The organism is Mesoflavibacter zeaxanthinifaciens DSM 18436 (assembly GCF_000422365.1).
GTDB lineage: Bacteria > Bacteroidota > Bacteroidia > Flavobacteriales > Flavobacteriaceae > Mesoflavibacter > Mesoflavibacter zeaxanthinifaciens.
On sequence record NZ_AULQ01000002.1, the window covers coordinates 57,672 to 173,014 of the forward strand.

Sequence of the window (115,343 nt, forward strand, 5' to 3'; positions counted from 1 at the left end):
CATCAAATGGTTCTGCCTTATAAGCATCAATCTTATTAAACACCATAATTGTAGGTTTGTCTGCGCTATCAATTTCACCTAAAATTTTATTTACAGAAGCAATATGCTCTTCAAAATTTGGATGCGAAATATCTACAACATGAAGCAATAAATCTGCTTCACGTACTTCATCTAGCGTACTTTTAAAACTTTCTACCAATTGTGTTGGCAGCTTGCGTATAAAACCAACAGTATCGGTTAATAAAAATGGTAAATTCTGAATTACAACTTTTCTAACTGTAGTATCTAAAGTTGCAAATAGTTTGTTTTCTGCAAAGACTTCAGATTTACTAATAGTGTTCATCAAAGTAGATTTACCTACGTTTGTATAACCAACTAAAGCTACACGCACCATCTTACCACGGTTACCACGTTGCACAGCCATTTGCTTATCAATAGTCTTTATTTTAGCTTTTAACAATGCTATTTTATCACGTACAATACGTCTATCTGTTTCAATCTCGGTTTCACCAGGTCCACGCATACCAATACCTCCTTTTTGACGCTCAAGGTGTGTCCACATTCCTTTAAGTCTTGGTAACAAGTATTCGCATTGTGCTAATTCTACCTGCGTACGTGCATAACTAGTTTGAGCACGTTGTGCAAAAATATCTAAGATTAAGTTGGTACGGTCTAATACTTTAACACCTAAAATCTTACTAATATTGCGTTCTTGTGCTGCGCTTAACTCGTCATCAAAAATGGCTGTCCCAATTTCATTATCATCAATAAACTGCTTTACCTCTTCCATTTTACCTGTACCAATAAATGTTTTGGGATTAGGCATCTCCATTTTTTGGGTAAAACGTTTTTTTACTTCTCCGCCTGCTGTATAGGTTAAAAACTCTAGTTCATCTAAGTATTCTTTAGATTGTGCTTCGTCTTGTTCTCTTGTTACTACACCAATTAATACGGCGCTTTCTAATTTTATGTCTTTTTTCTCTAGCATATAAATATTTATATTGCAAATTTACATAATTGTAGCCACAATAAATTTGCTATTTTTAGACTTTTAAAATTCTATCCTTTTGAAGTTTAATATATTTAAATCTAAAACTAATAAACAAACTGTTGCTTTTTATAATATCGAAAATCTTTTTGATATTTATGATGATGAATTTACTCGTGATGATGATTTTATCCCTACTTCCAAAAAGCGCTGGACAGTTAAACGTTATAAAAATAAGCTACGTAAAATTGGTTATGCTATTTCTAACATTGGTAGAAAAGAAACCAACAGTCATCCAGCAATTATTGGGTTAGCAGAAGTAGAAAATGATGCTGTATTAAGGGATTTAATTGCTTCAAAACACCTTAAAGAGTATCCGTATCAATTTGTACATTATGATAGTCAAGATGAACGTGGTATAGACGTAGCATTTATTTACGATAGTAAAAAGTTTGAGGTTTTACATTCTGAAATTTTCACCTTTACTTTAACCGATGAAGATGGATTACCCGACTACACAAGGGATATCTTATTAGTATCTGGTTTGTTTTTTGGTGAAAAAATACATTTTATAGTCAACCATTGGCCATCAAGAAGAACTGGTGATGTTGCTACAGAATTTAAACGTATTAAAGCATCAGAACAAGTACAAGCTATTATTTTAAGACTACAAGAAGATTATGACAATCCTAAAATTGTAGTAATGGGAGATTTTAATGATGATCCTTTTAGTAATAGTATAAAACAGTTGGTAGATAATATAGGTTTGTTTAACCCGATGGACACTCTACTATCTATTGATAGAGGTACAACAAGTCATAATTTTGAGTGGAATTTATTTGATCAGATTATAATTACACACAATTTTTTTGAAAGAAAGCCAAAAACACTACGCTACGTAAAAGCAGATATTTATGATGCAGATTTTTTAAAACAATATGACGGTAAGTATAAAGGTAGTCCTTATCGGACTTATGTTGGAAAAAATTATAAAGGTGGTTATAGTGACCATTTTCCTGTATATCTGATCTTAAATAAAAAATAAGTTTTTAAAATGAAATTAAAAACACTTTTAGTCTTTATTTGTATTCTGGCAAGTCCTTTTGCTAACGCTCAATTTACACCATATTTTGAAAATTATTCACTTTCAAAATATAATGCAAGTAACCAAAATTGGGGAATATCTAAAGGAGATGACGGTAAAATTTATGTTGCTAACAACAACGGACTTTTAATTTATAATGGATTAAATTGGAAAATTAAATCGTTACCTAATAAAACAACTATAAGATCTGTTTTAGCGGTAAAAGACAAGATTTACACTGGTTCTTATGAAGAATTTGGATATTGGACTTACAATGACAAAGGTCAAATTATCTATCATTCATTATCACATTTACTAAATAAAACTAAATCAACAAGTGAAGAGTTTTGGCAGATATTAGATTACAACGATAAGATCGTTTTTAGATCGTTTCAAAATATTTACGTTTATGAAAATGATAAAATCACTAAAATTAATTTACCATCTACAGTTATTTCTTGCAGTATAGTTAATAACACTTTATATGTTTCAACTTTAAACAAAGGTGTGTTTATACTTAACAATCAATTAAAATTAACTCCTTTCATTCAAGATGATATTATAGCAGGAGATAGAATAATATCTATTTCTAACTATAAAAATCAATTGCTACTTACAACAGATTTAAAAGGTTGTTTTATTATTAAAAATAAAAAGTTAGAACCATTAAACTTACCCATAAACGAAACTTTAAAAAAATATCAACTTAATCGTTTTGGACAGCTTGATAACGGATATTTAGTTTTTGGAACTATCAAAAATGGACTTTATATAACCAATCATAATGGTGAAGTTGTTTATAATATAAACAAAGAAAATGGACTTGCTAACAATACTGTTTTAAGCATTTTAATTGAAAAAAATGAAAATATTTGGCTGTGTTTAGATAATGGACTTTCTAAAATTAACTTAAAAAACAATATCTCTTATTACAATGATGTAACGGGTAAATTAGGAGCTGTTTATGATGTTATAAATTTTAATAACACCATCTATATAGGAAGTAATACTGGTCTTTATTATCTAGACCAAGACCATAATCTTAAATTTATTGAAGGTACACAAGGACAAGTTTGGGATTTAAAAATAATTGATGATCAACTATTTTGTGGTCACAATAACGGTACATATCTGGTTTCAAAAGACAAAACTGAACTTATCTCTAACTTCACTGGTGGTTGGACTTTAAAAAAAATACCAGATACAGACATATATACCCAAGGTACCTATGGAGGTTTAGTTAAATTTAAAAAAGAGAATAATAAGTGGCAAGTTAACCATTTAGGTAAAACGACTAATCCTACGCGATTTTTAGAATTTGAAAACAAACAACAAGCATGGGCTGCAAACGCTTATAAAGGATTAAGTAAAGTTGTTTTTAATACTAATCATGATTCAATAACAAAAGTTGTAGACTATAATCATAAAGGTTTAGAAACAGATTATAACGTAAGAGTTTATAAACTTAAAAACACCATTTGTTTCAAGACAAATAATGGTTGGAAAAAATACGAGCCCTTATTAGATAGCATAGTACCATATCCTTTTTTAAATGAAAAGATAGGTAAAAACTCAGATGTAATTTCAGAAGCGTCAACAAATAGTATATTTTTTAAAAACAATAACGGAATTATTAAACTAGATGAAGATAATTCTGTAAGAGAAATTTTAACAAGAAACTACTATGACAACCGTATTATCTTAGGTTATGAAAACGTATCAAAATTAAACGACTCAACATACACATTAAATCTTAACGATGGTTTTTTAATATTTAATCCTAATCATAACTTTTCTGCTCAATCACCAAAAACTCCAGCTATAGAGCAAATAAAAGTTAATGATACTTATGTGAGTTTAGAAAATAAAGTTATAGACATACCCAATAATGGTAATATCAATATTACTATATCATCACCTGGTTCAACTAGCCATAGTTTTGAATATAGCCTTACTACAGATCCAAATAAATGGGAAAAAGTAGATAATGAAAACCTGGTACTATCTAATCTAAAAAATGGTGATTTTGGAGTGCTTTTTAGAACCACTAATAAATCTGGACAAACATCTGATGTAAAATCATTAAAATTACACGTACTTCCACCTTGGTATAAATCTAGTCTTGGATTTATACTATACTTTATTGCTGCATTAATCCTTACGGCTATTTTTTATTTTTTACACAAGCGTAAAATGTATAAAGAACAAAGAAGACTTGAAATTGAATTAAAAAAAGAACAACAGCACTTATTAAGAGAAAAAAACATAGAAAACGAACGCAAATTAGTAGAAATTAAAAATGAAGCTTTAGAAAGCGAAATTCAATTAAAGAGCAAACAACTAGCAAATACCGCAATTGCACTAGTTAAAAAGAACGAAGCTTTACTAGAAATAAAAAAAGATCTTCAAATTAACGAAGGGCAGTTTAGCAATAAATTAATTAACAGAAGAATTCAGAAAAAAATAGATCAAACCATTGGTAACAAAGATCAATGGGAAATATTTGAATATAATTTTAACCAAGTACACAAAAAGTTTTTCAATCAGTTAAAAGAAAAACATCCAAAATTATCACCTAAAGATTTAAAGCTTTCTGCCTACATCAAAATGAATCTAACCACAAAAGAAATTGCACCTCTAATGAACATATCTACACGAGGTGTAGAAACGCATAGATATCGTCTTAAAAGAAAACTAAAACTAGATAAAGAAGACTCTCTTACCGAATATTTACACAGTTTTAATTAGTACTTTTTTTAACAAAATAAGTCATTTTTAACATACGTCAAAACTACGTCACTATAACGTTTTAGTTGCGTATTTGCTAATTTTTTAATAGTTTAACAGTACGTCATACCTGTGTTTTTAACATTTTTACAATCATGACGTAATCAAAATGTATTTCCAAATAAAAGATTTAGTTAAATAGCTGTTAATTTTACTTCACTAACATTTAAAAACTAAAAGTAAATGAGAACAAAGATTAGCGTTTTATTCTTCTTCCTTCTTGGCATTACTTTATATGCACAAGACAGAACTATTACAGGTACTGTAACCAGTATGGAAGACGGATTGCCTATACCTAGTGCTAATGTCCTAATTAAAGGCACTAGTACAGGAACAAGTACAGACTTTGACGGCAATTATACAATTAGCGCCAAACAAGGTGATGTAATAGAATTTAGTTACATAGGCTTTAAAACAGTAGAAATAACTGTTGCAAACCAAAACACTTTAAACATAGCTTTAGAAACTCAAGTTTCAGACTTAGAAGAAGTTGTTATTATAGGATATGGTTCACAAAAAAAATCAGATTTAACCGGAGCAATAACAACTGTAGACTCAGAGGTTATTGAAAAAACACCTAACAGTAACGTAATGCAATCTTTACAAGGTAAAGTACCTGGTGTGCAAATTACAAGTGCAGGATCACCAGGAGATTCTCCTAATGTAAGAATTCGTGGTATTAACACTTTAAACGGTAGTCAAAACCCACTTTACGTAGTTGATGGAAACTGGTATGATAACATTGACTTTTTAGATAATAGTCAAATAGAATCTGTTTCTGTTTTAAAAGACGTTTCTTCTACAGCAATCTTTGGTCAAAGAGGTAGTAATGGTGTTATAATTATTAAAACTAAAGGCGGTAAAAAAGGTAGCAAACCTGTTATTACTTATAATGGATATACAGGTATTCAACATGCACAAAACGTATTAAAAATGGCTAACGCAGAACAGTTTGTAACTATGGTTTATGAGTCTGGATCTGCTGCAGATATACAATATGTAGAAAATGCTATACAACGTTTTGGTAGAAGTCGTGTTAATCCTAACATCCCTAACGTAAACACAGATTGGTACAGAGAAGTTTTAAGAGATGCACCAATTACAAACCATAGTTTAGGTATTACAGGTGGCGGAGAAAACTCTAACTACGGTATAAACACAAGTTATTTTGCCCAAGAAGGTATCTTAGACATGAAAAACGAATACGAACGTTTTAATATTCAAGGTAATATAGACATAGACGTATCAGATCGTTTTAAAGTAGGAGTAAATAGTGCGTTTAGTAATGCTACCAAATATAACCCAGAAAACGGAGCATGGTTTCAAGCTTATTTTGCAGTACCTATTTTACCAAAATACGACTATACAAACACAGCTGCAGACCCAATACCTTTTTCAGACGCTACTTTACTTGGTTATAGAGGATCACAAAACCCATTTCCGGCTATGACGTTTAATGATAATCAATTAAGAATAAGAAAACTACTTACAAGCATCTATGCAGAGTATTACCTTATTCCTGATAAATTATCTTTTAAAACAACCTATTACAATGATTATTCAACAATATTAGAAAGAAATGTAAGATTACCTTACTTCATATCTGGTCAATCTCAAAGACAAGTTTCTAGTATTAGAAGAGCTAATTTAACAACATCTAACCAAATGTGGGATAATCTTTTAACTTACTCTGACACATTTGGTAAACACTCTGTAAAAGCAATAGCTGGTACATCATATAGAGATTTACATTCTAACAGTTTCTCTGCTACTGGAGAAGATATTAGCGCTGTAGATTTTGAAAGTTCTTGGTATTTAAACTTTGCAGATCCAGATTCTTTTAACGGTAGAGTTTTTGAAAGTGCTAGCAGATTTTATTACATGTCTTATTTAGGTAGACTAGAATACGGTTTTGATGATAAATATTTATTTAACGCAACCGTAAGACGTGAAGGAGACTCAAGATTCCCAAGAGAAATTTGGAAAACAACTCCTCAATTTGGTTTAGGCTGGGTAATTTCAAAAGAAAAATTCTTAAACGATAGTAATTTTATTAACTTCTTAAAATTAAGAGCTACATGGGGACAATTATCTAACGGTTCTTTATCAGGAAGCTCTGGTACAAACACAATAAACACAATCGTTACAGCAATAGACGATACACAAACTAATGGTATAATTGGTAGTACAACTTTTCAAAATCTTAAAAGAGAGATTATGGAAGAAACCAATATAGGTATTAGTGCTAGATTATTTAATAGTAGATTAAGTCTTGAAGCTGATTATTACATAAGAGATATTAAAGATTTAGTAGCATCAAGAGAAGTACCGATTACTGGTAACTTTGTAAGAGATAATATTGGAGAAATGAGAAACAAAGGTTTTGAATTTGCTGCTAATTGGAATCAAACTATCAATGATAACTGGAAATTCTCAATCGGTGGTAACATCGCAACTTTAGATAACGAAGTAACTAAACTAGATAACGGTCGTGGTTATATAGATACTGGTAGTGCAGAATTTAGACAAAGAATTGAGGTAGGAGAACCTGTAAACTACTTCTTCGGATTAGAAGTTGCTGGAGTATACCAAAACGACACAGAAGTTGCTAATGATCCTGTTGCTGTAGATAATGGATTAGTACCAGGAGACTTTAAATATGTAGACCAAAATAACGATGGTGTTATAGACGATAATGATAGAGTAAACATAGGCTCTTATCTACCTACATTCAATTATGGGGCAAATCTAAAAGTATCTTACAAAAACTTTGATTTATCAATAGACATGCAAGGTCAATCTGGTAACCAAATACTAAATCGAAAAAGAGGTGAAGTAATTTTTACAAACGATACTAATATGGATGCAGATTTTGCTATCAATAGATGGCACGGAGAAGGTACAACAAACTCATACCCTTCTGCAGCAGGAAGAAGAAGAGCTTGGAACCAAAAATTAAGTTCATTTTTCATAGAAGATGGTGCTTACTTCCGTATCCAAAACATTCAATTAGCTTATACTATAAAATCAGGAACATTACTAGGCGATAATATGCCAGAAACAAGAGTTTACTTTACTGCAGACAGACCATTTACTTTCTTTAATTACAATGGGTTTAATCCTGAAGTAGCAAATGGTGTAGATAGACAAACATATCCTGTACCTGCAGTGTACACCGTTGGAGTTAACGTAAAAATTTAAAAAAGAAAAGCTTTATGAAAAATTTAAAACAAAACTTTAAACAACTAACTTTATTGTTAGCAGTTGGGTTTACTTTCTTCAATTGTAATGACAAATTAGAAGAAATTGAAGGTCAAGTAGCCACAGACGATTTAGATTATACTATATCTAGTGATATGATTTTACCATTAATTGGTGCATACTCTACAACTTATACAAGAGGTTGGGAAGACCCATTATTAGTTGGTGTTAGAGGTGATGATGTTAATGCTGGTGGACTTGGTGATCAACCTTTATTTGCAGAAACAGATTTATACAATTATGATAATGGATTCTGGATGTATAACCAAGTTTGGAAAAACTTCTACGGAGATATTGTAGACGTACTTAATGCTGGCGAAATAATACAAAGATACGGTGATTTAGCTACTGGCTCATATGTAGACCTAGCAAACCAATATGTTGCAGAAACTAAAGTACTTAGTGGTTTCCAACACTTACAAATGTCGCGTCTTTGGGGTAATATTTATATTATTCAAAACCCTGCAGATCCTCAAATAGATATTGATAACGGAATTGACTCTAAAATGGAAGTTATGCAGTACGTATCAGATCTAATGGATGAAGCTATACCTTACCTACCAGATGCAAGACCTAACGAACGTGAAGATGTACCTGGTGGTGTAACAAAATATACTGCACTAGCAGTAAAAGCTTTAGCTAATTTAGAAATGGAAGATTACCAAGGAGTTGCAGAAGCTACAGAAGAAATTATTAGCTCAAACAAATTCTCTTTATTCCCAGATTATTACGAATTATTTAAAAAACCAGGAAAACTTTGTAACGAAAACTTATTTGAATTACAATTCTCAGATTACAATACCGATTCTGGAGATGTTAACAATCACCTTTTTGCGCCTTTTGGTCCTTCTAGCTGGACACCAGTTGTAGAAACTGCATCTGGAGGTTGGGGATTTTATGAGCCAAGTTTAAAATTTATCAAATTTATGCTAGATAGAGGTGATCAAACTAGATTAGTAACTAGTGTATGCTTCACACCAAGAGGTATTGACGAAATCATGGAAGATCCAGCATACGCAACGCTTCCTAATTATGTATCTAACACAACACCTTCTGGAGACATTTTTAACGACTACCCAAGAGCTATGTTTGCTAGTGGTAAACACTACCTTCCTTCTACTCAATTAACACCTGGAAGAAACAGCTACGGTTCTAGTAAAAACCTAATTGCTATTAGATATGCAGAAATCTTATTAATGTATGCAGAAGCATTAACACAAGGTGCTACAGGAACAGTAATGACAGCAGACGAAGCTGTAAATAGCGTTAGAGCAAGAGTAAATATGCCTGCTCTATCTGGAGTAACTACAGACGACGTCATTGACGAAAAATTTGCAGAATTAGCAATGGAATGGGGAATCAGATACTTTGATATGATCAGATTAAATAGATATGACGAGTTAAGCTACGAAGGAAGAACTTTTACTGCTGACGACGAGTATTTACCATATCCACAAGCACAAGTAGACTTATTACCTCTTGAATAAAACACTAAATTATGAAAAAACTAAGCACATATATTTTAGCCTATTTAACCTTAGCGCTTACTGCGTCATGTTACGAGGGTATAGATCCAATAACACAAGTAGATCCAGGTCCTGACGCTGGTGCTCCTATTGTTACGATAGAAAAACCTGTTGATGGTTTTCAAATTCAAGTAGCAGATCTTGTTACTTCAACTCCTATAGAGTTTAAAGCTGAAGATGATATAGAACTAACTTCTGTAGTTGTAGAACTTGATGGAGATGTTATAGCTTCTTACAATTCATTCTTAGATTATAGAATTTTTAATGAAGAGTTTGTTTATGATAATATAACCACAGGTGATCACTTTATTACTGTTACTGCTACAGATATAGCAGGAAACACAACAAGTGTAACTAACAACTTTAGCAAACAACCACCATATACACCAGAATATCAAGGCGAAACATTTTATATGCCTTTTGATGGTAGTTACACAGAGCTTGTAACTGTTACAGACGCAGAAGAATTTGGAGCTCCAAGTTTTGCTGGTGAAGCAAGAGTTGGATCAAATGCATATGCTGGCGCACCAGATTCTTATTTAACATTCCCTACAGATGGTCTTCTAGCTAACCAATTTAGTGCCGCTTTCTGGATGAAAGTTAACGCTACACCAGATCGTGCAGGTGTATTAGTTATTGGTCCTCCAGATTCAGCAAACCCAGATGCGCAAAATAATCGTACTAGCGGTTTTAGACTTTTTCGTGAAAATGCTGGAGGAATGCAACGTTTCAAATTAAATATCGGAACAGGATCTGGAGAAGCATGGTTTGATGGTGGTGCAGCTGCAGATGTAGATCCAACTTTAGACGAATGGGTTCACTTAGCCTTTACAATTTCAGAATCTCAAGCTACTGTATACATCAACGGTCAAGTTGTAACTCAAAATAGCTTTTCTGGAATAGATTGGACAGGTTGTGATATATTATCTATAATGTCTGGTGCTCCTAGATTTACAGGTTGGGGACACAATGCTGACCAAAGCTATATGGATGACTTAAGATTATTCAATATCGCTTTAACACAGAATGATATTACAGAATTAATTGCCAATAGCGATCAAGTTTTTAAACTAGCATTTAATGGTAGTTATACAGAAAGCTTCAGTGATCAAGACTGTACAGAGGTTGGTAATCCAGGATTTTCATCTGATGCTTTTGAAGGTAGTAGCGCATACCAAGGTGCTACAGATTCTTACTTAACTTTCCCAACAGAAGGTTTATTAAATGAAGAGTTTTCAGCTGTATTTAGATACAAAGTTAATGCAACACCAGATAGAGCTGGCGTATTAGTAATAGGTCCAGAAGACACTGCTAATCCTGATGCTCAAAATGATCGTACTAAAGGATTTAGATTCTTCCGTGAAAACGCTGGTGGAATGCAACGTTTTAAATTAAATGTAGGTAGCGGTTCATCAGACTCATGGTTTGATGGTGGTGCAGCTGCAGATGTAGACCCAACTATTGACCAATGGAAACAAATGGCTTTTACCATTTCAGGTACAGAATGTGTAGTCTATATAGATGGTCAAGTTGTTAGTCAAAATGCTTTTGCAGGTGTAGATTGGACTGGTTGTGATATTATTTCAATTATGTCTGGTGCTCCAAGGTTTACAGGTTGGGGTCATAATTCTGACGCTAGTTTAATGGATGACTTAAAAATTTATAAAAAAGCACTTACTCAGGCTGAAATACAAGCCATGTTGTAACCGTAGATTAATTAATAGCAAACATTAACATTTTAGATTAGTCTATTTTTTCACTCTTTAGCTGTATTTATAATCGCGTAAATGCAGCTAAAGTTTATCTTAATTTTTTCTAATGAGATTAAACCTTCAAAATAATATCCTTGTTTTGACAGCTATACTATTATCAATTTTTAGCTGTAAAAACAATACCAAAAACAAAGAAAACTCTGAGTTAGCTTTAGCTAATAATACTAAAGTTGAATTAACCGAAAATCAACTATTAGACACTATTCAATATCAAACATTCAATTACTTCTGGGATGGTGCCGAACCTAATTCTGGTATGGCAAGAGAGCGTATTCATTTAGATGAAAATTACTCAAGCTCACCTAAAAACACAGTAACAACCGGAGGAACTGGCTTTGGGCTTATGGCTATTTTAGTTGGTGTAGAACGCGGTTGGATTACAAGAGAACAAGCTTTTAAAAGATATACTAAAATTGTAAATTTTCTTGAAAACGCAGACCGTTTTCATGGTGCATGGTCTCATTGGATAGATGGTGAAACTGGTAAAGTTTACCCATTTGGAAAAAAAGATAATGGTGGCGATTTGGTAGAAACAGCTTTTCTAATTCAAGGATTACTTACTGTTTCAGAATATTTTAAAGACGGAAACAAACAAGAGCAAGAATTAGTAGCCAAAATAGATAAACTTTGGAAAGATGTTGAGTGGAATTGGTACACCAAAGGAGGCGAAGACGTATTGTATTGGCATTGGTCGCCAGAATACGGTTGGGATATGAATTTTCCTGTCGGTGGTTATAACGAATGCTTAATTATGTATGTACTTGCTGCTGCCTCACCAACACATCCAATATCTAAAGAAGTTTATGAAAAAGGTTGGGCAAGAAACGGTGCTATTGTTTCTAAAGATTCATATTATGATGAAGAATTAGTTTTAGACTATTTTGAACATAGCGACGCACCAATAGGTCCGCTATTTTGGGCACATTACTCTTACTTAGGCTTAAACCCTAAAGGCTTAACAGATCAGTTTGGTGATTATTGGAAGTTAACTCAAAATCATGCAAAAATTCATTACAAATACGCTATAGATAATCCAAAAAACTATAAAGGATACGGAAAAGACATTTGGGGATTTACCTCAAGCTATTCAGTAAACGGTTACGCTGGTCACAGACCAGGAGACGATCTTGGTGTTGTATCACCTACAGCAGCACTATCTTCTTTTCCTTACACACCAAAAGAGAGTATGCAAATGCTAAAAAATCTTTATAAAAATCACGATAGTTTGGTTGGTAAATATGGTCCTTATGATGCTTTTAGTTTTGAGCATAATTGGTATTTACCAAGATATTTAGCAATCGATCAAGGTCCAATTCCGGTAATGATAGAAAATCACAGAACAGGTTTATTCTGGAAATTATTTATGAAAAATAATGATGTACAAACAGGATTAAAAAAGTTAGGTTTTAAACACGAAAACAAGAATTAGATGAAAAATTTCAGTTTACTAGTTTTAATAACATTTATTCTAAGTTGTGGTAACGATGATGGTCCTGGCTATCAAGAACCTTACAACCCAAATGACGACGATCCTGTGGTAATAGATCCCTTAACGGATGAAGAAATTCTGGATTTAACCCAGCAAGAAACCTTCAAGTATTTTTGGGATTTTGCAGGCTCAAATTCTGGAGCAGCAAAAGAGCGTTACCATCCTAACAATCCGTCAGACAGTCAAAACGTAATTACAACTGGAGGAAGTGGTTTTGGTCTTATGGCTATTATAGTAGGCATAGAACGTGGTTATATTTCTAAAACTGAAGGTGTACAGCGTTTAACACAAATACTAAACTTCTTCGAAAATGCAGATCGTTTTCACGGAGCTTGGTCACATTGGATAGATGATGCTTCTGGCGCTACAATACCATTTAGCACTCAAGATAACGGAGGAGATATTGTTGAAACAGCTTTTTTTGTTCAAGGCTTAATTTGTGTGAAAGAATATTTTAAAAACGGAACTACCGAAGAACAAGCTTTAGCTAACCAAGCTGATACACTTTGGAAAGGTGTCGAGTGGGATTGGTACACCAACAACCAAAACAAATTATTATGGCATTGGAGTCCTTCTGATGAGTTCGCCATAAACTTAGAATTAAAAGGTTATAACGAAGCATTAATAGCATTTATTCTTGGTGCAGCATCACCTGATTATCCAATTTCAGCAGAAGTATACCATCAAGGTTGGGCAAGTAATGGTAATATAGTATCCTCATCTAGTCAATATAGTATTCCTTTAATTTTAGATCATGCTGGCACTGGTACTGGTCCTTTATTTTGGGCACATTATTCGTATTTAGGACTTAATCCAACTGGCTTAAACGATCAATACGCTAATTATTGGGATTTAAATGTTAATCACACCAATATTAATTATCAGCATTGTGTTAGTAATCCAAATAATTTTGCAGACTATGGTCCAGATTGTTGGGGATTAACAGCAAGTTACACACGTAATGCTGATGGTTCTGTAGGGTATTCAGCTCACGAACCAGAAAATGATAACGGTACAATTTCACCAACTGCAGCAATAAGCTCTATTCCATATACACCAGAAAAATCCTTAGCAGCAATGCATTATTTCTATGAAAATGAATTAATGGGACCTGCTGGTTTTTATGATGCATTTAGCCCGCAATATAATTGGGTAACAGAGCGCTACTTGGCTATAGACCAAGGTCCACAAATCATCATGATAGAAAATTACCGTACAGGTTTACTGTGGAATTTATTTATGCAAAACGAAGACGTACAAAACGGATTAGACACACTAGGATTCACCTATTAAACTCACTAAGAATGAAACACATTAAAACACAAATTACTTTTTGTCTGCTACTAATTACATCACTAGCATTTGCACAAAAAGATCTTTATAAAGAAAAGGTTCATATTAAAGGCAAAGACACGCTTAAGTACCGCATTATGTATCCTGAAAATTTTTCAGAAGACAAGCAATATCCTGTTTTATTATTTCTTCATGGTGCTGGCGAACGTGGAAATGATAACCAAAGACAGTTAGCACACGGAAGTAAATTATTTGCAGACAAAACCAATCGTGGTGCATTTCCTGCAATAGTAATTTTCCCGCAATGTCCAAAAGATAGTTACTGGTCTAATGCAGATGTAGATAGGTCATCTTTTCCAAGAAAATTAGTGTTTCCTAAAGATAAAGAAGCTACAAAACCAATGCAATTGGTTATAGATTTAATGCAAGACGTTACCAGCAAAGACTATGTAAATACAGACAAAGTTTATGTTGGCGGATTATCTATGGGTGGAATGGGAACATTCGAAATTCTATCAAGACAACCAGATATGTTCGCTGCTGCTATCGCTATTTGCGGTGATGGCAATGCCGAACTAACAAAAAACTACGCAACAAAAGTAGATTTATGGGTGTTTCATGGTGCAAATGATGATGTTGTAGACCCAAAAGGTTCAATAAAAATGGTTAATGCTATTCTAGAAAATGGCGGAAAACCAAATTTTACTTTATACTCAGATGCAAATCACAACAGTTGGGATCCTGCTTTTGCAGAACCTGAATTATTAACATGGCTTTTCTCTAAATCAAAAAAATAAATAATGACAATGCTTAAACTTACTAACATAAAATCCCTAGCAATAGGTTTTGGGTTACTAACTGCTATATCTTGTAATACCAATAGCAACAAAACAACATCGTCAAAAAGCGATAACCCTTATCAAACTAAAGTAGATTCTATTATCGGGTTAATGACTTTAGATGAAAAAATTGGTCAATTAAACCTTCCTGCTACAGGTCCAATTACAACAGGTGCTTCAAAAAGTACTGATGTTGTAAAAAAGATTGAAGACGGAAAAATTGGTGGTCTTTTCAATATTAAGGATCCAAAAAATATTTATGAAGTTCAGAAAATTGCAGTTGAAAAAAGCCGACTTGGTATTCCGCTTATTTTCGGAATGGACGTTATTCACGGTTTTAAAACCACATTCCCAATTCCTTTAGGTTTATCTGCCTCTTGGAATATGGAAATGATTGAAAAAACAGCACAAATTGCAGCTAATGAAGCTAGTGCAAACGGTATTAACTGGACCTTTTCGCCAATGGTAGACATTTCTCGCGATCCACGTTGGGGACGCGTTTCCGAAGGAAATGGTGAAGATCCGTTTTTAGGTAGCGCTATTGCTCGCGCTATGGTTCGTGGCTATCAGCAAGATGATATGGCTGCAAATAATACCTTAATGTCTTGTGTAAAACACTTTGCATTATATGGTGCGCCAGAAGCAGGTAGAGATTACAATACGGTAGATATGAGCCGTATTCGAATGTATAACGAATATTTAGCGCCTTACAAAGCTGCTGTAGACGAAGGTGTTGGCTCTGTAATGGCATCCTTTAACGAGATTGATGGTGTGCCTGCAACTGGAAACAAATGGTTATTAACAGATTTACTTCGTGATGATTGGGGATTTGATGGTTTTGTAGTGTCTGATTATACTGGTATCTACGAAATGCGTGCACACGGAATGGGTGATGAATACGATGTAACCTCGCTAGCATTAAAAGCTGGATTAGATATGGATATGGCTGGTGATTCGCCAAATATTAAAGCCTCTTTTACCCATGCTTTAAAAGGTGCATTAGACCAAGGTAGAATATCTATAGAAGATATTGATACTGCTGTTGCACGTGTGTTAACCGCAAAATACCAATTAGGTTTATTTGACGATCCTTACAAATATTGCAGTGAAGAACGTGCTAAAAACGAAACCTACACACAAGAAAATAGAGATTATGCACGTCTTGTTGGTGCAGAATCTTCAGTATTATTAAAAAACGACAATCAGCTTTTACCATTAAAAAAATCTGGTACTATTGCTGTTATTGGTCCGTTAGCTAAAGCTAATAGTAATATGGCTGGTACTTGGTCTGTATCTACAGATCATCAAAGTTCCATTTCGGTTTGGGACGGTTTACAACAAACCGTTGGTAACGATGTTAATTTGTTATATGCAAAAGGAAGTAACGTAGATTATGACTTAGACATAGAAAAGCGTGCTACAATGTTTGGTAAAGATATCCCAAGAGATGGAAGAACAGATCAGCAAATGCTTGATGAGGCTTTAGCAATCGCTAAAAAATCTGATGTTATTGTAGCTACTATTGGTGAGTCTGCTGAGTTTAGTGGCGAAAGTAGTAGTCGTACAGATTTAGGTATTCCGCAAGTACAAAAAGATTTATTACAAGCCTTATTAAAAACAGGAAAACCGGTTGTCTTAGTACTGTTTACAGGTAGACCTCTAACGTTAGTTGAAGAGAGTGAAACCGTTCCGGCAATCCTTAATGTTTGGTTTCCTGGTAGTGAAGCTGGTTTATCTATTTCAGATGTGTTGTTTGGTGATGTTAACCCTTCAGGAAAATTAACGGCAACATTCCCAAGAAATGTTGGTCAAGTTCCGTTATTCTATAATCACAAAAATACAGGTCGTCCATTAGGAAACGACGAAGGTCATTTTGAAAAATTCAAAACCAATTATTTAGATGTTCGTAACGAGCCTTTATATCCGTTTGGTTTCGGATTAAGCTACACTACTTTTGAGTATGGCGAACTTAAACTAGATAAAACATCGATGTCTCAAAACGATACAATTAATGTTTCGGTAGATATTACAAATACTGGTGACTACGACGGAAAAGAAGTAGCTCAATTATACATAAGAGACTTAGTTGGTAGTGTAACAAGACCTGTAAAAGAGCTTAAAGGCTTCCAAAAAGTATTTATTAAAAAGGGTGAAACTGTAACAGTTACTTTTAAAGTTTCGGTTGAAGACTTAAAATTCTACAACTCTAATTTAGATTTTGTTGCAGAACCTGGTGAATTCCAAGTTGCTATCGGAACAAGCTCTGATGTTGCTTTAAAAAATTCATTCAAACTTTTAGATTAATAGCTAATTATTATGCCACACATAAAATATAAGACGTTTTCCCTAGTTTTAATGGCGTGTGTGGCTTCCCTTTTTTTAAGTCACGCACAATCTAAAATCATCAATTCTGGTTGGCAATATTCCGAGGATAAAACCCATTGGCAAACCGTAAATATTCCACATACATGGAATGATAAAGATGCTTTTGATGACGAGTCTGGTTACCGTCGTGGTTTGGGCTATTACAAAAAGCAAATCTATGTGTCTTCTCAAGATAAAGACCAGATTTTCTATCTAAAATTTAATGCTGTAAATCAGGAAGCTACTGTTTTTATTAATGGAAAAAAAGCAACCAATCACAAAGGTGGTTACACAGCGTTTAATGTCGAAATCACATCGCTTTTAAACTTTGATGCTTATAATTTAATTGAAGTTGAAGTCGATAATTCTCACAACGATGATATTCCACCATTAGATGCAGATTTTACATTCTATGGTGGTATTTATCGTGATGTGGAATTGATAAAAGTCCCAAAACAGCATTTTAGTTTAAAGGATTTTGCATCCGATGGTTTTTATGTCAATTATTACAACGTTTCCAACGACAAAGCTGGTGTAAAAGTTGATATATCGATAGATAATTTTGAAACCAAAACGGATGCACATTTATATCTTGAAATTTTAGATGCAGAAGGAAATCGTATTAGAGAAGAACATAAAGGATTAACTTTAAAATCCAATAAAACCGAAACCGTTAAGGTCACGATTCCTGAAATTAAAAACCCCAAATTATGGTCGCCAAACCATCCGTATTTATACAAATTACAGCTAACCTTAAGTGATAAAAACGGAACGGTTTTAGACCAAAAACAATCTAATGTAGGCTTTCGTTGGGCAACTGTAGATCCTGAAAAAGGGTTTTTTCTTAACGGAAAACCAATAAAATTAATTGGTGTAAATCGTCATCAAGATTATAAAGATTATGGCAATGTAGTACCAATAGAATTGCAAAAACAAGATATTCATCTTATTAAAAATATGGGTGCAAATGTGATACGCTTTGCACATTATCCGCATTCTAGAGAATTATACAAACTTTGTGACGAACTTGGGATTTTGGTATGGACAGAAATTCCTATAGTAAATAAAGTGACCGATTCTGAAGTGTTTTTTGAGGTCTCACATACAATGCAAAACGAGCACGTCAAACAATATTACAATTACCCAAGTGTAGTGATGTTTGGGTATATGAATGAAATTTTTCTGCGATTGGCATTTGATAAAAAATCATCGGATAAAGAAAAAGAGGATTTAAAAACCACAACTTTAAAATTGGCCAACCAGCTAGAAGATTTAACACGAAAATTGGCACCAAACCACATTACAGTTATGGCTGGTCATTTAAACGAAGTTTATAACGATACTGGCATAGCAGATTTACCAATGCTGTTTGGTTGGAATCTGTACTTTGGTTGGTATGATGCACAAATTGAAGATTTAGATAAATTCTTAGACCAACAACATCAACGTTATCCTAAGCGCTCATTATTATTGTCAGAATATGGTCCTGGTGCAGACGTTAGAATTTTTACTAAAACACCTAAAAAGTTCGATTTTTCAACCAATTATCAAGCAAAACTGCATCAATCGTATTACAAACAGATTACAGAAAGACCGTTTATGACAGGAATGACAGCTTGGAATTTTGCCGATTTTGGTTCAGAATTTCGTGGAGATGCCATTCCGCACGTCAACCAAAAAGGACTGGTGCAATACGACCGAACACCAAAAGATATTTACTATTGGTACAAATCTGTTTTAGACGATAAAAAACCATTTATACATATCGCTACAGATTATTTAAAGCAACTAACGGTTTTAGAAAATGAAACTGTTCCAGTTCAAATATATTCCAATCAAAATGACATCAATGTTAGCATAAATGGAAATAATTTAGGCAATTTTAAGATTGAAAACGGTACTGTTTCAATTGATATGCCTTTCAAAAATGGTAATAATTCTATCAGAGTTTCAACTGAAACTATTTCCGAAGAAAAAACAATAAAAGTTAATCGTATTGAAGCTTTTGATTTTAAAAATTTTAAACGTTTTGGGATCAATTTAGGTGCACATTTCAACTTTTATGATAAAACACAAAACATCACATTTGTACCAGACCAAGCGTATAAAAAAGGATGGTTTGGATATAAAGATGGTTCAGCTTTTGGGATGACCAAAGATAAAAATCAAGGTCTGCCACATAACATTAAAAACACAGATTCAGAACCGTTATTTCAAACCTTGTTAGAAGGTTGTACAGAATATCAACTAGACGTACCTGAAGGCAATTACAACGTAAAATTATATTTTGTAGAGCCACAAATTAAACCAACTGAGAATATTTATAACCTTTCAGAAGTAACTTCAAGAAATACTAAAACACAGCGCATTTTTGATGTGTATATCAACGATACATTAATAGAAGAACAATTAAATTTAGCCCAAGCCTATCCAGAAAAATATGGTGTAACGCTTCAGGCAACTATTCAAACAAAAAAAGGATTAACTTTAAAACTCAACGCTATTGAAGGGTTACCTGTAATTAGCGGTATTTTAATTGAAAAACTAGACTAAATGAAATTAGTAATAAACGTATTTGTATTCTTTTTTGTGTTAACACTTTCGGCACAAAACAAAGCGACTTACACCTACTCGATCAAAGGAAAAGACACATTAAAACTAGATGTTTACACACCAGAAAACATCAAAAAAACAGACACGTTACCTGTATTGCTTTGGATGCATGGTGGCGGATTTTCAGGTGGTCATAGAGAATACATAGATGATGAAAATTTAGTTAAATATGCAGCGAAAGAACAGAATTACATTGGTATTTCCATTTCGTACCGTTTACTAAGAAAAGGTACAAAAACAGGTTTTGGTTGCGATTGTACAAAAGACGAAAAATTGGAAACCTTTAAACAAGCTGCTATCGATTATATGGATGCTGCAAAATATGTAGTTGAACATGCTAACGAACTTCAAATTGATACTACAAAAATCATTGCTGGTGGTAGTAGCGCTGGTGCTGAAGGTATTCTAAATGCAGTTTTTATGCGCGAGTATTTTGTAGATAATGCCGAAGCGTATAGCAATGTAAAATTCGCTGGTGCTTTTTCTTGCGCTGGTGCTATTGTTGATGCAAGTTATATGACGCCAGAAAACGCTGTACCAACGGTGTTGTATCACGGCACAAAAGACCAATTAGTGCCTTACGGAAATGCGCCACATCATTATTGTGCACCAACAAAAGATGGTTATATAATGCTAGATGGTTCTAAAATTATTGCTGATAAATTAGAGGAATTTGAAACGTCTTTCTATTTCAATATTGTCAAAGAAGCACGTCACGAAATTTCAAGAATTCCTTATGAAGAATTGGATATTGTGTTCAACTTTTTTGAGCGTACAGTAATTAACGATGAAATTATTCAAACTAAAATTATAAAAACGAAAAAGTAATGCGATACATCTCTTTTATATTAACCTCATTATTAATACTTCAGTCTTGCAAAGAAAACAAGTCAGAAGCTGTCAATGCAGATGTAACTGAAAACTCAAAACGACCAAACATCATTTACATTATGGCAGACGACCACGCAGCGCAAGCCATTAGCGCGTATGGTCATCCTATTGGTCAATTGGCACCAACACCAAACATTGATAGACTAGCTAAAAACGGTGCGATTTTCAAAAATAACTTTTGTACCAATTCTATTTGCGGACCAAGTCGTGCTGTAGTGTTAACAGGAAAGCATAGTCATATTAATGGATTTAGAATGAATGGCGACCGTTTTGATGGTTCACAACAAACGCTTCCAAAATTGCTAAAAGAAGCAGGTTACAATACTGCAATAGTAGGTAAATGGCATTTACACGGTTATCCTGAAGGTTTTGACCACTGGAATATTTTAAACGACCAAGGTAACTATTATAATCCGCAGTTTATTAAGATTCAAGATACAGTTCACATAAACAAAAAACACATTGATACCACTGCGCATTGGACAACCAAATTACCAGATACCACTGTCGTTAAAGGCTATGCAACCGACTTAATTACGGATTACGCGATTGATTACATAGATGAAAAGAAAAATAGCAATCAGCCTTTCTTTTTAATGGTGCATCACAAAGCGCCACATCGTAATTGGATGCCAGCGTTACGTCACGTTAATAAGTACGATTCGGTGCAATTTCCGTTACCTGATACGTATTTTACAAAGCACGAAAATTCAACTGCATCAAAAGAGCAGTTACAGACTATCTATCGTGATATGTACGAAGGTCACGACCTTAAAATGACCAAAGAAAAAGGCAGTCCAGAATTAGCTTGGAATCCTTGGAAAACAGATTTTGAACGAATGACACCAGAGCAACGTGCTGCTTGGGATAAAGCCTATCAACCAAAAAACGATGCGTTTCACGATGCTAATTTATCAGGCAAAGCACTAGCCGAATGGAAAGGACAACGTTATTTACAAGAATATTTATCAACAATAGCTTCGGTAGATGAAGGTATTGGGAAGATATTAGATTATTTAGATGCTAATGGTTTAACCGAAAACACCATTGTTGTGTACACGTCTGACCAAGGTTTTTATTTAGGCGAAAAAGGATGGTTTGATAAGCGATTTATGTATGAAGAATCCTTAAAAATGCCATTATTAATCCAATATCCTGAAAAAATTAAACCAGGAACTGTTGTTGAAGGCTTAACCCAAAACCTAGACTTTGCTGAAACCTTTTTAGATTTTGCAGATGTTGACATTCCTAATGATATGCAAGGAAAATCCTTTGCAGGTTTATTAGATGGTACTGAAAACAATGAAGATTTTAGAGATGCGGTTTACTACCATTATTACGATTATCCAGCATTCCATATGGTAAAAAAGATGTATGGTATACGTACAAATCGTTATAAATTAATTCATGTGTATGATGATATTGATGAGTGGGAATTATATGATTTACAAACCGACCCAAAAGAGTTAACCAACCTTATCGATGACGAAAATTACGACGAGATTGAAACCAAACTAAGAACACGTTTAGCCGAATTACAACAACAATATAAAGTTACCGAAAAAGAATTTGAAAAGGCGCCAAAGCAACGTGTAGATAATGCTTACAAGCAATTTGACAGATTAAGAGGTAACACAGGATCAAAATATCATCATCATTAAAATGAAACATCTCTGATTAATCTGAAGTCACTTAGTGAACATATTAATAAGATGTTCCATCTGACGATTGAAAAACAATAAAAATTAACAGATGAAATTAAAACATAGCATACAACTCGCATTCCTAATTATAACAATGGTATCTTGTAAACAAAAGCAAGAAAATACTGTTGTTATAGAAGATAATAAAACTAAAACAACAACAATAGATACCACACAAACTTACATCAACCCGTTAGATATTGATTATACCTATATGGTTTATAATTCTGCCAGAAATCAATCCTATCGTTCTGGTGCAGATCCGGCGGTTATAGAGTTTAAAGGCGAATATTATATGTTCGTCACGCGTTCGTTTGGCTATTGGCATTCCACAGATTTAGTCAACTGGAAATTTATCAAACCACAACAATGGTTTTTTGAAGGCAGCAATGCACCAACAGCTTTCAATTATAAAGATTCACTAGTTTATTTTGCTGGCGATCCTGCTGGCTACGGAAGCATTTTATATACCGACGATCCTAAAAAAGGATTATGGTCACCAACTGCATCTATTTCAAATAACATACAAGATTCCGAATTGTTTATTGATGACGATGGTAAGTCGTATCTATATTGGGGAAGTTCTAACGTGCATCCTATTCGTGTAAAGATGTTGAATAAAGATGATCGCTTTTTAGAAACTGGCGTAAGAAAAGAGCTAATAAATTTAGATGAAGAAAAACACGGTTGGGAACGTTTTGGTGAAAACAACTTTCATCCAACCTTAAAAGAAGGTTATATGGAAGGTGCGTCAATGACTAAACACAACGGAAAATACTATTTACAATACGCAGCACCAGGTACACAATTTAACGTATATGCTGATGGTGTGTATGTTGGCGATTCACCACTTGGACCTTTCACCTATATGAAAAATAATCCGATGAGTTTTAAACCTGGCGGATTTACCAATGGTGCAGGTCACGGTATTACAGTAAAGCAAACCAACGGTCAATACTGGCATTTTGCGACGATGGCGTTGGCATCTAATGCACAATGGGAACGTCGTTTATGTATGTTTCCTACCTATTTTGATGATGAAGGTTTAATGTACAGCAACACATCTTACGGCGATTACCCACATTATGGCGCTAATCACCCAACAAAAGCAGGACAACATAATGGTTGGATGCTATTATCGTATAAGGGCAATGTAACAGTTTCGTCTTCACTTCAACAAATAATGAAATTTACGTCTAATGATGATGAAGTTGAAGTCAAAGAAATCCCAACAGAAACCAATGCTGAAGGACAAATAACTTCAAAAGTTTTAACCGACGAAAACCCAAAAACCTTTTGGGTTGCCAAAGCGAATGACGATAAACAATGGATCACAATTGAATTGTTAAATGAAGGAACTGTACATGCTATTCAGTTAAATTACCACGATCACGAATCAGGAATTTACACACGTGTTGAAGGATTAAAACATCAATTTACTATTGAAACTTCTGAAGATGGAAAAAACTGGAAAACCGTTGTAGATAGAAGTAAATCTGAGATTGACGCACCAAACGCTTATCTAGTTTTAGACAAACCTGTAAAAGCAAAATACGTTAGATACAATAACATTAAAGTACCAGGAAACAACTTTGCAATGTCTGAGGTTAGAGTTTTTGGTTTAGGCTTAGGTGAAGCACCAAACAAGGTGTCTAACTTCAAAATTAATCGCGAAAAAGACCGTAGAGATATATCATTCTCTTGGGATAAAGTTGAAGGCGCGCAAGGGTATAACATACGTTGGGGAATTGCACCAAACAAATTGTACCAATCTTGGCAAGTTTACGATACTAATTCTCATTTTATGCGTTGTTTAGATAGAGATACACCGTATTATTTTACTATTGAAGCGTATAACGAAAACGGAATTTCGGAACAAACTGAAACTATTTATGTAGAATAAAGATGAAAAATTTTATAACACTTTTAGTTGTTTTAACTTCATTTTCGGTCTTATCTCAAGACTTGAAAATAATGAGCTACAACATCAAATTAGATTATCCAAAAGAAGGTAAAAACAGTTGGACAAACCGTAAACCATTCATGGTCAATCAAATCAAATTTTACGAGCCAGATATTTTAGGTGTGCAAGAAGCTATGCCAAATCAAATGAAAGATATGGATAGTCTGTTGACAGATTACAGCTTTGTTGGTGTAGGACGTGATGATGGAAAAAATGAAGGCGAGTTTTCTGCAATTTTTTATAAAAAGAAGGAGTTAAAAGTGCTTCAATCTTCAACATTTTGGTTGTCACAAACACCAGAAAAAGTAAGTATGGGTTGGGATGCCGTTTGTAACCGTGTGTGTACATATGCGTTGTTTCAACATAAAAAAACAAAAGAAACATTTTGGGTGTTTAATACACATTTTGATCATGTAGGCGAAGTTGCTAGACAAAAAAGTGCGGCATTAATTCTTGAAAAAATAAAAGTATTCAATACAGAAAACTATCCTGTTTTACTTATGGGAGATTTTAACTTAGAACCTGATAGTAAACCTATACAAACAATCACATCTACTTTAGACGATAGTAAAAATATTGCGAAATTAGCATTTGGACCAGAAGGTACTTTTAATGGTTTTCATTTTGATAAAACTGTTAAAAGAAGGATAGATTATATTTTTGTTACAAAATCATCTATTTTAGTAAAAAAATATTCAGTTTTAAGTGATAATTGGGATTTAAAATATCCTTCAGATCATTTACCTGTTTTTATTACTTTTCAGTTTTTAAAAAAAGATACTAACTAACACTAATAGATTAAAATGAATAAAAAAGTTTTCTTATTACTAATCACAATAGTTTCTGCTTTAGGTGGATTACTATTTGGTTATGACACAGGAGTTATTAATGGCGCACAATTTTACTTAAGTAAATATTTTGAATTAGACGCAGCTATGAAAGGTTGGGTTGTTGGTAGTGCACTTTTAGGTTGTTTTGCAGGAGCAATTGTAGCTGGACCTTTAAGTATTAAACTAGGACGTAAGTATTCTTTGATTATCTCTGCAATACTATTTACAATTTCTGCATGGGGATCAGGTTTACCTTCATTTTTTGAAGAATCTGTAACCTTATTAGTTATTTTTAGAATTATTGGAGGTTTAGGTATTGGTATAGCTTCTATGAATGCACCTATGTATATTGCAGAAATAGCACCAAGTAACATTAGAGGTAAAATGGTTACTTATTACCAATTAGCCATAGTTGTTGGTTTTTTTGTAGTGTTTTTAGCTACCTATTTTATTGGAAATAATTTAACAGAAGCCGAAAATATAGATTTTGGTTGGCGACGTATGTTTTGGTCAGAATTAATCCCAAGTGGTTTATTTTTAATACTATTATTCTTTGTACCTAAAAGCCCACGTTGGTTAGCATTAAAAGGAGATGATAGTGCTGCGTTACAAATTTTAAATAAAATACATGGTGTAGAAGAAGCTAAAAAAGAAATTGTTGAAATAAAAAATTCTTTTGAAAAAACTGAAAACAAGGTAAAAGTTAATTATTTTTCTAAAGGGATTTTAGCTATAATAGTTATTGGAACAGCATTATCTGTCTTACAACAATTTACAGGTATTAACGCTGTATTATACTATGGTGCAGATATTTTTGAAAAGGCTTTAGGATTTGGTAAAGAAGATGTTTTAGCTCAACAAATATTATTAGCATTTGTAAATCTTGTATTCACCTTTATCGCTATGTTTACAGTAGATAAGTTTGGTAGAAAACCTTTATTGTATATTGGTTCTATAGGTATGATTCTAGGATTTTTACTTTTAGGAGTATCATTACAGCAAGATGCAGTAGGCTTTATATCTTTATTAGGAGTTTTAATTTTTATAGGCTCTTTTGCTATGTCTATGGGTCCAATTGTATGGGTTATTTTATCTGAAATGTTCCCTAATAAAATCCGTAGTGTAGCTATGTCTGTTGCTGTAGCAGCACAATGGGCTGCAAATTATTTAGTCTCTCAATCATTCCCTATGGTGATGGAAAGTGAAGCTAACAATAGCGCTCCTTGGAATGGATCAATGCCATACTTTATATTTATCGCGTTTATCCTAGTGATTATATTTTTAACTTATAAATTTATACCAGAGACTAAAGGAAAATCTTTAGAAGAAATTGAAGAATTCTGGAAAGAATAATAACAATAAAAAAGGCTCGCTTAAAGCGAGCCTTTTTATTTGATATAATATCTAAATCTTATTTGCTAAGCATTAATAACTCGTTACATATTACTTCTGTAACATAACGCTTGTTACCTTCTTTATCTTCCCAAGTACGGTTAGTTAATTTACCTTCTATAGCTATTTCTTGTCCTTTAGTAACGTAGTCTTCAACTACTTTTACTAAACCGTTTTTAACAACTATATTGTGCCAATACGCACGTTCTACTTTGTTACCATTTTTGTCTTTGTAGCTATCGTCTGTTGCAAGACTAAATTTAGCCATTTTGTTTCCGTCGTTAAAGGTTATAATTTCTGGATCCTGTCCTAATCTACCAATCAACTGTACTTTGTTTTTTAATGCGTTCATAATTTTAATTTTTAATGTTAAACAGTTAATACTATCGAGTTCTTATGTTTCGACAGTGCAAAGATCAGACAGCTTGCAAATTTTATTCGGTTGTTACCTATTTAATGTCGAATGTAATCGTTTGTTGTCGTTTGTAAATGTTTTTTATTTAAAACAAAAAAGCTACTTTTACCAGTAATGAAAAGACTTTTAAGCTACTTCTACCCGATTACTAAAAAAATAAAATCTAAGTATAGCGATACTTTAGAAATTACTTGGTACAACGGAAAAAAACATTTAAACACTAAAAATGCAAACTATTCTTACGGTAGTTTACAGCAAATTTTGAAATTTGGATTAAAGCAAATCCAATTAAAAACCGTAGAGAATATTTTGGTTTTAGGTCTTGGTGGCGGAAGTGTAATTGAAACATTACGAAAAGATTTCAACTTTAAAAAACAGATATTCGGAGTAGATATTGATCCTGTAATTATTGATTTAGCTAAAGAAGAATTCAGCTTAAAAACAGATCAAAACCTTAAGATAATTTGTCAAGATGCTGTTAAGTTTTTAGAAGAAACTCAATTGAATTTCGACCTCATCATCTTAGATATTTTTATTGATACCAAAGTACCAAACTTTGTTTTAGCAAACAATTTTTGGGCAGCGATTATAAAAACAGCATCGGTTAAAAACCAAATTATTTTTAATGCTGCTTTACATCAAAATAACGACCAGAAGTTAGCTGGCATTATTTCATTTTTAAATCAAAACAAGTACAAAACTGAAACTTTAAATAAAGTAAATGGCACCAATACGTTATTAATTGCGCAACGTAAGCATTTGTAAATGAATAATTTTTGTAATTTACTATCCTTAAATTTCAATTATGACCTTTAATATTGAAACCGAGCGTTTACTACTTCGCGAAATGCGTGACGAAGATCTTAATGGCTTGTTTACTTTAGACAGTAATCCAAACGTTCATAAATATTTAGGTAATAGACCAATAAAGACAAAAGCTGAAGCGCAAAAGGTTATAGACAGTGTAAAACAACAATATAAACAACGTGGTATTGGCAGATTTACGGTCATAGAAAAAGCTACGGGTAATTTTGTGGGTTGGTCTGGTTTACGACTTAACACCGAATATAATATGAATGGCTTCACAACATATTATGACATTGGCTACCGTTTAATTGAAGACTATTGGGGAAAAGGCTACGCTACCGAATCGGGTAAAGCTGCTGCAAAATATGCTTTTGAAGTTTTAAATTTAAAACGTCTTTATGCTACAACTCACATAGATAATCAAGCATCACACAATGCGTTATTAAAAATTGGTTTACATTATTTAAACGATTTTTATTTTCCGCCGGAAAAAATGACTTTACGTTGGTATAAAATTAATAATCTAAAACTATGAGTAAAACCTGTCCAGAATGTGGCGACAAAATAGTTGGAAGAATTGACAAAAAATTCTGTTCTGATGGTTGTCGAAACGCGTATAACAACAAATTAAATAAAGACGGAAAAAATTTAATTAGAAATATAAATAATCGCTTACGTAAAAATTGGCGCATTTTAGAGGCTTTAAATCCTGATCAAAAGACAAAAACTACACGCACAAAATTGATAGAAAAAGGATTTGATTTTAACTACTTTACTAGCATTTATACCACCAAAGCAGGAACAATCTATTATTTTGTGTACGATCAAGGTTATTTACCTTTAGATAATGATTTTTACGCACTTGTAAAACGACAATAACATGAAATACACACTACTTTTTTTAGCGTTAATATTACTTAGCTGTAATAACAAAAGTCAACAAACTGATACTGATACTGAAACTGATCAAATAGTAAAACCTATTACCATTGATGCTAAAAAAGCAGATTACTTATATACGTTTGCTTACACCTGTATTGATCAAGAGTATCCAAACAAATTAGGTCAAGTTTTAGGAGACAGTACGTATTTAAAAACACCTAAAGAATTACATCCTACTTTTTATGGTTGTTTTGACTGGCATAGTGCTGTACATGGACATTGGACACTAGTTAACATACTTAACACGTACCCAGATTTTAAAGAAAAAGATGAAATTATAAAAAAACTACAAGCAACCATTTCTAAAGAAAATATTTTAAAAGAAATTGAATATTTTGATGATGTACATAACAAAACTTTTGAGCGTACTTACGGTTGGGCTTGGCTATTAAAATTAGCTAAAAGCTTAAAAGAATCTAATATTCCTGAATTAAATGAATTAGATAAAAATTTAGAACCATTAACCCAATTAATCGAAAGTAAGTGTATTGAATTTTTTAAGAAATTAAATTATCCAATCCGTGTAGGAGAACATCCAAACACTGCTTTTGGAATGAGCTTTGCTTTAGATTATGCTGAAAATTACAGTCCAGAATTAGCTAAAGTTATTAAAGAAAGAGCTAAAGCATTCTATCAAAATGATAAAGGTTGTCCCATAAATTGGGAACCTGGCGGATTTGATTTTTTATCACCATGCCTAGAAGAAGCTACTTTGATGTTAAAAGTATTACCTAAAGAAGACTACTTAACATGGTTGGATCAATTTTTACCTGGTTTTAGAGAACAACCAGCTCAATATATATCACCTGTTGAAGTTGTTGATAAGACGGATGGTAAAATGGCACATTTAGATGGTTTAAACTTTAGTAGAACGTGGTGTTTATACCAAATAGGAAAAGCACTAGATAACAATAAAATGATTGCATTAGCTAATACACATTTTAATGATAGTTATTCAAAAATGGATACTGGCGAATATGCTGGCGCACATTGGTTAGCTTCTTTTGCATTGCATGCTTTAAAAGCTGGCAAATAACTGTAACTAATATCTATAAAACGCTACTTATACAGCACAGTTAAACGCTTTTAATTATCATAATGGAAAAATCTATCATAATCATCTCTATTGTTTCTGTTGTAGCTATAATTATTTTTTTAATCTACTATTTTAATCCAAAGACCATTATTTTACGCCGACTTAAAAAATTACGTTTTAGTAAAATAGGTAGTTTACAAAATCATCATTATTCTAAAGTTGAAGGCAATGCTCTTAACGTTAACCAACCTTTAATTGCTCCTTTAAGTCAACGCGAATGTGTGTTTTATCAAATTGTTATTGAAAAGAAAGTTAATAGCGGAAAAAACTCACATTGGAAAACTATTGTTGACGAGGAGAAAATTCAAGATTTTTTTGTGGAGCAAACTGGCGAAAGATTACTTATTTTCCCTAAACAAAATCCCAAAAATTATTACGCCTATTTGGTGTCTGATAAAAAAGCAAATTCCGGAACATTTAATGATCCAACACCAGAGTTTCAGTCGCTTTTAGATAATTACGGCATAGAATCGACAGGACTTTTTGGGTTCAACAAACAATTACGTTACCGCGAATCTATTATAGAAGTTGGCGAGCGTATTACTGTTGCTGGTTACGTAAAATGGGTAGAATTAGAACAGCCTGTTTCAGATTACAACTATTCTCGTGTAGCGACATTAGTTGCTAAAGACAAAAACAAGATTTTAATCACAGATGCTACAGAAGCTTTAAAACCAAAACACGGTCGTTAAGGTTTCCAGTTATGTCCTTTTAATTGCATAGCCGCTTTTAAAATATCTTTTTGGCTTATTTGTCCAATTAATTTACCATCTTCAATAATAGGAAAACGTCTGCGTTTAGCACTTAAAAACTTATTGGCAGCATCAAAAATATTTAGGTTACCGTCAATGGTTTCAACATTTTTTACCATATGGTTTTCTACATGACTATCTTGGGTTGGTGAGTTGTAGTATCTACTTTCACTAATTTGTTTAATGCAATCACCTTCAGAGATAATACCAATTAATTCATTGTTTTCATTCACAACTGGTCCACCTGAAATTTTGTGTTTAATTAAAATTTCTACAACTTCTTCAACACTTTGTGTAGGTTTAAAAGTAATTAAATCTTTAGTCATGTAATCTTTAACCTGTAAAGAGGTATCATCTACTTGCTGTTGTCCTTTTCTAGAACCTTCAAAACTTTTAATTCCCATAATTTTTAATTTTCGGTTTAACTAAAGTTACTTATTTTCAATCACTTATCCTAAAATATTTATACACGCAATTATTTCTTACTTTTATACTGCAAACTAAAACCTTCAAAATGTTTAAAAAACTAATTGCTATTCTTGTATTGTGCTTGGCTGTATATTTAAGCTTCGATGCACTTCTTCCTAATAAGATTTCAAATTTAGATACACCTTTATCACAATTCTCTACAGATAGAGCTTTGGTACATTTAGCAGAAATTTCTAAAGCGCCTCATTACACAGGAAGTAAAGAAAATAAACGTGTTAGACATTATATTATTTCTGAATTAGAAAAACTGGGTTTAACCACCGAAACACAGGAAGGTTTTACTAACAGTCAATGGAATAACTTTACAAAACCTGTCAATATTTTAGCACGAATTAAAGGCGAAAGTAACAGCAAAGCTTTAATGCTGTTAACGCATTATGATAGTAACCCGCATTCGTCCATTGGTGCAAGTGATGCTGGTTCTGGTGTGGTTACTATTTTAGAAGGTTTGCGTGCGTATTTAGCTGAAGGAAACACACCTAAAAACGATATTATTGTTTGTATTACAGATGCTGAAGAACTAGGATTAAATGGTGCCGAATTATTTGTAAATAAACATCCTTGGGCAAAAGATGTTGGTTTAGTTTTAAATTTTGAAGCTAGAGGAAGCGGCGGACCAAGTTATATGCTTATTGAAACTAATGGCGGAAATGCTAATTTGATGAAAGAATTTGTAGCTGCAAACCCAGAATATCCAGTAGCCAACAGTTTAGCATATAGTATTTACAAAATGCTGCCTAACGATACCGATTTAACCGTTTTTAGACGTGATGGTGATATTGAAGGTTTTAATTTTGCTTTTATCGATGATCATTTTGATTACCATACCGCTAATGACAATTACCAGCGTTTAGACCGAAATACATTAGAGCATCAAGGCACGTATTTAATGCCTTTATTAAAGCATTTTAGCCAAGCTAATCTAACCAACTTAAAAAGCACAGAAGATTATATCTATTTTAATGTTCCTTTTTTTAAGACAGTTACTTATCCATTTAGTTGGATTATACCAATGTTAGTTATTGCTTTTGTAGCTTTTATTGCGTTATTGATTTATGGATTTAAACAACGACAATTAAAAGGTAAAGACATTGGCAAAGGTTTTATTGCCTTTTTATTAAGCCTACTAATTTCTGGAGTTGTTGGATTTTTTGGATGGAAATTAATTTTAACCATCTATCCAGAATACAACGAGATTTTACATGGTTTTACGTATAATGGTCACACCTACATCTGGTTTTTTGTATTTCTAACATTAGCCATTAGTTTTTACGTTTACGGTAAAGTTTATAAGACTAATAATGTAAGTAGCTTACTTATTGCACCACTATTTTTTTGGTTGCTAATTTGTGCTTTAACAGCTTTTGGTCTAAAAGGTGCTAGCTACTTTATTATACCTGTATATTTTGGGTTAATAGCGCTTTTTGTGTTAATAAGACAACAAAAACCTAACCTTATTATGTTGGCATTTTTATGCATACCTGTGTTGTTTATTATGTCCCCATTAATAAAAATGTTTCCTGTTGGATTAGGGCTAAAAATATTATTTGTTACTGCTATCCTATTGGTTCTAATATTTGGACTTTGTTTACCAGTTTTAGGCTTTTTAAAACATAAAAAAAGATGGAGTTATGCCTTTTTTACTTTAGCTATTATTAACTTTTTTGTAGCGCATTTCAACTCGCAATTTACAGAGGATTCACCAAAACCAAATAGTTTAGTTTATGCGTTAGATGCGGATAAAAACACTGCAGTTTGGGCAACCTACGATAACATTTTAGATACGTATACCACTAATTTTTTAGGTGAAACTCCTGACAAAGCCAAAGCTTTTGGTAAAAATACCTTTGGAAGTAAATACGGTACAGGTTTTAGTTATTCTAAATCTGCACCTATAAAAAATATACCTCAACCAAAAATTGAAATTTCTAACGACACTATAATTGGTAATTTACGATCATATAACATTTGCATTATTCCACAAAGACATGTTCAACGTATAGAATTGTTTTCTGACACCACAAATGTGTTTAAAAGTTTTAAAATAAATGGTGTTAAAATTGAAAAGAAAACTGAAAAAGACTCTGCTGTGTTTAGCAATAGGAAAAGTAATAGATTATTCTGTTATTATGTAACAAATGACGAGCCTTTAGAGTTAGAAATTTCTGTACCAAAAAATCAAGAGACTAGAATAGAACTTTATGAAGCGTCTAATGATTTATTAGAAAATGAATTATTTAGTATTCCTAAAAGATCAAAAGATATGATCCCAAAACCTTTTGTGCTTAATGACGCTATTATTGTTAAAAAGACAATTAGCTTAGAATAATTAACGCTTATTTCACTTATTTTAAGACCACTAAGCAAAATATTTTTTTAGTTTTGAGCCACAAAAATTTTTAACAAAATGAAACACATAATTTATTTATCTATTTTTTGCTTTAGCCTTAGTCTTACTGCTCAAAATAATGACGCTTTAATAAAGCATTACGAAGCGTATTACCAACAAATGCAAATGCAAGGTGACGTACAAGGTATTATTAATGCAATGACGCATTTAAACGTTTTAAAACCATCTGAAGCAAGAAAAGATACTTTAGCTTACATCTATCTTCAAAACAATAAATTTTCGCAAGCTTTAAATACCATTGGAATTGACAATAAAGATTCTGATTCTGATATTGCAATAGAAGTAAAAGCTGTAGCACTAAAAAACTTAGGTGAATTTGAAAGAGCAATTCCTTTTTACACTAAAATTTACAATAAAACAAAAAATGCTTTAGTGGCTTATGAAATTGCAGAACTTAACCTTAATATTAATAATCTAACACAAGCTAAAGCCTATATTAATTTAGGAATACCTGGTATAAATGAAAAACAAGGAAAAACCTACTACGAAACGCAACAACCTTACACAGTACCTTTAAAAGCAGCTTTTACCTATCTAGACGCATTAGTAAAATACAATCAAGATAAAGTAGCAAATATAGATTTAGCTATTAAAAAATTAGATGAAGCTTTAGCTTTAGCACCTAATTTTAATATGGCTAGTTTAGCTAAAAATGCTTTAACACAACAAAAAACACCAAAAACAGCTACCGAAACTAAAGAGTAGTTTTAAGTTGAAATTATAAAAAAAGCCTTCAGGTAACTGAAGGCTTTTTTATTTATAAATCTTTATCGATTACCAAATTCTAACTCGGTCTTCTGGAGCAATGTACATTTTATCTCCTTCTTTAATATCAAAAGCTTTGTAAAAAGCATCTACATTAAGTAAAGGTTGTACAGCTCTTGTCATTCCTGGTGAGTGTGGATCTGTTTTAATTCTTGTTTTTAAAGCATCGTCACGCATTTTTGTACGCCATACTGTTGCCCAACTCATAAAGAAACGTTGTTCTGGTGTAAATCCATCAATAGTTTCTTCTGGTCTACCGTTTTGCTCATAGCTTAATTGTAAAGCATCGTAAGCCGCTAAAACACCTCCTAAATCTCCAATGTTTTCACCTAAAGTAAACTTACCGTTGATTTTTGTTTCTGGTAACACTTCAATTTCAGAATATTGATTTGCAAGGTCTTCACCTAAAGCTTCAAATTGTTTTAAATCTTCGTCTGTCCACCAATTGTTAAGGTTTCCATCTTTATCGTAACGCGCACCAGAATCGTCAAAACTATGAGAGATTTCATGACCAATTACTGCACCTATTCCACCGTAATTTACAGCATCATCTGCATTAAAATTATAGAAAGGTGGTTGTAAAATAGCTGCTGGAAAAACAATCTCGTTATAAGATGGATTGAAATATGCATTTACAATTTGAGGTGCCATGTACCACTCTGACTTATCAACTGGTTTGTCTAATTTATTGATGTCTTCATTAAAGTTCCAAACTCTAGCGTTTAAAGAGTTTTGTAAGTAAGATCCGCCTTCTTCTACACTTTTAACTTCTAAATCAGAATAATCTTTCCATTTGTCTGGATACGCAATTTTAACTTTAGTCGCTTTTAGTTTTTCGATAGCTTTTTGTTTTGTTTCTGGACTCATCCAGTCAAGCTTTTCTATACGTTTTTCAAAAGCAAGAATTACGTTTTTAATCATTTTCTCTGCTTTTTCTTTAGCTTCTGGCGGAAACTTTTTATCTACATATAATTTACCTAAAGCTTCTCCTAAAGTTCCGTTTAAAGCTGCTAAAGCACGCTCTTCTCTTGGTCTCTGTGCTTTTGCACCGTTAAGTTCTTTTCCATAAAACTCCCAATTAGCAGTTTCAATATCTGTACTTAAATAGCCTGCAGCACTTCTAAATGTGTTCCATTTTAAGTAGGCTTTCCAGTTATCTACATTATTATCTGCTAATACTTCGTGTAATCTTTTAAAATAACCTAAATCACCAACAATTACGGTATCTAAATCTTTTAAGCCTACACCAGCAAAGAATTTTTTCCAGTCTACTTCTGGAACCATTTCTTGTACTTGCTCTATAGATCTTGGATTGTAACGTTTACGAGCATCACGTCTATCTACTTTATCCATTTTAGCTTCTTCAAGACGCGTCTCAAAAGCTAAAATTTGTTCTGCTTGTTCTTTTGCTTCTTCTTCTGAGTCTCCTAAAAACTGTAACATTCTAGTAATGTGTGCTACATACTTTTCTCTTTTTTCTTTAGAATCTGCATCATCTTTTACATAATAATCTCTGTCTGGTAAACCTGTACTACCACCACCTAAATAAGCTACATTACGGTCACTATCTTTAGGATCTGCACCTACACCTACACCATATAAACCACCGCCGCCAGCTGGCTCCATCTTTATCATATAGTTTTGTAAGTCTTCAATGTTATTTATTGCTTCTACTTTAGCTAAATATGGTTTTACTGGCTCTAAACCTGCTTTATTACGACCTACAGTATCCATAATAGTTTGGTAGTAAAACACTGCCTTTTCTTGATCTGAACCTGGTACAACTTGGATACCTTTTAAGTCCTTATCATTAGACATAGCTTCTTTTAAGATTGCTAAAGCGTCTTCGTCTGTTTTTTTTCTTAACTCGTTAAAACTACCCCATACTGTTCTATCTGCAGGAATTTCGTTAGTGTCTAACCACTTTCCGTTTACGAATCTAAAAAAGTCTTCGCTAGGCTTTACAGAAGTATCCATATACTCTGTATTTATACCAGGCAAAACTTCTACTTGAGCTGTTTCCATCTCTTCAGCTTTTTTTTCTTCTTTACAACCAAGAAGAAAAACACCGCCTAAAGCACTCAATAATGCTAAATTTTTAAAGTTGAATTTCATTGTTATAAGTATTGACTATGTTAGTTATTACGCGACTCAAGATATAAAAAAAGCGCCTGACATAAGTTTGAAAGGCGCTTTTTTTAAGTTTATATTAACTTTTATTTAACGATTAACTTTTTAATTGTTGTTGTTGTTGAAGTTTTAATACTTAAAACATAAATACCTGAAGAATAATCACTTAAATCTATTTTGTAATTATTGTCTTGAATATTTACGTTTTGTTGATTAAGTATTTCTTTACCTGTTATATCTATTACTGATATATTTAATTGCTGAGCGCTATCAGTCTTTAAATTAAATATACCTGTAGAAGGGTTTGGATAAACTTTAAATGTTTCACTATTAAAAGTTTCTGTACTTAAAGCTGCACCAGATATAATTGGGTTATCTATAATCACGCCTTCTTCATTAATAATTTGATCTGAATGAAATACAAATCTGTACATAAAGTTTGTCTCTGTACCAAACGCAGATAAATTATAAGTATAGTGTGTCATAGTTGTATTTACACCAGTCCACTGTCCTCCTGGACAATTATAACAAGTTCCGTTTTCTCCTGATGTTAGTCCATTATTATACCAGTTTACATCTGTACTTGATCCAAGCAAACTCCACGTTGTGCCTTGATCTAAAGAGTATTCTACATATACAATATCCCAATCTTGTTCTAAATCAAAAGCCATATCAAATTCTAACGTTGGTAATGACACTGTTGTTAAGTCAAAACATTCTGATACTAAATAACTTTTAGTATTATCTGCATAATTACCTGATAAATTTGTACCATATACATTTGTATTGTTTACAGTGCTATTTAAGGTTGTGCCATTTGCTAAACCTCTTTGCCAGTATTGATTTGTAGTACCTTCGTCATAAACTAATAATGCTTCTTCAGGTGTTTCAAAAGTATTAACTACAAGTGTTGCTCCAGACGCGTTTGCTTTTATGTATGAAGTTTCTGAGTTATTATTTTCGGCAAAAGCATCATTATTTATTGTAGATGATACGTTAAATGAATGTGTTCCTTTTGATAATGAAAATGAAGGTAAAGTTACCGTTACAGAAGTTTCTGATGCTAATGTACCGGTCCAAGTAAACATATTAGGTGTGCCATCTATATTATAAGTTAAGTCGATAGATGTAATCGTATTTTGTCCGTTATTAAAAAGCTCTACTTGTGGTGCTAAATTTGCGTTACATTCAATTGTTTGTCCTATTCCAGAAACCGAAACTAATTTAACGTCATCCTGAGGTAACTCATAAGGAATACTTGATTGCCAAATACCTCTTCCATATGTTGCTGCTGTAATGTTATTATCTATTAGATTAATTTCTATATCTCTTACAGATACGTTTGGTAAATTATTATTAAATAATTCCCACATTAAAGTATCATCATCATACCTGTATACACCTAAGCTAGTTCCTAAAAACAAAGGATTTTTAGTATGTAATGCCTGATGTTTAATGCTGTTTTTTGTCACATTTGGTAAACCTGTTGAGATACTTGTAAAATTAATCCCTCCATCTACAGATTTATAAACTTGACCTGCAACACCAGATGTTGTAACATAAATAATATTGTTATCTGTATTATTAACTTCTATAGAAGTAATATTTGAAGAAAACGAATAGGTAAAATTAAATGTTACACCATTATCTATACTTTTATATAATGAAGAATTAGTACCTACGTAAATATTATTAGGATTAATTTCGTCTATTTCTAAAACATCTATATTAGTTCCAAAAGAAGGAGAAACTGCTACCCAACTTCCACCTTGTAATTTGTAAAGGCTATTATAACCTGAAAATAATTCGCCATTAGCACTCATTGTTAAAGGAGTTATCCAGTTACCACTTTCTCCTGCAGGAGCACTTACATTACCTGTTAGTGAAGCACCTGCGTTTGTAGAATAATACAATCCTCCTCCATTTTGTGTAAAACCATAATATAAGTTAGAATTATTAGGGTCTATTGCAGTATCCATACCATCTGCACCATAATAGTTTTGCCATTGTCCATTAGAAAAAGCGTGTCCACCATTATCTTGCAAACCTCCAACCATCTTACTTGAAGATTGTTTTGATACAGATATACGGTAAAACTGACTTATTTGCATACCTGCAGTAAGGTCTGTAAAACTAGTACCACCGTTACTTGATTTATAAAAACCTCCATCTGTTCCTGCAAACAATTCTCCGTCAAAAAATCTTAGAAAATGAATATCTGCATGCGTATAAGAACTAGAAAAAGGAGAACTCCAATTATTTATTTTTGTAAAAGTTGCTCCACTATCTGTAGTTTTCCAGATATTAAGTACTCCAGTATACACTTCGTTTTCATTAGTATCTGATACAGTCATTGCCATATCATACCATGCTTGTGGAGATTCAAATATATCTCCGACAGTAAGAGATGAAGCTACGTTTGTGAAAGAATTAGCAGAATCTGATGATTTATATAACCCTAAAAAGTTATACGAATTATCTGCTGCTAACGCATAGACAACATTAGGATTAGCAGGCGTTACATCTATTACATATCTAGAAACGCCGTTATTAGGTAAGCCACTTGAAACTAAACTAAAGCTTTCTCCGCCATTAGTTGATTTATAAATTCTGCTACTAGAAGCTGCATAAATAATGTCTGGGTTTGTTGGATGTATTTTTATGTCTTTAATATTTAATCCAGCTGTACCATTACTTCCTCCTAAAGAGTTTTGATTAGACCAAGTCACACCAGCATCTGTAGTTTTAAAAACACCACTATTAGTTGCTACCCATAAGATATTAGAGTTAGATGGGTGCATGTATATGTCATTCATAGAGCTTGGTGAGTTAGCAGGATTTAAACCTGTAGTATTCCATGTTTGACCACCATCTGTAGACTTCATAACACCAACACTGTAAGAATCTCCTGCATCATCATCTCCTGTTGCTATGTAAATAATATTAGAATTATTGACATCTACCGCAATTCCTGAAACACCTATTTGAGGTAAATTATCGGTTGTTGTATTCCATGTTAAACCAGCATCTGTAGATTTCCATATACCTCCAGCAGGTGCTCCTACATAAAATATTGATGGATTATTTGGATCTTTAACGATAACATTAACTCGTCCTTGACCAGAAGACCAAGAACCTGTATTGGTGTGTGTAAATGGGCCTATTGGCATCCAATTACTTTCATCTATTAGTACATTACTACTACGTAAGTTTTGAGACTGATTTAGTACTAATTGATAGGTATCCCATAATTCTTCCGAAGTAGGTAAAGTCCCGTCTTCTTTTACAAAGTTAGACCAATACGCTTCCCATCTTTTAAATGGTTTATATCCACTGCCCTTTTGATTTTTATCGTGTGTTAACCAATAATTATTGAAAGCATCTACAATTTGTTGAAATTTTAAAGGATTGTCACTTGACCTGTTGGATGTATTTAACATTTTCATCCAAGGAGCGCTTTCGTTAAATTGTGCTTGGATAGAAACTGAAAGTAATAATGTAAATACAAAAAGTAATACTCTTTTCATTTAACTTATTTTTAAAACAAAAATATAAGATTTTATTTAAAAACCTGACAAACAGATAAAAAAATAAGCTAAAATCCAAAAAACGATTTTTTATTCGGTTTTTAGTTTAAGCTTTTGCTTTAACAAACTATCTGTGTCTTTTTTGATATTTACGACATTTTTAACTTTTGGGTTTGGAATTGTAATAGATAAAACATAATGCTTTATTTTCCATCCATTTTCAGTTAATACAACAACACCAGATCCTCTGCATAGTCCCATTTGCGTATCTAAAATTTCGTCAAACCAAGCTAGATTTTTGTTACTATCTAAATAAATGTTACGTTCTAAAGAAGTAAAACTCCAAGCCTTTCCTTTATCAAAATAAGGTTTAGAAAACTCTTTAAATTCTTCTAAATGCCAATTTTCAGTAGCGTCTGTACCAATAAATACAGCATCTTCTGTCATTAATTTAAAATAAGAATCAAAGTCTGCATTTGCAGCTGCTTCATGCCAAGCATCTATTGTTTTATAAATTGATTTTTTTATTTTAGTATCGTTTTGGCTTAGTAATGTGCATGACATTAACATCAAAAATATTAGAGCATAATTTTTCATAACTAATAAGGTCTTTCTATATTTTGACTATCTTTTTCTAGCTTTTTATTAATCTGTAAGTTAAGGTTAGAAAAAGCAACAAAAACTTCTTTTGTTGCAAAAAGAATATCCTTTTTATCTATAAAATCAAGGCTATTTACATCTTTTAGATTTAACAATTTTGTTTTAAAAGCTAAAACTCTTGCTTCTATAGACTGTGTTTTAATACTTGGTGGAATAGTCTGTTCTAAATCTTTTATGGCTGTTGAAAAAACTTCAATATCTGTATTAAAAAAAGAATAATCTGCTAGCTTTAAACTTTGAACAGCATCCGATAAAGTTTGATAAGCTTGCCATGTAGGCATAATTGAATTTGTTTTGGCGTCCAACCCAATATCTACATAATTTATTTTATTAATATCTTCTTTTTTTATATTTAAAGAGTCAGATTGTTGACTTTGTTCTGCGACTAAAGATTGATCTGTTTTATCTTTACAACTAAAAGATAAAGCACACAAAAGCAAGATGATAAATAGATGTTTCATAACTTAAAATATATCTTAAAACAAATATATAAGATACTAGTTTTAAACCTTAATTTTTAACTAATCTTTTATTCTAACTTTTAGCATTTATTTATTGAAATATCTTTAAAATTGTTCTTACTTTTGAGCTGAAATTTGCATAATCCTTTAATAAATGAGCGAAAAAATATTAATTATCGGGGCTTGTGGCCAAATAGGATCTGAGCTAACTTATAAACTGAGAGAAATTTATGGCAATAAAAACGTTATTGCTAGTGATATTAATTACAATAACGTAGAGTTAGTTAATTCTGGTACTTTTGAAATTATTGATGCTATGGATTATGCATCACTTAAAATTTGTTGCGAAAAACACAACATAGATACCGTTTACTTAATGGCTGCAATTTTAAGTGCAACAGGAGAAAAATACCCTATGAAAGCTTGGGATTTAAATATGCAATCTCTTTTTCATGTTTTAAATCTTGCAAAAGGCAAAGCCATAAAAAAAATCTTTTGGCCTTCAAGTATTGCCGTTTTTGGACCTACTACTCCTAAAAATAACACTCCACAAAGAACCGTAATGGAACCAACAACTGTTTATGGTATTACAAAACAAGTAGGAGAACGTTGGTGCGAATATTATCACGAAAAGTATAATGTAGATGTAAGAAGTTTAAGATATCCAGGTTTGATAAGTTGGAAGACCTTACCTGGAGGCGGCACAACAGATTATGCTGTAGAAATCTATCATGAAGCATTAAAAAAAGAATCTTATGAATGCTTTTTAAGTGAAAAAACAGCACTACCAATGATGTACATGAATGATGCTATTGATGCAACAGTTAAATTAATGACAGCTAAAGAAGAAGATGTAAAAATCAGATCCTCTTATAACCTAGCGGGAATTAGTTTTACTCCAGATGAAATTGCTAATTCTATAAGAAAGGAAATTCCAAATTTCAAGATATCTTACCAACCTGATTTTAGACAATCAATTGCAGATACTTGGCCAAGTAGTATAGACGACACTGAAGCACAACAAGATTGGAATTGGAAACATAAGTTTGATCTAGATGCTATTACAAAAGAGATGCTAACTAATCTTAAAGAAAAAAATAAGACTAGTTAATCAATTAAAGTAATAAAACTCTTTAATACTTTATAATATTTTACAGAGACAATAAAAAGCTTCTTGAGTAAATTCAAGAAGCTTTTTTATTTTGTTATAACAATCAAAAATTTCTCACTAATTATATAACCGCAATAAAAATGTTAACATTTTTATTTAAAATCAAATAAACACAAAAAAGTCAGCAATAAAACAATTTTTTTAATAAAAATTGTAAGAAACATATATTTCATTTATTTTGCTTAACGCTAAAAATTAAATAGCCATTTTAATGAAATATTCTCTGAAAATTTTAATAACAGTTAGCTTAACTTTATTCTTATGTAGCTGTAAAACAAAAAGCAACAAACAGATAATTATTACACCAGAACAATACCATGCTTCTGTAAATAAAATAATAGATATTATGATACATGATATCTTTTCTCCTCCTGTAGCAAGTAGAGTTTTTGTGTATCCAAATATTGCTGCTTATGAAATTTTAGCACAAGACAACCCTAAACTTTTAACTTTAGATAAAAAGCTTAATCAATTTACAACAATACCAAAGGTTAACACTACAGAAGGTGTTAACTTAAAATTAGCAGCACTAATAGCTCATCTTGAAATTAGTAAAAAACTAATTTTTTCTGAAGATAAATTAGATCATTATAAAGATAGCTTGTACACAGAGTGGAAAAAAATTAACAAAGAAGAATTTACTATTACAAAAAACTATTCTGATAAAGTAATTGGTCATATCACTGAGTGGATGAATAAAGATAATTACAAGGAGACTAGGACTATGCCAAAGTTTACTGTAGATATGGAAGACCCATCAAGATGGCAACCAACACCACCTAGTTATATGGATGGAGTAGAACCACATTGGAACAAAATAAGACCTTTTATATTAGACTCTGCGTCACAATTTAAACCTATTCCTCCTCCAGAGTTTTCACTTAAAAAAGATTCAAAATTTTATCAAGAAGTATTAGAAGTTTATAATGTAAGTCAAGAAATAACAAAAAAGGGAGATAATACTGAAGAAATTGAAATTGCACAGTTTTGGGACTGTAATCCTTTCGTATCTGTAACTAGAGGTCATTTTATGTTTGCTACAAAAAAAATATCTCCAGGCGCACATTGGATTTTAATTTCTCAAATTGCCTCTAAAAAAACAAAGTCTAGTTTTGAGGAGACAGTAAACACATATACAAAAACATCTATCGCAATAGCAGATGCTTTTATTAGTTGTTGGGACGAAAAATATAGAAGTAACCTTATTCGTCCAGAAACAGTAATAAACCAACACATTGATCCAGATTGGTTACCTATTTTACAAACACCACCTTTTCCGGAGTATGTTAGTGGTCATTCAGTAGTTTCTGGATCGGCATCGGTTGTTTTGACCAAACTATTTGGTGACAACTTTGCTTTTAACGATACTTCAGAAATCCCTTACGGTTTACCGTCAAGAAATTTTAAATCTTTTTATGACGCATCAGCAGAAGCAGCTTTAAGTAGACTTTATGGAGGTATTCATTATAGGGCTGCTATTGATAATGGTTTAGATCAAGGTAAATCTGTTGGACATTTTATAGCCAATAAACTTGGTCTTTAACAAATCCCTCTTTAAGTAAGAAAATATTAATAAATTACCACAAAAAAACCCGATACTAGAATGTATCGGGTTAATTTTTGCTCCCCCTCTTGGGCTCGAACCAAGGACCCTCTGATTAACAGTCAGATGCTCTAACCAACTGAGCTAAGGAGGAGTGTTTATTTTCGCTGTTGCGAGCGCAAATATATATGTTTTTTTAAATACTACAAATAATAATTTTAAAAAATTTAATTAAAAATTGCTTTTACTATATCATTACCATTTGCAAACAGCACTAAAGCTATTAAAATGAAGAAACCAACCATTTGAGCTTTTTCTAAAAACTTCTCTCCAGGCTTACGTCCAGATATCATTTCATATAATAAAAACATTACATGACCACCATCTAATGCCGGTATAGGCAATAAATTTAAAACACCTAACATTATAGATAAAAATGCGGTTAATCCCCAAAAGGCTTGCCAGCTCCAAGTACTTGGAAATATATCGTAAATGGCTTTAAAACCACCAACACCTTTATATGCTCCTGTTTTAGGATTAAAAATTGCTTTTAATTGCCCAAAATATGAGGTAATTTGACTGGTAAATTTTTTAAATCCAACGCCAAAACTTTCTCCAAAAGAATAATTTTTTGTTATAATTTTTAAATAACCTAATTCTTCAAAGGTTTTTAAACTTCTTATTGTTACAAGATCAAGTTTAGCATACTGATCAACTTTTAAATCTCTATTAATTGTAGTATTACCTCTTTGTATAGTTACATTAATAATTTGTCCTTTTGTATCTTCTAAAATCGGAGCTACTTGATCAAAGTATTCTGCTGGTTTACCATTAATTGATTTAAAAACATCTCCTTTTTGTAGATCAACAGATTTATTTAAAGAGGTATCCATTACCTTTTCAACTATAAAAGGTTGACGCAAATCAAATAAAGATCTATCATCACTTGAAGATAATTGTCCTAAAAAATCTATGGGTAATTCTATTGTTTTTTCTTCTTCTCCTCTTTTTATAGTAACATTATTAGCTCCAATAATATTTCGTCTAATATCAGATTCATATGTTACAGGCTCTCCATCTACCTTAGTAATTTTATCTCCTGTCTTAAAACCTATTTTAGTTAAAATTGGATTTTCTATTACAAACCCATCTTTTAAACTTGAAGCAGAAATATCTGTATCTCCGTACACAAAAGATGCTACAATATAAATAACTAATGCTAGTAAGAAATTTACAAAAACACCACCTAACATTATTATTAAGCGTTGCCATGCTGGTTTAGACCTAAACTCCCAAGGTTGTGGTTCTTGCGCCATTTGCTCTGTATCCATACTTTCGTCGATCATACCAGAGATTTTTACATAGCCTCCTAATGGTAACCATCCTATACCGTAAACCGTTTCGCCTATTTTCTTCTTAAAAAGAGAGTATTTTACATCAAAAAAAAGATAAAACTTTTCGACTCTGGTTTTAAATGCTTTTGCAGGGATAAAATGTCCTAATTCATGTAAGACAATTAGTAATGACAGACTTAATAAAAACTGTCCAATTTTTATGATAAATTCCATTTAGTATTGTTATTCAATAGTAGTCGGCAAAAGTAAGTATTTAAGCTTAGTATAAAAAACTTAATACCTTATGCTTAAGTATAATTAACAAATTTTATGAGCTATATCATGTAGTTAATCCTCTTTTTACTCGTATTTTTGTATTCCGAATTTAAATTAACTTGGTATGCTTAACTTTTTTAAAGCTTATAAAAGATTTGCTATTGTTTTTGGAATCATTTCAATTATAATTATTTCAATTTTTTACAACATTTTGAAGGTAGACAAACCTTTACCTATTTATCAACCTGCAGATGTAAGTACTGAATTGGTTGATAGCACCATTCAACATAAAATAAAATATCATAAAATAGCAGATTTTAGTTTAATCAACCAAAACGGAGATACAATTACCCAAGATACTTATAAAGATAAAATTTACGTTGCCGATTTCTTTTTTACAACCTGCCAAACCATTTGTCCCATTATGACAGATAACATGGTAGATATTCAAAAAGAAATTAAAAATGATGATGAAGTTATGCTGCTTTCTCACTCTGTTACACCAAAAATTGATAGTGTTGCACAGCTAAAACGCTACGCCATTAAAAAAGGTGTTATTGATAGTAAATGGAATTTAGTTACCGGAGATAAAGGCGAAATTTACCGATTAGCCAGAAAAAGTTATTTAGCTGTTAAAGACGATGGAATGCCAGACGATTATGGCATGGTACACACCGAAAATTTTATGCTAATAGACAAAAAGAGACAAATAAGAGGCTATTACGATGGTACCAAAAAAGATGAAATTAAACGTCTTTTACAAGATTTAAAAACTTTAAAAAAAGAATATGAAGATTAGTTTTTAGCTTTCAATTTTTTTAGGCTAAAATTTTCCATTACTTTTGCTTCTTTAAAATCAATCTAAATAAGCTTGAACAATACACTAGACACATTAAAAAAAGGAGAAATAGCAACTATAATAGATGTTTCTTCAAAACATATACCTCTAAAACTTCTAGAAATGGGATGTTTGCCCGGTAATAGTGTTCAGTTGGTTCAATTAGCGCCTTTTGCAGATCCAATGTATTTAAACATTAACGGTAGTCATCTGGCAATTAGAAAAGAAACTGCTATTCATATTTTAATTGAAAAAGAAACTGTATGAGTAAGCAAATAAATGTCGCTTTAATAGGTAACCCTAATACTGGTAAAACTTCTGTTTTTAATGCCTTAACAGGTTTAAATCAAAAAGTTGGAAACTATCCAGGAATTACTGTAGAAAAAAAAGAAGGTATCTGTAAATTACCAAGAGGCGTTAAAGCGCACATCATTGATTTACCAGGAACTTATAGTCTTAATGCATCTTCGTTAGACGAAAATGTAGTTATAGAGCTTCTTTTAAATAAAAACGATAAAGATTTTCCTGATGTTGCTGTCGTAGTAAGTGATGTAGAAAATTTAAAACGTAACCTTTTACTTTTCACACAAATAAAAGATTTAGAAATTCCAACCATTCTTGTTATTAATATGGCAGACAGAATGAGTTACAAAGGTATTTCTTTAGATATTCCTTATTTAGAACAAGAGCTAAACACTAAAATTGCCTTAATAAGTACAAGAAAAAAACAAGGTATCGAAGGTTTAAAAGATTTAATTTCTAATTTTAGAGAATTGTCTACAGAACCGTGTTTACACGCATCTGAGATTGATCCAGATTATTTTAACAAACTACGTAAAGCCTTTCCTAACCAACTACTTTATAAACTTTGGTTGGTAATTACACAAGATGTTAACTTTGGTAAAACAGATAGAAATGAAATTGAAGCTATTGCTAGTTTTAAAACCAAATCTAAAAGCGATTTAAAACGACTACAGCAAAAAGAAACTATTAAGCGCTATCAATTTATAAACAATACCTTAAAAGTTGGACAAACCATAGATGTTAGTCAAGCTAAAGATTTGCGCACAAAATTTGACCGTATTTTAACCCATAAAGTTTGGGGATACGCCATCTTTTTTATCATTTTACTTCTAATTTTTCAAGCTATCTACGACTGGTCTTCAGTTCCTATGGATTTTATTGATAATGCTTTTGCTAATCTTAGTGATTGGGTTAAAAACACATTACCAGAAGGCGCATTTACTAATTTATTAGCAGAAGGAATAATATCTGGACTTGGCGGAATTGTCATTTTTATACCACAAATAGCATTTTTATTTCTCTTCATAGCTATACTAGAAGAAAGTGGTTACATGAGTCGTGTTGTTTTCTTAATGGATCGTATAATGAGACGATTTGGATTAAGCGGTAAAAGTGTTGTCCCTTTAATTTCTGGAACTGCATGTGCCATTCCTGCAATTATGGCTACGCGTAATATAGAAAGTTGGAAAGAACGTCTAATCACCATTTTAGTAACACCTTTTACAACGTGTTCGGCTAGACTGCCTGTCTATTTAATTATCATTTCTTTAGTAATTCCAGAAGGACGATTTTTAGGATTAAGTTACCAAGCATTAACCTTAATGCTGTTGTATTTACTAGGTTTTGGTACTGCAATTATTTCGGCATACATTTTAAATAAAGTGCTTAAAATTAAAAGTAAAACCTTTTTTGTGGTAGAAATGCCAAACTACAAATTACCATTGTTTAAAAATGTTGGCTTAACGGTATTAGAAAAAACAAAGTCGTTTGTTTTTGGTGCTGGTAAAATTATTTTAGCGATCTCTATTATACTTTGGGTTTTAGCATCCTATGGTCCTGGTGAAAACTTTAATAATGCAGAAGAAATTATTAAAACCGAATACGCGTCACAAAATTTAAGTGAAGACGAATTAAGCCAAAAAATAGCTGCTCAAAAATTAGAACATTCCTTTATTGGTATTGCAGGACATGCAATAGAGCCTGCTATTAGACCTTTAGGTTACGACTGGAAAATAGGCATTGCAATTGTAAGTAGTTTTGCTGCTCGCGAGGTCTTTGTTGGTACATTAGCAACTATTTATAGCGTTGGTAATGATGATGAAGACACTATAAAAAACCGAATGGCAGGAGAAGTAAATCCAATACTTGGCGGACCTTTATTTAATTTTGCATCTGGTATTTCTTTATTATTATTCTATGCGTTTGCAATGCAATGTATGAGTACGTTGGCAATTGTAAAACGAGAAACAAACAGCTGGAAATGGCCAATTTTACAGCTTGTAATTATGACCTCAATTGCTTATATTACTGCTTTAATGGCATTTCAATTTTTAAAATAAAATGAACACTTTTCAAAACATATTAGTTTTTTTAACCTTTGGTTTAGCGCTTTCATTTTTAATCAAAAAATTCTTCTACAAAAAGAAATCGAAAAAAGCTTGCGGAACCGATAATTGTGGATGTAATTAGCTCTAACCTAAAGCCACATCCAAGGTCATCATGACTATAAATCCACCAATAAATCCAAGTGTGGCTATGTCTGTATATTTATCTCGTTGGGTTTCTGGCACGACTTCTTCAACAACTACAAAAATCATAGCACCTGCAGCAAAAGCTAATGCATAAGGTAAAATTGGAATAAAAAAGGTGACTGCAACAGCACCAATAACTGCAAAAATAGGCTCGACTATTGCACTCATTTGTCCATACCAAAAGCTTTTAAATTTACTTACGCCTTGACGTCTTAATGGCATAGAAACAGCTAAACCTTCTGGGAAATTCTGTATTCCAATTCCCAATGCCAAAGCAACAGCGCCACCAATACTAGCTTCTGGTATTCCTGCAGCAACACCTCCAAAAAGCACACCAACTGCTAAACCTTCTGGTATGTTATGTAGTGCAATTGCTAATACTAATAAGGTTGTTCTATGCCAAGGAGATTTTACGCCTTCTTTTTCGCTTTCTTTAAAATTGATGTGTAAATGCGGTAATACTTTATCTAATCCAAAAATAAAAAGTGCGCCTAAAGCAAATCCTACTGCAGCAGGAATGACTTTTACAAATCCTTCGCCTGGACTCATTTCTATTCCTGGTGCTAATAAGCTCCAAAAACTGGCTGCAACCATAACACCGCCAGTAAAACCAAGCATACCGTCTAGCAAGGCTCTATTCATTCCTTTAAATAAAAATACTAGTGCAGCACCAGATGCTGTTAAAATCCATGTGAATAATGAGGCGTACAATGCACCTAATATAGGATCTATACTTTCAAAATATTGAATAATGCTATCCATTTTATACTAGTTTTATGTAAATATTATTTGAAATTAATTTAGAAATTTGAAGTGTTTTGTCTTCAATTTTTATAGTCATAGAGTCGTCAAACTTTTCTTTTCCAACCACTTCTATAGATGTTCCTAAGGCTATGTTATGCTTACTTAGATATTTTAAAAAATCTGATGAAGAATCGTTTACACCAACACAAACACCAACACTGTTAATGCTTACTTTAGATAAAATTGTTTTTTCTCTAGTAACCATATTTCCGTTTTTATCCGGAATAGGATCTCCATGTGGATCATGCGTAGGAAACTCTAAAAACGCATCCAATTGATTAACTAATTTATCAGATTTAATATGTTCTAATTGTTCTGCTACATCATGTACTTCGTCCCAAGTAAAATTTAGCTTTTGCACTAAAAACACTTCCCAAAGTCTATGTTTTCTAATAATTGAAGTCGCTACAATTTTACCATCTTTGGTTAGGCTAACACCTTGATATTTTACGTAATTAACCAAGTCTTTTTCGGCTAATTTTTTAACCATATCGGTTACAGAAGACGCTTTGGTCTCCATTTGCTCTGCAATTGCATTGGTACTTACCGCAGTAGTTCCATGCTTACCAAGATGATAAATTGCTTTTAAATAATTCTCTTCAGATAAAGTCACTAGTTCATTTTTAGATAAACAAAGATACAAATTTAATATATTCAAAAACATATTTTTAGACAAGCCTAAAAATATGTTTATATTTGCATAAAAATAATTAAATAATGAAGTTAGTTTCGCTCTTAATATCTCTATTTTCAGTAATATGTGTTGCGCAAAATACATATACAATTTCTGGCACAGTTTCTTCAGAAAATCAAACTATACCTTACGCTAACGTATATTTAGAAAATACCAAAATTGGGACTACAACTAATGAAAACGGTTATTTTGAAATTAAAAACATCGCAAGTGGTAATTATACAATTGTTGCATCTTACGTTGGTTTTGAAACTGAAAAGAAAGAAATTATAGTTGATAAAAACTTCAAAAACCTATCATTTCAACTTATAAATGACCAATCTTTAGATGAAGTCGTTGTTTCTGGAACATTAAAAGCTGTAAACCGATTAGAAAGTGCTGTTCCAGTAGAAGTGTATACACCAACATTTTTCAAAAAAAACCCAACTCCAAATATTTTTGAAGCGTTGCAAAACGTAAACGGTGTAAGACCTCAACTTAATTGTAATGTGTGTAATACTGGCGATATACACATTAACGGACTTGAAGGTCCGTACACCTTAGTAATGATAGATGGTATGCCCATAGTTAGTGGTTTATCTACTGTTTATGGCTTATCTGGTATTCCAAATTCTTTAATAGAACAAGTCGAAATTGTTAAAGGTCCTGCATCTTCTTTGTACGGTAGCGAAGCAGTTGGTGGATTAATAAATATTATCACAAAAAGTCCAGAGAATGCGCCAACGGTTTTTGCAGATAGTTTTATAAATTCTTGGGGCGAACTTAATGTTGACGCTGGTTTTAAGGCTAAAGTTGGTGAAAAAGCAACGTTGCTGTTTGGAACTAACTACTTTAAATATGATAATCCAATAGATAATAACAACGATAATTTTACCGATTTAACGCTTCAAGATCGAATTTCAATATTTAATAAATGGGATTTTAAACGACAAGATAACCGCATATTTTCTATTGCTGGACGTTATTTTTATGAAGATCGTTGGGGAGGAGAATTACAATGGAATAAAAATTTTCGTGGTGGAAACGAAGTTTATGGCGAAAGCATTTACACTAGCCGATTTGAAATTTTAGGTAAGTACCAATTACCTGTTAATGAGCATATTAATTTGCAATTTTCATATTCTGATCATGATCAAAACTCAGTGTATGGAGATACGCCATACTTAGCAAAACAACGAATAGGTTTTACGCAATTGGTTTGGGATAAACCTTTAAGAAATCACGATTTATTATTTGGTGCAGCGTTACGATACAACTATTATAACGATAATACAACTGCAACTATAAATGCAGATGAAGTTACTATACCTTCTCTTTTTGTTCAAGATGAAGTTAAGCTAAACGATAAACAAAATTTATTATTAGGATTACGATATGATTATGATAACCGACATGGATCAATCCTAACACCTCGTATTGCTTACAAATACAAACCAACTGAAGACGATATTATTAGACTAAATGCAGGAACAGGTTTTAGAGTTGTAAACCTTTTTACCGAAGATCATGCTGCACTAACTGGTGCAAGAGATGTAATAATTGAAGAAACATTAGATCCAGAACAATCGTACAATATTAACCTTAACTATCTAAAGAAATTTTACACTAAAAAAGGTATGATTTTCACTTTAGATGCTTCGGCTTGGTATACTTATTTTACTAATGCTATTTTACCAGATTACGATACTAATCCTAATCAAATTATATACGACAATTTAGATGGACATTCTGTATCTAAAGGGTTAAGCTTAAACTTTGACGCTATTTTTGCAACAGGTTTTAAAGCGAATATTGGTGCGACAGTACAAGATGTCACACAAACTGAAAACAACATAAAGACACGACAAATTTTAACCGAACGTTTTACAGGAACTTGGGGAATATCCTACAAACATTATCCAACGCATTTAACCATTGATTATACGGGTAATGTTTATGGACCAATGCGTTTACCAACTTTAGGGGATTTAGATCCAAGACAAGACTACTCGCCTACTTGGAGCATACAAAACATACAATTAAGCTACGATAAGTTTAAAAACCTTGACATTTATGGTGGCGTAAAAAACTTACTAGACTGGACACCAAATAAAGGCAACCCTTTTATCATTGCTAGAGCAAAAGATCCTTTTGACGAAAATGTTCAATTTGATAATAGTGGTAATGTTGTTGCAACACCAGATAACCCTTATGCATTAACCTTTGATCCTTCTTATGTCTATGCACCAAACCAAGGAATTAGAGTCTTTTTTGGGATGCGTTATACTTTAAAGTAACTCTATTGTTTTTCTAGAGTCATACCTTTTACCCAAAACAAGTTAGATTGATAAAAACGTAAGGCTGTTTTAATAACTCTATCCGATGTATCTCTTGGTGATTTAGATATGTATCTTGCTTTAGTTTCATTAAAATCTAAAGTGAAAGTACCGTCTAAAGATGAAGATGAAAAAGAAACAACCTTTTTATCTATTTTCCAATGTCCTTTACCGTAAGTGTTAGTTTCTTTAGGTATTCCGTTTTCATCTCTTTTATAATTATGAAAGCTGAAAGTTCCGTCTTGATGTAACGTTAAGGTGCGCTTTAATTCAAATTTCTCAGAATTTGTATGCAAAAGGTAAACGCCAGAAATATCCTGCGCTTTACTTGAAACACTCCAAATAAAAAATAAAAGAGCAATGCTATATTTCATATTAAAACAATTGAAAAGTTGACTTCTATATTAATCACAGGAAGACAAATTAAAACCCACGTTCTTTCTGTAACTGTTCGTAAGCTTTTTGTACTTGTCTAAACTTCGCTTCTGCGCCTTGTTTGTGTTCTTCGCCAAGATGCTCTACACGATCTGGATGATATTTCATCACCATTTTACGATACGCACGTTTTATTTGGTCTACAGTTGCTGCTTTATCTATTTCTAAAATTTTATAAGCATTGTCAGATTGATTATAAAACATGGCTTTAATGCTATTATAATCACGACTGCTTATTCCTAAATAACCTGCAATGGTATAGATTTGACGCTCTTCTTCATCTACAACAATCTCATCTGCTTGTGCGATACCAAATAAAAAATGAAGTAGTTGTAATCGTGCTGCATGATCCATCATAGTTTTGATCTGCAAACAAACCTGACGCGTATTAATATGTTGATTATTAATTTGTTTGAATAATCTAAATGCTTTGTTGGCTCTGTCTTTGCCATACATTTCTACAAACTTCATACGAACATAATCAAGCTCGCGTTGGTCTTGACTACCGTCTGCTTTTATCACTACAGAAGCTAAGATTAATAAACTTACTTCAAAATCTCCTGAAGTGGTTTGTGCTCTTTTTTGTTGCTGTGTACGGTAATCTGGTCGTGTTCTGTATCTTGGTCTTTGTTGTTTTGGTTGTCCGTCGCCTAACAACGTTCCTTTACCATCTGCTAATGCGTCTCCTAAACTACCTAAAGCTAACCCTATTATTGCACCAATTGGTCCGCCTAAAGACCAACCTAAAGTGGCACCAATCCATTTTAATGCACTCATTAATTTGTTTTTGTTGTAAATATAATACTTTGTAAGTATACTTTTTATTGGTTTTGTTACTGGTTTTGGCTGGTAACTGCGTTAAGGATAGAGGCTTTGTTGGAGCGCCTTGCAAAGGGCGACTGCCGATAGCCTGACCTTATGACACCATAAGTGTTATAAGGTAACGCCAAAATAAATTTTGCATGGTTTTTGCTTATCTTTGCAAAGAATAGATTTATAAATACAAAAATTACATAAATATGTATCCAGCAGAATTAGTAAAACCAATGCGCGAAGACTTAACAAACGTTGGTTTTGAAGAATTACATACACCTGAAGCGGTAAAGGCTGCATTAGCAAAAGAAGGTACAACGTTAGTAGTTGTAAATTCGGTTTGTGGTTGTGCTGCTGCTAACGCACGTCCAGGAGCAAAAATGAGTTTAAACAATCCTAAAAAACCTGATCATGCGGTTACGGTTTTTGCTGGTGTTGATAAAGAAGCTACTGATGTTGCTAGACAGCACATGGTACCGTTTCCTCCAAGCTCACCAAGTATGGCGCTTTTTAAAAATGGCGAATTAGTACACATGTTAGAAAGACATCATATTGAAGGTAGACCTGCAGAACTTATTGCACAAAACCTTATGGATGCTTACAACGAGCATTGCTAAGCCTTAACAGGATTAAAGTATTATTTAAAAGCCACGATTTTTTATCGTGGTTTTTTTATTTTTGAAACTTAAAAAATCACTACTAATGAGAAAACTTTTGGCTTATCCGTTAACTTGTATTTACTTCCTATTCTTTGGATTAAGCTTACTTGTTTTTCATCCAATACAATGGTTTTGTTTTAATGTGTTTGGATATCAAGCACATAAAAAAAGTGTAGATTATCTTAATTTTTGCTTGACACGTTGCTTACATTTTTTAGGCTGTAGCTATCAGTTTAAAGTGCCAAGCGATTTACCTAAAAATGTTCCTGTAATTATTGTGGCTAATCACCAAAGCATGAATGATATACCACCAATAATATGGTTTATGCGCAAGTTTCATGTTAAGTTTATTAGCAAAAAAGAATTAGGTAAAGGTTTACCAAGTGTATCTTATAATTTACGTCATGGTGGATCAGTTTTAATAGATCGTAAAGATGCCAAACAAGCACTTAGCAAGATTAAAGAAATGGCTGCTTACATTGAAAAAAATAATAGAAGCGTAGTTATTTTTCCTGAAGGAACGCGTAGTCGTGATGGACAACCAAAACCGTTTCAGACACGTGGTTTAGCTACTTTAATCGAGCATGCGCCTAATGCTTATATTTTTCCTGTTACGATAAATAATTCTTGGAAAACATTGATTTACGGAAAATTTCCTATGGGTATTGGTTATCGCTTAAAATATACAGTACATAAACCTTTAAAAATTAGTGATTACGATACACAAACACTTTTAGAGACTACAGAAAACACCATTAAAAACGCCATCACTTTTGAAAAATAATCAAATTATTGAAGCTACTAAAACCTTTGTAAAAACGACTTTAAAAGATGCCGAAGGTGGACACGATTGGTTTCATACAGAGCGTGTTTACAACAATGCGTTACTGATTAGTAAAGGTGAAACGGTAGACGAATTAGCTGTTGCACTTGGCGCTTTATTACACGACATTGCAGACAGTAAATTTAATAATGGTGACGATACTATTGGACCAAAAATAGCTGGAGAGTTTTTAATGAAACAAAACGTCTCTACTGAAGTAATTAATCACGTTATTAAAATTATTGAAAACGTGTCTTTTAGTTCTAATATAGATAATGCTTCTGCATTTAAATCTAAAGAATTAGAAGTGATACAAGACGCAGATCGGTTAGATGCGCTTGGTGCTATTGGTATTGCACGTACATTTAATTATGGTGGATTTAAAAATAGAGCACTTTACAATCCAGATATTAAACCTAATTTAAACCTTACAAAAGACGAATACAAAAAATCTACTGCACCAACTATAAATCATTTTTACGAAAAATTATTATTGTTAAAAGACAAGATGAACACCAAAACTGGTCGTAAAATTGCTGAAGAAAGACACAACTACATGGTCGATTTTTTAAAGCAGTTTTATGCTGAGTGGCATGGTGAGAAGTAGTTTAAAATAACTTTAATTGTCCGTCTTTACAACTTTCGTGTTGGTTTGTGTTTAATGTTGGCATTGCTTTATCTTTAAAATATTTAAGTTTAGCCAGTTGCATTAAATCTGAAACTTGTTTTGCAATATTACCTTCACCTTTCATACGTGTTGCAAATCTAGAATCGTTTAAATTTCCGTTGTGACAGTCTTTAATTTGATTAAGTACTTTTTCTGCTCTATCTGGTATTTTTTTCTGTATCCAATCTGTAAATACTTGCCCAATTGCACCGTTAAGCCTTACTATGGTATGCGCAATACTTAATGCTCCAGCTTCACTTACTGCTTTTGCTAATGGTAAAATTTCATGACTGTTTATAGATGGTATTATTGGCGCTAACATGACATTAACAGGTATATTATTTTCGCTTAAAATTTTTACGGTTTCAAGTCGTTTTTTTATGGTAGCTGTTCTTGGCTCTAGTATACGCCTTGTCTGTTCTGATAAAGATGTAATTGAAATATTTACACTAATTAACTGGTCTTTTTGCAATGCTTTTAAAAGATCTAAATCTCTTAAAATCAACGCATTTTTAGTAATTATTGAGACTGGATGTTTATATTTTAAAAATAGCTCTAAACATTTTCTGGTTATTTCGAATTGCTTTTCGGCTGGTTGGTAGCAATCTGTATTGCCAGACATAACAATTGGATGTGCTTTCCATGATTTCTTCTTTAAAAAATCTTCTAAAAGTTGTGGCGCATTTTTTTTTACCAGAATACGTCTTTCAAAATCTAAACCTGCGCTGTAGCCCCAATATTCGTGACTATTTCTTGCGTAACAATAAATACATCCATGCTCGCAACCTTGATACAAATTCATAGAATATGACATACCAACATCTGGAGAATTTACTTTATTTACAATGGTTTTTGGATAGACTTCTAAATATTGTGTTTTGTTATTGTCTGCTACCTCACCTTCTTTTTCACAATATTCTAAAAAATCGTCTCTTACTTCGTGAGATAATTCAAAAAAACGATTGTTTATGTTTTGCTGCGCGCCACGTCCTTTTTTTATCGAATCATTCAACATATTTTATAATTTCTGTAAAATTACAAAACAATATCATGTTTATGTTTTAATTTTTAATAAATAATAGCACTCATCAAAACATATTATATAAAAAAGGTGAGCCATATTTAGCTCACCTATATAAAATCATATTTTAATAGATTATTTACCAGGAAAATCTGCTTTTCTTTTTTCTAAAAACGCAGTTGTACCTTCTTTAAAATCTTCGGTACCAAAACAAGCTCCAAATTGCTCAATTTCTACTTCAAATCCATTAACGCCATCTTTGTAATTTGAGTTAACTGCTTCTATTGCTTTACCAATAGCTACGCTAGAGTTTTTCATGATTTTTCCAGCAATTTTTTCGGCTAATGGCAATAATTCTTCTTGCGCCACCACATGATTTACTAAGCCATAACTTAGCGCAGTTTGTGCATCTATCATTCCTGCAGTCATAATCATTTCCATAGCACGACCTTTACCAATTAGTTGTGGTAAACGTTGTGTGCCACCATAACCAGGTATTACACCTAAACTAACTTCTGGCAAGCCCATTTTTGCATTATCACTTGCAATTCTAAAATGAGCCGACATTGCTAATTCTAATCCGCCACCAAGCGCAAACCCATTGACAGCAGCAATTACTGGTGTACTTAAATTTTGTACATAGTCAAATAAAATTTCTTGTCCTTTTGCTGCTAATTTACCACCGTTTTCTACATCAAAATTTGCAAACTCACTAATATCTGCACCAGCAACAAAAGCCTTTTCGCCGCTACCTGTAACAACAATCACTTTTATATCTTTATCTTGATCTGCCGCTTTAAAAGCTTGATGAAGTTCTTCAATTGTAGCTTTATTTAAAGCATTTAACTTTGATGGTCTGTTAATTGTAATTGTTGCTACACCTTGATTGGATGTACTTAAAATATTTTCAAAATTCATAATAGAAAAGTTTTTATTATTTAGGAAATGAAACCGTAAAAGTAGTTCCTGTGTTTTCTTGAGTTACAAAGGTAATGGTTCCTTTATAAGTTTCTACAATATTTTTTACCATAGCTAACCCAAGTCCCATTCCGCTTGACTTGGTAGTAAATTTAGGTTCAAAAACTTTGTCGAGATTTTCTTCTGAAATACCTACACCGTTATCAGAAATATTAATTTTCACTTCTGTGTCTAAATCTAATACCTGCACTACAATTTTTGGTTGTTTAGTGTCTGGTATGGCTTGTATTCCGTTTTTAACCAAGTTAGTAACTACACGTATTAACTGAGTACGATCAAACTTGGCAATAATTTCTTCTTTTTCAGGTAAAAATTCTATATAATCTTCGTTAAAAATATCTAGTGCTAAATCTATAATTTTAACTACGTTAAGCATTTCGTTTTGCTGTGCAGGCATTTTTGCAAAGTTAGAAAATGCACTTGCTATAGAGCTCATTGTGTCTATTTGCTGGATAAGTGTTTTACTGTACTCATCTAACTTTTTGATAATATCGGGATCTTTTGGATCAAATTTTCTTTGAAAACTTTGTACCGTCAAACGCATTGGCGTTAAAGGATTTTTAATCTCGTGAGCTACTTGTTTTGCCATTTCTCGCCAAGCTTGCTCACGCTCACTTCTTGCTAATTTCACAGCACTTTCCTCTAACTCGTCAATCATACTATTGTAAGATTTTACAAGTGTATCAATTTCAGAAGAAGACGATTTTATAACAATTTTTTCATTACGTTTTTCAAGTCTAATCTGCTTAATCTTTTCACTAATTGTTTTAAGGGATTTTGTAATATATTTTGAAATTAAAAATGCTAAAAACACTGCTATGATTAACATCAGTAAATAAGCATATCCTAAACGCTCAAAAAACTCATTCAACTCGCGTGATAGAAAATCGTCATTTTCTAAATATGGTAAATTTAAAATTGCTAAAGGCTTAAATTTTTGATCTGTAATGTAGGTATAAGACGACCTAAAACTTTGTCCTTTTACATCACGTTTTTGCACATATCTATGATCAACAGTCGAATTTAAAATATTAAGTACCTCTGCATTTAAGCATTTTTCTTTGACATCTTGTGGTAATGCTGCTTTAGACGAAATTAATAAAGTACCTTCTAAATCATACAGATTAACTTGAAGCCCATGTACGTCTGCTATTTTATAGATTTCTTCTTTAAAAATGAAAGGAATTTTATCGGGAACAACCTCAAAAGACGTTTCTCTTATCACAAAATTTATGTGACGTTTTATACTAGTTTCTTTACGTTCTAAACGTTGTTTGTGGTAATCTTGTGTTTCTTCTCTATATTGATATGCAGCTACTAATGCTATTAATATAGAAGCTAATAGCACTAAAGAAATCATTGCTATAAATATGCGTAATCGTAAAGAAAGTTTTCCGAATTTCATTTCTTAAATATAGCAATAATCAAACCAAAATATTAGATTAAGATTTAAGCGTTAGGATTTTTTTCGCGAATGCGTTTATAGATCTTAAATCCAAGCATTAACAACACTCCTAAAACAACAATACCTATAACACCAAATACCCAGTTTATGGCGCTTTTTAAAATTACTAAAAATACGACTGCAAAGAGTATAAATGTTGCTCCCTCATTCCAAAGTCGCATAAAATTTGAAGTCTTTTTAACTTCATCTTTTTGTAATTGTTTGTAGTAAACATGGGTCATATAATGATAAATATATAATAAAACTACAAAGGTCAATTTAACATGCATCCATGGTTGTTTTAACCAAACAGGCTGCAAAATAAGCAACCAAATTGCAAAAATAGTTGCTAAAATTGCGCTTGGCCAAGTAATGATAAACCATAAGCGTTTTGCCATTAGTTTTAATTGTTTCCCTAAAATTTCTTTATCTGGAGATGGTTTATGATACGCTTCTATTTGGTATACAAATAGTCGCGGAATGTAGAATAAACCCGCAAACCAAGTCACAACAAAAATAAGGTGTAACGCTTTTATGTAATTATAATATTCCATTAGTCTTTTGGTGCTAAGTTAGTTTTAACTTCACGATATAAAAAATAAGCTGTAATTATAGTAGATAGGACATCTGCAATTGGAAAGCTAATCCAGACACCAAGTTCTCCAAACATATTTGGTAATACCAACAACAACGGTATAAAAATAAAACCTTGTCTTGTTAAAGTAAGCAATAATGCAGGTGTAGCTTTACCAATTGCTTGGAAATAAGCTGCACCAATAAGTTGTATGGCTATAATTGGTGTTACCGCAAAAACCCAACGCATGGCGCTTGGTGTTTCTTTTAAAACTTCTGTATCTGAAGTAAATAGTTTTGTGATAAACTCTGGAAAAACCATTAACAAAACAAACACTAATGTTCCTAAAATAACAGCGTATTTAATGGCTGTGAAAATGGTTTCTTTGACCCGTTTATAGTTTTTTGCGCCGTAATTAAAACCAGCTATTGGTAAAAACCCTTGTGTAATACCATACACAGGAAATAGAGCAAACATTAACATACGACCTACAATAGCGTAAGCTGTAACCGATGTTTCTCCTCCTAATTTGTATAAAATATTATTTAAAAATAAATACGTAATACTAACTACAGCTTGTCTAGATAAAGTGACAAAACCAAGACTAGCTATTTCTTTTACAATTGGAGTATCTAACCTAAATTGATTAGTTTGAATTTTTAAGGTTGAATATTTTGAGTAAAAATACCATAAAATATACATAAAACAACATAAATAAGATCCTGTTGTTGCCCAAGCAGCGCCTGCCATTCCTAAATCTAAAAACTTGATAAAAACAACATCAAGTATAAGGTTACCAATAGACGGTATTAACATTGCGTACATTGCAAATTTTGGGTTGCCTTCAGCTCTTATTACTGTATTCCCCATCATGCAAAGCGCCAAAAATGGAACACCATAAAGCACTATTGTATAATAGACTTTTGCTGGCTCAAAAATATCACCTTTTCCGCCAAAAGCGGGAATAATATTATCTACAAAAAACAACCCAAAAACCACAAATATTATTGTGAATAATAGAGTTAACGTAATTTGATTACCAAAAACACGTAATGCTTTTTTATAATTATTTTCACCTAAAGCACGAGATATAATAGAAGATCCTCCAACACCAATACTCATCCCTAAAGCAGCAATAAAGAAAGATACAGGAAGTACTACATTAATTGCCGCTATAGCAACAGATCCAATCCAATTACCCACAAAAATGGTATCTACTAAAATGTTTAAAGACATTACTAGTATACCTATGGATGCCGGAACTGCTTGTTTAACCAATAATTTACTAATGGGTTCAGTCCCTAAATTAGATGAATTGCTATTTTTCATTTAGATTGTTGCAGGTGTTTTTGCCCATTCTTCAATCCATTTGACTAAATTATTTACCCAATTTTGATCGGTATTTAAGCATGGTACCGTGGTAAAATCTTTACCGCCAACTTCATGAAAAATCTCTTCACCTTCCATAGCAATTTCTTCTAAAGTCTCTAGACAATCACTAACAAAAGCTGGCGTTACAATTGCCATATTTTCTATACCACTTTGACCTAAACGCTCTATAGTACGGTCTGTATAAGGTTGTAACCATGGATCAAACCCTAACCTAGACTGAAAGGATGTTGAGTAAGTTCCTTCTTCTAAATTTAAATATTCTGCAACTAATCGTGTTACTTCTTTACATTGATGTTTGTAGCAAAACTCATGTGCTTTACTTTCGGTTTTACAACATGCACAATCTATAATATCACTTGGTTTACAATGTCCGTTGGTGATGTCACTTTTTCTAATATGGCGTTCTGGAACACCATGATAAGAAAACAATAAATGGTCGTAATTTTTACCTTGTAAATGAGATTTTATTGATTCTGAAAGCGTCTTTATATACTCTGGTTTGTTATAAAACGCTGGCAGGCTTTCAATCTTTAAATTAGGGAAATGTTGCTGCCTAATTTCTTCAGCTAAAACCAAAATAGTCTCGGTAGTTGCCATAGCAAATTGAGGATAAAGCGGTATTAAATATACGTCTTCTACACCTTTATCAACTAGCTCCTGTAATCCTTTTTTTATGGTCATACTTCCATAACGCATTGCTAGCGCTACAGGATACTCTACTTGCTCTTGTACTTTTTGTTGTAATTCTTCACTAATCACAATTAATGGCGATCCGTTTTCCCACCAAATTTTTTGATACGCTTTAGCGCTTTGTTTTGGTCTAGTGTTAAGAATAATCCCTTTAACTAAAAGGGTTCTTGCCCATTTTGGCACATCAATAACACGCGGATCCATCAAAAATTCTCCTAAATATTTTTTTACATCTTTCGGGTTAGGGCTATCAGGAGAGCCCAAATTAACTAGAAGTACTCCTTTTTTCATTTGCAAAAATTTAAGAGTGTAAAAATACAACTCTAATTTTATAATACCATTTTATTTCTTTTAGTTATACATACTTAAAGTCTATGATTACATAAATAAAACCTTTATTATCAAATTTAGTTTAATATATTTACCTTACTGCTATTACATTAACATATGAAAAAATATATCATTGCGCTTTTCTGCGCAATTTCGCTTACATCAATTGCTCAAGAAAAAAATCAAAGTTTATTATGGGAAATATCAGGTAATGGTCTAACCAAACCATCCTATATTTATGGGACAATGCACGTTAGTAAAAAAGTAGCTTTTAGACTAGACGATGTTTTTTTTGAAGCTTTAGATAAAAGTGAAATTGTAGCTTTAGAGTCTGATCCGTCTTTTTGGTTACCTTTTAATTACCAAACCCTAACACTTTCTCCTCAAAATTATAGTTACAGAAATTATGACAAAAATTTTTACTCTAATTTAATGGGAATTGAACATCCTGAAGAAGTAGAAATTAGAGGAAGTATAAGAGCAGATAATCGTATGATTAACGGTTATTTGTATCGTAAAGATGGATATTCTGACAACTTTGAAGAAGAAACTTATCTAGATATGTTTATTTACCAAGCTGGTAAGAAAAAAGGAAAAGATGTTTATAGTTTAGAAGATTTAGAAGAGTCTCGATTTTTAGTTGGTAAAGCTCAACACAATGCCACAAAACCAAAAATAGATCCTTGGTTACAAAAAATCTACGAAAAAGAAAGTCCGTATTTGCTTCAAGAAAACACTTACAGAGACAGAAACCTAAAGCTTTTAGACTCTATTGGAGAAGCTACAAATACAGAGTTTTTTAGAGAACACATGCTATACAAGCGTAATGCAAATATGGTGCATGTTATGGATAATTTAATGCAATCTAAAACCGTATTTGCAGGTGTTGGTGCCGCACATTTACCTGGCCCTAAAGGCATGCTAGAAATGTTTAGAAAAAAAGGATACACGGTAAAACCATTATTATCTAAACAAACCGAGGTTGGCAAGGCTAAAAAAGATGCAATTGAGGACTACATCCTACCAGAAAAAACAACTTTAAATAGTACACCAGATCATTTTATAAGCCTGAATACTTTTACCAAATTATATGAGTTTGCTTACGGAAGTCAAAAATATTACATCTCTCCAGATATGACTAATGGTGCATATTTGACCATTAATCGCTTTAATACTTTTAACTATTTACCTCATGAAAAAGACATTACTTTAAAACGTTTAAATGACTTTTTATTTGAAGATATTCCTGGAGACATCGTTAAAAAGGAAAAAATAACATCACCTTATCCTGGCATAAGTATTTTGAATAAAACCAAAAAAGGCGATTATCAAAAATACCATATCTACAAAACACCTTTAGAGATAATTATTATAAAATTAGCTGGTCCAAAAAATTATGTTTTAAATCAAGAGGCAGATATTTTTGACTCTATTACTTTTAAAACACAAACTTCAGAATTTAAAAATTTCACTTCAAACTATAATAAATATGAAGTTGACTTTCCTGAATATATGATTACAGAAAATCTTGAAAATGCAGGACAAAAACTTATACAGGGTAAAGTTGATAATAACTACTATTTCTTAAAAGAAGGCGCTTTTAATGATACTTTTTACATAGAAGAAGATAAGTTTGAAGCTAAATTTATTGTTACTAACTTTTTTAAAGATTTAGATATTGACGACCATATAGGTAGCTTCGATATAAAACCATATTACAGTTATACCGGTATTGCAAAAAAAGATTCGACCAACGCAGAAAATATTCATCTTAAAAGCATTATAAAAGATGGTAGTTATTATCTGTTAGGTTACGTTGGTGAAGATACCCAAAAAGCAAAAGCATTTTTAGATTCGTTTAAATTTAAAGCTACCAAACATCACGGATTTAAAAAAACTATAGATACTACACTATATTTTTCGGTAATCACAAACACAAAAGCACCATCTTTTGATAATTACTACGGTTACAGCAGCAAGAAAAAAGATTATGAAGAAAAAACAAAAAGCACTACTTACTTCTCTAAAGCTAACGAGCAAATAAACATCACTAAAATCAAATTTCATGACCTGCAGATGTACAAAAACATTGATAGTTTATGGAACGAGATTGACAATAAATTAAATCCTTTTAAGGATTATAAAGATTACGATAGTGGTTATAAAAAATATATAATAACAGATAAGAAAAAGTATCAAAGAGATGATAAATATTACTATGATTTCACTATAAAAGACTCGTTAAGCGCTAAAGAAATCTTGGTGAAAAACATCCTTAAAAAAGGTGCTCTTTTTGAACTTAAAACTTTAACAGATTCTATTTCTGAACCTTCAGAATTTATCACCAAATTTTACGATACTTTTGAACCGTTAGATACACTTTTAGGTAAATCGGTATTTAACGATAAAACCATTCTATTCTTTGAAGCATTAAAAAATAATGACAGCATTGTCTTAAATGCAGAATCTAAAATTAAGTTTAGCAAAGCAAATGCTAGCACAATGATAGATTTGATTAAAAACTTCGAATTCCCACAGAATAAAGAAGATTTAAAAACCTTTTTAATTTCAGAATTAAATAAATTAGAAGATCCTCGTACCGATGCTTTTCTAAGACAATTATACTTAGATTCCTACTCAGAGCCAGACATACAAACAACCATTTTAAAATCTTTAATTAATAAAAAGACAAAAAAGTCCTATAGTCAGTTTTTAGAATTACTAAGTAAAGATTTACCTCTAGATAAATCTATCAATTACATGTTTTACAGCTATCAAGATTCTTTAGAATTAAAAAAAATACTGTTTCCTAACATCATGCAATACACTACAATTAAAGAATACAAAGAACCTGTATACAAACTTTTAACTAGGCTAAAAGATAGTAATGTAGTAAAAAATAAGATTTACAAAAAATACAAAAAACAGATTTTAACAGACGGTAAAATCGAAATAAAACGTAGTTTAAGTAATGGTAACAATTATGGTTACAAATCCTATAATAGTATCTTACCACAATATGTAAAACTACTATTTCCTTATAGAAACGAACAAAACGTAAAAATCTTTTTCGAAAAACTCTTAGACAGCGACAACAACCAAGCACTAACAACCTATTACGTACTGTTAGAAAAAGCTAAAGAAGATATCCCAGAAAAGCTTAAGAAAAAAACCATAGAAGAATTTAAAAATCAAGCCGTATTAGTAGATAAAATGTATCGCCACAAGTTATTTAAGCCATACTTAAAAGAAAAAATAACTCAAGAGATGTATGCAAAATCTACTCTTTTTGAAAATAAAACAATTCAAGAAGAACGTGATTCTATTCAATTTATTGGAAAAAAAGAATTTACAACAGACAAAAATAAAGAAGGTGAAATTTACTTTTACATGTTTATCAAAAAACGTGAAAAAGATGAAGATAAACGCTTCTACTACGCTGCATTTTTGAAGCCAGAAGACCCTAAAAAACTACAAACAAAAGTATTCTATAAATCTGGTTATAGTGGTGATTATATTGACGACAATAAAGAAGACGATAAACTTATTGAAGAAGTCCTAGATCAAGTCAAATACAAAGACAGAAAACGACTTAATGATTAATAATAAAAGAGGCGCTAAAAAGCGCCTCTTTTATTTTGATAAAATATATTTTTTTGGTGTTATGCCATACTTTTTCTTAAAAGCAGCGATAAAATGACTTGCTGTACTATAACCAACCCTTAACCCAACTTCATTCACATTATGCGCTCCAGACTCTAATAGTTTTCTAGCAACTTCCATTTTATAATCAAATAAAAAACTAAATACAGAATCTCCGTAAATTTGCTTAAAACCTTCTTTTAATTTTTTTAAAGGCAAACCTATTTCGTCAGAAAGCTCTTGTAAAGTTGGTGGTTCTGACATCCTTGTAATTATAACATCTTTAGCTTTTTTTATTTTTGCAACATTGCTTTCGTCTACTAAAAAAGGACATTGCTCTATATCTGCATCTTCGCCTTTATTAAAATAAAGACTTAAAAGCTCATAAGCTTTTCCCTTAAAATATAGATTTTTGATAGACGAATTCAAATTATAATTCACAATTTGATTTAATGTAATAGCCATAGATGGCGAAATTTTTCCATCCTTATAATATTTTTTATCACGATTATCTTCACTTAAAAAGGTGATATAATTTGCTTCTTGAGAAAATAAACCGTGAAATTTTTCTATTGAAATCAATAACGTCACCAACCAACAATTTGGGTTTACTTCTAAATGTATCGGTAAATCTCTTTCTGGATTGTAAAGCAATAAAGAAGATTCTTCCTTAATGTCCAAACGATAAGTTCCATTATTAAAAACAAAAGTACTTTCACCTTTTAAACAAAAATGAAACTGTATAAAACTACTATCTATAAAACGTTCAATAACTTGATTTTCAGAGGTTTCATTTTGATAAGTTAAAACAAAAACCTCATCATCAACTTGGGTTTCATTAAAAGAACCTTTAGCGTTATTTTTTTTAGCTATTGAAAGTGACATATTTATCTTTTATTTAGAATGATTCTAAACAAAAGCGCTTAAAACCATTGTGATTACTACAAAAATATGATAATTGTCATTGTTTTGAAAAAAACATGCATAAAAAACGCTAATCGATATTAAAAGTTCCTTTAGCGTTATTTTTTATTTAGCTTACTATATAAATTTGTATCGCAATAAAGTCCCAGTCAGGTAAACATGGAGCATTATCAAAAGTCTTTAGGCACTTATTTCTATGCCTTAGGTTTAAGTTATAAAAAAGCAGACGCAGAAATTAGAGGTCATTTTAGTTTAGATGAAAATTCTAAAACTGCGTTATTGCAACAAGCTAAAGCCAACGGAATAGAGAGCTTAGTAGTCACTTCAACATGTAACAGAACCGAAATTTATGGTTTTGCACAACATCCATATCAACTAATTCAATTACTTTGTGATAATTCTAAAGGCAATGTAGAAGAGTTTCAAAAATACGCTTATATCTACAAAGGTAATGATGCAGTCTCACATTTATTTAAGGTAGGATCTGGTTTAGATAGTCAAATTTTAGGTGATTTTGAAATTATTGGGCAACTTAAAAAGAGTGCTTCAGAATCAAAAAAATATAATTTATTAAACCCTTTTTTAGAACGTTTACTTAACTCGGTTATACAAGCCAGTAAACGTATAAAAACAGAAACAGATATTTCTACGGGCGCAACAAGCGTGTCATTTGCATCGGTACATTATATTTTAAATAATGTAGATAATGTTTCAGAAAAAAATATTTTACTATTCGGAACAGGAAAAATTGGTCGTAACACATGTGAGAATTTAGTAAAACACTCTAAAAATTCGCACATCACATTAATAAACCGTACAAAAGATAAAGCCGAGGCTATTGCAGGAAAATTTAATCTTATTGTAAAAGATTATGCAAACCTGCAAGAAGAGATTAATAAAGCAGATATTTTAATTGTTGCTACTGGTGCACAAAACCCAACAGTAGACAAACATCTTATCCAATCCAAAAAAGGCTTATTAATTTTAGACTTATCTATACCTAAAAATGTCAACGAAAATGTAACCGACTTAAAAAATGTAAAGCTGGTACATTTAGATGATTTATCACAAATTACCGATGAGACTCTAGAACGTAGAAAAAAACATATTCCTGTTGCAGAGTCTATTATAGAAGATATTAAAACAGATTTTGATGCTTGGTTAACTACACGCAAATTTGCACCTACAATTAAAGCATTAAAAGATAAACTATTAGACTTTAAAGCTGCTGAATTAGATACTCAACGCAAAAAAATGGCTAACTTTAACGAAGAACAAGCCGAATTAATTAGTAATAATATCATTCAAAAAATTACTAACCATTTTGCGCACCATTTAAAAGACGATTTAACCTCAACAGACGATAGTCTAGAACTTATAAAAAAAGTGTTTCAATTAGAAAACACCACAACCAATGTCTAAAACCATTAGAATAGGAACTCGCGATAGCGAGCTAGCTCTTTATCAAGCCAAAGTAGTACAAAAATTATTAGAAGAAAAAGGTCATAAAACCATATTAGTACCTGTAAAATCTACAGGAGATATTGTTTTAGACAAACCACTTTACGAGCTTGGTATTACCGGAATTTTTACCAGAACATTAGATATTGCAATGCTTAATCACGATATAGATATTGCTGTACATTCTTTAAAAGATGTTCCTACAATATTGCCTAAAGGCATCGTACAAGGAGCTGTTTTAAAACGTGGCAACATCCGTGATACATTGGTGTTTAAAAAAAATGAAGAGTTTTTAGCTTCAAAAAACGGAACCATTGCAACTGGTAGCTTACGCAGACGCGCACAATGGTTAAACCGCTATCCAACCCATAACGTTGTAGATTTAAGAGGAAATGTAAACACACGTTTACAAAAGCTAGAAGATAACGATTGGGACGGCGCCATTTTTGCAGCAGCAGGTATTGGTCGTCTAAATTTAAGACCAGAAAACTCTGTAAATTTAGAATGGATGGTACCGGCACCAGCACAAGGAGCCATTATGGTTGCAGTTTTAGATGAAGACGAAGAAACTAAAAACATCATCTCTGAAATTAATCACGAAGAAACAGAAATCTGTACAACTATTGAACGTACATTTTTAAATAAATTAGAAGGTGGTTGTACTGCGCCAATAGGTGGATCTGCTTTTATAAAAAATGACGAAATTCACTTCCATGGTGTATTACTAAGTAAAGATGGCACTAAAAAAATTGAAGTTAAGCGCACAAAACCTGTTGGCGAGCATTATGATTTAGCCGAATGGGCTGCAGAATACATCATTGAACGTGGCGGAAAACGTTTAATGGACCAGTTAAAAGATGAAGATAAACAGGTTAATATCTACTCTACAAAATCATTTACAGAAGATCAACGCTTCTTATTTAATGAAAAAGTAACGCCAGAAAGTAGTGACTTTATCAAAATAAGCCTTAACCGCATTCATCCAAGATTTGTAAAAAACGAAATTGAAAACGTAGTTATTACTAGTAAAAATGCTGTCGAAGCTTTATTGACAAGCTTCTCTCCTATAGAGCTTCAATTTAAAAACATCTATTGCGTTGGAAGACGTACCAAAAAACTGATAGAAAAAAGAATTGGCAAGGTTAAACACAGCGAAAAAAACGCAAAAAAACTAGCCAATTATTTAGTTGAACATATGGAAGGTACAGAAGTAACTTATTTCTGTAGCAACTTACGCTTAGACGACTTACCTAGCATTTTAGAAAACAACAATATTAAGGTAAACGAAATTGAAGCCTATCAAACAAAATACGATAGTTTAAAAGTACCTGAGTCTGTAGAAGGTGTTATGTTTTATAGTCCTTCAACAGTACAGAGTTATAAAAAAGAAAACATTGCTAATGGTATTGCATTTTGCATTGGCGAAACTACAGCAAAAGAAGCAAGCAAACATTTTAAAGATGTACGTATTGCAAAAGTACCAACTGTAGAAAGCGTTATAGAATTAGTAAATGACTTTTACACCAACAAGTAAAAAAAACCGTTTTAACGGAACATAAAAATATGATTAAAAACGATTTATTTTTAAGAGCATTAAAAGGAGAAACCGTAGAACGTCCACCAGTTTGGATGATGCGTCAAGCAGGTCGTTACCTTCCAGAATTTATGGAAATTAAAGCCAAATACGATTTCTTTACACGTTGTCAAACACCAGAATTAGCAAGCGAAATTACCGTACAACCTATACGTCGTTACGGTATGGATGCAGCTATTTTATTTAGTGATATTTTAGTAATTCCTCAAGCCATGAATATTGAGGTACAAATGAAACCTAATTTTGGTCCCTATTTACCAAATCCAATACGCACACAACAAGATGTAGACAATGTAATTGTACCAGACGTTACAGAAGCATTAGACTACGTATATCAAGCCATAAAAGCAACCAAAGAAAAACTTAATGACGAAATTCCGTTAATAGGTTTTGCAGGTTCACCATGGACAATTTTATGTTACTGTGTACAAGGACAAGGCAGCAAAAACTTTGACAAAGCCAAAAAATTCTGTTTTACAAATCCAGTTGCAGCACATCAAATGCTTCAAAAGATAACAGATACAACCATTGCCTACTTAAAAGAAAAAGTAAAAGCAGGTTGTAACGCTGTGCAAGTGTTTGATTCTTGGGGCGGAATGCTTTCTCCTGAAGATTATCAAGAGTTTTCATGGAAATACATTCAGCAAATTATAGATGCCTTAAAAGACGATGCTCCAGTAATTGCATTTGGTAAAGGTTGCTGGTTCGCATTAGACGTTATGGCAAAATCTGGCGCATCTGCTTTAGGTGTAGATTGGACGTGCTCACCAAGAAACGCGCGTTATTTAACTGGCAATAACATTACTTTACAAGGTAATTTTGATCCAACACGATTATATTCTTCACCAGAAAAAATTAAAACTATGGTGACAGATATGATTAATCAATTTGGTAAAGATAAATACATCGTTAATTTAGGTCATGGTATTTTACCAGATATACCTTTAGAAAACGCAAAAGCATTTATAGATGCTGTAAAAAACTATAAAGCTTAAAATTTTTAAAGCGTTACCTACTTTTTTAGTAACATTTAGTCATAAATTTCAACTAATAGACGTAAAAAAGTAGGTCGCGCTTTCACTACTCGCTCTCTGCGAGGAGCTCAAACAAACCGTTCAATCGCTGACGTGTCAAGGAGAGCGTAGTCAAAGCACAACTTTTTAAACTAAAGTTATGATAAAACACATACTACAAGGGTTACAAGGTTATGCAGGAGCTTTCGGCTTAATTTCAAAATTAAAACTCTGGAAATATTTTTTCATTCCCATCATCATTAGCTTTGTAACAGCAGTAATTATTAGTGTTTCAGCTTACGGATTATCAGATAATATTGGAAATTTTATTGCAAAAATATGGTTTTGGGATTGGGGAAAAGAAACCTTTACAACCATTTCTTCTTTTATTGGTGGTTTTGTAGTTGTTGCTTTAGGCTTAATTCTTTACAGACATATCATTATGGCACTTTCTGCACCATTTATGAGTCCAGTTTCAGAAAAAATTGAAGCACATTTAACAGGCATTCAACAACACCAACATCGTAACACATCGTTTTCAGAGCAATTATCTAGAGGTATCAAAATAAACCTAAGAAATTTAACTAGAGAATTACTACTAACCATACCAATATTATTAATTAGTTTTATTCCTGTAATTGGCATAATATCAGGTATATTACTATTTTTAACACAAGCCTATTACGCAGGTTTTGGTAATATGGATTACACCTTAGAAAGACATTTTAAGTATAAAGAAAGTATAAGTTTTGTTAGACGTTATCGTGGTATTGCAATAGGTAATGGTATTGTTTTTATGCTACTACTTTTAATCCCTATTTTTGGTATCATACTAGTATTACCTTTGTCTGTTACTGCTGCGTCTTTAAAAACTGTACAAGTGATTAATGCCGAAAAATTAAGCCATTAAAATGAATTTAAGATTTGACAACTTTGAAATCAAACCAATCCATAACGGTGACGCTTGGAAATTATGCGATTTTATGGTTGCAAATCAAGATAGGTTAAAACGCTTTTTTCCTAAAACATTAGCTCAAAATTTAACTCCAACGTTATCTCAATTATTTGTCGACAAAAAAGTAAAACAGTTTAATAATAAGGAAGAATTTCTATTTACAATAAAACAATCTGAGTCAAGAGAATTAGCAGGTGTAGTCTATATAAAAGAGCTAAATTGGAACATAAAACAAGGGGAATTTGCCTACTGCATTGGTTATCCTTTTGAAGGAAAAAACATTACCTCTAAAGCGGTTAAATGTTTAAGCGAATTAGCATTTACCCAATTACATTTAAACACCTTGCAAATTATAGTTCATAAAGATAATATTGGAAGCGTAAAAGTCGCCGAGAATACTAATTTTAAATGGATTAAAACTTTAAAAAACGAATTTACTCCAAATGGCGAAAAGCCATTAGACATGGAATTATACGAATTACATAATGAAACATAAATTTTACCAATACATACAAGACTTACAAAACACAATTACTGCTGGCTTAGAGGCTATAGACGGAAAAGCCAAATTTGAAGAAGACATTTGGGTTAGACCAGAAGGTGGCGGCGGACGTACACGCGTGATCCAAAACGGAAATGTGTTTGAAAAAGGCGGCGTCAATATTTCTGGTGTACACGGTAAATTACCAGATAGTATGCAAAAGTATTTTGGTGTAGAAGATGCCGATTTTTTTGCATGTGGTTTAAGTCTTGTTATTCACCCAAAAAATCCAATGGTGCCAACGGTACACGCTAATTGGCGCTATTTTGAAATGTATGACCAAGACGGAAATATTGTAGACCAATGGTTTGGCGGCGGACAAGATTTAACGCCTTATTACCTTTTTGAAGAAGATGCGAAACACTTTCATCAAGTGTGTAAAACAGCTTGCGATAAACACAATCCAGAGTTTTATCCAAAATACAAAGCCCGTTGCGACGAGTATTTTCATAACACACATCGTAACGAAGCACGAGGAGTTGGTGGATTATTTTTTGACTACTGTAAAGCAACAGAAGAAATGAGCATGGAAAACTGGTACAATTTTGTAACCGAAGTTGGTAATAGTTTCCTTGAAGCTTATCTTCCTATAGTTGAAAAACGTAAAGAATTACCTTACACAAAAGCTCAACGCGATTGGCAAGAAATACGTCGCGGTCGTTATGTCGAATTCAATTTAGTACACGATAAAGGCACTTTGTTTGGCTTAAAAACTAATGGACGTATAGAAAGTATTTTAATGAGTCTTCCGCCACATGTACAATGGGTTTACGACCATAATCCAGAAGACGGTAGTGACGAAGCTAAATTGTTAGACGTACTAAAAAACCCTAAAAATTGGGTATAACTTATGGATTGCTATTGCGGATCACAAAAGCCTTATAAAGAGTGCTGCGAAATCTTTCATAAAAATGGAGGTAAAACAGAAACAGCAGAACAATTAATGCGTTCAAGATATTCTGCTTTTGTATTAGCAAATGGCGATTATCTAATGCAAACACATCATAAAAGTACAAGACCTACAAAAGACAAGAAAAATATCGAAAAATGGGCAAAATCTGTTCAATGGTTAAAATTAGAAGTATTAGAAACTACTGTAGATACAGTAAAATTTAACGCATTCTTTTTTGAAAACGGAAAACCAGATGTTATCCATGAAAATTCTAAATTTGTAAAAGAAAATAACCATTGGTATTATCTAGGTTTTGCAAAATAAATCATTTAAGTAAACACTTAAAAAACACAATTACATGTATCCTTTAAGAAGAAACAGAAGACTAAGAACTAACGAGGCTATAAGAAGCTTAGTTAGAGAAACCATTATATCACCAAACGATTTTTTAGTACCACTTTTTGTGGTAGAAGGTAAAGGCGTAAAAGAAGAAATTGCATCTATGCCAAACTATTATCGTTACAGCTTAGATTTATTAGAAAATGAAGTCAAAGAACTATGGAAGTTAGGCTTAAAGTCGGTATTGCTATTTGTAAAAGTACCCGACAACTTAAAAGACAATAAAGGGACAGAAGCTTTAAATCCAGATGGACTAATGCAGCGCGCTATCAAAACTGTAAAAAACGCATGTCCAAACATGTTAGTAATGACAGATGTGGCTTTAGATCCATTTTCGTCTTACGGTCATGATGGTATTGTAGACAACGGGCAAATTATTAATGATGATACTGCTGAAGTTTTAGCAGAAATGAGCGTCTCTCATGCAGAAGCTGGTGCAGATTTTGTTGCGCCAAGCGATATGATGGATGGACGTATTTTAACCATTCGTGAAGCTTTGGAAGACGAAGGTTTTATCAACACAGGTATCATGAGTTACTCTGCTAAATATGCATCTGCATTTTATGGACCGTTTCGTGATGCGTTAGACTCTGCTCCAGTAGATATGGTTGATGTACCAAAAGACAAAAAAACCTACCAAATGGATTATGCAAACCGTTTTGAAGCCATAAGAGAAACCGAAATGGATATAGACGAAGGTGCAGATATCGTTATGGTAAAACCAGGATTATGCTACTTGGATATTGTACGTGAAATTAAAAACGAAGTTGATGTTCCTGTAGCAGTTTATCAAGTCTCTGGTGAGTATGCCATGCTTAAAGCTGCTGCCGAAAAAGGTTGGCTAGAACACGATGCTGTAATGCTAGAACAAGTTACAGCAATAAAACGTGCTGGCGCAGACATTATTGCAAGCTACTTTGCTAAAGATGTTGTAAAATTATTATCGTAACTTAGCACAAACTAAAACCAAAAACAACCTATGGGATTACTCCTTTTTTACGCGTTTGTATCGATTTTCTTTTCGTTTTTATGCTCTATTTTAGAAGCTGTTTTACTTAGTATCACACCAACATTTATTAATGTTAAAAAACAAGAAGGTAAGCTTTATGCAGAAGATTTAGAGGCTTTAAAAAAAGACGTAGATCGTCCATTAATAGCTATTTTAACTTTAAATACAATTGCTCACACAGTTGGTGCCATATTGGTTGGTGTACAAGCAAAAGCTGCATATGCAGAACTTTTTGGTTCTGAAATAAAATCGTTTTTAGGCATTAAATTTACAGAAGATGTTATGGTTGGTGTAGTATCATCAATCATGACAGTTTTAATATTAGTAGCTTCAGAGATTATCCCAAAAACCATAGGCGCAACGTATTGGAAAAAGCTAGCTAACTTTACTACAAAAGCACTTCATATATTAATATTTCCGCTTAAGTGGACAGGAATATTATGGATCTTACAACTTACCACAAAGTTAATTGGCGGTAAAGGTCATCATGGAAGCGTACTAAGTCGTGAAGATTTTCATGCAATGACAGATATGGCTCACGAAGAAGGTGTATTTCAAGAAAACGAAAGTAAAATCATAAAAAATCTTTTAACCTTTAAAGATGTAATGGCTAAAGATGTCATGACGCCAAGAACCGTTATGAAAACCGAAAGCGATGCCACATCTGTAGAAGACTTTTTTAATAAAAATCTAAACCTTCGTTTTTCAAGAATTCCTATTTATACCGATGCAGAAGACAACATTAAAGGCTTAGTTTTAAAAGACGAAATCTTTAAGGAAATGGCTTTAGGTAATGGTACAAAAAAGCTAGCAGATTTAAGAAGAGATATTATAATTGTTCAAAGAAATTTACCAATACCAACACTTTTTGAAAAACTAGTAGAAACCAGAAACCATATGGCGCTAGTAGTTGACGAATACGGAAGTGTTAGTGGTTTAGTAACTATGGAAGACGTTATAGAAACACTTTTAGGACTTGAAATTATGGACGAAAGTGATAACGTTTCAGATCTTCAACATTTAGCAAGAAAAAGTTGGGAAGCACGTGCTAAAAAACTAGGAATTATAGAAAACGAAAATTAATGGAAACCTGCTACATCAATTCGCCTTTAGGAGTCACTAAAATCGAAGGTGATGTAGATGGTATAATGTCTATTTCGGTATTAAATAATAATGAACTCGCCGATTATAATGAAGGCGAAACCGATAATTTGTCATTCCCACGAAAGTGGGAATCTAAAGAAAAACTAACCGATATAATTCCAGAACTCTTACAAGACTGCGTTTATCAACTTAACGAGTATTTTGAAGGCAAACGTCAAAATTTCAGCTTAAAATTAAATCCTCAAGGCACAGATTTTCAACAAAAAGTTTGGAACGCTTTGCAAACTATTCCTTACGGTACAACAACAACTTACCTTAAATTATCACAACAATTAGGCGATGTAAAAGCAATTAGAGCTGTTGCTAACGCCAATGGTAAAAATCCGCTATGGATTGTTATTCCGTGTCATCGTGTTATTGGCAGTGATGGAAGTTTAACAGGTTATGCTGGCGGATTGCACCGCAAACAATGGTTGTTAGAGCATGAAAGTCCTTACAAACAACAAACTTTATTTTAATGTATAAAACAGCGACACAGATTCTAACACGTTTTTTAAAACCTTCAACCATTTACAAATATGGTTTTAATTGGTCGCCAATGTATAGACGTACTACTGCAAAAATAATTTCAGTAAGTGATAATTTACATTACGTAAAAATCAAAATGTCTTTAAATTGGAAAAACCGAAATTATGCTGGTTCTATATTTGGAGGAAGCATGCTTGCAGCAACAGATCCAATTTATATGATACAACTAATTCAAATACTTGGTAACGATTACGTTGTTTGGGATAAAGCTGTTACTGCACGATATAAACGACCAGGAAAAGGGACAATTTATGGCGAATTTATTTTTGATAAAAATGAAATCCTTGATTTAAAATCACAACTACAACAAACACCTCAAATAGACATTATAAAAACCATGCAATTAGTGAATGATAAAGGAGACACGATTGCCGAATTTGATAAAACTTTATACATCGCTACAAAGACGTTTTACAAAGAAAAAATTGCGTCAAGAAACGCAAAGAAAAAAACTAACTAGAATTTATTTATATTTAATTTTTCTAAACTAACTTTCTAAAATGAGAATCTTAAAAAAAACTTTAAAAGTAATAATCATACTTTTTGCACTAATAATTGCAACCCTTTACATTACCGATACAGACTATTTAATAAAAGCAGTACGCACCATCTATCTACGTGGTTATACTACTGCATTTTTAGATGATTATAAGCGTTTTGACAATGCAACAATAGATATTAGCCAACCTCAACCATGGACTAATCATAAAGACTATAATACTGTTAAACCTACCAAAAAGCTTGAGGAAATAAACAAACAAAATAAAACTATAGCTTACGTTATTATAAAAAATGACAGCATTTGGTTTGAGAAATACTATGATGGCTATGATGAAAACTCAAAATCAAACTCATTCTCTATGGCAAAAAGCTATGTATCTGCTATGTTAGGTAAAGCTATTATGGAAGGTCATATAAAAAGTCTAGATCAACCAGTTTGTGATTTTTTACCAGCTTTTTGCGATGGTAAAGCAGCGCAAATGACGGTTGGAGATTTATCTTCAATGAGTTCTGGAACCAATTGGGACGAAGCTTACTACTCGCCTTTATCCATCACTACACGTGCTTATTTTGATGACGATTTAGCAAAAGTAATCAATGGTTTAAAGGTTGTTAATCAACCAGGACAAGCCTTTAAATACGCAAGTGGTGACACACAAATGCTAGCTATGGTTATAGAAAAAGCAACAGGTAAAAAACTATACGACTATTTAGAAGAAAGCTTTTGGAAACCTTTAGGTAGCGAAAACCAAACCCTTTGGCAATTAGACAGCGAAGCACATGATTTAGTAAAAGCCTATTGCTGTATTGCTAGCAATGCTAAAGATTTTGCACGTTTAGGAAAACTATACAAAGACCATGGTAAATGGAATGGACAACAAGTCTTAGATTCGGCATTTATAGCAAAATCGGTAACACCTAGATTTAAAGAAAGTCCAGAATACGGTTACGGTTGGTGGTTAAAAAAGGTAGGAGACAAATCCTTTTTTATGATGCGCGGTCATTTAGGTCAATATGTTATTGTAGAGCCAGAAGACAACGTAATTATTGTTAGACTTGGGCACAGTAAAGGACCTGGTGACGCTTTAGCTACTTTTACACCAGATATTTCAACATATATAGAAGAAGCTTATAAAATGCTAGATGAAAACTAATTAATAACCTTAGTAATGATTAGCAAACTAAACCTAGAACACATATTATTTTTAGATATTGAAACCGTTCCAGAAACGCAGCATTTTTCTGATTTAGATCCTACAAAGCAAGCACTTTGGGAACACAAATCGCAATACCAACGTAAAGACGATTTTACCGCAGAAGAATTTTATGAACGTGCAGGTATTTGGGCTGAGTTTGGTAAAATTATATGTATTTCGGTTGGTTATTTTAAAATTCATGGTGATACAAGAGTGTTTAGAACAACTTCTTTTTTTGGTGAAGAACGTCAACTTTTACAAGACTTTAAAAACCTGCTTACTACACATTTTAGTCACGCAAAACATTTACTTTGTGCGCATAATGGAAAGGAATTTGACTTCCCGTACATTGCAAGACGTATGATTATAAATAATATAGAGTTACCATATAAACTTAACCTTTTTGGTAAAAAACCTTGGGAAGTACCTCATCTAGATACTTTAGAATTATGGAAGTTTGGCGACTATAAAACCTTTACTTCTCTTAAATTATTGACTAATGTTTTAGGTATACCTTCTCCAAAAGATGATATAGATGGTAGTGAAGTATGCAGAGTGTATTACGAAGAAAACAATATTGACAGAATAATTACCTATTGCGAAAAAGATACTATAGCTGTAGCACAAGTGTTATTGCGCTTAAGAGGCGATAGTTTATTAGAAGAAGACGAAATACTTCATGTTTAAAATCTTTATTCAAATTTAAAGTTGTCAGGTCGGCGTAGTCGAGACCTAACTCTTTTTAAATCTAAACCATATTTAAGGTAACTGAAAATAAAAAATCCAGAGTTTTCACTCTGGATTTTCAAGTTTAATGGTTGGCTGGTTAGTTAAGGGATTATTCTTTTATAAATCTTTTGACTTTGGTTTTTTCGCCAATGTTCAATTGTAAAATATAAACTCCACTATTAAACTCAGAAACATCTATACTAGACTTGTAATTACCTTTTAGTACTGTTTGTCCAAGCATATTTTTAATTTCAAAACTTTGTGCTTCAAAACCAACTAAATCTATGTTAAGTATTTGCTTAACAGGGTTTGGATATAGTTTAAACTCCTTATCAAAATCATCCTTTGTAGTTACTATGCTAGTAAATGTTTTAACGTTATTTGTTAAACAGAAATTAGTCGTTTCATTACTTGTAAACGATCCACCAGAAGCTAAAACAGCACCTGTATCTGTATTTGTTAATGTGTACGATCCATTTCCGTATGAACAGCAAATACCATCTCCGTAAGCATCTGTAATTGTAAAGTTATAACAACCATCATCTAAACATCCAATAGGAATATTTAAAGTAGATCCATCTGCTTGAGAACCGTATGTACCGCCAGATGCAACTGTTTGACCAGAATTGTTGGTTAATGTCCAAGCGGTTTCTTCTGGATAGTTATCAAAAGTAATTGATAATGTTACATTAGAACAACCTGCATTACCGCCACCAGAAGTAGATAGGTTAACAGCATCTACAGCCATATCACCTTGCCAAGTTGTACCTGTTACACCATTAAAACGCAATTGAACAGTACCACCAACATAAGCACTTAAATCTACAGTAGCAGTTTGCCAAGAATTACCTTTGTTACCTGATTGGCTCCAAACATTAGTCCAACTTGCGCCGCTATTATCACTTGCTTGTAACGCTAAACTTCCCATAGAAGTTGCACCGTACATATGATAATCAAAACTGAAAGTTGCTTGAGATTCTGCACTTAAATCAAAACAAGGTGAGTTTAAAATCGCTCTTTTTGTCGAGTAATTAGGTGAAGAAGACTCCATATACACATAATACGTGCCCGCACTTGCGCTAGATGGTCCAGTGTTACTAGAAGGTGTTCCGTTGGCATCAACAGTCCAGTTAAAGTCATCTGAAGTTGATTGCGTCCATGCTCCTAAAGTATTTTCAAAACTTTCAGAATAAGGGAATGCACTAATACCGTCAGTACAAGATCCTGTTGTTGGTTGTGTAACAATTATTGTTCTTGTTACTTGTGAAGCAGCGTTTCCTGCTGAGTCACTAACATTGTAAAATCTTGTGTATGTTCCTGCTGTGTCTGTATTAACAGTTCCTGTTATGACAATGCTTGGAGAAATGTCTCCATCTTCATTATCTGTAGCAGTTGCACCTAATTCTGTATAAGTGTCTCCAACTTCTAAATTAATTGTAGATGCTCCAGTTAATGTAATTACTGGTGGCGTTGTATCTGGTGTTCCTGTTATAATGTTAACCGTATAATCTTCAACTTCACCATAAGAAAAAGCCTCACAAGATGTTGGTATACCGTTATATTTCATAGAAACTCTCATTCTTGTTGCTCCGTTAGTTGCAGATGCTGGTACTGTAAAGCTTCCGCTAACTGGTGAATTTTGTGTTGCTGCATTGGTCCAAACTTGCTCACCAGAATCTGTAAAATCGCCATCTTGGTTGTAATCAATCCATACAGAATAACCTTCTGCATAAGTAGTTCCTGTCCAAGTTGGAGTTACTGTTACCGTATAACCAGAACCTTTAGATAAGTCTGTAGAAATACTTGTAAAATCTGAATACGTTTGAGCTCCTGATGTATTATCTATAGTTGCTAATTGTACTCTAGAAATATATTCGTCATTAACATTATTTCCTTGTGATGCACAATATTGTGGACCTGTTTGGCAAGGCGCGCAAGAACCGCCACAGTCTACACCAGTTTCATCACCATTTTGTACACCATCGTTACATGTTGGTTGTGGCGCTGCACCACATTTATCTGATAAAGCTAGACTTCTTCTTACTCCGCCAGCTTCTAAAACAGCACGCATACGATTTTTTTGACCTTGCGTGAATAAGTTCATACAAGAATCGTCTGAGTAATCCATATAGTTTTGTGGCATATCTGTAGATCCACAAGACGTTTGTCCAGTCGGACAACCATAATTAGCGGTTTGGTGTGTTGGTGTGTCACTTACAAAATCGTTACCACAATTAGAATCTCCCCAAATGTGTCTTAAGTTTAAGTAATGACCTACCTCATGAGTTGTTGTTCTACCACCATCAAAAGGTGCAGAAACACTACCTACACGACCAAAATAATTATATGCCATTACAACACCATCTGTTGCAGCATTACCACCTGGAAACTGTGCGTATCCTAAAATAGTATTACCATTACTTGTCATTCTTGGTACAATCCACATATTAAGATATTCACTAGTATTCCAAGGATCTACTCCGCCAGTAGAAGAACGTTTCATATCATCACTTGTTCCCCAATCTTGTCTAGTTACTTGCTTTCTAGTAATACCAGTTGTAGCATTTCCGTTAGGATCTACAGTTACTAGACAGAATTGAATCTCGGTATCTGCAGCTTGCGACCAAGTGTTATCTGCATCTGGATTTGTTCTTCTAAAATCTTCATTTAAAACATCTAACTGAGATTGTATTTGTGCTACGCTAATGTTTTCTGTAGAGTTTCGATACAAAACATGTACTACAACAGGTATGGTTATTACACTACCATCTACCCTATTGGTATTGTTTTGCATTTGCTGTACTTTTGTTTTAGTAAATGCCTCTATTTGAGCCATTCTTTGCTCAAGTTTTGGGTTTTGTTGTTTTCTGTACTCTAAATTTTCCATTGTTGCACAATGACGTTTTTGTGCAAAGGAGAAAGCCACAAAAAACAAACCTAAAATAGTTAAGGTAATTTTGTTTTTCATATTTAATGTTTAAAAAAATAGTTAATATTTTATGAATATATTAACAATTATATTAAACACACAACAATAAACTAAAATTATAGTCAAATAACTTACCAAAAGATTATATAAGACTTTACTTACGGTTTTAACCGTATTGCATTGAAAGAATTTGATTACTTTTACCTTAAATGAGCAAAAATTTACTTCAAATAAAAAACCTCTCTATTGGCTTTAAATCTGATAAAGAATTAAAACCAATTATTAAAAACATTTCATACGACATCTTTGAAAATGAAATTGTTGGTGTTGTTGGCGAATCAGGTTCAGGAAAATCTGTTTCTTCTTTAGCAATAATGGGACTATTACCTAAAAAAATAAGTCAAATAACTTCAGGAGAAATTGTTTTTAATAAAACAGAATTAACATCTCTTAATGACAAACAATTTCAAAATATAAGAGGTAACGAGATTGCTATGATTTTTCAAGAACCTATGAGTTCTTTAAATCCATCTATGCGTTGCGGTAAACAAGTCGAGGAAATTTTATTTAAACACACTTCATTAAACAAAAAGGAAGTAAAAGCAGAAGTGATTTCACTTTTTGAAAAGGTAAAACTACCAAACCCAAATCGTGCCTACACAGCCTATCCGCATGAAATTTCTGGCGGACAAAAACAACGCGTTATGATAGCTATGGCTATTGCCTGTAAACCTAAATTATTAATTGCAGACGAGCCAACAACAGCACTAGATGTTACCGTACAAAAAGATATTATTTTATTATTGAAAGAACTTCAGCAGGACACAAAAATGAGCATTTTATTTATTACTCATGATTTGTCTTTAATTTCTGAAATTGCGCAACGTGTGTTAGTGATGTATCAAGGTGAAATTGTAGAACAAAACAAAACCAATCTTATTTTTAAACATCCAGAAAACGAATACACCAAAGCACTTATTAAAGCTAAACCTTCTTTAAAAGAAAGGCTTAAACGTCTACCAACCATAAAAGATGTCATGCAAAAGACGGTTTCTAAAGAAACTATTACTGCCGAATTGAGAGCCAAAACACACAAGGAAATCTATAGTAAAGCTCCTATTCTTGAAGTTGTTAATTTAGAAAAAGAGTACATTTCTAAATCAGGTCTTTTCTCTAAACCAGAAAGTTTTAAAGCTGTCAATAACGTTAGTTTTAAATTATATGAAGGTGAAACTTTAGGTTTGGTAGGCGAATCTGGTTGCGGTAAATCTACCCTAGGAAACGCTATTTTATTGCTTAACAGACCAACATCAGGTCACATTTTTTATAAAGGAAAGGATATTACAATTCTTAATAAAGCTGAAGAAAAAGTATTACGTAAAGACATTCAAATTATTTTTCAAGATCCATTTGCTTCTTTAAATCCGCGTTTAACCGTTGGGCAAGCAATTATGGAACCTATGCAAGTACATAAGCTTTACAACTCAAAATCTGAAAGAACCGAAAAAGCAATAGACATTTTAAACCGTGTAGGCTTAGATGAAAGTGCTTTTAACCGTTATCCACATGAGTTTTCTGGCGGACAACGCCAGCGTATTGGTATAGCACGTACAGTTGCGCTTCAACCAAAACTAATTGTTTGTGACGAGTCTGTTTCTGCATTAGATATTTCTGTACAAGCACAAGTTTTAAATCTTCTTAATGAACTAAAAGAAAACTTTGGCTTTACCTATATTTTTATTTCTCATGATTTAGCAGTTGTTAAATACATGAGTGATCAATTATTAGTTATGAATAAGGGTAAAATTGAAGAATTAGATGATGCAGATGCCATTTATGAATCTCCTAAGAAAGAGTACACAAAAAAATTAATAGAAGCTATCCCTAAAGGATTATAGCATAAATAGTTTTTTGGTAAGTACTAAAAGATTTTTAGTTAATCTAAATGTATTTTTTAAACCAACATAAACTTTGCTTATATAATTTGTAGGTTGTTCAGGTAGGTTTGAAGCGTAATACATAAGCAAAAGTTTATGGTAGATTTGGGATATCTATTTGGTATAATTTGGGATTACTAATATGAGATTTATTTTAATTAAATCGGTTTAAAAACATAAAATTTCGATGAAATGCGTTATTTTTTAACATTTCATCGAAATTTTATAAATATTCGTGTTATTTTTCTTACAAAAAAATATTATCTAAATATCCATTTCTGGTATATCTCCATTAATAATTAATGTGCCTTCTGTAGCATTTTTAATATCTTCAACTGAAACTCCTGGAGCACGTTCTAATAGTTTAAACCCTTGGTCTGTTACTTCTAAAACAGCCATATTAGTTACTATTTTTTTAACGCAACCAACTCCTGTTAATGGCAAAGAGCATTTTTTAAGAAGTTTAGACTCTCCTGCTCTATTGGTATGCATCATAGCAACAATAATATTTTCTGCACTAGCTACAAGATCCATTGCTCCTCCCATACCTTTTACCATTTTTCCTGGTATTTTCCAGTTTGCAATATCTCCATTTTCCGCCACTTCCATTGCGCCTAAAATGGTTAAGTGTACGTGTTGACCACGAATCATAGAAAAACTCATGGCGCTATCAAAAAAACTAGCTCCTGGTAAGGTTGTTATGGTTTGTTTTCCTGCATTGATTATATCTGCATCTTCTTCACCTTCAAAAGGAAATGGTCCCATACCAAGCACTCCGTTTTCACTTTGAAATTCTACCTCTATATCGTCTCTTACAAAATTAGCCACTAAAGTTGGTATACCAATACCAAGGTTAACGTAAAAACCATCTTTAACTTCTTTTGCAATGCGTTTTGCTATTCCGTTTTTATCTAACATTTTATTTAGTTTAAGGTTGTGGTTTATAAAACTATAAGCCTTATAAACATTTATTTTTTTGGTCTTACTGTACGTTGCTCTATACGCTTTTCAAAAGTTTCTCCTTTAAAGATACGTTGCACAAAAATACCTGGTATATGTATTTGATTAGGATCTAATTCTCCTGCCGGTACTAATTCTTCTACCTCAGCTACGGTAATTTTTGCTGCGCCACACATTACTGGATTAAAATTACGTGCTGTCCCTTTAAATATTAGGTTTCCTGCTTCGTCACCTTTCCAAGCTTTTACAAAAGCAAAGTGTGCTTTAAAGGCATGTTCTAAGACATACATTTTACCATCAAATTCTCTGGTTTCTTTACCTTCTGCAACTTCGGTACCATAACCTGCTGGTGTATAAATAGCAGGAAAACCAGCTTGAGCTGCTCGGCATCTTTCGGCTAATGTCCCTTGTGGAATAAGTTCTACGTCTAATTCTCCAGACAGCATTTGTCTTTCAAATTCGTCGTTTTCTCCTACGTAAGAAGATACCATTTTTTTAATTTGCTTTTTTTGAAGTAATAGCCCTAAGCCAAAATCGTCTACTCCTGCATTATTAGAAATACATGTTACGTTTTTTACGTTTCGTTTTACTAATTCTGCTATTGCATTTTCAGGAATTCCGCTTAACCCAAAACCACCTAACATAAAAGTCATGTTATCTTCGACACCATCTAAAGCTTCCTGAACTGTATTAACGGTTTTTTTTATCATCATTTAGTTTTTTAGTGGTTTAAATTTAAGAATAAAAAAAACCATTCTGAAAAGAATGGCTTTTAAAATTTATCGTTGAAATATTTTAGAATTCTAATTCATCAGGAACATCTTCTTCTGGCATATCTAAATCGCCTGAATTTGAATTATTTCCTTCCTCATACTTATCACAATCTACAATAATAGAAAGGTCTTTAGGTTTTTCAAATTGATCTTTTGATACATCTAATTCTTTGTCTTCATAACAACTTTTCATGTACATACCCCAAATTGGTAACGCCATAGATGCACCTTGACCGTATGTAATCGATTTAAAGTGAGCTGCTCTATCTTCTGCACCAACCCAAACGCCAGTTACTAGATTTGGTACCATACCCATAAACCAACCATCTGATTGGTTTTGTGTTGTTCCTGTTTTTCCTGCTATTGGGTTTGTAAATCCATATGGATAACCTGTGATAATTTCTTTATAAACACCACTATTTGGCATCCAAGTACGACGTAGTCTAGCTCCAGATCCTTCTGTGGTTACTCCTTCCATAAGTTTAACTGTAACATAGGCAGCTTCTTCACTTAAAACATCTCTAGTTTCTGGTACAAATTGGTATAAAACAGTATCATTTTTATCTACAATAGTAGTAACCATTACTGGTTTTGTATAAACACCTTGATTTGCAAATGCAGAATATGCGCCTACCATTTCATATAAGCTTATATCTGGTGTTCCTAATGCTATAGATGGTACTGCTGGTATTTCTGATTCTACTCCTAAATCTCTTGCCAGTTTAGATACTGGTTCTGGACCTACTTTATCCATTAACCTTGCTGTAATAGTGTTAACCGAGTTTGCTAATGCTGCCTTTAAGGTCATTTCTCCACTATAATCTCCATTTGAGTTTTTTGGTGCCCATGCCTTTTGATTTCCAAATTTACCAGCCTCAATAGTGTATGGTGCTTTAGGTAATTTATCACATGGCGACATGTGCAATTGATTAATTGCTGTTGCATAAACAAATGGTTTAAATGTAGATCCTACTTGGCGCTTACCTTGTTTTACGTGATCGTATTTAAAGTGTTTATAATTCATACCACCAACCCAAGCTTTAACATGTCCGGTTTGTGGATCCATACTCATTAAACCTGGTTGTAAAAAGTGTTTGTAGTAACGCATAGAATCCATTGGTTTCATAATGGTATCTATTTCTCCTCTTTCCCAAGAGAAAATGGTCATTTCTGTTGGCTTATTAAAAGATGCTATAATTTCTTTTTCAGATTTTTTTAAATCGTACTTCATGTGTCTCCAACGTTCTGATTGACGCATAGAACGTTGCATAAGACTTTCTATTTCATCTTTATCTAGATCTAAAAATGGTGCTGTTGGGTTACGGTCTGGTGTATTTTGATGAAAAAATTCTGCTTGCAATTTTTTCATGTGTTTTACAACTGCATCTTCTGCATATTTTTGCATACGAGAATCGATAGTTGTATACACTTTTAATCCATCTTGATATATATTATATTTAGAACCGTCTGCTTTATAATTTTTCTTATCGTTTGCCCAGTCTTTTAAAAATGCTCTGAGGTATTCTCTAAAATAGGTAGCTGTACCATCGTTATGAGATTCTGGATTAAAATTTAAATCCAATTCTGTTTTTTGAAGTGAATCTTTAATTTTTTGATCTAAAACACCATATTTGGTCATTTGTGCAAGGACAACATTACGTCTATTTTTAACACCTACTGGGTTTTTATCTGGTCTTGGATTATACAACGACGAATTTTTAAACATACCTACCAACATGGCAGATTCTTTTACTGTTAGCTCTTTTGGTTCTTTACCAAAGTAAATTCTTGCTGCAGATCTAATACCATCTGCATTGTTACCAAAATCATAGATGTTGAAATACTGAGCAATGATTTCTTCTTTTGTATACTGACGTTCTAAACGAACCGCAATAATCCACTCTTTTACTTTTTGAATTAAACGCTCTACAATATTTTTTGATCCTTCACCATGAAATAACTGTTTAGCTAACTGTTGAGAAATGGTACTTGCTCCTCCACTTCCTGGTTTTAAGACAGCACGTAATAAACCTCTTGCATCAATACCAGAATGGTCATAATATCTAGCATCTTCTGTTGCTACTAAAGCATCTATCAAATTTTGAGGTAAGTCTTCATATCGTACTGGTGTACGGTTATCGTTTAAATAAAATTTAGCTAATGTTTTACCGTCTGAAGAAATAATTTCGGTAGCTAAATTGGTTTCTGGGTTTTCTAATTGTGTATGGTCTGGCATTTCACCAAAAGCACCAACAGATGCTAAAAAGAATATTAAAACGATTAAAAGAATGCCTCCTAAAAAAAGCATCCAAAACCATCTGATGTATTTTTCGAAACCTGTAGTTTCTTGTTTTTTAGTTTTTGCCATCTATGCCAATTTATTCTGTTTTTTCTATCCTAAAACCTACGTCTGTAATACCTTCTAAATTTACTACGCCATTTACATTTCCGTTTTGGCGCATTGCGTGCTGTATGTTTACTTTATATTCTCCTTTTTCTTTAAAAATCACACCTTCTTTATACCACAACTTATTTTCTTTTACAGAAGATAACCCTTCGCCTAGCCACTCGCCATTTGGTTTTGTCATTGCGTATTGTAAAGTGTCTGTTATTGCTTTTCCGTGAGGAAATTTCATTTCAACAATTAAATATAAATTACTGAATTTATAAGCATTGGTGTTTCTTAAATTAACAAACAGGTTGTAAGGTTTTATAGAATCTGGTGGATTTATTTTAAAACTTACTACATCTTCTTTATTCCATGCTGTAGACACACTTTTATACTCGTCATAAACAGCTTTAGAGTCACAAGACATTGCTAAAACAAATAGTAATAAAACAATTATATTATTTGTTTTCATTGTTGTTGTTTGGTTTGTTTTTGTTTGGTCGACGTTTTTTAGGTCTTCTTTTTTGATTGTTTGAGTTGCTATTAGTGTTTGTATTACTTTTAGCTTCTACTTTACTTGGTCTATTACGCTTTCGGTTTTTATTAGTTTTACGTTTCTTATTGTGTTTTGGTTTATCAAAGCGTGTTAAACTATCTTGACCAACAACGTTTTCAAACTCGGTTTTAGTATCTACAGTAAGGTCTGCTGCGTATTCTTCTAAACTAGCAACTTTCTTTTTTTGTTTATTAATTTCTATAATTTCGTTGGCTTGTTCCGTGGTAATTAAGTGCCAATTCATCCATTCGCCTTCATAAGCGTACCACATATGTCCTTTAAAAATGTCTGTTTTTTGGCATACTGCAGTACCTTTTTCGGTATACAATTTTGTATCTGTTTTAGGAAATGATTTTAAAGCATCTAAATACGCATCAAGCTCGTAATTTAAACAACATTTTAACTTACCACATTGACCAGCTAATTTTAACGGATTAAGTGATAATTGTTGGTAACGTGCTGCACTTGTGCTTACCGATCTAAAATCTGTTAACCAAGTAGAGCAGCATAGCTCACGACCACAAGAACCAATACCACCAAGTCTTGACGCTTCTTGACGAAAGCCAACTTGTTTCATCTCTATTCTTATTCTAAACTCTTTAGCGTAAACTTTAATTAGCTCTCTAAAATCTACACGTTCTTCAGCAGTGTAATAAAAGGTTGCTTTGCTTGCATCACCTTGAAACTCGATATCAGAGATTTTCATTTTAAGACTTAAATCTATAGCAAATTGACGTGCTTTAACCTTCATTGGTTCTTCGCGGTCTCTTGCTTCGCTCCAAATATCTATATCTTTTTGTGATGCTTTACGGTATATTTTTAATACATCGTTTTTGGTGTCTATCTTTTTGCGTTTTATTTGTACACGCACTAATTCGCCCGTAAGGGTAACCATACCAATATCGTGACCAGATTGAGCTTGAGTAGCTACAATATCTCCAATACTAAGTGTTAATTTTTCGGTATTTTTATAGTAGTGTTTACGTCCGTTTTTAAAACGTACTTCTACCCAATCAAAAGGTTCTTCTCCGTTAGGCAAAGACATGTTTGCTAACCAATCAAAAACCGTTAATTTATTGCAACTATCTGTACCACACGTTCCGTTATTTTTACAACCTTTAGGCTGTCCATCCTTTCCTGTAGCGCAACTTTGACAAGCCATACTATTTTATGTATATATTGAATCTAAAGGAGTTAGCTTTAGATGACGATTAATAATTTGTGACTTTTCGCTTTCGCGGAAAATGAGCCACTTCAATTTGTAAAGATAAGATTATTCTTATGACTTTAAAATAATAAAATTTAGGTGTTTTTACACGTCTTTAACCGAAATTATATTTACCGGACATGCTTTTGAGGCTTCAGTACAAGGTTCTAAAATTTCGTAATCGTTAGATTTTAAGGTAAAAAAACCTTTTCTATCGGTTGAATGTAATAATACAGTTTTACCGTCTTTTTTTGACATCCTAAACTGGTTTGGTGCCAACTCTACACAGTAATTACAACCAATACACTTGTTTCTTTGTAAGGTAATAACAACCATTAGGCTTCTACTTTATTTTCTACAATTTTATAAAGTTTGTCTGATGGTCTTACTCTAAACTCTAATGGAATAGTGATTGAGTCTCCTTTTGTTCCTTTTTCTAACGCTTGATCATTAACCAACATTTCTTTAAGCTCAAACTCTTTAGCACCTGTTGTTGGTCCAGTAATTAGTAAAGTATCACCTAATGACAAATCGTAAGCTTCAATTTTAAATTCGCCAATTTTAGCTTTTGGATAAAAATGAACGCCTTTACCAATATACACTTTCTTTTGCGTTGCATGAGATCCTGAACCTTTACTCCATTCGCCTAATTTTTGTCCTAAATAATAACCACTCCAAAATCCACGATTATAGACTTTTTCTAGCTCTTGCATCCAACCAATAACTTTGTCTTTATCGTAAGTGCCGTTTTCTACACTATCAATTGCGTCTCGGTAACATTTAATAACTCTAGCAACATATTCTGGTGCACGACCACGACCTTCAATTTTTAAAACTTTGATACCTGCATCTGCCACTTGGTCTAAAAAATCGATAGTACAAAGGTCTTTTGGAGACATGATATACTCGTTATCTAATTCCATTTCAAAACCAGTTTCTTGGTCGATAACGGTATATTTTTTTCGGCAATTTTGTTTACATGCGCCACGATTTGCAGACGAGTTATGTGAGTGTAAACTCATATAACACTTACCTGAAACCGCCATACACAATGCACCATGACCAAAAATTTCGATCTCTACTAAACGACCTGATGGTCCTTTAATTTGTTCTTTTTCAATTTGCTCTGTAATGTGTTTTACTTGGCGTAAACTAAGCTCTCTACTTAACACCATTGTATCTGCAAACATGGCGTAAAACTTAACTGTTTCTATGTTTGTGATATTAATTTGTGTTGAAATATGAACTTCCATACCCAACTCTCTAGCTACAGCAATTACCGCTTGATCCATTGCAATTACTGCTGTAATATTAGCTTCTTTAGCTCTTTTTACTAAGGTTTTTACGATGGATAAATCGTGATCGTAAATAATAGTATTAAGAGTTAGGTAAGTTCTTACATTTTTAGCTTGACAACGTTTAGAGATTTCTTCTAAATCGTCTAAAGTGAAATTAATAGACGCACGAGCACGCATGTTTAGTTGCTCTACACCAAAATAAACCGAGTCTGCGCCATTATCTAAAGCAGCTTGCAAGGATTCAAAATTTCCTGCAGGTGCCATTAATTCTATCTTTTGCATCGCACTAGTCTTGTTTACTTTTTTAAAGTTTCAAAAATATTGCGTAAATCTTTTTTATATGGTAAATGGTCTGCTCTACCTTTTTTGAAGATGTCATTACTGTTACCTTGTCCTTTACGTAGTGCTTTTTGCTCTTCATAAGGCAATGCGTTTATATCTTTACACGTTGAAGAACAGCAATTGTCCATTTCAGCTTTACAATCTTCACACTGGATAAATAATAAATGACAAGCATCATTTGCACAGTTTACGTGCGTATCACAAGGCTTACCACATTGGTGGCATTGTGCAATTACATCGTCGCTAATTTTTTCTGCTCTTCTTTCGTCAAACACAAAATTCTTTCCTATAAACTTATTTTCTAAAGCTTTTTCGTTGACTTGTCTTGTGTATTCTATAATTCCTCCATCAAGTTGATAGACGTTTTTAAACCCTTTGTGTTTAAAATAGGCACTAGCTTTTTCGCAACGGATACCACCAGTACAATACATTACTAATTTTTTGTCTTCTTTATGTGCTTTTAAATCATCTTCAATAATATCTAAAGACTCTCTAAAGGTATCTACATCTGGCGTTACGGCGTTTTTAAAGTGACCTATTTCGCTTTCGTAGTGGTTACGCATATCTACTAATACCGTGTTTTCGTCTTCTATTAAATCGTTAAACATTTCGGCATTAACGTGTATTCCTTTGTTAGTAACATCAAAAGTTTCGTCGTTTAATCCATCTGCAACAATCTTATCACGTACCTTAACTTTCAGCTTTAAAAAAGACATGTTGTCTTGCTCTACAGCAATGTTAAGTCTTACATTTTCTAAAAAATCAATGCTATCTAAATGAGTTTTGAAGTTTTCAAAATTATCTGCTGGAAGTGATAATTGGGCATTGATACCTTCGGTAGCGACGTAAATTCGACCTAAAACATCTAAACTATCCCATTTTATGAATAGTTGGTCTCTAAATTCTTGTGGATTGCTAATGCGCGCATATTTGTAAAAAGACAGAGTAAGACGTTCTTTACCTGCTTTTTCAATAAGTTCGGCACGTTCATTAGCACTTAATTTGTTGTACAGTTGCATGCTATACTTTCGTTTTAAGAGTTAATAAATGAGGTGCAAAGGTAGAATTTAAAATGGGTATTGCAAGATTAAAGATTGCATTTTGATGTTATTTTAATGAAAAACAAACAGTTAACCTATAAAAAGAAAAAAGTCCTTTGTGTTTTACAAAGGACTTTTAACAGACTAACTCGTTAATAATTTTTTAATTTTTTTATTAAAAAATGTTACGAGTTAACCTCCATCGGCTTTACAACTGCTATTTAAGAAAATAGAGATTGAAACGCCTAATGCATTAATCAAGATTATTTTTTTTAAATATTTCATTCCTTAGCAGTTTAGAATTAATATCTATAAAGAGGAATAAATTTTTTTCTTTTTCATAGCTATTTTTTCCCTCTTTTGTTAAGTAGATGCAAAAAGTTTAAAAAGGTTGCGTGAGAAAAATAAAAATGGTTAAAAAAGTAGTATTTTAGCATTGAAATTTTATAAAAAGAACTGAAAATGAGCAAAGAAAACGAAGCAAAATTAAAAGCTTTACAACTAACACTAGACAAGCTAGATAAAGCCTACGGAAAAGGAACAGTAATGAAAATGAGTGATGCTGCTGTTGTAGATGTAGATGCTATACCTTCTGGATCTTTAGGTTTAGATATCGCTTTAGGTGTTGGTGGTTACCCAAGAGGAAGAGTTATAGAAATATATGGACCAGAAAGTTCTGGTAAAACAACTTTAACATTACATGCAATTGCTGAAGCACAAAAAGCAGGTGGTATTGCAGCGTTTATTGATGCAGAACATGCTTTTGACCGTTTTTATGCTGAAAAACTAAATGTAGATATCGATAATTTAATTATTTCTCAACCAGATAATGGTGAGCAAGCTTTAGAAATTGCAGATAATTTAATCCGATCTGGAGCTATAGATATTGTTGTAGTCGATTCGGTTGCTGCATTAACTCCAAAAAGTGAAATTGAAGGAGAAATGGGTGACTCTAAAATGGGATTACACGCACGTTTAATGTCTCAAGCATTAAGAAAATTAACCGCATCTATTAGTAAAACCAATTGTACCGTAATATTTATTAACCAATTACGTGAAAAAATTGGAGTTATGTTTGGTAACCCAGAAACTACTACTGGTGGTAACGCTCTTAAATTTTATGCTTCTGTTAGATTAGATATTAGAAGGTCTACACAAATTAAAGACTCTAACGGAGATGTTATGGGTAACAAAACAAGAGTTAAAGTGGTTAAAAACAAAGTAGCACCGCCATTTAAAACAGCAGAATTTGATATTATGTATGGTGAAGGTGTTAGTAAAGTTGGAGAAATTTTAGACGTAGCTGTAGATAAAGGCATTGTAAAGAAAAGCGGATCTTGGTTTAGCTACGAAGACACTAAATTAGGACAAGGTAGAGATGCTGTAAAACTAGTTATAAAAGATAATCCAGAATTGTTTGAAGAACTAGAAGGCAAAATAAAAACCGCAATAAAAGAAGAACAATAAAATAAAATCCCGATTAATTCGGGATTTTTTATTTTTATACGCAACCTTTTTATAACTAATGCATCTATTAAGTACTTAATAGCAATAAACCTAGATGAAAAAATTAATATTATTACTGATAAGCTTTAGCTTTATGATTACTTCTTGTAGTGTAGAGGATGATACACCAACAGAAAATTATCATATAGAAATACTACCTGTAGAGTCTGCTACTGTGCCAGAATCTTTTACCTATGGAGAAGATCATGAAATTACGGTTAGCTATATTAGACCTAGCACTTGTTACGAATTTAATGACATATATTTCTTAAAAAGCAATAATGTAAGAAATGTTGCAGTAATGACCACAGTATGGGATAACGTAGTAAATTGTGTAGACTTACAAAGCATAGAAGAAAAAACATTTACAGTTAAAGCAACTCAATTAGAAAACTATATTTTTAAGTTTTGGCAAGGTATTGATGATAGCGGAGAAGATATTTACTTAACCGTTGAAGTACCTGTTGAGCAATAATTTTTTTTTAATTAATAAAATATGCATTGAGTTTAGACCGGCTCATATATAATTGTCAAAAAAATGACACAAAAGCGCAAAGTGAATTATATGAACTTTTTTCAAGTAAATTATTCTCAATCTGCTTAAAGTATTCTCGTAATTACGCAGAAGCAGAAGATAATTTACAAGACAGTTTTATTACCATATTTAATAAAATAAAACAGTATAAAAATAAAGGAAGTTTTGAAGGTTGGCTTAAAAGAATAACAATCAACACTGCATTACAACGTTACAGGCAACAAAAAGTATTTGACATTGTTAACGAGGATGCAATTGAAGAGGAAGAAGAAGTAGATATAGATGAAAATAACGTAAGCCTTGAGTTTTTATTAAACTGTATACAAGAGTTACCAGATAGATACAGGCTAGTTTTTAACTTATACGTTTTAGATGGTTATTCTCATAAAGAAATATCACAAATGCTAGACATAAATACAGGTACTAGCAAATCTAACCTAGCAAGAGCTAGGCTAATATTAAAAGAAAAAATAACAACATATACTAGCGGTAATAATTCGCAAAGTTTATAGATGAGTAAAAAGAATTTAGATAGACTATTTCAAGAAAAGTTTAAAGATTTTGATGCTAAGCCAGATAAACATGTTTGGCAAAACATTAAAAAACAACTTGAAGAAGAAAAAAACGACAAACCAGTGTTAATCATTCCACTATGGTTAAAACTTTCTGGTGTTGCTGTTTCTATATTATTAATGTTGTTTTTAGGCAACTCTTTATTTAATACTAATATAGAAAATCAGCCTATAATTGTAGATTCTCCACAAAAAACAGAGAGTAACACAACAACTAAAAAGCCTAAATCAGAGCTAAACAATAAAGAAACTAATATTACTACTACAGTAAAAAATAAGAACTCTGTTACAGAATCTATCTTACATAAAACAGAATCTTTTAATAAAAAAGAACCATTAAATAATCAAAACACAAATAACTTAACTACTTCTAGTGTAAAATCTGCTGTAACAGCAATAAATAACTCAGAGACAACGTCTACAAAAAAACAAAGTACTTCTAATAATAAAAAGGCTGTTTTAGAAGATAAATTAGATCAAACTGGTATTGCAAAATCTTCTAACAATACTAATAATAGCAAAGTGCCATCAAATAATCTTAAAGGCATACAAAACAATAATTTAAAACTTGATAGCAGTAAGGCTTTAGCAGAAAACAGCTTAGAAAAAAATAATTTAGATAAAGAAGAAAAAGAAGACCAAAAAGAAAACGCAATTGAAACTGCAATTGCAGAAAACGAAGAATCAAATAATGAAAAAGAAGAAGATTTTAACAGGTGGAGTATCTATGCTAATGCTGCACCTGTTTATTACAATAGTTTTGGTAATGGGTCTTCTATAGATGAGCAATTTATGGGTAATAATAAAACCGGCGAAATAAATGCTGCTTACGGACTTAAGTTTGGTTACGCCATAAACGAAAAAGTTAAAATTAGAACAGGTATTAATAAACTAAATTTAAGTTATGATACCAATGATGTAATTGTTTATCAAAACGTAAGTAACAACCCTAAAGTTATGAGAAACGTTAGATTAAATAAAATTAACAACTTGGACATAAACGTTATTAGCGGAAACGAATCTTTTTTACAGGTACCAAATATAGGTTTTGTTAGAAATGTTTCTTTAAGTCAACGTATATCTTATTTCGAAGTTCCTTTAGAAGTAGAATATAACCTTATAAATAAAAAAATTAGTTTAAATATTATTGGTGGTGTTAGTTCTTTCTTTTTAGACGATAACGAGTTAATATCTGAATTCGAAGGAGATCAAACTAAAATAGGAGAAGCTAATAATCTAAATTCTGTGAGTTTTTCTACAAACTTCGGTGTGGGATTATATTACAATTTTTCTAGACATCTTCAGTTAAATTTAGAACCAACTTTTAAATATCAAATTAATGCTTACAATAATACATCTGGAGAGTTTAACCCTTATATCATAGGGTTATATTCTGGGTTAAGTTATAAATTCTAAGTTTTAGTTATTTTTCTTCTAAAAAAGAAAAATAACTATCAAAAAAGCCACTCTGTGCCAAGAGTGGTTTTTTTTATTTAAAATTTTCTAATTGTTTTAAGATAATTAATCTAGCCTTTTCATTTAAGGACTTAGTATCATTAACGCTCAAATCTGATGTAGATATAAACTGATGCATAGTTGCTCTTAAAATACCTGGTCCACCACTAAAAAAAGTATAAGAAAATCGTCTTTTATTATCTGCAAACGTTAATGGTACAATAGGTATTTTATGGTTTATAGCTAGTCTAAAAGCACCATCTTTAAACTCGGCTAAATCTATATGTTCTTCAGGCACCATGCCTTCTGGGAAAATACAAATACTTAAACCTTGTTTTAATCGCTTTTGTGCCCTCATAAAAACACGTTTTCTGCTTTCTGCATCACCACGATCAACTAAAATACAAGTACGCTTATAGAAAAAACCAAATAATGGAATTTTTGCCAACTCGGCTTTACCAACAAAAACAAAAGGATTTTTTACTGCCACTAACATTAGCATAATGTCAATCATAGACGTATGATTAGCAATAAACATATAGCTTTTTTTGAGCTCGGTTTTTTGCAGATAATTAATTTTTGTTGGCATACCCATTCCAACTAAAATAAAACGCGCCCAAAAGCGGGCTAATTTAAAAAAGTATGGATACCAAGATTCTTTAGAAATAGAAATTAAAAGTAACGGAAACAACACAATTATTGGTAAGGCTACCAATACGTAAAACCAAATACGGTAAAATGTCCAAAAAATGTACTTAAATATCTTCATTTGGATTCAAAACTAATTAAATTAATTGAGCTATTCTACTAAAAAAATTACCTTTGTCATTCAGAATTAAATTTAATCATGGCAAGAATACTTACAGGAATTCAAAGTACAGGAACACCACATTTAGGTAATATATTAGGTGCAATTTTACCTGCTATAAAATTATCAGAAAACAGTGATAATGAGTCTTATTTGTTTATAGCAAATTTGCACACCTTAACACAAATTAAAAATGCAGAAGAGTTAAGACACAACACCTACTCTGTTGCTGCAACCTGGTTAGCTTTTGGATTAGACATAGAAAAAACAGTGTTTTATAGACAAAGTGATATACCTCAAGTTACAGAACTTGCTTGGTATTTAAACTGTTTTTTTCCGTTTAAAAGATTGCAATTAGCCCATGGTTTTAAAGATAAAGCAGACCGTTTAGAAGATGTAAACTCTGGTTTATTTATGTACCCAATGCTTATGGCTGCAGATATTTTATTGTATGATGCAGAGATTATTCCTGTGGGTAAAGACCAACTTCAACATATCGAATTTACAAGAGATGTAGCCTCTCGTTTTCATGCAAAAATGGGTGAAGCTTTTGTTTTACCTGAAGAAAAACTTCAAGAAAACACAATGCTTATCCCAGGTACAGATGGCGAAAAAATGAGCAAAAGTAGAGATAACTACATCAACATCTTTTTACCAGAAAAACAACTTCGTAAAAAAATAATGAGTATTGAAACAGATAGCACTCCATTAGAAGAGCCTAAAGACTGGAGTACGTGTAACTGTTTTGCTATTTACAGCTTATTAGCTAACGAAGAACAAATTGCAACAATGAAAGCAAATTACGAAAATGGTAATTACGGTTACGGTCATGCTAAGCAAGCGCTTTACGAGTTAATCTTAACCACTTTTGAAGCTCAAAGAGAACGCTACAACTATTACATGCAAAACTTAGATAAAATAGACGAAGCGTTAGCTATTGGTGCAGAAAAAGCTAAAAAAGTAGCAGATAAAGTATTAGCTAGAGTTAGAGAAAAGGTTGGATATTAATTAAATAAGCTCAAACAATTTTCCTGGTAAAGGTCTAACAACACCTTTTAACTCCATATTAAGTAAAATACTTGCCATTTTGTAAGTTGGTAATTTGCAGTTTATAGCAATAACATCTAAAAGCTCTTTATCGTTATCTTTTAGGTAATTGTAAACTATTTTTTCATCTGCATCTAACTCTACAAATAGCTGTTTTTGTATTGGTGGCTTTTTTAACGCTTCTAATTCCCAATTAAGCATATAAGGAATATCGTATGGTGTAGATAGCAAATGTGCTTTTTGCTGCTTAATTAGGTTATTACAACCAACACTTTGGCTATCTGTTATGCGACCTGGTACCGCAAAAACATCTCGGTTATAAGAATTAGCAATATCTGCAGTTACAAGGCTTCCGCCTTTTTCTGCAGATTCTATAACAATGGTTGCTTGACTTAAACCTGCAATAACACGATTTCTTTTTAAAAAGTTGTTGCGATCAAAAGTATCACTACTCCAAAAATCAGTATAAAAACCGCCATTATTTTCTACTTCAGCCACATATTTTTTATGCACTTTAGGATAAATTTGGTTTAATCCATGCGCTAAACAACCAATTGGTTGCTACGCCCATTTGGAATGTTAGTTTAATAACTCAAAAGCCTATAGAAAACTACCCTAAAGAACATGAAACTAGTTTAGGAGCAGCATTAAAACGTACTCGTTTAAAGAAAGGGTTGACTCAAGAACATGTAGCCAATAATTTACAATTATTGCTTCAAAATTATTCTCGATTTGAAAAAAACATTCATATTCCTTCTATAAAAAAGCGTAAGAAAATAAATGAGTTTTTAGGATATAATTTTTGGGATGATGGCACAGAAACCTTATCAAATATAGTTCTTTTATATCGAATTGAAAATCAATTATCAGCTAAAGAATTTGGCAAAATAATCGGAGTAAGTAGAAATACAATAAAAAGAATAGAGTTAAAAAATAATGTGTCAGAAAAATCAAAAAGACTAATAATTAAATTTCTTAAAATGATTGAATAGGATATTTGATTCTCTTCTATATAAATACTTTAAGAAAATAATTCAAGAACGATTTGTTTTTTCTGCAAAATATTGTTTCGCTCTATCTGTAACTTTTTTAAACAGAATTAAATCTTCATCATCAATATTTCTCAGTGAAAGATAAGGACTAATTTGTTCTGAATTGAATTTATTATATAACTGTCCAATCGCAGCATTTAAAAAAGCTGTAGTAACTATAGTTATACCCATAAAATCTAGAACAACTTCTTTTTTTTCGGTAAGATGCTCATCAACAATGTAATATATGGTATTTCCATCATCTGTTGTAACAGCAAAGTTACCATCAATTATATCTAAAACGTTAATTAATTCCATTTACTTTCAAAAATACAAAATTAAAAAATATTCATTATATCTACCTCTTCTTTTAACATATAAGATTTTGTGTCAGAAAAATTAAATTCAAGATTAGCTATAGTACCTGGAAAAGAGAATTCTAAGGTTTCTTTTTTAACTTTTCCTTTTCTAAATTCCCAATATCCATCAGAAGAAACTATTTGAATTTTTCCTTTATTACGTTTAATAAACTCTGATATTAAAGCTAAACCTAAACCTCCACTTACATTACCCGTTTTGGTAGTGTTGTTCTCTTCCATAGCCCATTCTATACATTCTGCGCCATCTAATGATTTATTAAGGAAGTCATTTACATTTTTTTTAATTGTTTGTCCTAAATCGACAATGGTAAAGTCCATCATCGATTTATTTGGATAGTATTGACCACATGTATGTATATTTTCACAAAGACCATGTGTCCTAGCATTTTCAAATAATTCACATACACTCTGATTGATCTTTTTATTTAGTAAAGGGGAAACCTTTGGGAAATCCTTGTTGTTTAAAACCTCACTATCTAAATAAATTGAAAAGGATTTACTTTGATTTTCTTTAAATGTCCTATATTCAATTTCTGTATTATAAGTATATTCAGGATGCTTAAAACCGTAATTTTTCAAAAAACCATTCCTAGTCAATATATCTTTAGGAGATTTAACATTGACTATTTGGACAGAGTTTTCTCGATTTTTCAAAAACTCTATCATAGCACCTAATACTGCACAAAGATTAGCTTCAAACCAATATGTTTTTCGCATATCAATAATAACCATACTGTTTTCTAAATATTCAAGTTCTCTATAAAAATTTAATAAATTATTATATCCTGAAATTTCAGAAGATATAGTTGGTGGAAATATTTTAGTTATTTCTTTATACATTAAATTATAATCTATTACCTATTTCTCAAACCCTCTTAAAACTTTTGACATCATAGTAACTATATCATCATCATTAAATTCGTAACTTTTATTCAGTAATTCCCCTATTTTTACATCTTTCTTTTTAATTGATTTTAGTAGTTCTTTAAATTGTATAGCAATTTTGTTATCTACTTCCATTTCTAGCGTCATAGTAACCTCATCTTTGTAGGACATAAATGAGTCATAACATTTATTGTAAGCAACACCTATAGCTCCTGAGAAAGGAATCATTTTAGGTTGAGTTTTTATACTACCACCTTTAAGTATCTGATCATTTGATATTCCAGGGTACGGATCAATAAAGTATATAGTCCTAATTCCTAATTGATAAGCTTTTTTAGAACATAATTCACAAGGACTAGCAGTTGTAAATAAAATTCCATTTTCAACACCTTGCCCTCCTAGTTTTGTTATTTGAAGCATTGCATTTTCTTCTGCATGTAATGATCTCGTATGTACTTGATTTACTTCACCTTCATAATGATTGTGGACAGTTTTAAAGCAAAACGCACAATGCTTTCCGTTCAAGTCTTCTTTTTTTAAGGACAAAGGCTCACTAAAATATTCTACTAAAGCTTCCTTAAAATCACCTGGAGTTTCATTTTTATATTTAAAAGAAGAATTATTTGATACTTTCCCTTTTTCGAAGGGACTATAATGTTCTGTTTCATTAAACCATTCTTCAGATGGAGGAGAAATAATATCCTCAACATTTCTTAAGTTACAAGGGGTATGTCCCTTAGCAACATCATTCCAACCTATTGATTTGACATAAAAAGATGAATTTGTAATTGCTGCTCCAACATTCCTAGATATACATCCAGAGTTAATCTTAGCTGTAGCTGCAACTTGCATTGATCTTTCTACAGAAGTTGGGGTTACTAAGCCTGGTTGAGAAATTAAAGCTATTAATTTAACTAATTGTTCTTCTCGAGTTAAGAAATTTGCTCTTCCATAAGGAGGATCATAAATTTTTAAAAATTTAGTGACATCTTTTTTCTTTAGATTAAGTAAATGGTAATCACTTTTTTGAATACAATTTTCTACATCAGGAGATGAGAATATACCTTTTGAAAAATCTTTGGTTCTATACTCTGTAGCATCTAAATCAAACAGTTTTTTTGCTATTCTTTTTCTTTCTTCTACATCATTAATTGTTGTTGATAATCTATCCAAAACTCTATCTTCAGAATTATCTAATACATCCTTAGTAGCTACCATATAAAATCCTGAATACCTCTCTTTAAAGAACATTATTTCAAGCGAATTTCTTAAAGAATCAATAACTATCCTAGTAGGATTTTTGTCGTTAACAAACTTTTTAGCTTTTATAATTCTGTTTATGACACTTGACAATTCAAATATATTTTCAATACTTCTTTTCGCATTACCAAAAAGCTCTCCACCATTCCTAATATTACGTGCAATATTATGTAAAAAATTAGTTTTTCTGTAATAGCCCTGAGATTGTAAAATTTTAAAAAAAGTTTTACTGAATTCATCGAATTCGTCTCCAAAAAAAATAGACTCTAATTCTATTAAATCTTTTTCTAATTTTATATTTTTTAATTTATTTAAAGTAACTATTCTATTAATTAGATTAGAATTAGTAGATATTAAAGGTTCTAATTCTTTTATTAGATTTGCTATAACTAAAGTGTTATCTTCTGAAAGGGATTCTTTAAAGTATTTAGAAAGTAAACTTTTAATATTAGAAATTTCTTTTCCATACTTATTTATCAAAACTAAAAGAAGTACATTTTTATAGCTTATAACATCAAATGGAACCCAATTATTTTTATTTTCAATATAATTTTTGATAATTGTATATTTTCTAAAAAAAGTTGATTTTAAAGTTCTAGAGTCATTAAATTCTCTCAATCCACTTTCTTTTATTGATTCAAAAGAACCTGAAAGAAGTTTAGCTATAGCCGTACAACCTGATCCTGTGCGACCAGTAAGCCCAATTATTATAAAGTTTTTACGTAAAGAATAAAGATGATTTAATTTCATTTCAAATTAATTTGATTTTCTATAATTCCAGTTCTAAATATTTAGAATTTTTATTAAAAGTTAAAGAATATCAAGATATTCTGTTTTTAGGAATTTAGAAAAAATAAATGTCTTTTATACTACTAGGTCTAAAACAAATATATTTATTTAAAATAATAAAAAACTATAACTGTAGAAAATAATAGTATTTGTGGTTTAAAATTAAAAAACAGTTAATTTGAAATAAAATACAAGTATACATTAAGATGCCTGTATTAAATTATTTACAAGTAAAAACACTATACGTTAAAAGGAATGAATTAGTAAAATATGTTTAGTCTTTATTTGCACATACCATATATAAATAATAATATCCATCATAAGAATACATTCTTTTTCCTGGGGCTTTTATTCTTTTGTTTTGGTTTTTTTCAAAATGAGAATTCATATATTTTTCAATATAATACTCTTCTAGTTTTGAAACAAAAGTTGGGCTTGTTGATTTATAAAGTAAATACATAAATGAGTAATTATTTCTATAATCTCTTTTATCACTCCTTATATATGTATCTCCTGTTTTACCAATTTTAAAAATATCATGATGAGGAATTATATTGTTAATACTTTGGGTTATTTGAGATTTTAAACCAACTGAAATTCTTCCTGTTTGACACCAAGATTCTTCAATAATAGGTTTTGTTCCAGACCAAAAGTTTTTCCAAAACCTATTCCATTCAGTTTCCATTTGAGACAAGTGAGTACGTGTAGATTTCTTTCCCATAAATTAAAATTATTGAAAATAAAGATATTAAAAACAAATCAATTATAATGATAGGTAGTAAAATAAAATCCATATATAAAGAGAGTAAGAAATAAATTGAATTAAAAATCATATCTTTAAAAATCAAATAACGGTATAGTATGAATTTTTTTGCACAAAAAAATAAAACTTTAAAAAAACGACAATTAGAAATAGAACCTCTTAAACTTTATGATTCTTTGTCAAAAGATGAGTTATATGGATATTTAAGAGGAGTGCAAGAAGAAGTTTTAAAAGAATGGCACAAGAGAAGAGAAGAAAATGAGCTTCTAATAAAAATGAACACTGGAGCAGGTAAAACCCTTGTGGGTTTATTAATTCTATATTCTAAAATGTTAGAACATAATAAACCTGTTGTTTATTTGTGTCCTGATAATCAACTTTTAAATCAAGTAATAGAGCAGTCTAAAAATTATAACATTCCTACATCAATTATTGATGAAAAGAATGATTTTCCTGAGTCCTTTCTTAATGCAGAATCTGTATTAATTACCACAATAAACAAAATGTTCAATGGAAAGAATATTTTTGACAGAGACAAAATAAAGCCTATAGGATTAGTAATTGATGATGCACATAGATGTGTTGAAAAAGTTAAAGATAACTTTACAGTAAAAATACCCTCTGATCATGAATTATATTCAAAATTAATAAAGCTATTTAAAATTGATTTAAAGAAACAATCAATGGGTAGTTTTGAAGCAATTAAATCTTCTGTTCCTCATTATTATATGAAGGTTCCTTTTTGGAGTTGGTTAGACAATATAGATAACGTAACAAGCCTTTTAGTTAATTACATTGATGAAAAAGAAACATTACTTTTTAAATGGGATTTAATGCAAAACAACCTATTACAATATGAAATGTATTTTAATGCTCAAAGGGTGGAAATTTGCCCTATGATATCTTTTTCACAAAATATAATTACATACAACTCGACAAAATTTAAATATGCTCTCTCAGCAACTTTTGTTAATGATTCTTCAATACTAAAAGATTTAAATTTTTCAATCGAATCATTATTAAACCCAATAGTCCCAAGAGATAGAAAGGATTATGGGCAAAGATTAATATTAGCTCCTAAAAGGTATTATAATAATATCTCTAATAAGGATCAGTTAAATATTTTAGATAAACATATAAAAAATGATCAAAATGTTGTTGTTCTAGTTCCAAGTTGGAAGGTTGCTGATGAGTGGGAGAAAATAGGTGCAGAAATTGCCAGAACTGAAAATATAAGCGATATAATAGAAAAACTGAAATCCTCTAGAGGTAATTTTGTAGTGTTTGTTAACAGATATGAAGGTATTGATTTAAGCGGAGATTCTTGTAATGTCCTTGTTATACATGACCATCCAAAATTTAAGTTTATTAGAGACCAATACTTTGAAGATATTCATCATGAAACAAGCGCAAATATTATAGCACAAACCATTGAGCAAGGAATGGGTAGAAGTGTAAGATCTAGTAACGATTATAGTATTATATATTTAATGGGAAGGCATATTTTGAGATTTCTTCGCCAAAAACGTAATTTAGAGTTTTTTAATTCGCATACAAAAACCCAACTAGAATTAGGTCTTTCATTAATGGAAGGACAAAAACTAGATGATGAAAATGTAGTAGACAAAATTGTTGAGATTGGTAATTATTGTTTAAATCAAGATGAAGATTGGAAAAGCTATTATCAAAATTTTATGGACGAGAATCTAGAAAAAAATTCGCTATCAAGGACTAAAAAATTAAAAGTTTTTAATAGCGAAAAAAATGCAATTTTAAAATTTATACAAGGTGAATATCAATCTGCCTTAAAAATTGCTAAAGAAATGATGAATGATGAAACTACACCTATTGAAAAAGCTTGGTATTATCAAATTTTTGCTAATATTATTTATCCTCAAGATAAAAATCAATCAAATGATTATCTCATAAAATCTAAAGCAATTACTTCAAGAATGCCCTTGCCTTTTTTATCTAATAAAAAATGGAAACTTCAAAAAATTCCTGATCAATTTTCTAATGCTTTAAATTTTATACATTCATTTTCATCTATCAATGACTTACTTTTATATATAACAGAAATTAATAATAACTTGATTTACGACCCTAATAATGAAGCTGAAGATTTTGAAAATGCACTTAATAGATTAGGAAAATTACTAGGTTTTATGTCATCACGTCCAGAAAAAGAAATAAATGAAGGGCCTGATGTTTTATGGGGTTCTAATGATGTATATTTGATTTTAGAAGCCAAATCTGAAAAACTCGAAACAAATAAAGTATCTAAATCTGATGTTGAACAGTTATATCATTCATTTGAATGGTTTAAAGGAAAGTACATATATGAAGGTCAAATTTTTGGAGTTAGTTGGCAACCAAACCCTATAAAACATAATGATGTAGCAGTTAATAATAATATTAAAGTTTTAGATAATAAAAAACTTAATGAATTAAGGAATTCTTTGTCTATTTTATATAACTTCTTTGCTAGTCAAAATAATATAAAAAAAATTAGTGAGGAAAACCTTAAAATTGAATACAATAAACTAGGTATAAACGCTTTACAATTTATTAATCGTTATCTTAAAGATATTAAATAGTTGAGAAAAAGAAAGTTGCCATATCACGTAAGATATATAATATATTTGTTTAAATGCCTATGGTATTATGTCTTATTTCCTATTGGAGTTGAACAGGATGAGTTTTCAAAAAACTTTTTTGGGGATAAGAACAAAGATTCTAAATAAAACCTCCTTTCAAAAAAACACCATAAGGTGTTTTAATTTTCCATATAAAAATGGGTTACTCCAAGTGAGACTGCATCAAAAGCTCCCGCCATATACTTTTCCGATTCACTGGTCTTTCGTGGAGTCATAAGCTTGTGTTCCATATTTTTTACATTTTCGGCAATTACGCAGGCAATCTCATATTTGGTATGTGCATTAAAGTTACTAAACACATAACGTATATGAGAGCGAGCATAAGAATAGGTTTTTAAGTGTTTTGTGTGTGCATACTGAGAAATGGTATCAATCATTTTCTGAATACGTTTTGACTTTCGAGAACCAATACCCTTGTAATCTTCTACAACAATAATTTTTGGCTCATAGTAATTTATAATCTCTCGGATGCGTTTCATTGCCAGTCTGTTTGAAACTGGCTTGACCTGAACCACTCTTGAGCTCAAGACGGTGAGCGCACTGCTCATAACAGCAAAGCCAAAACCGATGGCGTTTGGATAAATACTGAGTACTATTTGTTCTCTATCAGAAGTTTTATCCTTAAGCGTCATACAGTTTTTCTTGGCTAAGATGGTTGACAATTGCCTGTATATATGCTATACTATTAATACTCTTCAGGGTATGCTTGGGATTGTTCTGAGTATGGAGTAGTGCACTTCGGCGTATCAGTTGTTTCCGTATGTTCTTTAGTTGAGGCGACAGGAGTTCTGATATCGGTACTCCGAAGAGGATATGGTACATCAATAATATTTCTGGGGTTGGACTTCGTTTTCCAGTCTCATATCGATTGAGATTGCCTTTGTCTATGTTCAGCAAAAAGGCAACATCCTGTTGCGTGACATCGGCATCGGTACGAATCTGCTTTAAGAGATGTGTTGGTTTATTCATATAAAAAGATAAGGCGGTGAGGGTTAATCTCTCACCGCCTTATCCATTTTAAAAAATCTCACCAGATAGCAAAAGACGTTACTATGACGTGTAAAATTGTCCATATGGACAATTTTTTTCGCGGTCGTACAACATTCTGTGAAAAAGATGTGTATACTGTGGTACGACTAATATGTTATGAATAAACAGCTTTTAATAAGCTTTTGAATCACTACGAATGCATGGTTCTAAATGAGCCACATTTAGCGTTTAGCATCCAATTGAAAAACGCATGAAAACACCCTTTAAAGTAGAATAGGTTTTGTTAGTTCTATATCTGTTTTAATAAAGTAGCATCTGCCTTTATTGAAATAAAGGCTCAGGGTACTTCTTTGAATACAGTAATAGTAAAAATAATTTCAATATGAATTTCTATTTTATTCAATAACGGTACGTTTGCCCACATACCCTGCCTTTTCTAAAATTTGAAACGACCTTGCTAATATTTGCTTTACACGAGTGGCAGATATATCAAAGTGTTCTGCAACTTCAGAAAAATTCTTTCCCTCTTCCAACTGTAAACGTAACATCTCAAAATATCGTTCGCTTAAAAGTTCTTCAAATGCTTTTTTGTATCGGTTAAAAACATCTTTTGAAATTTCGTAGTCCTTGATAGTCATAAGGTGTATTATAATCAAGATTTGATGCATAGAAAAGCACCTATTTTCGTTTGCTTAAGATATCTTGAATGCGTTCCCAGTCCGATTGTCGTCCGAGTTGAGATAACTTCTTTTGTCTGTTTAGTTTTGTACCTTTAGTTTTGTTATATGCCTTATTTTGCATAGGTTGACGCTTCTGTTTGCCTACCTTTTGGGCGTTTTTTGCACATCTTTTAAAACAAGGTGCGTAATAGATGCGTGTCTTTCCCTTGCGCTCTTGAGGTGTGTGGAGCAGGTTTCCATGATAGTCTGTAATACGAATGAGCTGTTTGAGAATTAGGGATTGCACCGTATCGGGAATGGATCGTAGGGAAACGCCCGTGTTATTGTGGAACTGTCTGTAGGTAATGCGGTCTCTTTCTTTGCGCTTTCCGTTTTTGAGTACCCAACCGTAGGTCTTGCGGATGATGTGCAGTAGCATTTTCAATTCTGAAAAGGTCAGCTCTGTCAGGTGGACATCAAACACTTCGTTAGGCGTTTGGGTCGTCTGTTTGTAGCGCATAGTAGTCTTTTGCAGAATTAATTTTCTCTAAAGTAGAGGCACAACCGCAGAGAAACTTGTAAAACAGCTTTATTTGCTCTTTATTCATTGGCTTTGGAACGACAGATGACGTATTTTTGTCCGAATAGACAATTTTACCATACAATATTCGTTGACCGTCCCGTTCTGGGGCGCTTGATGATAAAGTGTCCCTAAAAGCTAGTTCTCGATATGGAGAAACCATTGTAAAACTTAGCTTTCTTTGATTTGCGGTAAGGTTCGAGGTTACTATTTCCAGTAATTCCCGTTTTTCTTCTACAATCCCTGAATTGTATATATTTATTGGGCTTTTACAAAGTTCGAGGAAATTGTCTATCTCTTCTAAAATTTGATCTTTGGAGCTTGAGAGTTGATTCTTTTTAGCTTTATTTTCCTGTAATTCCAAAAGAATTTTGGCTCTTTGTTTGTTATAACGATTTTTATCAATTACATCTTCCAAATACATATCAATTAGCTTTTGTTCTTTAGATTCTAGCTGACCTATCTTTAATGTAATCCCTTGAGCGATGTTTTCTTGTGTATTCACCCAATCATTTTTACTTTCTGTATGGACTTCTTTTAGAGTTTGAATTTCTTTATCGCTCAAAGAAATCGTTTTCAGAATATTTTTAACATGGTGCTCCACCAAATCTTCTCTAATACTTTTTGTAGGACACCCTTTAGTCGCACACCTGTAATAGACACAGCCCTTTTGCATCTCACCAGACATTATGTAATTACAGAGTTCACAACGAATTTTTTTTCTGAACAAGTAATTATGAATCATTCCCTTACTGGTCAGCCTTCCTTCGATTTTTAATTGAGCTTGTTTAAATACACGAGGGTCAATGATAGGGGTATGATTTCCTCTATATGTTTTTCCTTTAATTTTTATAAGCCCAATATAAAATGGATTTTTGAGTATCCTTAAAATTCCATTTTTACAGACACGCTTATTCCTCTTATTCTTTAAGCCAAGAGCTTCCATCTTTTTTGATAAAGCTTTTGCATTATATTCTCCTTGAACATAAAGATTGAAAAGTTGTTGTATTAAATCTGCTTGTTCATGATTAATTGTCTTGATCTTCCCTTTTCCATTGTCGTTATATCCAATAGGTGCTTCCCACGGATAGTATCCTTGTTTTAGTCTACCATACATCCCTTTAATGGTTTCTTGGCGTAAATTCCTAATATAATCAGATGCCATAACAGCTTGAATATCTGCCGACAATCTACCACTTCGTTCATTTAAATTAAGACTCTCATGAGCAAAAAACACATCAATATTCATATCGATAAGGTCGCCAATATTTGCCCAATCGTGAAGGTTTCTGGCACTTCGATCTATTTTGTGAATTATAACACCATCTGCTTTATAATCCTTCAGATTCTGCATCATTTTTTCAAATAAGGGACGCCCTTTCTTTGCAGCGGTCTTATTTTCTTCATAGATGTGAATAATATTCAGTTTATTTTTTTCTGCGAATTCTTTGATGATACGTTTTTGTTCAATCAATGAAGTTCCTTCTTTTTGTTTTACGTCTGATACACGAATGTATCCATATACTTGTTTCATAATAATTTGTAGTTGAGGCGAATAATTAATACACTTTAAGTGTAACTGAAGACTATTTTTTTAGTCAAGAAGCTTTTTACGGTTATTGATTTTTTCAGCTAGATTAATATATCTCAAGAAATTTAGCTCAGCTTGCTTTTGCTGTTCTTCATCTCTCTTGCTACATATATTTCTTATAAAATTGCTAATAACTTTACTGTTGTTTGTATTCATAACAAAACGATAATAACTCCCCATTTTAAACTCCAAAAGACGTGAATATGTATGGCTCTACATTATCATGCCTTTTGTGTTTTGGTGGGCTTGTCATACTAGCTTTGTATGCTCAATGAATACAAAAACAAAGACGTCAGTTATTTCGCCAAGACCAATTTTAGGGAAGAAGGTCAGCTCTTCGGTATCTATCAAAAGGATAGATTGCTCCATACCTATATACTTGGAAAAACAGGTGTTGGTAAAACCAACTTACTAACGACACTCATTTTACAGGATATCATTCACGGACGAGCAGTCTGTGTTTTTGATGTGCATGGGGATCTTATAAATATGATTCTTGCACATATCCCAAAATCAAGAGAACAAGATCTTATCCATCTTGATATTCCCAATCCCAATATGCACTATCGCTATAACCCCTTAAAACGAGTGTCATATGAAAAACGCTCATTAGTCGCTTCTGGAATACTGGACACCTTCAAGAAACTTTGGAAAGGTGCTTGGGGAGTGAAATTAGAACATATTTTACGATATATCCTTCTGACCTTATTAGACCAGGAGAAAGCAGATTTTACCGATATTATCAGAATCATTCATGATGTATCCTTTCGTAAGCAGTGTATCAATAATATCGTCAACGACGATGTAAAACGATTTTGGGATAAAGAATTTGAAAAATACACAAAAACCGACATCATTCCCATTCTAAACAAAGTTGGTGCCTTTTTGGTGCATCCAGCAATTAAGCGGTTCTTGATCCAGAATGAACATGAGATATCGCTTCGTCATGCCATGGATAATAATAAAATAGTACTGGTTAATCTGAACAAAGGAAGTCTGGGTGTCGACACCTCACATATCATCGGTTCCCTATTGCTTAATTCCATCATGAACGCTGCATTCTCTCGAATCGATATAGCAGAAGACAATCGAAAACCTGTAGCGGTTTTTTTGGATGAGTTCCAAAATTATACCACCCAGTCCATCGCTTCCATGCTTTCCGAGTTGCGGAAGTTTAAGGTGTTGCTGGTTATGGCACACCAATACCTGCATCAATTGGATGCCGATATCAGAAATGCTGTATTGGGTAATGTAGGGACTATTATTTCCTTTAGAACTGGACAGGCAGATGCCAAATATCTTGAGCAGATATTTATACCTGAATTTGTAGCTTCTGATTTTACCAATCTTGAAAATTTTGACATCTACTTAAAGCTTATGATAGATGGAAAACCAAGCAAAGGATTCTCCGCAACTTGCATACACTACAAATCTGTGTTGTTTTTGGATTTCCCGCCATAATCCCGTCTTTTTTAAAAGTTGTGCTTGGTTCATACTGCACCCAAAGTATGAACCTTAAACAGAATATTTATGAAACCACTTGTACCAAGCACACTAGTCTTGAGTAGTTGTGAAATCGAACTCCACTACAAACGTCCCTTCTTTGATTCGATGTACGCTATCTGTAATCCCGAAGATACCGATACGGTGTTAAGAATGTTCGTTAACTCCAAACAATTGGATTTACGGGAGCATTTTTGGGTCATCCTCATGACCAATGCCAATCGTATTGTTGGCATCAGTGAGGTTGCCAGTGGTACGACACTGGGCGTACAGACCAATATGAAGTACATCTTCCAATTGATACTCAAGACCAATGCAGTCAACGTTATCCTTGCGCATTCGCACCCAGGGGGCAATCTAAACGCCTCTGCTCGTGATATCAAGGAAACCAAAAAGTTCTTGCGTTTAGCCAAACTCATGGACGTCACCTTACTCGACCATATCATTATCACCTCGGAATCCTTTAGCTCTTTTGCAACCGAAGGACTGCTGTGATAGTGACTTAACCTACTTATCTATCTATGCCCAAAACACCCATAACCTACTATGGAGGAAAACTCAATATGGTATCGGAGATACTGCCATTGATTCCCAAACACAGAATCTATACCGAAGCTTTCTTTGGTGGCGGAGCTATCTTCTTTGCCAAAGACCCTTCGGAAGCTGAAATCATCAACGATACCAATGCCATGGTCATTAACTTCTATGAAGTCTGCAAGACCGATTTTGTAAACCTAAAGGCAAAGATTGAAGCGACCTTGTTCTCTCGTGCTACCTATTCGGTGGCATGGACAATTTACCGAATGCCACACTTGTTCAATAAACTGCAACAGGCGTGGGCATTCTATGTCGCTACCAATATGGGGTTTTCCTGTCGGATTGGCTCTTGGGGATTTGATAAGTATGGGAAGCGAGTTAAGGCTTTTCGGAACAAGAAACTACTCTTTGATGGTATAGTGTTTAAACGTTTAGCCAATGTTCAATTGGAACATACCGATGCCTGTAATATTTTAGAATTGTATAACACCGAAGATGCTTTCCATTATGTTGATCCGCCGTACATCAATTCCAATCAGGGACATTATGGTGGCTATACCGAAGCAGACTTTACAAGGCTTTTGGATGCTCTTTCAAAAGTGAAAGGAAAATTTTTATTGAGTAGTTATCCCTCTGAAATTTTGGATGACTACATCAAGCAAAACGGATGGCATACTAAAACCTTTACCAAAACACTCTCTGCAACAAAAGGAGTAACTGGACAGAAACGAAAAACAAAATATGAGGTACTGACAGCCAACTTTGAGATATAGATGCTAGTGCACATTTGAAATTTAATTTTTTAATCCTTAAAACTGAATATTATGAAAAAAGTAATTGACAAAACCGTTGACCTTGATTTGGTTGGCGTAAATGGAAATGCCTTTATGATTATGGGTGTATTCCAAAGACAGGCCAAACGTGAAGGTTGGTCTCAACAAGAAATCGATGCTGTTCTTAAGGAAGCCAAGAGTGGTGATTATGATCATCTTTTGGCGACCATTGAAAACCACTGCGAACCTAAAGATGATAGTTATGACCATTAAAGAACGTAAACGCATTTTATACTTTCTGGAAGCCTTAATGGTAAATCTGGAAAGCCATGAAGATAATCACGTAAGTGCCGAATTTTTGAATTTATTTTCAAGAAAGGAATTGATGGATATGGTGCTGTGGCTTCATACCAACTATGACAAGAGTATGCTGGCAGAAAAAACCGATGCTGAATTACTGGAACTACTTAATGATGATAGCAATATACTTGCGTATGTTATTGAACAGTGGAAAGCTAACATCAGTGCAGTACCAAAGTTAACGCAGGATGATGTTTTTGAATTCTTTGAGCGGATACCTATTTACATTCATTATTTAAGGGATAAGCCAGTCGAGGAGTGGGATGATTATGATGTGAGCAACTACTATTCCCTGTTGTTCAAACATGGAAAGACCAAACGTGTATTTGCTATTTTCACCTCTGATGTAAAAGACGAGGATAAATATGCTGTGACCACACAACCTTCATTCTTTTTTGACACCAAAGAGGAAGCACAGGAAGAGCTCGAACGCATTTGTTTGGAATCCAAACGAAGTAAGTCGGATTTTACCATCCATTCACTATGGAAGAGCAATTGAATTAACTGAATACAAATTTTTAAAACAGAACACTATGAGTAATGCAAACATTGTCGATATCTTGATAGAGAATATCAAGACCGACCAAAACCTATTGGCTGAAACCGAAACAAAAATTGAAGATGCCAAAGAAGAAAAAAGAACTATTGTTAACCGTCTTAAGGATTATCAAAAAGACGTGTTCGTATTGTTAAAATATGCTGATGACAGCAAGAAAAAAGAACTCGAAATACTGGGTTTTGATTTCTCTGAATCAGAGCGTGGCTTAAACGCCGTAGCTTCCAAAGCGTATGACATTATTGTAAAAGCTAAGGATAATCAGCTTACCAATGATCAGCTCTATGATGCTTATGTAAAATCCTTGAAGGATAAAGAAGACGCTGTAAACTACACAGAGTTTAACATTAAGTGTCGTTCCCTCTTTAACACCCAACGTTTGTTGCGAAAAAAAGATAAAGACCCTAAATCATCCCGAGAGGATATCATTTCCTTAAATGGGCGCGTGTTAAAGCCACAAGCTGACAAACAGGAAAAGAAATAGTGCTATGAAAAAAGATAATTTTTTAGACTTATTTGATAGTAAGCAAAAAGCGATTGATCATTGTATGTATTTGAATTTCAAATATCGTATTGCAAATATTTGTTTTGGAGTTTTACACGGTCCTGATAACAATTGGGCGGTTTGCGAAGAAGCAACTGCCCAAGAAATGGATATGGAGTTTTTAAATGTTTTACCTAAAGACTATTCTGAAATGAGTTATGATAATATTAGACATATCCGTATGGATCAGGACCCCTTACCACATTGGGACAGTATTATTGGACTGTTTTCAGTAGCAGATGGTGAAATACTACGCTATATTCTATATGCTAAAATACCCCTTGAAAAGTTGATTCGTCATGAACTGGCTGGTCGTGGGTATGATAAAAACCATCGTTGGGTTGGTTTTGATAAGGCTTGTGAGATTTGGCTAATAAAATAATTTAATCTTTAAAATTTAAAAAGGCTATCTAAATCTATTTTAGATAGCCTTTTTATTATTTAATGTCTATTTTTTAAAAGATTTTCCTCTATAAATAAGAAAGACAAAAATTGACTGAATTGTTAAGTTTATTAAAACTAGAAAAACTATTTTAAATCCAGATCCTTCTATGTAAAATGGGTAGCTAGGATGAATAATTCTTAATGGTAAGCTTATCAACGATTCCAAGAAGTTAAAAATTGAATTGTAATTGGAGGGCAATAAACTCTTCAATAATATAATTATAGATTGAAACAAAAAAATAGTGCCAAAAATTTTCAAAAATATTGTTTTTTCCTTTTTAGATAGCTTCATATTATAATTTTTGTTTATCCTAAATCAGTTAAATAGTTTTTAAAATTTGTAGAATTTCAAAAACGTTAATTTCAACTATAGATTTGATTGATAACGGAATTTCTTTGATTATAGGAGAGGATTTTGTTTTGCTATTATATTTAGTAAAATACAAAATAAATCCATTTTCATTATTGTATGTTATTTGACAAGTACTAGCATCATAGCTTGATTTCCATGATTTTTCTTTTAATAATTTCAAT

General features: G+C 32.3%; 99 protein-coding genes, 1 tRNA gene and 1 pseudogene (2 of these 101 cut by a window edge). 60 read left to right on the top strand and 41 right to left on the bottom strand.

Features of this window, described 5'->3' with window-relative positions:
* Positions 1 to 988, bottom strand: the 5' portion of a protein-coding gene (gene hflX, locus H574_RS0103085; protein WP_027879154.1) for a GTPase HflX. 242 nt of this gene lie to the left of the window's left edge; 988 of the gene's 1,230 nt are visible here — the first part of the coding sequence; its start codon is at positions 986 to 988; its stop codon lies beyond the left edge, outside the window.
* 79 nt (positions 989 to 1,067) lie between these two features.
* Between hflX and H574_RS0103090 the strand changes: the two genes are divergently transcribed.
* The 15 genes from H574_RS0103090 (at position 1,068) to H574_RS0103160 (ending at position 26,756) form a co-directional block, all read left to right on the top strand.
* Positions 1,068 to 2,033: an endonuclease/exonuclease/phosphatase family protein gene (locus H574_RS0103090; protein WP_027879155.1), complete on the top strand. Its 966-nt coding sequence runs from the start codon at positions 1,068 to 1,070 to the stop codon at positions 2,031 to 2,033.
* A gap of 9 nt (positions 2,034 to 2,042) precedes the next feature.
* Entirely contained in the window at positions 2,043 to 4,820 is a 2,778-nt protein-coding gene (locus tag H574_RS0103095; protein WP_027879156.1) for a helix-turn-helix and ligand-binding sensor domain-containing protein, read from the top strand.
* 222 nt (positions 4,821 to 5,042) lie between these two features.
* Positions 5,043 to 8,060 (top strand): SusC/RagA family TonB-linked outer membrane protein, encoded by a 3,018-nt coding sequence (locus tag H574_RS0103100; protein ID WP_027879157.1) that lies wholly within the window; start codon positions 5,043 to 5,045, stop codon positions 8,058 to 8,060.
* A 14-nt stretch (positions 8,061 to 8,074) separates the two neighbouring features.
* The gene (locus H574_RS0103105) at positions 8,075 to 9,607 is read left to right on the top strand and encodes a RagB/SusD family nutrient uptake outer membrane protein (protein ID WP_027879158.1); all 1,533 of its coding nucleotides are present in this window, start codon (positions 8,075 to 8,077) and stop codon (positions 9,605 to 9,607) included.
* An 11-nt stretch (positions 9,608 to 9,618) separates the two neighbouring features.
* Positions 9,619 to 11,352, top strand: coding sequence for a LamG domain-containing protein (locus H574_RS0103110; protein ID WP_027879159.1), 1,734 nt, complete (start codon positions 9,619 to 9,621; stop codon positions 11,350 to 11,352).
* Positions 11,353 to 11,464: 112 nt separating this feature from the next.
* A complete protein-coding gene (locus tag H574_RS0103115; RefSeq protein WP_027879160.1) occupies positions 11,465 to 12,847 on the top strand; it encodes a glucoamylase family protein in 1,383 nt (460 codons plus the stop codon).
* Complete coding sequence (locus tag H574_RS0103120) at positions 12,848 to 14,200, top strand: glucoamylase family protein (protein WP_027879161.1); 1,353 nt, start codon at positions 12,848 to 12,850, stop codon at positions 14,198 to 14,200.
* Positions 14,201 to 14,211: 11 nt separating this feature from the next.
* On the top strand, positions 14,212 to 14,997 hold the full coding sequence (locus H574_RS0103125) for a carboxylesterase family protein (RefSeq protein ID WP_027879162.1): 786 nt from the start codon (positions 14,212 to 14,214) through the stop codon (positions 14,995 to 14,997).
* 3 nt (positions 14,998 to 15,000) lie between these two features.
* Positions 15,001 to 17,343, top strand: coding sequence for a beta-glucosidase BglX (gene bglX / locus H574_RS0103130; RefSeq protein ID WP_027879163.1), 2,343 nt, complete (start codon positions 15,001 to 15,003; stop codon positions 17,341 to 17,343).
* A gap of 12 nt (positions 17,344 to 17,355) precedes the next feature.
* Positions 17,356 to 19,956, top strand: a complete 2,601-nt coding sequence (locus H574_RS0103135) for a glycoside hydrolase family 2 (protein WP_027879164.1) — start codon at positions 17,356 to 17,358, stop codon at positions 19,954 to 19,956.
* Positions 19,957 to 20,844, top strand: a complete 888-nt coding sequence (locus tag H574_RS0103140; RefSeq protein WP_027879165.1) for an alpha/beta hydrolase — start codon at positions 19,957 to 19,959, stop codon at positions 20,842 to 20,844.
* On the top strand, positions 20,844 to 22,568 hold the full coding sequence (locus H574_RS0103145) for a sulfatase family protein (protein ID WP_027879166.1): 1,725 nt from the start codon (positions 20,844 to 20,846) through the stop codon (positions 22,566 to 22,568). The genes H574_RS0103140 and H574_RS0103145 overlap by 1 nt, the downstream gene beginning before the upstream one ends.
* Before the next feature lie 91 nt (positions 22,569 to 22,659).
* Positions 22,660 to 24,513, top strand: a complete 1,854-nt coding sequence (locus H574_RS0103150) for a family 43 glycosylhydrolase (protein ID WP_027879167.1) — start codon at positions 22,660 to 22,662, stop codon at positions 24,511 to 24,513.
* A gap of 2 nt (positions 24,514 to 24,515) precedes the next feature.
* Positions 24,516 to 25,361 carry an endonuclease/exonuclease/phosphatase family protein gene (locus tag H574_RS0103155; protein ID WP_155912567.1) on the top strand — a complete coding sequence of 282 codons (846 nt, stop codon included), beginning with the start codon at positions 24,516 to 24,518 and terminating at the stop codon, positions 25,359 to 25,361.
* A gap of 15 nt (positions 25,362 to 25,376) precedes the next feature.
* Entirely contained in the window at positions 25,377 to 26,756 is a 1,380-nt protein-coding gene (locus H574_RS0103160; RefSeq protein WP_027879169.1) for a sugar porter family MFS transporter, read from the top strand.
* A 58-nt stretch (positions 26,757 to 26,814) separates the two neighbouring features.
* Here the strand turns inward: H574_RS0103160 and H574_RS0103165 are convergent, their stop codons facing one another.
* On the bottom strand, positions 26,815 to 27,147 hold the full coding sequence (locus H574_RS0103165) for a single-stranded DNA-binding protein (RefSeq protein WP_027879170.1): 333 nt from the start codon (positions 27,145 to 27,147) through the stop codon (positions 26,815 to 26,817).
* A gap of 177 nt (positions 27,148 to 27,324) precedes the next feature.
* Between H574_RS0103165 and H574_RS0103170 the strand changes: the two genes are divergently transcribed.
* The 5 genes from H574_RS0103170 (at position 27,325) to H574_RS0103190 (ending at position 30,747) form a co-directional block, all read left to right on the top strand.
* Complete coding sequence (locus tag H574_RS0103170; protein WP_027879171.1) at positions 27,325 to 27,975, top strand: spermidine synthase; 651 nt, start codon at positions 27,325 to 27,327, stop codon at positions 27,973 to 27,975.
* Positions 27,976 to 28,015: 40 nt separating this feature from the next.
* Positions 28,016 to 28,552 carry a GNAT family N-acetyltransferase gene (locus H574_RS0103175; protein WP_027879172.1) on the top strand — a complete coding sequence of 179 codons (537 nt, stop codon included), beginning with the start codon at positions 28,016 to 28,018 and terminating at the stop codon, positions 28,550 to 28,552.
* Positions 28,549 to 28,896, top strand: coding sequence for a hypothetical protein (locus H574_RS0103180; RefSeq protein ID WP_027879173.1), 348 nt, complete (start codon positions 28,549 to 28,551; stop codon positions 28,894 to 28,896). The genes H574_RS0103175 and H574_RS0103180 overlap by 4 nt, the downstream gene beginning before the upstream one ends.
* Before the next feature lies 1 nt (position 28,897).
* On the top strand, positions 28,898 to 29,995 hold the full coding sequence (locus H574_RS0103185) for a DUF2891 domain-containing protein (protein WP_027879174.1): 1,098 nt from the start codon (positions 28,898 to 28,900) through the stop codon (positions 29,993 to 29,995).
* 62 nt (positions 29,996 to 30,057) lie between these two features.
* Positions 30,058 to 30,747: a hypothetical protein gene (locus tag H574_RS0103190; RefSeq protein WP_027879175.1), complete on the top strand. Its 690-nt coding sequence runs from the start codon at positions 30,058 to 30,060 to the stop codon at positions 30,745 to 30,747.
* Here the strand turns inward: H574_RS0103190 and H574_RS0103195 are convergent.
* Positions 30,744 to 31,211: a CBS domain-containing protein gene (locus tag H574_RS0103195; RefSeq protein WP_027879176.1), complete on the bottom strand. Its 468-nt coding sequence runs from the start codon at positions 31,209 to 31,211 to the stop codon at positions 30,744 to 30,746. The genes H574_RS0103190 and H574_RS0103195 overlap by 4 nt on opposite strands.
* Positions 31,212 to 31,321: 110 nt before the next feature.
* Here H574_RS0103195 and H574_RS0103200 point away from each other — a divergent pair, with 110 nt between their 5' ends.
* A complete protein-coding gene (locus H574_RS0103200) occupies positions 31,322 to 33,625 on the top strand; it encodes a M28 family peptidase (RefSeq protein WP_027879177.1) in 2,304 nt (767 codons plus the stop codon).
* Between the two features lie 78 nt (positions 33,626 to 33,703).
* A complete protein-coding gene (locus H574_RS0103205) occupies positions 33,704 to 34,411 on the top strand; it encodes a tetratricopeptide repeat protein (protein ID WP_027879178.1) in 708 nt (235 codons plus the stop codon).
* A gap of 69 nt (positions 34,412 to 34,480) precedes the next feature.
* On the opposite strand, the gene H574_RS0103210 is transcribed toward H574_RS0103205, so the two are convergent.
* The 4 genes from H574_RS0103210 to H574_RS0103230 form a co-directional block, all read right to left on the bottom strand.
* Positions 34,481 to 36,586 carry a M13 family metallopeptidase gene (locus tag H574_RS0103210; RefSeq protein WP_027879179.1) on the bottom strand — a complete coding sequence of 702 codons (2,106 nt, stop codon included), beginning with the start codon at positions 36,584 to 36,586 and terminating at the stop codon, positions 34,481 to 34,483.
* A gap of 101 nt (positions 36,587 to 36,687) precedes the next feature.
* Complete coding sequence (locus tag H574_RS0103220; RefSeq protein WP_027879180.1) at positions 36,688 to 40,128, bottom strand: T9SS type A sorting domain-containing protein; 3,441 nt, start codon at positions 40,126 to 40,128, stop codon at positions 36,688 to 36,690.
* A 90-nt stretch (positions 40,129 to 40,218) separates the two neighbouring features.
* A complete protein-coding gene (locus H574_RS0103225; protein ID WP_240471246.1) occupies positions 40,219 to 40,692 on the bottom strand; it encodes a nuclear transport factor 2 family protein in 474 nt (157 codons plus the stop codon).
* Between the two features lie 35 nt (positions 40,693 to 40,727).
* Positions 40,728 to 41,249, bottom strand: a complete 522-nt coding sequence (locus H574_RS0103230) for a hypothetical protein (RefSeq protein ID WP_027879182.1) — start codon at positions 41,247 to 41,249, stop codon at positions 40,728 to 40,730.
* Between the two features lie 154 nt (positions 41,250 to 41,403).
* Here H574_RS0103230 and H574_RS0103235 point away from each other — a divergent pair, with 154 nt between their 5' ends.
* Entirely contained in the window at positions 41,404 to 42,360 is a 957-nt protein-coding gene (locus H574_RS0103235; protein WP_027879183.1) for an NAD-dependent epimerase/dehydratase family protein, read from the top strand.
* A 271-nt stretch (positions 42,361 to 42,631) separates the two neighbouring features.
* Positions 42,632 to 43,963 (top strand): vanadium-dependent haloperoxidase, encoded by a 1,332-nt coding sequence (locus H574_RS0103240; RefSeq protein WP_027879184.1) that lies wholly within the window; start codon positions 42,632 to 42,634, stop codon positions 43,961 to 43,963.
* Positions 43,964 to 44,043: 80 nt separating this feature from the next.
* Here H574_RS0103240 and H574_RS0103245 read toward each other — a convergent pair.
* Together H574_RS0103245 and rseP are read right to left on the bottom strand one after the other, a co-directional pair.
* A tRNA-Asn gene (locus tag H574_RS0103245) sits at positions 44,044 to 44,117 on the bottom strand.
* 73 nt (positions 44,118 to 44,190) lie between these two features.
* Positions 44,191 to 45,531, bottom strand: coding sequence for an RIP metalloprotease RseP (gene rseP, locus H574_RS0103250; RefSeq protein WP_027879185.1), 1,341 nt, complete (start codon positions 45,529 to 45,531; stop codon positions 44,191 to 44,193).
* Between the two features lie 166 nt (positions 45,532 to 45,697).
* On the opposite strand from rseP, the gene H574_RS0103255 reads away from it, so the two are divergent.
* The 3 genes from H574_RS0103255 (at position 45,698) to feoB (ending at position 48,774) form a co-directional block, all read left to right on the top strand.
* A complete protein-coding gene (locus H574_RS0103255; RefSeq protein ID WP_027879186.1) occupies positions 45,698 to 46,372 on the top strand; it encodes an SCO family protein in 675 nt (224 codons plus the stop codon).
* A 72-nt stretch (positions 46,373 to 46,444) separates the two neighbouring features.
* On the top strand, positions 46,445 to 46,678 hold the full coding sequence (locus H574_RS0103260; protein ID WP_027879187.1) for a FeoA family protein: 234 nt from the start codon (positions 46,445 to 46,447) through the stop codon (positions 46,676 to 46,678).
* On the top strand, positions 46,675 to 48,774 hold the full coding sequence (gene feoB, locus H574_RS0103265; protein ID WP_027879188.1) for a ferrous iron transport protein B: 2,100 nt from the start codon (positions 46,675 to 46,677) through the stop codon (positions 48,772 to 48,774). Before H574_RS0103260 ends, feoB begins: the two co-directional genes overlap by 4 nt.
* Positions 48,775 to 48,906: 132 nt before the next feature.
* Here feoB and H574_RS0103270 read toward each other — a convergent pair whose 3' ends face one another.
* Both H574_RS0103270 and H574_RS0103275 read right to left on the bottom strand, forming a co-directional pair.
* On the bottom strand, positions 48,907 to 49,728 hold the full coding sequence (locus H574_RS0103270; RefSeq protein WP_027879189.1) for a ZIP family metal transporter: 822 nt from the start codon (positions 49,726 to 49,728) through the stop codon (positions 48,907 to 48,909).
* Between the two features lies 1 nt (position 49,729).
* Entirely contained in the window at positions 49,730 to 50,383 is a 654-nt protein-coding gene (locus tag H574_RS0103275; protein WP_027879190.1) for a metal-dependent transcriptional regulator, read from the bottom strand.
* Positions 50,384 to 50,487: 104 nt separating this feature from the next.
* On the opposite strand from H574_RS0103275, the gene H574_RS0103280 reads away from it, so the two are divergent.
* The gene (locus H574_RS0103280; protein WP_027879191.1) at positions 50,488 to 52,740 is read left to right on the top strand and encodes a TonB-dependent receptor; all 2,253 of its coding nucleotides are present in this window, start codon (positions 50,488 to 50,490) and stop codon (positions 52,738 to 52,740) included.
* Between the two features lie 2 nt (positions 52,741 to 52,742).
* On the opposite strand, the gene H574_RS0103285 is transcribed toward H574_RS0103280, so the two are convergent.
* The gene (locus H574_RS0103285; protein WP_027879192.1) at positions 52,743 to 53,153 is read right to left on the bottom strand and encodes a hypothetical protein; all 411 of its coding nucleotides are present in this window, start codon (positions 53,151 to 53,153) and stop codon (positions 52,743 to 52,745) included.
* Between the two features lie 49 nt (positions 53,154 to 53,202).
* Entirely contained in the window at positions 53,203 to 53,991 is a 789-nt protein-coding gene (locus H574_RS0103290) for a TerB family tellurite resistance protein (protein ID WP_027879193.1), read from the bottom strand.
* A 242-nt stretch (positions 53,992 to 54,233) separates the two neighbouring features.
* On the opposite strand from H574_RS0103290, the gene H574_RS0103295 reads away from it, so the two are divergent.
* The 3 genes from H574_RS0103295 to H574_RS0103305 all read left to right on the top strand — a co-directional run bounded on the left by H574_RS0103295 (position 54,234) and on the right by H574_RS0103305 (position 56,116).
* Entirely contained in the window at positions 54,234 to 54,644 is a 411-nt protein-coding gene (locus tag H574_RS0103295) for a BrxA/BrxB family bacilliredoxin (RefSeq protein ID WP_027879194.1), read from the top strand.
* An 85-nt stretch (positions 54,645 to 54,729) separates the two neighbouring features.
* The gene (locus H574_RS0103300) at positions 54,730 to 55,470 is read left to right on the top strand and encodes a lysophospholipid acyltransferase family protein (RefSeq protein ID WP_027879195.1); all 741 of its coding nucleotides are present in this window, start codon (positions 54,730 to 54,732) and stop codon (positions 55,468 to 55,470) included.
* Positions 55,460 to 56,116, top strand: a complete 657-nt coding sequence (locus H574_RS0103305) for an HD domain-containing protein (protein ID WP_027879196.1) — start codon at positions 55,460 to 55,462, stop codon at positions 56,114 to 56,116. Before H574_RS0103300 ends, H574_RS0103305 begins: the two co-directional genes overlap by 11 nt.
* Before the next feature lies 1 nt (position 56,117).
* Here H574_RS0103305 and H574_RS0103310 read toward each other — a convergent pair whose 3' ends face one another.
* From H574_RS0103310 to hemH, 6 genes are all read right to left on the bottom strand, one after another.
* Positions 56,118 to 57,191, bottom strand: coding sequence for a PA0069 family radical SAM protein (locus H574_RS0103310; protein ID WP_027879197.1), 1,074 nt, complete (start codon positions 57,189 to 57,191; stop codon positions 56,118 to 56,120).
* Positions 57,192 to 57,332: 141 nt separating this feature from the next.
* Positions 57,333 to 58,115: an enoyl-CoA hydratase/isomerase family protein gene (locus tag H574_RS0103315; protein WP_027879198.1), complete on the bottom strand. Its 783-nt coding sequence runs from the start codon at positions 58,113 to 58,115 to the stop codon at positions 57,333 to 57,335.
* Positions 58,116 to 58,131: 16 nt separating this feature from the next.
* Positions 58,132 to 59,580, bottom strand: coding sequence for a sensor histidine kinase (locus H574_RS0103320; protein WP_027879199.1), 1,449 nt, complete (start codon positions 59,578 to 59,580; stop codon positions 58,132 to 58,134).
* A gap of 44 nt (positions 59,581 to 59,624) precedes the next feature.
* Positions 59,625 to 60,173, bottom strand: a complete 549-nt coding sequence (locus tag H574_RS0103325) for a CopD family protein (protein WP_027879200.1) — start codon at positions 60,171 to 60,173, stop codon at positions 59,625 to 59,627.
* Positions 60,173 to 61,522, bottom strand: coding sequence for an MATE family efflux transporter (locus H574_RS0103330; RefSeq protein ID WP_027879201.1), 1,350 nt, complete (start codon positions 61,520 to 61,522; stop codon positions 60,173 to 60,175). The genes H574_RS0103325 and H574_RS0103330 overlap by 1 nt, the downstream gene beginning before the upstream one ends.
* Positions 61,523 to 62,566 (bottom strand): ferrochelatase, encoded by a 1,044-nt coding sequence (gene hemH, locus H574_RS0103335; protein ID WP_027879202.1) that lies wholly within the window; start codon positions 62,564 to 62,566, stop codon positions 61,523 to 61,525.
* A 156-nt stretch (positions 62,567 to 62,722) separates the two neighbouring features.
* On the opposite strand from hemH, the gene H574_RS0103340 reads away from it, so the two are divergent.
* Positions 62,723 to 66,208, top strand: coding sequence for a TraB/GumN family protein (locus H574_RS0103340; protein WP_027879203.1), 3,486 nt, complete (start codon positions 62,723 to 62,725; stop codon positions 66,206 to 66,208).
* A 30-nt stretch (positions 66,209 to 66,238) separates the two neighbouring features.
* On the opposite strand, the gene H574_RS0103345 is transcribed toward H574_RS0103340, so the two are convergent.
* Positions 66,239 to 67,132, bottom strand: coding sequence for an AraC family transcriptional regulator (locus H574_RS0103345; protein WP_036227039.1), 894 nt, complete (start codon positions 67,130 to 67,132; stop codon positions 66,239 to 66,241).
* A 198-nt stretch (positions 67,133 to 67,330) separates the two neighbouring features.
* Here H574_RS0103345 and hemA point away from each other — a divergent pair, with 198 nt between their 5' ends.
* The 13 genes from hemA to H574_RS0103410 all read left to right on the top strand — a co-directional run bounded on the left by hemA (position 67,331) and on the right by H574_RS0103410 (position 79,111).
* Positions 67,331 to 68,593 (top strand): glutamyl-tRNA reductase, encoded by a 1,263-nt coding sequence (gene hemA, locus H574_RS0103350; RefSeq protein WP_027879205.1) that lies wholly within the window; start codon positions 67,331 to 67,333, stop codon positions 68,591 to 68,593.
* The gene (hemC, locus tag H574_RS0103355) at positions 68,586 to 70,166 is read left to right on the top strand and encodes a hydroxymethylbilane synthase (protein WP_027879206.1); all 1,581 of its coding nucleotides are present in this window, start codon (positions 68,586 to 68,588) and stop codon (positions 70,164 to 70,166) included. The genes hemA and hemC overlap by 8 nt, the downstream gene beginning before the upstream one ends.
* 29 nt (positions 70,167 to 70,195) lie before the next feature.
* Positions 70,196 to 71,221: a uroporphyrinogen decarboxylase gene (gene hemE / locus H574_RS0103360; RefSeq protein WP_027879207.1), complete on the top strand. Its 1,026-nt coding sequence runs from the start codon at positions 70,196 to 70,198 to the stop codon at positions 71,219 to 71,221.
* 178 nt (positions 71,222 to 71,399) lie between these two features.
* Complete coding sequence (locus H574_RS0103365) at positions 71,400 to 72,149, top strand: EI24 domain-containing protein (RefSeq protein ID WP_027879208.1); 750 nt, start codon at positions 71,400 to 71,402, stop codon at positions 72,147 to 72,149.
* A gap of 1 nt (position 72,150) precedes the next feature.
* The gene (locus H574_RS0103370) at positions 72,151 to 72,690 is read left to right on the top strand and encodes a GNAT family N-acetyltransferase (RefSeq protein WP_027879209.1); all 540 of its coding nucleotides are present in this window, start codon (positions 72,151 to 72,153) and stop codon (positions 72,688 to 72,690) included.
* Positions 72,680 to 73,582 (top strand): oxygen-dependent coproporphyrinogen oxidase, encoded by a 903-nt coding sequence (gene hemF, locus H574_RS0103375; RefSeq protein ID WP_027879210.1) that lies wholly within the window; start codon positions 72,680 to 72,682, stop codon positions 73,580 to 73,582. Before H574_RS0103370 ends, hemF begins: the two co-directional genes overlap by 11 nt.
* Before the next feature lie 3 nt (positions 73,583 to 73,585).
* Complete coding sequence (locus tag H574_RS0103380; RefSeq protein WP_027879211.1) at positions 73,586 to 73,951, top strand: YchJ family protein; 366 nt, start codon at positions 73,586 to 73,588, stop codon at positions 73,949 to 73,951.
* 34 nt (positions 73,952 to 73,985) lie between these two features.
* Positions 73,986 to 74,975 carry a porphobilinogen synthase gene (gene hemB / locus H574_RS0103385; RefSeq protein ID WP_027879212.1) on the top strand — a complete coding sequence of 330 codons (990 nt, stop codon included), beginning with the start codon at positions 73,986 to 73,988 and terminating at the stop codon, positions 74,973 to 74,975.
* A gap of 30 nt (positions 74,976 to 75,005) precedes the next feature.
* On the top strand, positions 75,006 to 76,118 hold the full coding sequence (locus tag H574_RS0103390; RefSeq protein ID WP_027879213.1) for a CNNM domain-containing protein: 1,113 nt from the start codon (positions 75,006 to 75,008) through the stop codon (positions 76,116 to 76,118).
* A complete protein-coding gene (locus H574_RS0103395) occupies positions 76,118 to 76,657 on the top strand; it encodes a methylated-DNA--[protein]-cysteine S-methyltransferase (protein WP_027879214.1) in 540 nt (179 codons plus the stop codon). The genes H574_RS0103390 and H574_RS0103395 overlap by 1 nt, the downstream gene beginning before the upstream one ends.
* Positions 76,657 to 77,187 (top strand): DUF4442 domain-containing protein, encoded by a 531-nt coding sequence (locus tag H574_RS0103400; RefSeq protein WP_036227042.1) that lies wholly within the window; start codon positions 76,657 to 76,659, stop codon positions 77,185 to 77,187. Before H574_RS0103395 ends, H574_RS0103400 begins: the two co-directional genes overlap by 1 nt.
* 40 nt (positions 77,188 to 77,227) lie before the next feature.
* A complete protein-coding gene (locus H574_RS0103405; RefSeq protein WP_027879216.1) occupies positions 77,228 to 78,382 on the top strand; it encodes a serine hydrolase domain-containing protein in 1,155 nt (384 codons plus the stop codon).
* 15 nt (positions 78,383 to 78,397) lie between these two features.
* Positions 78,398 to 79,111, top strand: a complete 714-nt coding sequence (locus H574_RS0103410; RefSeq protein WP_027879217.1) for a 3'-5' exonuclease — start codon at positions 78,398 to 78,400, stop codon at positions 79,109 to 79,111.
* A gap of 151 nt (positions 79,112 to 79,262) precedes the next feature.
* On the opposite strand, the gene H574_RS14865 is transcribed toward H574_RS0103410, so the two are convergent.
* Entirely contained in the window at positions 79,263 to 82,121 is a 2,859-nt protein-coding gene (locus H574_RS14865; protein ID WP_338100990.1) for a GEVED domain-containing protein, read from the bottom strand.
* A gap of 170 nt (positions 82,122 to 82,291) precedes the next feature.
* Here H574_RS14865 and H574_RS0103420 point away from each other — a divergent pair, with 170 nt between their 5' ends.
* Positions 82,292 to 83,980, top strand: coding sequence for an ABC transporter ATP-binding protein (locus H574_RS0103420; RefSeq protein ID WP_027879218.1), 1,689 nt, complete (start codon positions 82,292 to 82,294; stop codon positions 83,978 to 83,980).
* A 303-nt stretch (positions 83,981 to 84,283) separates the two neighbouring features.
* Here H574_RS0103420 and H574_RS0103430 read toward each other — a convergent pair whose 3' ends face one another.
* The 8 genes from H574_RS0103430 to trhO form a co-directional block, all read right to left on the bottom strand.
* Positions 84,284 to 84,937, bottom strand: a complete 654-nt coding sequence (locus tag H574_RS0103430; RefSeq protein WP_027879219.1) for a 3-oxoacid CoA-transferase subunit B — start codon at positions 84,935 to 84,937, stop codon at positions 84,284 to 84,286.
* A 50-nt stretch (positions 84,938 to 84,987) separates the two neighbouring features.
* Positions 84,988 to 85,689 carry a CoA transferase subunit A gene (locus tag H574_RS0103435; RefSeq protein WP_027879220.1) on the bottom strand — a complete coding sequence of 234 codons (702 nt, stop codon included), beginning with the start codon at positions 85,687 to 85,689 and terminating at the stop codon, positions 84,988 to 84,990.
* 85 nt (positions 85,690 to 85,774) lie between these two features.
* A complete protein-coding gene (locus H574_RS0103440; RefSeq protein WP_027879221.1) occupies positions 85,775 to 88,120 on the bottom strand; it encodes a penicillin-binding protein 1A in 2,346 nt (781 codons plus the stop codon).
* 10 nt (positions 88,121 to 88,130) lie between these two features.
* Entirely contained in the window at positions 88,131 to 88,613 is a 483-nt protein-coding gene (locus H574_RS0103445; RefSeq protein ID WP_027879222.1) for a gliding motility lipoprotein GldH, read from the bottom strand.
* Positions 88,600 to 89,859, bottom strand: a complete 1,260-nt coding sequence (locus H574_RS13895; RefSeq protein WP_036227044.1) for a PSP1 domain-containing protein — start codon at positions 89,857 to 89,859, stop codon at positions 88,600 to 88,602. The genes H574_RS0103445 and H574_RS13895 overlap by 14 nt, the downstream gene beginning before the upstream one ends.
* A gap of 150 nt (positions 89,860 to 90,009) precedes the next feature.
* Positions 90,010 to 90,240, bottom strand: a complete 231-nt coding sequence (locus tag H574_RS0103455) for a ferredoxin (protein ID WP_027879223.1) — start codon at positions 90,238 to 90,240, stop codon at positions 90,010 to 90,012.
* Positions 90,240 to 91,484: a peptidase U32 family protein gene (locus H574_RS0103460; protein ID WP_027879224.1), complete on the bottom strand. Its 1,245-nt coding sequence runs from the start codon at positions 91,482 to 91,484 to the stop codon at positions 90,240 to 90,242. The genes H574_RS0103455 and H574_RS0103460 overlap by 1 nt, the downstream gene beginning before the upstream one ends.
* Positions 91,485 to 91,498: 14 nt before the next feature.
* Positions 91,499 to 92,563, bottom strand: a complete 1,065-nt coding sequence (trhO, locus tag H574_RS0103465; RefSeq protein ID WP_027879225.1) for an oxygen-dependent tRNA uridine(34) hydroxylase TrhO — start codon at positions 92,561 to 92,563, stop codon at positions 91,499 to 91,501.
* A gap of 483 nt (positions 92,564 to 93,046) precedes the next feature.
* Between trhO and recA the strand changes: the two genes are divergently transcribed.
* From recA to H574_RS0103485, 4 genes are all read left to right on the top strand, one after another.
* Positions 93,047 to 94,051, top strand: coding sequence for a recombinase RecA (gene recA, locus H574_RS0103470; RefSeq protein ID WP_027879226.1), 1,005 nt, complete (start codon positions 93,047 to 93,049; stop codon positions 94,049 to 94,051).
* A gap of 94 nt (positions 94,052 to 94,145) precedes the next feature.
* On the top strand, positions 94,146 to 94,565 hold the full coding sequence (locus tag H574_RS0103475; protein ID WP_027879227.1) for a hypothetical protein: 420 nt from the start codon (positions 94,146 to 94,148) through the stop codon (positions 94,563 to 94,565).
* A gap of 26 nt (positions 94,566 to 94,591) precedes the next feature.
* A complete protein-coding gene (locus H574_RS0103480) occupies positions 94,592 to 95,137 on the top strand; it encodes an RNA polymerase sigma factor (RefSeq protein WP_027879228.1) in 546 nt (181 codons plus the stop codon).
* The gene (locus H574_RS0103485; protein WP_027879229.1) at positions 95,138 to 96,613 is read left to right on the top strand and encodes a hypothetical protein; all 1,476 of its coding nucleotides are present in this window, start codon (positions 95,138 to 95,140) and stop codon (positions 96,611 to 96,613) included. It begins immediately after the preceding gene.
* A 73-nt stretch (positions 96,614 to 96,686) separates the two neighbouring features.
* On the opposite strand, the gene H574_RS0103490 is transcribed toward H574_RS0103485, so the two are convergent.
* Positions 96,687 to 97,421 carry a lysophospholipid acyltransferase family protein gene (locus H574_RS0103490; protein WP_027879230.1) on the bottom strand — a complete coding sequence of 245 codons (735 nt, stop codon included), beginning with the start codon at positions 97,419 to 97,421 and terminating at the stop codon, positions 96,687 to 96,689.
* Positions 97,422 to 97,499: 78 nt separating this feature from the next.
* Between H574_RS0103490 and trpS the strand changes: the two genes are divergently transcribed.
* A complete protein-coding gene (gene trpS, locus H574_RS0103495; RefSeq protein ID WP_027879231.1) occupies positions 97,500 to 98,468 on the top strand; it encodes a tryptophan--tRNA ligase in 969 nt (322 codons plus the stop codon).
* On the opposite strand, the pseudogene H574_RS13900 reads toward trpS, so the two are convergent.
* Positions 98,469 to 99,068, bottom strand: a pseudogene (locus tag H574_RS13900) (DNA-processing protein DprA); the annotation flags it as partial.
* On the opposite strand from H574_RS13900, the gene H574_RS0103505 reads away from it, so the two are divergent.
* Positions 99,062 to 99,499 carry a helix-turn-helix transcriptional regulator gene (locus H574_RS0103505; protein WP_027879232.1) on the top strand — a complete coding sequence of 146 codons (438 nt, stop codon included), beginning with the start codon at positions 99,062 to 99,064 and terminating at the stop codon, positions 99,497 to 99,499. The pseudogene H574_RS13900 and the gene H574_RS0103505 overlap by 7 nt on opposite strands.
* Positions 99,500 to 99,541: 42 nt before the next feature.
* On the opposite strand, the gene H574_RS0103510 is transcribed toward H574_RS0103505, so the two are convergent.
* The 4 genes from H574_RS0103510 to H574_RS0103525 all read right to left on the bottom strand — a co-directional run bounded on the left by H574_RS0103510 (position 99,542) and on the right by H574_RS0103525 (position 103,573).
* A complete protein-coding gene (locus H574_RS0103510) occupies positions 99,542 to 99,856 on the bottom strand; it encodes an STAS-like domain-containing protein (protein WP_027879233.1) in 315 nt (104 codons plus the stop codon).
* A gap of 20 nt (positions 99,857 to 99,876) precedes the next feature.
* Positions 99,877 to 100,758, bottom strand: coding sequence for a hypothetical protein (locus tag H574_RS0103515; RefSeq protein WP_051169816.1), 882 nt, complete (start codon positions 100,756 to 100,758; stop codon positions 99,877 to 99,879).
* Between the two features lie 18 nt (positions 100,759 to 100,776).
* A complete protein-coding gene (locus H574_RS14795) occupies positions 100,777 to 102,813 on the bottom strand; it encodes a cytidine/deoxycytidylate deaminase family protein (RefSeq protein ID WP_027879235.1) in 2,037 nt (678 codons plus the stop codon).
* Between the two features lie 313 nt (positions 102,814 to 103,126).
* Complete coding sequence (locus tag H574_RS0103525) at positions 103,127 to 103,573, bottom strand: hypothetical protein (RefSeq protein ID WP_027879236.1); 447 nt, start codon at positions 103,571 to 103,573, stop codon at positions 103,127 to 103,129.
* A gap of 140 nt (positions 103,574 to 103,713) precedes the next feature.
* On the opposite strand from H574_RS0103525, the gene H574_RS0103530 reads away from it, so the two are divergent.
* The gene (locus H574_RS0103530) at positions 103,714 to 106,212 is read left to right on the top strand and encodes a DEAD/DEAH box helicase family protein (protein WP_027879237.1); all 2,499 of its coding nucleotides are present in this window, start codon (positions 103,714 to 103,716) and stop codon (positions 106,210 to 106,212) included.
* 179 nt (positions 106,213 to 106,391) lie between these two features.
* On the opposite strand, the gene H574_RS0103535 is transcribed toward H574_RS0103530, so the two are convergent.
* The 5 genes from H574_RS0103535 to H574_RS13910 form a co-directional block, all read right to left on the bottom strand.
* On the bottom strand, positions 106,392 to 106,751 hold the full coding sequence (locus H574_RS0103535; RefSeq protein WP_155912569.1) for a hypothetical protein: 360 nt from the start codon (positions 106,749 to 106,751) through the stop codon (positions 106,392 to 106,394).
* 142 nt (positions 106,752 to 106,893) lie between these two features.
* Positions 106,894 to 107,241 (bottom strand): helix-turn-helix domain-containing protein, encoded by a 348-nt coding sequence (locus H574_RS14870; protein WP_036227047.1) that lies wholly within the window; start codon positions 107,239 to 107,241, stop codon positions 106,894 to 106,896.
* A gap of 416 nt (positions 107,242 to 107,657) precedes the next feature.
* Positions 107,658 to 107,900 (bottom strand): sigma factor-like helix-turn-helix DNA-binding protein, encoded by a 243-nt coding sequence (locus H574_RS0103545; RefSeq protein WP_027879239.1) that lies wholly within the window; start codon positions 107,898 to 107,900, stop codon positions 107,658 to 107,660.
* A gap of 40 nt (positions 107,901 to 107,940) precedes the next feature.
* Positions 107,941 to 108,441, bottom strand: coding sequence for a replication protein (locus tag H574_RS0103550; RefSeq protein ID WP_155912571.1), 501 nt, complete (start codon positions 108,439 to 108,441; stop codon positions 107,941 to 107,943).
* Positions 108,410 to 110,035, bottom strand: coding sequence for a recombinase family protein (locus H574_RS13910; RefSeq protein WP_051169817.1), 1,626 nt, complete (start codon positions 110,033 to 110,035; stop codon positions 108,410 to 108,412). The genes H574_RS0103550 and H574_RS13910 overlap by 32 nt, the downstream gene beginning before the upstream one ends.
* A 321-nt stretch (positions 110,036 to 110,356) precedes the next feature.
* On the opposite strand from H574_RS13910, the gene H574_RS13915 reads away from it, so the two are divergent.
* From H574_RS13915 to H574_RS0103590, 7 genes are all read left to right on the top strand, one after another.
* The gene (locus H574_RS13915; protein WP_051169818.1) at positions 110,357 to 111,553 is read left to right on the top strand and encodes a type IV secretory system conjugative DNA transfer family protein; all 1,197 of its coding nucleotides are present in this window, start codon (positions 110,357 to 110,359) and stop codon (positions 111,551 to 111,553) included.
* A 69-nt stretch (positions 111,554 to 111,622) separates the two neighbouring features.
* On the top strand, positions 111,623 to 112,090 hold the full coding sequence (locus H574_RS14540) for a JAB domain-containing protein (RefSeq protein ID WP_081653167.1): 468 nt from the start codon (positions 111,623 to 111,625) through the stop codon (positions 112,088 to 112,090).
* A 26-nt stretch (positions 112,091 to 112,116) separates the two neighbouring features.
* Positions 112,117 to 112,905 (top strand): DNA adenine methylase, encoded by a 789-nt coding sequence (locus tag H574_RS0103570; RefSeq protein ID WP_027879241.1) that lies wholly within the window; start codon positions 112,117 to 112,119, stop codon positions 112,903 to 112,905.
* Between the two features lie 51 nt (positions 112,906 to 112,956).
* Positions 112,957 to 113,178 carry a hypothetical protein gene (locus tag H574_RS0103575; protein WP_027879242.1) on the top strand — a complete coding sequence of 74 codons (222 nt, stop codon included), beginning with the start codon at positions 112,957 to 112,959 and terminating at the stop codon, positions 113,176 to 113,178.
* A complete protein-coding gene (locus tag H574_RS0103580) occupies positions 113,168 to 113,764 on the top strand; it encodes a hypothetical protein (protein WP_155912573.1) in 597 nt (198 codons plus the stop codon). The genes H574_RS0103575 and H574_RS0103580 overlap by 11 nt, the downstream gene beginning before the upstream one ends.
* A 34-nt stretch (positions 113,765 to 113,798) precedes the next feature.
* On the top strand, positions 113,799 to 114,305 hold the full coding sequence (locus H574_RS0103585; protein ID WP_027879244.1) for a hypothetical protein: 507 nt from the start codon (positions 113,799 to 113,801) through the stop codon (positions 114,303 to 114,305).
* A gap of 4 nt (positions 114,306 to 114,309) precedes the next feature.
* Entirely contained in the window at positions 114,310 to 114,747 is a 438-nt protein-coding gene (locus H574_RS0103590; RefSeq protein ID WP_027879245.1) for a hypothetical protein, read from the top strand.
* 382 nt (positions 114,748 to 115,129) lie between these two features.
* On the opposite strand, the gene H574_RS0103595 is transcribed toward H574_RS0103590, so the two are convergent.
* Positions 115,130 to 115,343, bottom strand: the 3' end of a protein-coding gene (locus H574_RS0103595; protein WP_027879246.1) for a hypothetical protein. It continues 221 nt past the right edge of the window; only the last 214 of its 435 coding nucleotides appear in the window; the start codon falls outside the window, past its right edge; its stop codon occupies positions 115,130 to 115,132.

Bases quoted from the DNA above. Each gene is read 5' to 3' on its own strand.
- H574_RS0103110 (WP_027879159.1), top strand. From the start codon at position 9,619: ATGAAAAAACTAAGCACATATATTTTAGCCTATTTAACCTTAGCGCTT.
- H574_RS0103345 (WP_036227039.1), bottom strand. From the start codon at position 67,132: ATGTCACTTTCAATAGCTAAAAAAAATAACGCTAAAGGTTCTTTTAAT.
- H574_RS0103165 (WP_027879170.1), bottom strand. From the start codon at position 27,147: ATGAACGCATTAAAAAACAAAGTACAGTTGATTGGTAGATTAGGACAG.
- H574_RS0103590 (WP_027879245.1), top strand. From the start codon at position 114,310: ATGAAAAAAGATAATTTTTTAGACTTATTTGATAGTAAGCAAAAAGCG.
- H574_RS0103380 (WP_027879211.1), top strand. From the start codon at position 73,586: ATGGATTGCTATTGCGGATCACAAAAGCCTTATAAAGAGTGCTGCGAA.
- H574_RS0103145 (WP_027879166.1), top strand. From the start codon at position 20,844: ATGCGATACATCTCTTTTATATTAACCTCATTATTAATACTTCAGTCT.
- H574_RS0103290 (WP_027879193.1), bottom strand. From the start codon at position 53,991: ATGAGTGCATTAAAATGGATTGGTGCCACTTTAGGTTGGTCTTTAGGC.
- H574_RS0103410 (WP_027879217.1), top strand. From the start codon at position 78,398: ATGATTAGCAAACTAAACCTAGAACACATATTATTTTTAGATATTGAA.
- H574_RS0103325 (WP_027879200.1), bottom strand. From the start codon at position 60,173: ATGGAATATTATAATTACATAAAAGCGTTACACCTTATTTTTGTTGTG.
- H574_RS0103210 (WP_027879179.1), bottom strand. From the start codon at position 36,586: ATGAAATTCAACTTTAAAAATTTAGCATTATTGAGTGCTTTAGGCGGT.
- hemC (WP_027879206.1), top strand. From the start codon at position 68,586: ATGTCTAAAACCATTAGAATAGGAACTCGCGATAGCGAGCTAGCTCTT.
- H574_RS0103550 (WP_155912571.1), bottom strand. From the start codon at position 108,441: ATGCGCTACAAACAGACGACCCAAACGCCTAACGAAGTGTTTGATGTC.
- H574_RS0103420 (WP_027879218.1), top strand. From the start codon at position 82,292: ATGAGCAAAAATTTACTTCAAATAAAAAACCTCTCTATTGGCTTTAAA.
- H574_RS0103580 (WP_155912573.1), top strand. From the start codon at position 113,168: ATGACCATTAAAGAACGTAAACGCATTTTATACTTTCTGGAAGCCTTA.
- hemH (WP_027879202.1), bottom strand. From the start codon at position 62,566: ATGAAAAAAGGAGTACTTCTAGTTAATTTGGGCTCTCCTGATAGCCCT.
- H574_RS14540 (WP_081653167.1), top strand. From the start codon at position 111,623: ATGAAACCACTTGTACCAAGCACACTAGTCTTGAGTAGTTGTGAAATC.
- H574_RS0103155 (WP_155912567.1), top strand. From the start codon at position 24,516: ATGAAAAATTTTATAACACTTTTAGTTGTTTTAACTTCATTTTCGGTC.
- H574_RS0103320 (WP_027879199.1), bottom strand. From the start codon at position 59,580: ATGAAATTCGGAAAACTTTCTTTACGATTACGCATATTTATAGCAATG.
- H574_RS0103140 (WP_027879165.1), top strand. From the start codon at position 19,957: ATGAAATTAGTAATAAACGTATTTGTATTCTTTTTTGTGTTAACACTT.
- H574_RS0103160 (WP_027879169.1), top strand. From the start codon at position 25,377: ATGAATAAAAAAGTTTTCTTATTACTAATCACAATAGTTTCTGCTTTA.
- H574_RS0103535 (WP_155912569.1), bottom strand. From the start codon at position 106,751: ATGAAACGCATCCGAGAGATTATAAATTACTATGAGCCAAAAATTATT.
- H574_RS0103405 (WP_027879216.1), top strand. From the start codon at position 77,228: ATGAGAATCTTAAAAAAAACTTTAAAAGTAATAATCATACTTTTTGCA.
- H574_RS0103340 (WP_027879203.1), top strand. From the start codon at position 62,723: ATGAAAAAATATATCATTGCGCTTTTCTGCGCAATTTCGCTTACATCA.
- H574_RS0103120 (WP_027879161.1), top strand. From the start codon at position 12,848: ATGAAAAATTTCAGTTTACTAGTTTTAATAACATTTATTCTAAGTTGT.
- trpS (WP_027879231.1), top strand. From the start codon at position 97,500: ATGGCAAGAATACTTACAGGAATTCAAAGTACAGGAACACCACATTTA.
- H574_RS0103315 (WP_027879198.1), bottom strand. From the start codon at position 58,115: ATGAATTTTGAAAATATTTTAAGTACATCCAATCAAGGTGTAGCAACA.
- H574_RS0103205 (WP_027879178.1), top strand. From the start codon at position 33,704: ATGAAACACATAATTTATTTATCTATTTTTTGCTTTAGCCTTAGTCTT.
- H574_RS0103475 (WP_027879227.1), top strand. From the start codon at position 94,146: ATGAAAAAATTAATATTATTACTGATAAGCTTTAGCTTTATGATTACT.
- hemB (WP_027879212.1), top strand. From the start codon at position 73,986: ATGTATCCTTTAAGAAGAAACAGAAGACTAAGAACTAACGAGGCTATA.
- H574_RS0103400 (WP_036227042.1), top strand. From the start codon at position 76,657: ATGTATAAAACAGCGACACAGATTCTAACACGTTTTTTAAAACCTTCA.
- H574_RS0103510 (WP_027879233.1), bottom strand. From the start codon at position 99,856: ATGGAATTAATTAACGTTTTAGATATAATTGATGGTAACTTTGCTGTT.
- trhO (WP_027879225.1), bottom strand. From the start codon at position 92,563: ATGCAACTGTACAACAAATTAAGTGCTAATGAACGTGCCGAACTTATT.
- H574_RS0103460 (WP_027879224.1), bottom strand. From the start codon at position 91,484: ATGCAAAAGATAGAATTAATGGCACCTGCAGGAAATTTTGAATCCTTG.
- H574_RS0103430 (WP_027879219.1), bottom strand. From the start codon at position 84,937: ATGTTAGATAAAAACGGAATAGCAAAACGCATTGCAAAAGAAGTTAAA.
- H574_RS0103515 (WP_051169816.1), bottom strand. From the start codon at position 100,758: ATGTATAAAGAAATAACTAAAATATTTCCACCAACTATATCTTCTGAA.
- H574_RS13915 (WP_051169818.1), top strand. From the start codon at position 110,357: ATGCTCAATGAATACAAAAACAAAGACGTCAGTTATTTCGCCAAGACC.
- hemF (WP_027879210.1), top strand. From the start codon at position 72,680: ATGAAACATAAATTTTACCAATACATACAAGACTTACAAAACACAATT.
- H574_RS0103455 (WP_027879223.1), bottom strand. From the start codon at position 90,240: ATGGTTGTTATTACCTTACAAAGAAACAAGTGTATTGGTTGTAATTAC.
- H574_RS0103445 (WP_027879222.1), bottom strand. From the start codon at position 88,613: ATGAAAACAAATAATATAATTGTTTTATTACTATTTGTTTTAGCAATG.
- H574_RS0103230 (WP_027879182.1), bottom strand. From the start codon at position 41,249: ATGAAACATCTATTTATCATCTTGCTTTTGTGTGCTTTATCTTTTAGT.
- hemA (WP_027879205.1), top strand. From the start codon at position 67,331: ATGGAGCATTATCAAAAGTCTTTAGGCACTTATTTCTATGCCTTAGGT.
- H574_RS0103300 (WP_027879195.1), top strand. From the start codon at position 54,730: ATGAGAAAACTTTTGGCTTATCCGTTAACTTGTATTTACTTCCTATTC.
- H574_RS0103285 (WP_027879192.1), bottom strand. From the start codon at position 53,153: ATGAAATATAGCATTGCTCTTTTATTTTTTATTTGGAGTGTTTCAAGT.
- rseP (WP_027879185.1), bottom strand. From the start codon at position 45,531: ATGGAATTTATCATAAAAATTGGACAGTTTTTATTAAGTCTGTCATTA.
- H574_RS0103545 (WP_027879239.1), bottom strand. From the start codon at position 107,900: ATGACTATCAAGGACTACGAAATTTCAAAAGATGTTTTTAACCGATAC.
- H574_RS13895 (WP_036227044.1), bottom strand. From the start codon at position 89,859: ATGGCTTGTCAAAGTTGCGCTACAGGAAAGGATGGACAGCCTAAAGGT.
- H574_RS0103525 (WP_027879236.1), bottom strand. From the start codon at position 103,573: ATGGGAAAGAAATCTACACGTACTCACTTGTCTCAAATGGAAACTGAA.
- H574_RS0103095 (WP_027879156.1), top strand. From the start codon at position 2,043: ATGAAATTAAAAACACTTTTAGTCTTTATTTGTATTCTGGCAAGTCCT.
- recA (WP_027879226.1), top strand. From the start codon at position 93,047: ATGAGCAAAGAAAACGAAGCAAAATTAAAAGCTTTACAACTAACACTA.
- H574_RS14870 (WP_036227047.1), bottom strand. From the start codon at position 107,241: ATGAATAAACCAACACATCTCTTAAAGCAGATTCGTACCGATGCCGAT.
- bglX (WP_027879163.1), top strand. From the start codon at position 15,001: ATGACAATGCTTAAACTTACTAACATAAAATCCCTAGCAATAGGTTTT.
- H574_RS0103280 (WP_027879191.1), top strand. From the start codon at position 50,488: ATGAAGTTAGTTTCGCTCTTAATATCTCTATTTTCAGTAATATGTGTT.
- H574_RS0103125 (WP_027879162.1), top strand. From the start codon at position 14,212: ATGAAACACATTAAAACACAAATTACTTTTTGTCTGCTACTAATTACA.
- H574_RS0103195 (WP_027879176.1), bottom strand. From the start codon at position 31,211: ATGGGAATTAAAAGTTTTGAAGGTTCTAGAAAAGGACAACAGCAAGTA.
- H574_RS0103585 (WP_027879244.1), top strand. From the start codon at position 113,799: ATGAGTAATGCAAACATTGTCGATATCTTGATAGAGAATATCAAGACC.
- H574_RS0103395 (WP_027879214.1), top strand. From the start codon at position 76,118: ATGGAAACCTGCTACATCAATTCGCCTTTAGGAGTCACTAAAATCGAA.
- H574_RS0103390 (WP_027879213.1), top strand. From the start codon at position 75,006: ATGGGATTACTCCTTTTTTACGCGTTTGTATCGATTTTCTTTTCGTTT.
- H574_RS0103440 (WP_027879221.1), bottom strand. From the start codon at position 88,120: ATGGCAAAAACTAAAAAACAAGAAACTACAGGTTTCGAAAAATACATC.
- H574_RS0103270 (WP_027879189.1), bottom strand. From the start codon at position 49,728: ATGGATAGCATTATTCAATATTTTGAAAGTATAGATCCTATATTAGGT.
- H574_RS0103435 (WP_027879220.1), bottom strand. From the start codon at position 85,689: ATGATAAAAAAAACCGTTAATACAGTTCAGGAAGCTTTAGATGGTGTC.
- H574_RS0103180 (WP_027879173.1), top strand. From the start codon at position 28,549: ATGAGTAAAACCTGTCCAGAATGTGGCGACAAAATAGTTGGAAGAATT.
- H574_RS0103185 (WP_027879174.1), top strand. From the start codon at position 28,898: ATGAAATACACACTACTTTTTTTAGCGTTAATATTACTTAGCTGTAAT.
- H574_RS0103370 (WP_027879209.1), top strand. From the start codon at position 72,151: ATGAATTTAAGATTTGACAACTTTGAAATCAAACCAATCCATAACGGT.
- H574_RS14795 (WP_027879235.1), bottom strand. From the start codon at position 102,813: ATGAAATTAAATCATCTTTATTCTTTACGTAAAAACTTTATAATAATT.
- H574_RS0103365 (WP_027879208.1), top strand. From the start codon at position 71,400: ATGATAAAACACATACTACAAGGGTTACAAGGTTATGCAGGAGCTTTC.
- H574_RS0103105 (WP_027879158.1), top strand. From the start codon at position 8,075: ATGAAAAATTTAAAACAAAACTTTAAACAACTAACTTTATTGTTAGCA.
- H574_RS0103240 (WP_027879184.1), top strand. From the start codon at position 42,632: ATGAAATATTCTCTGAAAATTTTAATAACAGTTAGCTTAACTTTATTC.
- H574_RS13910 (WP_051169817.1), bottom strand. From the start codon at position 110,035: ATGAAACAAGTATATGGATACATTCGTGTATCAGACGTAAAACAAAAA.
- H574_RS0103310 (WP_027879197.1), bottom strand. From the start codon at position 57,191: ATGTTGAATGATTCGATAAAAAAAGGACGTGGCGCGCAGCAAAACATA.
- H574_RS0103115 (WP_027879160.1), top strand. From the start codon at position 11,465: ATGAGATTAAACCTTCAAAATAATATCCTTGTTTTGACAGCTATACTA.
- H574_RS0103170 (WP_027879171.1), top strand. From the start codon at position 27,325: ATGAAAAGACTTTTAAGCTACTTCTACCCGATTACTAAAAAAATAAAA.
- H574_RS0103150 (WP_027879167.1), top strand. From the start codon at position 22,660: ATGAAATTAAAACATAGCATACAACTCGCATTCCTAATTATAACAATG.
- H574_RS0103175 (WP_027879172.1), top strand. From the start codon at position 28,016: ATGACCTTTAATATTGAAACCGAGCGTTTACTACTTCGCGAAATGCGT.
- H574_RS0103135 (WP_027879164.1), top strand. From the start codon at position 17,356: ATGCCACACATAAAATATAAGACGTTTTCCCTAGTTTTAATGGCGTGT.
- H574_RS0103485 (WP_027879229.1), top strand. From the start codon at position 95,138: ATGAGTAAAAAGAATTTAGATAGACTATTTCAAGAAAAGTTTAAAGAT.
- H574_RS0103235 (WP_027879183.1), top strand. From the start codon at position 41,404: ATGAGCGAAAAAATATTAATTATCGGGGCTTGTGGCCAAATAGGATCT.
- H574_RS0103200 (WP_027879177.1), top strand. From the start codon at position 31,322: ATGTTTAAAAAACTAATTGCTATTCTTGTATTGTGCTTGGCTGTATAT.
- H574_RS0103190 (WP_027879175.1), top strand. From the start codon at position 30,058: ATGGAAAAATCTATCATAATCATCTCTATTGTTTCTGTTGTAGCTATA.
- H574_RS0103530 (WP_027879237.1), top strand. From the start codon at position 103,714: ATGAATTTTTTTGCACAAAAAAATAAAACTTTAAAAAAACGACAATTA.
- H574_RS0103575 (WP_027879242.1), top strand. From the start codon at position 112,957: ATGAAAAAAGTAATTGACAAAACCGTTGACCTTGATTTGGTTGGCGTA.
- H574_RS14865 (WP_338100990.1), bottom strand. From the start codon at position 82,121: ATGAAAAACAAAATTACCTTAACTATTTTAGGTTTGTTTTTTGTGGCT.
- H574_RS0103220 (WP_027879180.1), bottom strand. From the start codon at position 40,128: ATGAAAAGAGTATTACTTTTTGTATTTACATTATTACTTTCAGTTTCT.
- H574_RS0103225 (WP_240471246.1), bottom strand. From the start codon at position 40,692: ATGTCATGCACATTACTAAGCCAAAACGATACTAAAATAAAAAAATCA.
- hemE (WP_027879207.1), top strand. From the start codon at position 70,196: ATGATTAAAAACGATTTATTTTTAAGAGCATTAAAAGGAGAAACCGTA.
- H574_RS0103490 (WP_027879230.1), bottom strand. From the start codon at position 97,421: ATGAAGATATTTAAGTACATTTTTTGGACATTTTACCGTATTTGGTTT.
- feoB (WP_027879188.1), top strand. From the start codon at position 46,675: ATGAGTAAGCAAATAAATGTCGCTTTAATAGGTAACCCTAATACTGGT.
- H574_RS0103330 (WP_027879201.1), bottom strand. From the start codon at position 61,522: ATGAAAAATAGCAATTCATCTAATTTAGGGACTGAACCCATTAGTAAA.
- H574_RS0103570 (WP_027879241.1), top strand. From the start codon at position 112,117: ATGCCCAAAACACCCATAACCTACTATGGAGGAAAACTCAATATGGTA.
- H574_RS0103100 (WP_027879157.1), top strand. From the start codon at position 5,043: ATGAGAACAAAGATTAGCGTTTTATTCTTCTTCCTTCTTGGCATTACT.
- H574_RS0103255 (WP_027879186.1), top strand. From the start codon at position 45,698: ATGCTTAACTTTTTTAAAGCTTATAAAAGATTTGCTATTGTTTTTGGA.
- H574_RS0103295 (WP_027879194.1), top strand. From the start codon at position 54,234: ATGTATCCAGCAGAATTAGTAAAACCAATGCGCGAAGACTTAACAAAC.